Genomic DNA, 110,066 nt, shown 5'->3' on the forward strand with positions numbered 1-110,066 from the left:
GTGGCGCTGGACGCGTTCGATACGAGCCCGTGGGGTACTAAATACCCTCCGATTGCCGCGCTCTGGCGCCGAGCCTGGGATCAGGTGATTCCGTTCTACGCCTTCGCGCCGGATATCCGGAAAATTGTATATACGACCAACGCGATCGAGTCGCTGCACATGCAGCTTCGGAAGATCATCAAGGCGCGCGGCCACTTCCCGTCGGATGAGGCCGCGCTCAAACTGATCTGGCTGGCGCTGCGCAACGTCGTGGCCAAGTGGACCGGTTCCCGGCACGATTGGAAGAGTGCGATGACGCAGTTCGCACTGCTTTACCCGGAACGATTCAACATCGGAGTCTGAATCTCAACCCCGCCTCACACACGGAATTCCGGATACCTCCTACAAAGCGCATGAACATGAAAATACTTTGGTGCCGACGGCGAGACTCGAACTCGCACAGCTTTCGCCACTACCCCCTCAAGATAGCGTGTCTACCAATTTCACCACGTCGGCATTTCAATGCAATCAGAATGCACCAGGCCTCGTATCGCGGACAGCCCTGCCAGCCATGAGCCAAGCCGCACTTTGTAATGTGCACCAAGGGCATGTTTAGATACGAACCCGCGCGCCTCGCGGCGCTACCCCCTCAAGATAGTGCGTCTACCAATTCCGCCACCTGAGCAAGAGGGTCGCCATTGTAACTGCACATGGCAGTTTTGTGAACGCCTTCCGGCCCGAAATTCGACGCGACGCGAACGGGTCGCCGCCTTTTCCCGCTCAGGACGGCCGCGCGAACCCCGATTCGACCCACCGGTCGGCGCTCGCCTTGGTGAGCTTGAACCCCGCCGATACCTTCGCGTCGCCCAGCAATCCCCCGAACCGGTCGAACGCCTTGAGTTCCGCATAAGGCTCGAACTCGTCCGGCACGATATCGAGCGTGACCGACACTTCATTCTCGCCGGCCCACACCGTCACCTCCTTGTGCAGCATCGCGCGCCGCTGCTGCTCGTGCCGCATCAGCACCTCGCTCGCGGTCTTGACGAGCGTGCGGAACGCGTTCGCATCCATCGGCTTCGGGTTCTTCTTGTCGCGGCCCATCGTCCACGGCCCGACCAGCGCCGGTTCGGCTTCGCCGTCCTTGACCATCTCGACGGCCCAGCCGTCGTCGTCTTCATTCTTGATGATGCGCGCGGTCCAGCCGTTGTCGCGCCAGAGGGTGTCTTCGTGGAGGGTGGTGTCGTCGGCTTGGAGGTCGGAATCGGTCATGGATCAATCGGGAAAACAGGCGAGGGCGCACGCTGCACGCGCCGGCGTGCCGCCCGCAATGGCATTCGAAGCCCGCAATTTTACCCGCTGCCACGCTCGCCGCAGCGCGCCGGCCCCAACGTCGGCCATTCGGCCAGCCGGACGGCGGCCGGTGCTTCACCGCACCGGGCCAAATTAAAACTCGTACCAGCGTTCTGAGGCGCATTTAAGTTCGTGTCAGATATCCCGCGCCGCGCCGAATTCGTAGAATGACGATCAGGCTATAAATCGCCTGAACAGGAAAACCGAAGCCGACCTCCGGACGGCGGCGCGCGACAGCCCGCCGACACCGCGGCAACCAAGGGAAGCGCGTATGGGGAAATTCAGTATCCGCACCGTCTTTGCGTACGACTGGCCATTGACGCTGGCCGGCATGGAACACGTCGCCGGCAACGGCTGCGCGATCGAACTGGTTGGCGTCTACCGGCGCGTGGGCGACATGGTCGCGGCGCTCGGCAGCATCGACTGCGACGTCGTACTCGTCGATTACGCGATGCGAGGCGACGGGCAGATGGATGCGCTGCAGCTGCTCGACCGCTTGCGGGCATCCCGCGAAGGCGTCGGCGTCGTCGTGCTGGTCACGGACGAGAGCCCGGTGATCGTCCGGTCGATCCTCGCGCAGGGTGCGTCGGGCGTCGTCAGCAAGCTCGACGACGTCGGCCACATCGTCACCGCGATTCATTCGAGCTACGCGGGCGGCAGCTATCTGTCGCCGGCGGTGAGGCACACGCTCACGCCGGCCACCGAAAACCGCCAGAGCACGCCGAAGCTGTCGCCGCGCGAAATCGAAGTGATCCGGCTTTACCTGTCCGGCGTGTCGATCAAGGCGATCGCCGAGCGGCTGAACAAGGGCAAGCAGACGGTCAGCGCGCAGAAGATCAGCGCGATGAAGAAGCTCGGCGCAAAAAACGACGTCGAGCTGATCTCGCGTGCGGCGTGCCTCGGCCTGCGCGACGGCGCGAGCGTCGTCGCTTCGGTGCCGGCCTAGGCGCGCGGCGCGGCGGCGGTGCATCGCTGCGATGCGCCGCGGCCGCTCATCGACAAAGCGCGGCGTGAGACGTATCAGGCCGGCAGTGCAAACCGCGTGACCGCATCCCGCAGCGCTTCCGCCTGATCGCGCAGCGAATGCGCGGCGGCGGCCGCCTGCTCGACGAGCGCCGCGTTCTGCTGCGTGACCTGATCCATCTCGCCGACGGCGCGGTTGACCTGCTCGATCCCCGCGCTCTGCTCGCGCGACGCGTGGCTGATTTCGTCGAGGATCTCGTTCACGCGCCGCACCGACTGCACGATCTCGGCCATCGTCTCGCCCGCGTTCGTGACGAGCGTCGCGCCGTGCTCGACGGTTTCGTTCGACGACACGATCAGAGACTTGATCTCCTTGGCGGCGGTGGCCGAGCGTTGCGCGAGCGAGCGCACTTCGGCCGCGACCACCGCGAAGCCGCGGCCTTGTTCGCCCGCGCGCGCGGCTTCGACGGCCGCGTTCAGCGCGAGGATGTTGGTCTGGAACGCGATGCCGTCGATCACGCCGATGATGTCGCCGATCTTGTGCGAGCGGTCGGTGATCTCGTTCATCGTGCGCACCACGTCGTCGACCACTTCGCTGCCGCGCGTCGCGACCTGCGCGGCCTGCTCGGCGAGCGACGCGGCCTGCGCGGCGCTGTCCGCGTTCTGCTTCACGTTCGCGGTCATCTCGTCCATGCTCGACGCGGTCTGCACGAGCGCGGCCGCCTGCTCCTCGGTGCGCTGCGACAGGTCGGTGTTGCCGGCGGCAATCTCGCCCGCGCCGACGTTGATGTTCTCGGTACCCATGCGCACGCGCGACACCATGTCGATCAGCCCGCCCTGCATCGTGTGCAGCGCGTGCAGCAGGCTGCCGCGGTCGTTCTGCTTCACGTCGACCTGCGCGGTCAGGTCGCCTTGCGCGATGCGTTGCGCGGCGGCCAGCGCGTCCTCGAGCGCGCCGCCGAGATTCGCGCGCACGCTCTTCAGCACGAGCACCATCACGGCCGTCGCGATCGCGCCGAGCACGGCGGTCATCGCGAACCAGCGGCCGATGCTCGCGAGCACGGCCGTCTGCACGTCGTTCATGTACATGCCGGTCACCACGTACCAGTCCCACGGCGCGAAGCGCTGCACCGCGCTCGTCTTCGACTGCGGCTCGCTCGAGCCGGGCTTCGGCCACAGGTATTCGACGAAGCCGGCGCCGCTGCCCTGGTTGCCGGCCTTCACGATCTCGACGAACAGGTGCTTGCCGGCCGGATCGGTGAAGCCCGACACGTCCTTGCCGTTGAGCTCGGACTTGATCGGATGCATCACGATCACCGGCTTCGAGTCGTTGATCGAGATGTAGCCGTCCGCGCCGTGGCGCATCGCGGCGATCGCTTCCAGCGCCTTTTGCTTCGCATCGGCTTCGGGCATCGCGTTCTGCTGCGACAGCTTGTAGTAGTGGTCGCTGACGCTCACCGCTTGCGCAATGAGCGCCGCCAGCTGGTCGCGGCGGTCCTCGATCATCGATGCGCGCGTCTGCCACGCGCCGAGTCCTGCGATCACAAGCAGGCCGAGCCAAAGGATGACGATCATCGAAGCGAGTTTCTGATTCAGGGAGAGGTTGCGCATGGTCGGTTCGGTCGGTCGATCGGAGAAACGCGCCGCTTGCGGCGTGACGGGATGACTTTCTTGACGGCCGGCGTTGTGCACTGCCGTAGAGGGGAAATCCCTAACAGGGAAAAATGGTGTGAAGAATGCCGCGCCGCGCGTGCGGCGGTGCGTCGCGTTCCGTGCAAGGTTTGACCGCGAGCGGATCGCCGCGTGAAAACAACGGGGCGGGAGCATGGGCGGGCGTCGCCCGTCACGCCGATGTGCGGCAGAGCGTGCGGCGGAATGTCACGGCGTCAGGTGAAGGTGAAGGCGAAAGCGAAGGTGAAGGTGAAGGTGAAGGTGAAGGCGCGGGCGCGGGCGGAATGGGGCGGCGCGTGTCGGACCCGATGCGCACGCGCGCTTGCACCACGCCGGTGCGCGCGGTGAGCGGGTATGCGGAAACGGGCGTCGCGCGACCCCTAGACGGGATCCTTGCTTGGCGGCCCCTCGGGCTGCTGCGGGCTGTCGTGATGTCCGGGCGACGGTGGCACGAGCGGATCGCCTTCCGGGTCGCGGGTGGGATCTGCCGGGGGCTCGGGCAACGGAGTCGTGTGGTCGGTCATGGAGCGCTCGCGAAGATCGTGACGGGCGGCGCGGTGCGCCGGCGCCTCGTCTCCTTTATAGGCAATCGGGCGCGCGTTTGCACCCGGATTCGCTCAGCGCTCGTTGCGCCCGCGCGCGAGGTCGGCCGGCGTATCGACGTCGCGCAGGATCGCCGGATCGTCGACGTCGAGCAGCGTCATCGGCTCGCGGGCGAACAGCGCGCGCGCGCCGGTGTCGCCGTCGAGCGCCGCGAGCGCATCGTAATGGCGCTCGGCGAAGCCGACCGGATGGCCGCGCGTGCCGCGATGGACGGGCGCGACGATCGACGCGGCGCCGGTGTCGAGCGTGCGGGTGACGAGTTCGTAGGTGGACGGTGCGATCCATGGCATGTCGCCGAGCGCGACCAGCCAGCCGCAGGCGTCGGCGCTTGCGCGCACGCCGGCGGCGAGGCTCGCGCCCATGCCGCGTTCGGCGTCGGGCGCGAAGATCACCCGGCAGCCGGCTTCGTTCAGCAGCATCGCGAGTTTCTCGGCGCCGGGGCGCACGACGGCGACCACGTCGGCGGTGGCCAATGCGAGGCGGCGGGCGGCCGCGACCGCGACCGGCGTGCCGTCGGGAAGCAGCGCGAGCAGCTTGCTTTGCAGGCCGCTCGGATCGAAGCGCTGGCCGAGGCCGGCGGCGAGGAGCACGCCGGTGGCGAGCGACGCATGGGACATGGGAGCAGCCGGTGAGAGATGTATCGCGATTGTGCGGTGCGGCGTCGACGCGGCGCAAGCCCGGGATACCCTTTGCCTTTGCCGCGCGATGCGGCCCTGCCTTGCCCGCATGCAAGCGGTGATCTAGATTTTTTTTATCGAGGTGCGTCGGGCAGGAGGGCTGCCATGGAACTGAGCGTGGAACATGTCGACGTCTGGGCCGCAACCATCGACGACAAACCGGGCGGCCTTGCGCGCGTGCTGGGCGCGCTGCGGGATGCGGGCGCGGACCTGCAGTTCATCGTCGCGCGCCGCACGTCGGAGGCGCCGGGCAAGGGGGTCGTGTTCGTCGCGCCGCTGCAGGGCGACGCGGTGGTGCGCGCCGCGACGCAAGCGGGGTTCAGCGTCACGCCGAGCGTTCACTCCGTGCGCGTCATGGGGCTGGATCAATTGGGCGCGATTGCGCAATTGACGCAGATGCTCGCTGATGGGGGGATCAATCTGCGCGGCGTGTCGTCGGCCGTGCTGGGTTCGCAGTTCATCGCGTATCTCGGGGTCGACTCGCGGGACGATGCGGAGAAGGCGGTCGATATTCTGCAGCGGGCTTGAGGGGGCCTCCGAGCCGCCGGGAGGATGTTGTGTGGTTTGGGCCACGGCCCGGACAGTCTCGTCGTGCGAGACCGTGCGGAATCAGGGGAGCGGCGATCGGACGCTAACGCGATTCGGCTCGATGCAGATATTTGGGATATGGCAGAAGATGTCGCTGAGGGCATCGATCGCGGATAGCCATATCAAGCTTCTCTTTTCCTGCGATTGCAATGTTGCCTTTGGTGAAGTGGAGAGTCATGCCACTTCGACAGAAGGTATGTCCTCGGGTATTGGTTGGACAAACAGAAAGAGAGGGCCAGCATGTGCGATGAACAATTCCCGCCTGGGCAATCGCATGCTCATTGGCGGAGGCCGTGCAGCAGCGGATGATATCCGGCGGCCGGTGGCAACGACCACCGGCCTGGCCGGGGCAGCGCCAGGCAAGCTGGTCCGTGCATGGCGTTTCTGACGCAACATTCCCGAAGCGGTAATTGCGCGCGACGACGATAGTCGATCACGTTCGTGCGCGCTTCGAGGCCGATCCGAATCCTCTCCCCAGGCCGCAGAATTCACCGGATGACTGGAAGGGTAATAGACAGCCGCTTCAAACTACATTCTCGCGAACCCCTATGAATCTACGTAGCGTTGATTTGAACCTGCTGGTCGTGCTCGAGGCGCTGCTGTCCGAAAAGCACGTGACGCGGGCAGCGATGAAGGTCGGGTTGAGTCAGTCAGCCATGAGCAGCGCGCTTCGACGCTTGCGAATGCTGTTGCGCGACGACTTGCTGATACGCAATGCTTCGGGTATGGAGCCGACGCCACGCGCGCTGGAACTGGAGGAACCGCTGAGACAACTCCTTCGGCAGGCTGAGCGGCTCATCAAGTCCAATAATTCGTTCGATCCTGGAACGACTGAGCAGCACTACCGACTCAGGATGTCGGACGTTCTCGAGTATCTGCTGATGCCGTCCCTGCTGGCTCAACTCGAGAAGGAAGCGCCCAACGTGACGCTTGACGTGGTGCATCTGCCGCCGCGCCAGACCGTGACTGCACTCGATGCAGACGATATCGATATCGCCGTCAGCATGGATCTCGAACATACGAGCGCGGTAAGATCGGCGCCGCTGTTCGACGACCGCATGGTGTGCGTGCTGGCACGGAATCATCGGCATGCCGCCGACGAGATGACGATGGAGCTGTTTCTCGAACTGCCGCATCTCAAGGTTTCGATCAGCTCGACCGACGGACGCTACGTGGATGCCACGCTGGCCGGCATGCAACGCGTCCGGAACGTGGCGTTGAACGTGCCGCATTGGCTGGTGGTTCCCCACCTGCTGCGCCACTCGTCGATGATCGCGGTGATGTCCGCGCGCCTGGCCGACCGCTTTGCGGAAGACGGGCTCGTACTCAAGGAACTGCCGTTCGCGTCGACGGGTTTTCATTGGTCGATGTACTGGCATCGGCGCCACGATAGCGTGCCCGCGCAAGCGTGGATGAGAGAAAGGATTCGCGCGGCGGTCGAGCTGCTTGCCTGACGCCGCGCCAGATTTCCGCAACGCGTCGCATGCCGGCGTCGGAGGACCGGTCCGGCAGCGGCCGATCCTTGCGTTGACAAGCACGGAAATGGGTGGTCGTTGCGGCCTTACTCGTCGATAACCGCAGGGCCGGAGACGACGCGTTGTACCGGTGAGAATTCCGCGCCGAGCGCCTCGAACTGTGTGAGGAACTCGGGGAAAGAGCAGATCACGTCGTGGAATCCGTCGATGTGGCATGGGCGGCGGAACTTAAGCGACGCCACGAACAGTGACATGAAGTTGCGATGATCGCCGCAACTGGTGAAGAACACCCCGCCTTCATAGTCGTGCTTGCCGTGCGTGACGAATCCGTCGATATCGCCTTGCTGATTCCACAGCAGCTTGATGTCCGCGCCGAGCTTGGTGGCCTCGGTGACCATCGATTCGATGCGCGACGACTTGTGAAGCCGCGTCACCGAGCCGCCCACGACGCGGAATTCGCCTTCCACGAACAGGCTCAGCGCAACCAGGGTCGGGATGATGTTCGGGCCGTCGCTGACGTCGACCTCATGTTTGCCGGACAGCCTGGCGTGAACGCTGGAAACCAGCAGTTCCTTCGCCGTGTCGTCATGCATCACCTTCACTCCAAGCGCCTTTACCACATCGATGAAGATCTGCTCGCCCTGTAGCGTGTCACTGGTGATGCCGCGGATCACATACTCGCCCGGGAAAACCGTGCATGCGAACAGCAGGTATGACAGCGACGTGTAGTCGGCGTTGATGTGCGAATCGAATGCGGTGTACTCGCCGGGCCGAACGGAAAAATTGCTGAATCGCGCATCGACGTCGATATCGATCGATGCCTTGCGCAGGAAGTCGACCGTTTGCGCAATATAGGATTTCGACAGGACCGGTTCGCTCTGGTGAATCGTCATCGGCTGGTCCGACAGCGGCGCGAGAAAGAGCAGCGCGGTGACGAATTGCGAGCTGACGTCGCCCGGCAGCTCGGCATGCGTACGCGAGATCCGCTGTCCCCAGTTGATGACGGGCGCCTTGCCGGGGTCGCCGATATGGTGGATGTTTGCGCCGAGTGAGGCGAGCGCGTCGAACAGCGGCTTCATGACCCTGCGGCGCAGCGTGTGATCGCCGGTCAGGATGGTGGGCGCGCGACGTGCGCAAGCGATGGCCGACAGCGTGCGGAACACCAGCCCCGAGCCTTTCGCGTCGATCACAAGGGTATCGTTCGTGAAGTTGCGGCCCACGCCGATAACCTCGAGAAAGCCGTCATGCTCGCTGATTTGCGCACCCAGTTGCCGGCAGGCTTGCTTCATCGTGTCGGTTTCGAGGCAACGCAGATCATTGTGGATTCGGGAGCGGCCGGTAGCGAGGGTCGCGGTGACAATGGCGCGCTGGGTTTCCGGCTTGGATGCCGGTACAGACATCACGGGTTTCAGGTGCGGTGCGGGGTTCACTCTCAGGTACATGATGACCTCGGTTGTCTTGACGAGATATCGATACATTCACATCTGGATGATGTGAGCATCGGCTTTGCTCAAGCAGTCGCTGGAACGGGAATATCCCGGGATGTACTTCGGGCGAAGCGTTCATGACGGAACGGCCTCGACCGGCGGAGAAACGGGCAACGGGCAGCGACAGGAGCGGTCACGGCCCGTCGATGCGTCACGCAACCGCATACCCCGCGGATTTCATGTCCGACATCGGCTTTTTCAGGTGCGAGCCTTCCTGCACCTCGTAGAGGGAACCGAAATCGCGCTCCGCGATCGGCAGGTAGTGCAGGCCTGCCTCCACGCGCGCCACGCGGGCCGGTTGGCCGCGCAACAGTCGAACGCCCGGTTCGTTGTGGGCGGCGTGCGGGCCGAAATAGATCGGAAACGCGTCGGCCGCGCGGTAAGCCGGCAAGAACGTGCGGCGCGGGAGATCGGATGTATTGCGTTCGGACGCATGCAGTGTCAGGCAGTGCAGGAACAGCACGCCGCCGGCCTTGACTTCGACTTCCACGGCTTCCGATTCGACGACGTCCGACACGGTGCCGCGGAAAAAGCCGTCGATGTCGTGCGATCGAAGGCCGCGACGGTGCGAGCCAGGGATGACGCGAAGACAGCCATTTTCCCGGGTGGCGTCGTCGAGGAAAATCAACGCAGTCACCAGATCCGAGTTCGTGTGCGGATAGTAGGAAAAATCCTGGTGCCACTTCACGACGCTGCCGACCTTCGGGCCTTTCATGTTGATCTTGCTGTAATGGAACAGCACGTCGTCGCCGATCAACTTCTGTACACAGTCGAGCAGGGCGGGGTCGGCGGCCAGGCGCTCGAATACGTCGTGCTTCTGCGTCGGTGACCAGATTCGCCGTACAGTTGCACCGTCCTGGGGTTCCATCTCGAATGCCTTGCCGAGATTGCTCGGGTCGAGCAGCTCGTCGATCGCGCGGATCGCCTCGCCGATTTTCTCCGCATCGAAAATGTTGTCGACCACCACGAATCCATGGCGAGCATAGAGCTGGGCTTGCTGAGCAGAAATCATCACATCTCCTTCAAAGAAAAAATGGAAAACGACTGCCGGAATGCTTGCTGATGGCGCTGGCGCCCAGGCGGAAAATTCAGGTTGTGCTCAGGAGCGATTGCGCGGGGGGCAAGCCTGAAGATCGGTTATGGAATTGAAATTTTGTACTGCGTATAAATATAAAGAGCCGGGAAAAAGTATTTCTCCATGTGACGGCCTGTCGTCTAAAAACCGGGATCGCCTTCGAGAGTTGCGCGATGCGACTTAGTCCAGCGCGATGTCGCCAAGCAGCGCCGTCCTGAAGCGGTCTTTGAGGTAGGACCCGTCTCGAGGCGGCATGACGAGGGCCGGCTTGTTTGCAGCAATCTTGATCTGCGAGAACAGCGGACCGGTGCGCGCATGCACCTTGTATCGAAGGTCGGTGACATCCTGCGGTGAACGAATGACTGATGCGCGCTCGATGCCGCAAGCCCGCGCGACCCCGGCAAGGTCGATTCCGCTGGCAGTGTGCGTGCGCTGCCTGCCGGTTTCGCCATAGCATTCGTTGTCGAGCACCGCAATCGACAGGTTCCTCGGTTGCTGCACGCCGATGGTGGCGAGTGCGCCGAGCTGCATCAGCATTTCGCCGTCCCCGGTGACGACCAGCACGGGACGGTCGGGCTGCGCGAGCGCAAGGCCGAGACCCACGGTGGATGCCGCTCCCATGGCGCCCCATACGGGAAAGTTGAGCGGGTGATCGCCGGCTGCGGTGATGTCCCACACGGCCGAGCCCAGGCCGCTGATGACGAGGAGATTCTCGCGAGACTCGAGCAGTGTCGATACGACCCATCGACGCTCCAGTAACCCGTTCAACATGATGTTTTCAGGCATCGGTTTTCCTTGAGGTGCTTTGTCCGGTTCCGGCGGAGCGAACAGTCAGGTGGCAGGCTGACGAACTTTTGGTATCGAGCCGGCCGGGTCATGTCGATGACGGGCGAACCGGCCGATGGCGACCAATTGGCCGGAATCGATCGCTTGCTGCTGCCACTCCGGTGACCGGGCGGTGTTGACAGGACTTGCTTCAGAATTTTCCGAATGACTTGGCGCCAATCACGCGCTGCGAAATAAGCACGGCGGTTGCCTTGTAGCCATAGAAGGCCATCTTGAGCGCCGCTTCGACGCTCGGGGCGACGTCTTCTGCCGTTGCAGCATGGATGACGGCGAAATCGAACAGTTCGAAGCACTTGCGCGCGGCCTGTCCCATCGGAATTTGCCACGGGACGAACTCGCCCCATTCTCCCCGCATGGTTACGAGAATGACGGCGGGCATCGTGCAACTGCGGATCAGCGAAAGCAGGTTGACGCAATTCCCGACCCCGGAGGACTGCATCAGCAAGACCGCGCGTTGTCCGCCAAGCCAGGCACCGGCAATGACGCCGACACCTTCTTCCTCGGTCGTCAGGGAAATGGTCCGGATCGAGTCGTCCGAGTCGAGCTTCTCGATCAGTCGGGCATGTCCGCCGTCCGGCACATAGGCGGCTTGCGCGACGCCGAACTTTTTCAATAATGCATGGAGCTGGTCGGGCCATTCGGCGGCGACGCCTGGCGCGCCAAAATCGTATGAATCCAGGTTTGTGGTGGGGGGTGATGTCTGCATTTCTGCGTACCTCAGAAAGCGAGCGAGTTGATTCGCGCTCTCATGGTTGGGGTAATACCAAACGTCTTATTGCGTACAATTCTAAATGCCGCTTAAAACAAATCAACGATGCATCACATCGAGCGTCACTTCGCGGGGAGTGCCGGCCGAATCCTGTATGACGAAAATTACGTCGTGAAAGGCAATGCGATCCGCCTGCTTGTAACGAGATAAACAAGAAGGCATTTCCCGGCGGTGACGTAATTCGCGACGAGACGAGTCGATCGGCAGCGTGATCGATCAATGACGTCGCTTGGCGTATCCAGGGGTCCAATCATAAACGCTTAAATAACAGAATTGAAATTGATAGTTGCGATATCGGTATTTATTCGGTAGATGCAAATCTCGTCGGAACTGTCTTGGGAAGATGCATCACGGTCGTTCCGGAATCCACGCAATCGTGGAGTCGCCGGTGCGATGCGGCCATCTACCTGGCGCGGGCAGCGCGAGCGGAGCTCACGCCAGGCGGCGAACCTGTATTCAAGCGTGTTGCAGGCCGAGGGATAGGTGCGCAGAAGGGAATGGGGCGGTCCTGGGCCCGGGGGAGTTCACCGTCCGGTATCGAGATGGCCGTTATGCCGGCCCGACTCGAAGGGTTTGTCGAGGTTCCACGAATCAGGTTGCCAAAGACCCAAAAAAGCCGCAATCTTGAATCCCGCTTTCGATGCTTTTCGTTTGCCGAGAATTCCGGGCACCGTGCTTGTGATGAGTGCGTGCGGTTATATTGTCAATGAATGACCGCATGCGCGATCTCTATTCCACTTGGATCATGAATTAATTGCGCACCCGGTTGGTGCAATTTTGGGAACCGGCGGGGATGGCGTCCGCCAAGTGGTTCAATCAATCCGGTTTCAATGGAGTAGTGGAACTGGACTACCCGCCATCATGATGTATCGCTATTTCACGCATCACTTCCTTTGACAAGTAGGCGGCCAACCGAAGGAAGCCCGTTCACAGACTCGCAGGTCGGCGAGACTCTCTGTTAATCCACGCATGAAACGTTATCTGAACTACATCGACGGTGTATTCGTCAGTCCCGATTCGAACGCATGGCTTCCCAGCGTCAATCCGTATACGGGGGAGAACTGGTGCGAGATTCCGCGAAGCAACGAGCATGACGCGAAGGGCGCGATCGATGCGGCCAGTCGCGCATTCCGGAGCAGTGCGTGGTCGTCGCTCAACGCGAGTCAACGGGGTGCATTGCTGCGCCGGCTCGCCGATCTCATCAAGGAAAATGCCGAAGCGCTGGCTCGCATCGAGGTAGCGGACAACGGCAAGCTGATCACCGAAATGCGCGGTCAGCTTCGGTACATCCCCGAGTGGTACCACTACTACGGCGGGCTGGCCGACAAGATCGAGGGCAGCGTGCTCCCGATCGACAAGCCGGACTATCTGGCGTTTACGCGGTACGAGCCGCTCGGCGTGGTTCTGGCCATTACCGCGTGGAATTCTCCGCTTCTCCTGCTGGCCTGGAAACTGGCGCCGGGCTTGGCGGCCGGCAATACGTTCGTGATCAAGCCGTCCGAGCACGCGACTGCGTCGACGCTGGAGTTTGCGGCCCTGTTCGAGCAGGCCGGATTTCCACCCGGCGTAATCAACGTCGTTTCCGGCTATGGATCCGAGATCGGCGACGCGCTGACAAGTGATCGTCGGGTCGCCAAGATCGCGTTCACCGGATCCGATTCAACGGGGCGCAGAGTCAACGAGCAGGCTGCGAAGGATTTCAAGTACGTGACGATGGAACTGGGAGGAAAATCGCCGAACATCGTCTTTGCCGATGCCAATGCGGAGCAGGCGATTGCCGGGGCAATCTCGGGAATCTTTGCAGCGGGCGGACAAACCTGCATGGCTGGATCGCGTCTGCTGCTTCAGGAGCCGATCTACGATGAATTTACCCGGCGACTGGTGGAGGCAAGCAGGTCCGCCGTGCTTGGCAATCCCATGGACGATGCGACACAGATCGGCCCCATTGCCAATCGGCCGCAGTATGATCGCGTGCTTTCCTGCATCGAGATGGGGCGTGCCGACGGCGCCAGGCTCGTGCTGGGCGGTCGCCCCTTCACGGAGGGCGATGCGAAGCATGGCTTGTTCATCGAGCCCACGATCTTTTGCGATGTTTCCAACGACATGCGGATTGCGCGACAGGAAGTCTTCGGCCCCGTGCTTGCCGTGATTCCGTTCAAGACCGAGGAAGACGCGGTTGCCATCGCGAACGACAGTCCGTATGGCCTGGCCGCCGGCGTCTGGACGACGGACATGGGAACGGCGCTGCGCATGTCGAGGCAACTCGAGGCCGGTACGGTGTGGGTCAATTCTTATCGCGCGGTTAGCTATCTTGCCCCGTTTGGCGGTTACAAGCAGAGCGGTATCGGTCGCGAGAGCGGGTACGAGATGATCAAGGAATACCTGCAGACCAAGACCACGTGGATCTATTCGGGCGCGGCCAGCCCCGACAATCCGTTCGTGATGCGATAAATCCGCGATGCGTGCGCGGCCAGGGCCTGCGGGCGATGTCATGTGCGTCGCACCTGGCAAGCCCTGGGAAAGATGCGATTCGCGCCGGCCGCTTCAGCGCGCTCGACCGGATCGCGTCGCCACGTCGGTTGCCGCGGCGCTCGCGATCTGCACGTTCGGGCCACGTGCGGCGCGGCCTATGTGCAGGCAGAACCGCGACAAGCCTTCCACGCCGCCACGTAGTACGTCGTTGGGCCGGACGGACAGGGCGGGTTGAGTGGGGCCGGTAAAGACGAGATCTCCCTGTCTCATCGGGAACTGACGGGCGATTCGACAGACGATTTCCGATATCGGCCACGTCATTTCCTCCAGCGTCGCTTCGAAAGACGGTCGATTGTTCAGATCCAGCCACAGCAAATTGTTCTCGCATTCGAAGTCGGACGCAGGAACGAGCGTGCCGCAGATCGTTCGGCGAATCATCGGTGCGCATCCGTACGCGCCGGGCATGCCTTCCGAGATGGGGGTGACGAAATTCACGGCAACACCGTATGCCGAAATATGCGGATGCGTCCGCGAAACGGGACGGCGGCGCGTGGATTTGCCGACAACGACACATATCTCGATCTGACATGCAATGGCGACATCGGACGGACACGAAATGCCTTGTTCTAGCGAGACGATCGTCCTCATGTCGCGGACGCGAAAAACGGCAGCGTCCGCCCGTTCTTGCTGCGGAATGCCGAAGTTTCGATCGATCCCGAACGCGCGATGGATTCCGATGCAGCCTTCCCGGCCTCTCATGGCCAATTCCAGGCAGGCCGATGAAGATGAATGTTCTGTTCCGCGGACCATGACAGGTCGCGCCTCCAACAGGCTGAAATTCTCGGTGTCCGCGGTTGAATCAGGCGGTCCTTCAGCGGTCTTTCAGGCGCTCTCCAGTTCACCCGGACGGTGTTCCGCGCACACGGGCGCGGCTTCGAGCGACGCGATATCGTGCAGCTCGCGCAAGCTGCGTGCGCCGCGAACGCGTGCGGCCTGTTTCTCCCAACTGTCGCGATCGGTCAGGTAGCGTGGTTTGGCCGCGCGGATGGCGCATACGTCGGCCGCTCCTTCGCGCAGCGCGTACTTCACGATGCCGGTGACGGCGCTGGCCTGATGGGCGATGAATTGATCGATCGTGCGTCGCAGGTCGGAAAACCACCGTCCCTCGATCGCCTCGCGAACCCAGATCTGCTCCAGCGACAGCTTTTCTCGCAGCAGTTCGGGATCGAGCGTCGCCATTTCGAGATGGCGGTATGCATTCATCAGTACGTACGCGGCCGGCGCCTCGCGAACTTCCAGCACCTTCTCGCCATCATCCAGATGCTCCAGGCCGCAATAGCGTCCGATGCCGTAGGAGCCGATACGATCGTTCAGCCGAGCGATCAGTTCTATCAACGGAAGTTCGGTGTCGTCGATCGCCACCGGCGTGCCTTTGTCGAAGCGGATGGAAATCGTGCACCGCGGAATGACGCGCGTTCGTCGCGCGGTCCAGGTAAAGAGTTCTTCGGGGACGTGGAAGGCCTCGGGATTGTCGAGCGATCCGGACTCGAATTCGCGGCACCAGAGATTGGCGTCACCGCTCGTTCCGCGAGCCTGGAACGCGGTGAGCCCGGAGCGGCGCAGCGCGTCGATTTTCTCTTGCCGTGTCAGGGCCGAGTATTCGTACGGACTTCCGTGAAACCCGCCGAATCCCAACTGATGCAGCGCGCCGTTCAGCCGACGCAGGCTGTTCTGTGACTGGTTGGCCGTGTGTACGATTGCATCGCATTCGAGCAGGGTGGCCTGATCGACCGCGATGCGACAAATGACCGGCCGCGACAACGACGAACTGATGGGGTACATCGCCATGTACTGCGCATTGCAGCGTAATGCTGGCAGCACCGCATCACGGGCAAAGGCGTGGCGCCCGTCGATGACCAGCGACCTGGCGCCGAAATGCGACGCGATCATCGCGAGATCATCCCGATTGACGCCGTCGCCGAGGTCGACGGTCAGCGCGGTTACCTCGCAACCCCGATGTCTTGCCAGTTCCATCAGCACATAACTGCTGTCGACGCCGCCGCTGAATAAGGTCAGAACATGCTTGCAACTGCGGGAAACGTATTCCAGATCGGCAAAGCTGCGAATGCGGTGCTGCGTCTTCATGGTGTTCCTTGGCAGTGAATGGTTCGTCGTACGGAGGGGGCCGCGGCCCTTGCGATGCGTGGCGCCGTTTCGGCCGTGACGTCGACCTGGCCGAGCGTCTCGCGTTACGCGTGTGGTCGGTACGGCAGCAATCGAAGGCAACTGACCACGGTGCCCGTCAGTGCGAAAGCGCTGCCTGCCCACAACGCGGCGATCGGACCGTCTGCCCCCGCGACGTGAAAGCACAGGGCAACCAGCGCGGCACCCAGCGTCTGCCCCAGCAGGCGCGCCGTTGCGACAATGCCGCTGGCCCCGCCGCTGCGCTCGGGCGGTGCGCTTCCCATCAGCGCCTTGAGATTGGGCGCCTGGAAGAAGCCGAATCCGGCGCCGCACAACACCATGCGCCAGGCAATTTCGATCGTCGACGGCGACGTCGGCAGCGTGGCCAGCGATGCCATGCCGATGGATAACGTGAAGAGGCCGATCGTGCCGAGAATGCCTGCCGGATAGCGATCGGCAAGACGCCCGGCGAGCGGCGCCATGATTGCCACGACGGCTGGCCACGGCGTCATCAGGAAGCCTGTCGCGACCTGGCTGTTCCCGAGACCGGCCTGCAGGAAAAACGGCAACGACACGAAGGCAAGGCCCTGCGTCGAGAATGAGCAGACCGACGTGATCGCGGACAAGGAGAAGACGGGGCGACGGAACAGATCGACTGCCAGCATCGGCGCCGGGTGCCGTGCCTGGCGTTTCAGCAGCGCATAGCCGCAGATGGCCGCGATGATCCATTCGGCCATGATGGACGTCGTCATGCCATCATGCGAGATCGTTCCAAGTCCGAGTATGAGGAGTGCAAAAAAAGCGGCGCAAAGCAATGCGGCGACCATGTCGAAGCCATGCCGCGCGCGATGAGTGACCGGTAAGGTGCCGGCCGCCATCGCGATCGAAAGCAAGCCGACCGGCACGTTGACCAGGAACAGCCAGTGCCACGACGCAATGGACAGGATGGCCGATGCCACGGTCGGGCCGACCGTGAACGAAACGGCAACGACAAGCGCGTTCAATCCCACGCCGCGTCCAAGCAGTTTGGCCGGATAGGAAAACCGAATGAGCGCGGTGTTGACGCTCATGATGGCGGCCGCTCCGACACCTTGCAGCGCGCGTGCCGTTGCGAGCGACGGGAGCGACCATGCGAGGCCGCAGGCAAGCGAACTCAACGTGAACAGGGCAAGTCCGGCGATATAGATGAGCCGATGCCCGGCTATCTCGCCCAGGGATGCGAACGGAAGCAGTGTCGCGATCATTGCCAGTTGATAGGCGTTGACCACCCAGATCACGGAAGATGGATCGGCGCCGATGCTGGTCGCGATGGTCGGCAGGGCCGTATTGGTGATGGCCGTATCGAGGTTGGCCATGGCGACCGCAAGTGAAATGGCAATCAGCGCCGCCATCCTTTGTCTCGTCGGCAAGCCATCCTGGTGCGGGGCGCTGAGGGGCTGCAGGTCGGTAGCGGACATTGCGTGATGGCGCGAGGTTGACGAGCGAATACTTTCGCACCCGGTTAAGAATTAATCCAATGGATGTTTGGAATACCGATATCGATTCAATGGATGATGAGGGTGCGTGCGGCCGATCGTTCGGCCGGGCGGGATGCGCCCGCCATCACGCATCCGCCCACTTCCTCAACAGGTTGTGATAAACCCCCGTCAACGCAATCACCATCGCATCCTTCGCCCCTTTCTCCGCCGACAGCGCCTGAATCTGCGTATCGAGCTGGAACAGCAGCGTACGATCGCCATCATCACGCACCATGCTCTGGATCCAGAAGAACGACGCAACGCGCGCGCCGCGCGTGACGGGCGTCACGTGATGCAGGCTCGATGCCGGATACAGCACGAGATCGCCGGCCGGCAGCTTCGCGCGATGCACGCCGTACGTATCCTCGATGCACAGCTCGCCGCCGTCGTACGCATCGGGCTCCTCGAGAAACAGCGTCGCCGACAGATCGCTGCGCACGCGGAAATCCGTGCCGCGCAGCAGGCGGATCGCGTTGTCGACGTGCGTGCCGAACGCGTCGCCGCCTTCGTAGCGATTGAACAGCGGCGGGAACACCTTGAGCGGCAGCGCCGCCGAAAAGAACAGCGCATTGCGCGCCAGCGCATCCTGGATCGCGTCGCCCACCGCGCGCGCGGCGGGCGAGCCCTCCGGCAACTGGCGGTTGCGCTTCGCGAGCGCGGACTGCGCGCCCGACGTCGCATTGCCGTCGGTCCATTCGGCCTGGTCGAGCAGCTCGCGGCATTGCGCGACCTGCGCCCGGGTCAGCACCCCGGGAATGTGCAGCATCATGACGTGAATTCCGGATTCTGAACGGGCAGCCGCGCCGCCGCCGCGCGAAACGCATCGATCGGCGACGCGGCGAGATACGCGCGCATTTTTGCGACGAATGCCGGCGTCGCGGTGGCCGGCACGCGCGCGAGCCACGCGAGCGCTTCGTCGATGCGGCCGCGCTCGGCGAGCAGCCGCGCATGGTTGAACTGGCCGCGGAAATCGCCGGCCATGGCGGCGCGGCGGTAGTGATCGAACGCGAGCTCGGCGTCGGCGGGCACGACCCAGCCGTCCTCGTAGAACCCGCCGATCAGGTTGATCGACTTCGCGTGACCGAGCGCGGCCGCGCGCCGGAACCAGTCGAGCGCCGCTTCGCGGTCCTCGTCGACGCCGTTGCCGAGCGCGAGCGCGGTCGCGTAGTTGTACATGCCCCAGTCGAGCCCCGCCTGCGCGGCGAGCCGGTACCAGTAGACGGCCACCGGCGCGCACGCGGCGGTGCCCCAGCCGAACTCGTAGCAACGGCCGAGCATGTTCATCGCCATCGGATGATCGGCCTGCGCGGCATGCCGGAACCACGTGAACGCGGCCGCAGGGTCGCGCGCAACGCCGTGGCCGTCGAGCAGGTACTGCCCGTACACGGCCTGCGCGTCGACGATGCCGTTTTCGGCCGCCGCCGCGACCCACGCGGCGGCGCGCTCGGGCGGCCCGGCCAGGATCTCGGCGAACTCGCGCGGCGACACCGACGCGAGCGCCTTCAGCGACACGGCCTCCATCGATCAGTAGCGCGCGTTCAGCGTGACGAACGCCGAGCGGCCCGGCGCGATCGACGCGTAGTGCGCCGGATACGCCTGATCGAAGTACGTGCGGTTGAACAGGTTGTTCACGTTCAGCTGCAGGTCGAGCTTCTTGTTGATCCGGTATTGCGCCATCGCGTCGAAGCGCCAGTACGACGGCACCGCGCGCTGGTTCGCCGGGTCGCCGAACACTTCCGACATGTAGAACGCGCCGCCGCCGACGGTGAACTTCGGCGTCACGTCATAGTTCGACCACATCGTGAGGCTGTGCTTCGGCGTGTTCGGGAAGCGGTTGCCGTTGTTCGCGGTGTCCTTGCCGTTGTCGCGCAGCTCGCTCTTCATGTACGTGTAGCCGCCGAACACCTGCCACTGCTTCGTGATCTGCCCCGCGACGCCGAGTTCGAGGCCCTGCACGCGCTTGTTGCCGACCATCGCGTACTGGTTGTTCGGCAGCGTCACGCGTGCGTTCGTCGTGTCGATCTGGAACAGCGCGGCGGTGAGCGCGAGCTTGTCGTTCAGCACGTTCCACTTGGTGCCGAGCTCGATGCTGCGGTTCTTCTCGGGGGCGAGCTGGTCGGCGTTCGAGCCGACGCCGCCGCGGCCGGGCGTCAGCGACTGCGTTTCGCTGCCTTCGCCGAGCAGCATGCCGGCCGGCGTCGACGACGTCGCGTACGACGCGTAGATGCTGCCGTTCTGCGCCGGCTTGAACACGAGGCCGGCCTGCCAGTTCACGAGCGTGTCGTCGCGGGTGGTGGTCTTGCCGCCCTTGGCGCGGGTGTCGGTGAAGCGCGTCGAGTAGTCGTCGACGCGCAGCCCCGCGTTCACCTGCCAGCGCGGCGTGAGCTCGATCGTGTCGAAGCCGTAGATCGACTTCGTGACGGTGCGCGCGTGCGCGTAATCGTTGTCGCGGGTGATCGAGCCGGCCCACGGGTCGTTCGGGTTCGGCGACCACAGGCTCGTGCAGTTGTAGCCCGACGCCGCGCCGATGCCGTTCTGGCAGATCTTGCCGGTGCCGGTCGCGACGGTGTACGTGTCGCGCTTGCCCCATTCGCGCGTGAGCTCGATGCCGGTCGTGAAGCTGTGCTTGAACGGGCCGGTGCGGAATTCGCCGAACAGCTCGGTCAGGTTCGCGATGCTGTTGATCGAGCTGTTGCGGTTGTTGTTGCGGCGCCAGACCTTGCCGTTGATCACGTTGCCCGAGCTGTCGTCCGGCTGCGTCCAGATGTAGTCCTGCGTCGATTCCGTGTAGCGCGTGGTGTTGCGGATCGTCAGCGACGGCGTGATGTCGTGCTCGATCTTCAGCGTGCTGATGTCCGACGTCGTCTTGCGGAAATCGCGGTCGCGCAGGCCGTAGAAGTTGTGGCGGTCGACGTTCGCCGGGCCGTCGGTGACGCCCTTCGGGATGTTGAAGCCGTAGACGTACGGGATGCCGCTGTCGGGCAGGTCGTCGGTGGACAGGTGGTAGTAGCTCGCGGTCACGCGGGTCGGCGTGCCGAGCCCGAATGCGATCGACGGCGCGACGCCCCAGCGTTCGTTGTTGACGGCGTCGCGGCCCGCGACGTCGTTGTTGTGGCTCATCAGGTTCAGCCGGAACGCGGCATGGTCGGCGAACTGCCAGTTGCCGTCGGCGGTGAAGCGGCGGTAGCGGTCGGTGCCGGCGCCCGCGCTGGCTTCGGCCGTCGTGCCGAGGTGCGGCGCCTTCGTGATCAGGTTGATGCTGCCGCCCGCGCCGCCGCGCCCGCCGTATGCGCCGTCCGAGCCCTTGGTGATCTCGACGCGTTCGGTGTTGAAGATCTCGCGGGTGGTTGCGCCGGTGTCGCGCATCCCGTCGACGAACATGCTGCCCTGCGAGTCGTAGCCGCGGATGAACGGCCGGTCGCCGAGCGGGTTGCCGCCTTCGCCCGCGCCGAACGTGATGCCGGGCACGGTGCGCAGCGCTTCGGTCAGCGTGGCCGCGCCGCTGTTGCGGATCAGTTCCTGCGGGATCACCGTGACGGATTTCGGCGTGTCGACGAGCGGCGCGGTGAATTTCGTGGAAGCGGAGAAGTCGGCCTTGTAGCTGTGCTCGGTCTTGCCCTTGATCTCGATCGGCGCGAGATGGCCGTCGGTGCCGGGCGGTGCGGGCGGCGGCGCGCCGTCGGCGAACGCCGGGCCGGCCGCGAGCACGCCGCACAGGGTCGTGAATTTTCCGAGCTTCAATTCGTCAGGGCGGAACTTCATCGGTGCTTCGACCTCATCTGGTGTGGCCCCGGAGGCGATCGCTCAAAAAGCATGAATGCCGCCGGGAATTATTACGATTTGTTTTCGGCTGGCATTCTATGTAATTTCAGACGGAATGAGAAGCGTTCTTGTTTGTGTTGTTGGAAGAGTGTTGAAAAATGTTGCGGGGTGGTTGAACGGGGGGCGAGTGAACTCGGGGGGGCTGCAATGGTGGTGGGGGAGACGTTACGGTCGTACGCCCGGGGCGATGGTGGTCCACTGCACTTTGATATCAGGGGCAATGGTGACGTACTCGATTGTGAAATCGGGTGCGATAGTGACAAACTCCCACCGGCCGCAGCTGTTCGGCGCAATCCTGACACGTTCGACCTGCAGATCGGGGGCGATCGTCACGACTTGAACCCTGAGCTTGGGGGCGATGGTTACGACCTGCACCCTGCCTTTCAGGGGAATGCCCTTGTACGTGCAGCTCGAATCGACCTTGCCCGCGCTGGCCAGGCACGGGGCCAGCAGCAGCGCGAGCGTCATCGCGGTTTTGAGTTTCATGTGGACGGAATCGAAAAAGGCGGGGCGGCGTGCGCCGCAAGCGATACGTAAGTCGCGCCCGCATTTTGCCTGACGATTGAATGGGCTGCCGGGAGGGTTGATCCTTCGCGGCGGCGGTGGTGGCGGCGGCGTCCGTCCGGTGCGCCGCCGTGCCGCCCGTTTCGTTCAGTCGATCCCGTGAAACACCGCATCTTCCGGCCCGAGGTACGCGGGCGGACGCCACGTCGCGTCGCGCATCGAATGCTGCACGAGGTTCTCCACGCCGAGCAGCACCGCGAAGATCGCCATCCGCACCGGAATCCCGTTGTCCGTCTGCCGGAAGATCGCGAGGCGCGGGTCGCGGTTCAGGTCGACCGACAGGTCGTTCGCGCCGGGCCGGCTGTCGCGCGGCAGCGGGTGCATGATCAGCGTGTCGGGCCCGCAGACGGTGTCGACGAGCGCCTGGTTGATCTGGAAATCCGGCGTGTAGCCTTCGAACGACTCGTCGGCGAAGCGCTCCTTCTGGATGCGCGTCGCATAGACGACGTCCGCGCCCGCCAGCCCAGCCGCGAGATCGTGCGTCTGCTCGATCACGTGGCCGTTCTTCGAGATCTGGTCGACGATGTACGCGGGCATCTCGAGCGTCGGCGGCGACACGAGCGTGAACTTGAGGCCGCGGTACAGCGCGAGCAGCTTGACGAGCGAATGCACGGTGCGGCCGTACTTGAGGTCGCCGACGAGCGCGATGTGCGCGCCGTCGACGATCTTGCCGAGCCGCGAGAATTCCCGCTGGATCGTGTACAGGTCGAGCAGCGCCTGGCTCGGGTGCTCGCCGGGGCCGTCGCCGCCGTTGATCACCGGCAGGTTGGTCGCGCGCGCGAATTCGGCCACCGAGCCTTGCTCCGGATGGCGGATCACCAGCGCGTCGACGTAGCCGGACATCACGCGGCTCGTGTCGTAGATCGATTCGCCCTTCGCCATCGACGAGAACGTGAAGCCGGTCGTGTCGCACACCGAGCCGCCGAGCCGGCAGAACGCCGCGCCGAACGACACGCGGGTGCGCGTGCTGGCCTCGAAGAACAGGTTGCCGAGCACCGCGCCTTCGAGCACGCGCGAGATCTTGCGGCGGCGCGCGATCGGCTGCATCACGTCAGCCACGCGAAACAGCGCCTCCACCGAATCCCGCGAGAACTGGTCGACCGACAGCAGCTGCGGCTTGCCTTCGAACAGGAACTGCTTCGCCAGCCCTTGATTGTCTACGCTTTGCGTATAGTCGCTGCCTTCTGGCGGGGAGCGGTCGACGATCTCCGACACGAAGCGCTCGACGATCTCCGGCATCCCGCGCGACTCCTGGGAATCGTCCGGCAGCAGCCACGTGTCGAGGGCGCGGCGGCTGACGCCGATGCGGCTGGCGAACGCTTCGCGGGTCATGTTGAGGCGGCGCATCGCGTCGCGGAGGAAGGCTTGCTGGGGAACGGTCATCGGCGGCACCTCGCTGGAAAATATACGCGGTGCGTATATTAGTTCGAGGCCGGCCGAAGTCAAGGGAAACTTGCGTTGGCAGTGCGAACGGGCCGGGCTGGCGCAAGCCGGGCAGCTTCGTATAATCAGGTCAGGCCCCGCGGCCTGCGCTCGCAGGCCGCCGTGCCGCAGACGATTGACGACCGGCCCGCCGCCCGGGCTCATTGACTCGAAGGAGAGGGAGAATGATGCGTACGATTGCTGCAATGCTGCTGATCGCGACCGCCGCGCTGGCCGGCTGCAATACGGTTGCCGGCGTGGGACAGGACATCTCGAAGGGCGGGCAGGCGATCAGCGATACCGCGGAAAAGGCGAAGTAGGCCGCCCGCCGCACCCGGACATGACGAGCGCCGTGCCGCTCCCGCGATCGCGGGGCGGCACGGCGCTTTTTGCCTGGCGCGTCAGCCGCGCTCCGCGAACACATAGCGGCCTTGCGCCTTGCGCGGCCAGAACCACACGTAATCGGGAAACAGCCGGTTGCGCACGAAATAGACGTACACGACGAGCGCGATCGAGATCGCCAGGCCCTTCAGCGCATCGCCGGGATCCGTCGCGAGACGCTCGATCAGCTTCGGCATCTGCGCGATCGACAGTGCGATGTACGCGTGATAGATGGTGACCCGGTACGTCGCGAACCCCCAGATGAACAGCAGCGACAGCGGCACGGTCACGGCGAGGAACAGCCCGATGACGACCACGCTGGCCGTGCTCGGCGGGCCGTTCGATGCGGCATCGGCGGCGAGGGTGTAGGCCACCCACAGGCAGTACAGCAACTGAAGGATGCCAAGCGCGATCAGGAGGCGGACGTGCAGTTTGTTCTGCCGGCAGCGCTCGGGGTCGGGGCGGGACGCGATCAGGTTGGCCAGCACGCGATCCTTGACGCCCTGGCCGGATAGCGCGGCCAGCACGTCGCTCTTTTTCGAGCCTGCCGACAGCATGGCCGCGATGCTTGTTTTGGCTTCGGTCTTGTTCATGAGCGGTTGTCGGAATGGCGAGGCGCCCGGAGACGCGAATATTGCACCTCGCGGGAGCGCGCGCAATGGTTTCGCGCCGCGCGGACACATTCCTTCAGTGCATGCGGAATCGCGTCGTGATTGGCGCGGCGCGGGCTTGAATGCCGAGCCTTCATGCGACGCGCGTGCACGGGCGGCGTGCGCGGCGTTCACGCCGATTGCGCGTCCGGCGCATGCGCGGCTGCGGCCCGCCGCCGCATCGCGCCCACCAGCATGCCCGCGACGACCAGCGCGATGCCCGCGAGCCGCGTCGCGTTCAGCGCCTCGCCGAACAGCGTCACCGCGAACAGCACCGCCGACACCGGCGCGATCGCGGTGAACAGCGCCGCTTCCGTGCCGCTCGTGCGCGCGGACCCGGCGTACCAGCACAGATAGCCGAGGACGGTCGGCACCAGCGCGTAGTAGACGATCGCCGCGACGGCGCCGGTGGTCCAGCCGGCCGCGGCCGCGCGCCATTCGAATGCGGCCGGCACGAGCGCGAGCACGAAGCCGAGGCCGGACATCGCGGTCGACAGCGCAAGCGGCGCGAGCGGCGTCGCGAGCCGCCGGTTCAGCAGGATGAAGACCGCTTCGCACGCGACGGCGGCCAGCACCAGTGCGTCGCCGGCGAGCGTTTGCATCGACGGCGCCGCGTGGCCCGGCGTGAACGTGACGAGCAGCACGCCGGACGTCGCGAGCGCGGCGGCGGCGCAGTCGCGCGGCGTCTGCCGTTCGCGCAGCAGGACGGCCGCGATCAGGGTGGACATCGCCGGCAGCGTGCCGAGCATCACGCCCGCGTCGAGCGGCGACGACAGCCGCGTGCCGCTGATCAGCAGCACCGTGTAGCCGACGCCGCCCGCCGCCGCCTGCACGACGAGCAGCGCGGCGTCGCGCCGCGACACGCGCGGCCAGCGCAACCGCTGCGCGCGCATCAGTGCGAACAGCAGCGGCGTCGCGATCAGGAAGCGCAGCGCGGTCGCGGTGAATGGCGGCAAGCCGCCGGCGGCGAGGCGGCTCGCGATGACGGTGCTGCCGACGCCCGTCATCGCGGCGGCGAGATAGAGGTAGCCAATCAGTCGTGTTTTCATGCGCCGCATCGTCGCGCGGCTTGGCAGCGGGCGTCTTGAACGAAATTGCAGCGCGTTTTTTTGTACGGGCGAAACGGGAGGCGGTGCGATGGCGCTGCGAAGCGACACGCGTCGTTCCGCCTATCGCCTACAGCCTATCGCCTATCGCCTGTCGCCTATCGCCTATCGCCTATCGCCTATCGCATCGCGTGCGCGAACTGCCCCGGTGTGATGCCGAACTGGCGCGCGAACGCCCGCGTCAGGTGGCTCTGATCGGCGAACCCGGCTTCGGCGGCGGCGTCCGCGATCGGCCGGCCACGCGCGAGCAGCGCCCGGGCCACGCGCGTGCGCGACTGGATCAGGTAGGCATGCGGCGTGATGCCGAGTTCGCGTGCGAAGCCGCGCAGCAGCTGGAAGCGGCTGACGCCGCTCAGGCTCGCCAGCTCCGCGAGCGACACCGGCGCGGCGGGCGCCGCGTCGAGCCGCTCGCGCGCCGCCCGGATCGCGGGCGCGACGCCGGCCGGCGGCAGCGGGCGGCTCGCATGCCGCGCGAGCAGCCCCGCGACGAGCGTCACGAGCGCCTCGTCGCGCGCGAGCGATGCGTCGTCGCCGCCGACGACGATGCGTGCGTACAGCCGGCTCACGGCGGTGCTCAGCCGTGCGTCGCGCACGGCCGGATGCGCGAGTACGACGCCGCCGAGCCCTTCCTCCTCGGCGACGCGCATGACGAGCGCCGGCGCGAGATACAGCATCCGCCACTGCCTGCGCAGGCCGCTGCCGAGCGGCGCGCCGTCGTGCATTTCGCCGGGGTTGACCATGATCGCGTCGCCGGCCAGCGCATCGACCTGCCCACGGCCGCTCCACGACCGGTGCGCGCCGCCGACGATCACGCCGACGCCGAACTCGTCATGCGCGTGACGCGGGAATGCGCGGTCGGAATCGATGCCGAGCGCTTCGACGCCTTCACGGGTGCGGGAGTAATGGGTGACTCGATGCATGGACGCTCCTCGCGCGCCGGCCCTGGCGCGGATCAGGTGCACTGTAGCGCGTTCCGGCGGCGCGCGCCCTTCAGCCGTTTGGCCGATACCGCGCGCCGCGCGTTGCCCGCACCATGTGCACAAGCAGCGTAGATGGCCCGCCGGGCCTGAAGCTGCACGGGAGACGGCAGGTGGAACGACAGGATCCGGTATTCATCCAGGTGGGCGCGCTCGCGGACGGCTTCGCGCCCGATGCGAACATCCTCGCAACCGTCGACGCGCTCGACGGGCACACGCTCACGCTCGACGACGCATCGGGCGCATCGCGCGTCTGCACGTTCGGGCAGCACACGCTGCAATGGCGCGACGCGGCGAGCGGCGCGAGCGGCCGCGAGCCGTGCCGCGTGACGCGGCTGCGCGACGGGCTGTTCTTCGTCGACTACGTCGATTCAGCGGCGCGCGCGACGTCGGTGAGCCTCGTGATCGATCTCGACGGCGGCGTGTGGACATCGGTCACGGGCACGCTGCCGACCGAAGCCGATACGCGTATCGATGCCTTCACGCGGGTCGCGCGCGGGCTGCCGCTCACCGGCGTCGACGTCGCGTTCCGTCACGGCACGCTCGGCGCGCACGCGCACCCCGCGCCGCTGCACGCGCCGACCCGCGAGCTGATCGGCAAGCGGACGATGTATCGCTACAGCCCGACCGAATGCTACGAGCACATCTACCTGAACGAGAACTTCTATGCGTGGCAGTGCCTGGAAGGCGTGGAGCGCGGGCTGGCCGACGTGGATCGCTGTCACACCTTCCGGATCGCGGAGGCGCTGTACCTGTTCGTGTGGCGCGAGAAGGTGGTGCCGACCCTCGGCGTGGTGCTGATCGACCTCGCGCAGTGCAAGACGGACGGCAAGATCTTCGGCTACCAGGGCGGCGACTTCGGCTCGCTGTCGAACTTCCCGATCGGCGCGCATGCGCGCGTGCTGAACGACACCGTGCATCCGCTCGACGACGGAGCGGCGCGATGAGCGGCGTGCCCGGCAGCGGCCGGCTGAGCGCGGATTTCGCCGGGCGCGTCGTGCTCGTGACGGGCGCCGCGCAGGGCATCGGCGCGGCAATCGCGCGGCGCTTCGCGCAGGCCGGCGCGTTCGTGGCGCTGGCCGACCTGCAGGACGAGGCAGCACAGGCGCAGGCGGCGGCGATCGTCGACGCGGGCGGGCAGGCGCGCGCCTATCACGTCGATGCCGCACACCGCGACGCGCTGCAGGCGCTCGTCGCGGCGGTCGAACAGGACGGCGGGCGGCTCGACGTCGTCGTCCACAACGCCGCGTATTTTCCGCTGACGCCGTTCGCGCGGATCGACGAGGCGTTGCTCGAGCGGACGCTGTCTGTGAACCTGTCCGCGCTGTTCTGGCTCGCGCAGGCGGCGCTGCCGGCGTTCGTGCGTGCGGGGGCGGGGCGGCTGCTCGTCACGTCGTCGGTCACGGGGCCGCGGGTCGCGTATCCGGGGCTCGCGCACTACGCGGCATCGAAAGCTGGGGTGAACGGCTTCATCCGGGCGGCGGCGCTGGAGCTGGCGCGCAGCAACGTGACGGTCAATGGCGTCGAGCCCGGGATGATCCGCACGCCGGCGGCGGCGAATCTTGGCGATGCCGCGCTCGCCGCGCAGATCGCGCGGGACATTCCGCTCGCGCGGATGGGCGAGCCGGAGGACATCGCGAGCGCAATGCTGTTCCTCGCGTCGGCGGATGCGGCGTACATCACCGGGCAGACGATCGTCGTCGACGGCGGCGCGACCTTGCCGGAGAGCGGTGCGGTGCTGGGGGGCGCGTGAAGGCAGCGGCGCGGCTACAGCCAGCCGTTGCGGATGAACTCGACGATCGAATAGCGGCGGTTGTCGAGATCGTGGCGCCGGACAGCCTCGACGATGCGCGACACGCCGTCCGCGTAGGGCGACGCGCCGTATACGCGGGATTCGAGCTGCAGGCTGCACGCGCCGTCCTCGATGAGGATACGGTGATACGCGTGGCGGCCGAGCTGGTCGTCGGGGATCCCGCATTCGCCGCGCTGCACGTCGGGGTCGCGCACGGAGCGGATGGCGTCCGGCTGCACGCCGAGCGACCGGGCAATGCCGACCGCGGTGCCGGGCACGGACGTCTTGCCCGCCTGATGCGACTCCGTCACGCTGATTCGGCAGTCGCGAAACAGCGGGCCGCTGGTTTCCAGCATGCTCATGAACTTGAGCATCAGGATGTTCGTGTTCGGGCAGAGCACGACCGGAAAGTCGTGCGACCCGGTTTCGAGGTCGGAGCCGGTGGACAGTTCGACGAGCGGCGACGCGGTGGCCTGGCAGAACGCGATGGCGGCCGGAAGCTCCCGGCCGGAACCGGCGTGCACGACGATCGACCGGACATCGCTGCGCGCGCTGTCCGACCACGGCATCACGCGCCACGTTGCAGGGTCGAGCTGGTGCGAGCCGAGCAACTCAGTGGCCAGCTTGCCGGTTCCAACGATGAGTACTTGCATGGGATTGACGGGTTGAAGTTCGGGATTCGATACGGGGGCGGTGCGCGATGCGCGAGCAGCCGCACCGGCCTCGCGCATTATGCCCGCCCGCTTGCGCGCCGGTTGTGCAGCCCGCAGCGCCGCGTGCGAAGCGCACGGCCTCGCCCCGGCGCGCACGGACGCCCGAGCGGCGCTACGCTGTCGAAGCGCCGGCCACGCCGCAGGTGCGGCGGCCGGCATCACCCGACCCTCGATCAAGGAGAACACATCAATGAATGACGACATCAACGGAAAGGCCGTCGCGATCACCGGCGGATTCGGCCAGCTCGGCCTCGCGACGGCCGCATGGCTCGCCGGACGGGGCGCGCGCATCGCGCTGATCGGGCGGGGCGACCCGCCGCCCGTCGTGCCGGCCGGCGCGCTGTGCATCGGCGGCATCGACCTGGTGAACGCGCAGGCCGCCACCCAGGCGCTCGACGCCGCGCAGCGCGATTTCGGCCGGCTCGACGCGCTGCTCAACATCGCGGGCGCGTTCACGTGGGAAACCGTCGCGGACGGCGACGCGGCCACCTGGGACCGGATGTACGCGCTGAACGTGAAGACCGCACTGAACGCGTCGAAGGCGGCGCTGCCGCATCTGCTGCGCGGCCCGGCCGGCCGCATCGTCAACATCGGCGCGGGTGCGGCGCTCAAGGCCGGGGCCGGCATGGGCGCATATGCGGCCGCGAAGGCGGGCGTCGCGCGGCTCACCGAGGCGCTGGCGGCGGAATTGCTGGATACGGCCGTGACGGTCAACGCGATCGCGCCGAGCATCATCGATACGCCGCAGAACCGCGCGGACATGCCCGATGCGGATTTTTCGCGCTGGGTTCAGCCGCGCGAGATCGCGGCGACGATCGGGTTCCTGCTGTCGACGGATGCGCAGGCGATCCGCGGCGCGACGATTCCGGTGAGCGGGCGGGTCGCGTAGGCGGGGGGGGCGGGCCCGTCGACGCGCCGCCCGCGCGTAAAATACCGGACCGCATTGCGCGAGCAACCCCTGACACAATGAATCAGCCGAATATCCTGGTGGTCGAAGACGAACTGGCGATCGCCGACACGATCGTCTACGCGCTGGGCACGGACGGCATGCAGACCGTGCACTGCACGCTCGGGCAGGCCGCGCTCGAGCAATTGCGCGAAGGGCGCTTCGATCTCGTCGTGCTCGACGTCGGTCTGCCCGACATCAACGGCTTCGAGGTGTGCCGGACGCTGCGCACGTTCACGGAGGTGCCGGTGATCTTCCTCACCGCACGGCACGACGAGATCGACCGGATCGTCGGGCTGGAAATCGGCGCGGACGACTACGTGGTCAAGCCGTTTTCGCCGCGCGAGCTGGCCGCGCGGGTGCGGGTGATCCTGCGCCGGCTGAACCGGCCGGCGCTTGCTCCGCGCGAACCGGCAGGCGCACCGTCGAACATCGCAGCGGGCTTCGAACTGGACACCGCCGGCGCGCGCGTTGCATGGCTCGGCCACGCACTGAACCTGACGCGCTACGAATTCGGCCTGCTGGCGCTGCTCGTGCAGCATCCGGGGCGGATCTACTCGCGCGAGCAGCTGATGGATCTCGTCTGGCGTGACACGATCGACACGACCGACCGCACGGTCGACACCCACATCAAGACGCTGCGCGCGAAGCTGCGCGCGATCGACCCCGCGCGCGACCCGATCCGCACCCATCGCGGGATGGGTTATTCGCTGCAACCGTGACGACGGCCTGTTCCTCATGCATATCGGACTGCGCATCTTCTTCGGCTTTTTCCTGATCGTCGGCCTCGCGGCGCTGATCACGCTGCGGGTGTTCGTGCAGGAAGTCAAACCCGGCGTGCGCGAAGCGATGGAGGACACGCTGGTCGACACCGCGCAGGTGCTCGCCGCGCTCGCCGCCGACGACATGGCCAGCGGACACATCGGCGACGGCGCGTTCGCCCGGCAGCTCGCAAAGCTGCACGCGAGCCCGGTGGGCGCGGAAGTGTGGGGCATGCGCAAGGACACGATCAGCTACCGCATCTACGTCACCGATGCACGCGGGATCGTGCGCTACGACTCCGCCGGCGGCGCGGTCGGCCAGGACTATTCGCGCTGGAACGACGTGTACCGCACGCTGCGCGGCCAGTACGGCGCGCGCAGCACCCGCTCCGACCCGGACGACGACAGCAGCACGGTGATGCATGTCGCCGCACCGATCCGCAAGGGCGGCGAGATCATCGGCGTGCTGACCATCGCGAAGCCGAACCAGGCCGTCGCGCCGTTCATCGCGCGCAGCCAGCGCAAGATCCTGCTGTACGGCGCGCTGCTGATGGGCGGCGCGATCCTGATCGGCGTCGCGTGCACGGGCTGGCTGGTGGTCGGCCTGCGCCGGCTGCAGCGCTATGCGCGCACGATCGCGGCGGGCGAACGCGCGGTGATGCCGCTGCAGGGCGCCAACGAGCTCGCGGAGCTGGGCCGCGCGGTGGAAACCATGCACCAGCGCCTCGAGGACAGGCAGTACGTCGAGAACTACATCCACACGCTCACCCACGAGATGAAGAGCCCGCTCGCGGCGATCAGCGGCGCGGCCGAGCTGTTGCAGGAGGAGATGCCGGTGGCGAACCGCCGGCGCTTCGCGGACAACATCCGCCGCCAGGCGGGCCGCCTCGAGCAGATGATCCGCAAGCTGCTGGCGCTCGCGGAGGTGGAGCAGAAGCAGCGCCTGTCGGTGCGCGAACCGGTCGCACTGGGGCCCTTGCTCGCGCAACTGCTCGACGATGCGGAGCCGCGTGCGCGCAAGCGCGGCGTGACGCTGCGGCTGGACACGCCGGCCGATGCGCAAGCCGGCCACGTGGAAGGCGATCCGTTCCTGCTGCGCCAGGCGCTCGGCAACCTGCTGGACAACGCGCTGGATTTCGCGCCGCCCGGCAGCGCGGTCACGGTCGCCGCGCAGCGGCAGGCGGCGGGCAGGGCGCCTGTCGCGGTCATCCGCGTCACCGACGACGGGCCCGGCATCCCCGGCTACGCCATGGCGCGCGTGTTCGATCGCTTCTATTCGCTGCCGCGGCCCGACGGCCAGGATCGCAGCACGGGCCTCGGCCTGTGCTTCGTCCGCGAAGTCGCGATGCTGCACCACGGCAGCATCGCGCTGGACAATCGCCCCGAAGGCGGCGCCTGCGCGACGCTGACGCTGCCTTCGGCGGGTTGAGCGGGCGCTTCACGTTCGCCACACATTCGCTTCACGTCCGCTTCCGCGGCGCTTCACGCGGCGGGCTCATGCTGACCGGATTCCTCCACTCCGGTCTCCGATCGCATGAATCGCATCCTGATGTTCAAGTCCCTGATCACTGCGGCCCTCGTGCTGCTGATCCTGATCCCGCTGCACCTGGTCGAGAGCATCGTGCGGGAACGCACGCTGTATCGCGATGACGCATTGAAAAGCATCTGGTCCAGCTACGCGGGGCCGCAGACCGTGACGGGGCCGATCCTCGTCGTGCCGTACACGGAAGTCACCCGCGTGCGCGAAGACACCGCAGCGGGCCAGCCCGAGAAAACCCGCCTCCAGAGCGAAGCGAAACGCCTGCTCGTGTTTCCGAAGACGCTGGGCGTGAAGGGCAGCCTCGCGACCGACGTCCGCTATCGCGGCATCCACAAGGCGCTCGTGTACGACCTGCAAAGCCGCTGGGAAGGCACGCTCGCGCTGCCGGACCTGAAGCAGCTGCCGCAATCGGCCGGGCACGTGAGCTTCGCGATCGGCACGGCGTATGTCGCGTTCGGCATCAGCGACGTGCGCGGGCTGATGACGCAGCCGGTGCTGGCGTTCGGCGGCAAGCGGCTGGCGGTCGAGCAGGGCGCGCGGCTGCCAAGCCTGCGCCAGGGCGTGCACGCCGACGTCGATCTTGCCGCGTTCGCGGCCGCCGCCGGCGGCAACCCGGTGCCGTTCAGCATCGACCTGCCGCTGCTGGGCGCGCAGTCGGTCGCGTTCGCGCCGGTGGCCGACCAGAACGATTTCTCGCTGAAATCGGCGTGGCCGCACCCGAGTTTCGACGGCGCGTTCCTGCCGCGCACCCGCACGGTCGACGCCGGCGGCTTCGCCAGCGCGTGGAGCCTGACATCGTTCAACACCAAGGTGCGCGAGCAGATCGCGTCGGGCAGCGGCGACGACGCGTTCGAATCGGCGTCGGTGTCGCTGATCGAGCCGGTCAACGTCTATCTCGAAGCCGAGCGCGCGACGAAATACGGCGCGCTGTTCGTGATGCTGACCTTCGCGAGCTTCTTCATGTTCGAGCTCGTGAAGCGGCTGCGCATCCACCCGATCCAGTATCTGCTGGTGGGGCTGTCGCTCGCGCTGTTCTTCCTGCTGCTGCTGAGCCTGTCCGAGCACATCGCGTTCGGGTATGCGTATCTCGCGGCCAGTGGCGCGTGCATCGGGCTGCTCGGCTTCTACGTGTCGTTCGTGCTGCACAGCGCGCGGCGCGGGGCGACCTTCGCGGGCCTGCTGGCGATGCTGTACGCGGCGCTCTACGGCCTGCTGCTGTCCGAGGACAACGCGCTGATGCTCGGCTCGCTGCTGCTGTTCGCGATACTCGCCACCATCATGCTGCTGACCCGGCACGTCGACTGGTATTCGGTGGGCGCGGCGTGGCAGCCGCTGCTCGACAAGCCAGCCGCCGACGGCGCGAAGCCGGATGCCCCGGCGTCGTGAGCCTGCGCGTGCGCGTCATCGCCCCGAAGACGCTCGAGGTGACCCCGGTGTAACGCGGCGGCAGGCGGGATCGGCCTATACTGGGCGCTTCACCCCGACCGAATCCCGCCGTGTCCCGCAAGCCCGCTTCCGATCCGTCGCCCGACGATCCCCGTCCGACCCCGCCGCAGCAACCGGAACTCGAGGATTGCTGCAACAGTGGATGCTCGCCTTGTGTGTTCGACCTGTACGACGAGGCGCTGGCCCGCTATCGCGAAGCGCTCGTCGCATGGGAAGCGCGCCAGGCGGAACGCATGGAACCCGCGAAACGCACTGCGCGCCACTGAACGGCGGCGCGCGCGTCACGCCCCCGGATGCAGGCGCCGGTGCAACGGCCCGAGCGCCATCGACAGCAGCACGCACATCGCCAGTATCGCCACCATCGCGAACATCGACGCGCGGAACGCGTGCACGTAGTCGAGCGCGCCGGGATGCGCGCCGAGCCGCGCGAAGAACACGCCGCCGAGCGTTGCCGCGCCCACCGCCGCGCCGATCTGCAGCGTCGCGGTGACCATGCCGGACGCGACGCCGGCGCGCTCCGGCGCCACTTCGGCAAGCACGATCCGCACGATGGACGGCAGCACGAGCCCCTGTCCCACGCCCATCGCCGCGAGGCCGAGATAGAACCCGGGCCCGGGCGCGCGGGTGCCGGCGAGCGCGACCGCGGCGGCGAGGCCGGTAGTCAGCAGCGCGAAGCCGAGCGTCAGCACGCGATAGCCGCCGAGCTGGCCGACGAGGCGCGGCATCAGCAGCGGGCTTGACAGGAAGCCGAGTCCGAACGGCAGGATCGCGAGCCCGCACGCGAGCGGCGACCATTGCAGGCAGCCTTGCAGATAGATCCCGTAGCTCAGGAAGAACGCGCTCAGCATGTAGAACAGGAACGCCAGCGCGAGCCCGAGCGCGACGATCGGATTGCGGAACAGGCGCACGTCCAGCAGCGGATCGTGCCCGGCGGCGAGCCGGCGGCCCTCGACCGTCAGCAGCACGCCGAGCATCGGCAGCGCGCCGATCAGGCAGGCCGTCATCCACAGCGGCCAGCCTTCCTCGTGCCCGCGCGTAAGCGGATAGACCAGCATCAGCAGGAACAGCGACAGCAGGATCGTGCCGGGCAGGTCGATGCGCTGGCCGCGCGGCGGCCGGCTTTCCGGGATGAAGCGCCAGCTGCCGAGCAGCGCCAGCACGCCGATCGGCAGGTTGACGAGGAAGATCGCGCGCCAGCCGAGCCCGAACGGATGCAGGCTGATCAGCGCACCGCCGCCGAGCTGGCCGATCACGGCCGCGAGGCCGAACACGAAACCGTAGAGCCCCATCACCCGCACTTGCTCGTGCGGCGTGAACACGCTGCGGATCGTGGCGAGCACCTGCGGCGCGAGGGTCGCGGCGAACAGGCCCTGCAGCACGCGCCCGCCGACGAGCACCGAGCCGCTGCCGGCGAGGCCGCACAGCGTCGATGCGGCCACGAAGCCCGCCATCCCGATCATGAAGATGCGCTTGCGGCCGTACAGGTCGCCGAGGCGCCCGCCGGTGATCTGGGTCACGGCGCTCGCGCACGCATACGCCGAGATCACGAGCTGGAGCTCGGTGGGATGCGCGCCGATGCCGTCGCGGATCGCCGGCAGCGCGAGGTTCACGATGAAATAGTCGAGCGGCGGCAGGATCGCGCCGACCAGCAGGACCACGAGCGCCCAGCCGTGATGGCTGCGCGCGGTGGCGTCGGTCGCGTCCGCCGCCGTGGCGGGTGAGGTGAGCATGGGGTTCGTCATGAGCGTGTGTCCGATCGAGGCATGCCGTTGCGGCCGCGCCGGACAACGGGTCCGCACGCGCCCGGGCAGGCGAGCCGCCATTCTGGCGTCGCGCCTATGATTCGGAAAAGCGGGAAAGAGTGGTAGCATCCATCGGGTTATTCGATGGATAGGCGGGGACATGCGCGGATTCGACCTGGACCAGTTGCGGACCTTTGCGGCGGTGGCCGACGCGGGCAGCCTGACGGCGGCCGCGCCGCGGCTGCACCTCTCGCAGTCGACGGTCAGCGAGCAGGTGCGCAAGCTCGAGGCGCGCGCGGGCGTGCCGCTATTCGTGCGCAGCAAGCGCGGCGTCGAGGCCACGCCGGCCGGCAATCGGCTGCTGCATCATGCGCGGCGCATCGTGGCGCTGAACGAGGCTGCGTTCGACGAGCTGCGCGGGCAGGCGATCAAGGGCGAATTGCGCGTCGCGATCACCGACTATTACCGCACGCACGAGGTCGCGGGCCTGCTGGCGCGGCTGCGCGAGTGCTATCCGCAGCTCAGCCTGCACGTCAGCGCGATGAAGAGCGCCGAGATCGAGCACGCGCATGCGAAGGGGCAGATCGATATCGGCGTGGTCATGAACCTGTCGTCCGGGCCGTTCAGGCCGATGTCGGGCGACACGCGCTGGGTGCTGCGGCGCGAGCCGCTGTCGTGGGTCACGTCGCCCGCGCTGGCCGAGCACCTGCCCGAGCCGCTGCCGCTCGTGCTGCTTCCGGACGACTGCATGATGCATCAGGTCGCGATTCGGTCCCTCGAGGAGCAGCGCGTGCCGTTCGTGCTGGTGCACAGCGCGTCGGGCGTCGCCGGGCTGCAGTCGATGCTGGCGGCGGGGTTGGGCGTCGGCTGCCTGTGCGCGTCGGCGATCGGCGACGGCCTCATGCGGCTCGGCGCGAAATACCGGCTGCCGGCGCTGCCCGACGCGGTGTTCTCGCTCACGCCGCCGCTGCCCGGCGAACGCGAAGCCGTGACGCAGGCGCGCGAGGTGCTGGCGAGGCAGTTGCTGGTGTGACGCGGCGCCCGCTCGGCGCTCCCGGATCGGCGCTCCCGGCTCGGCGCCCCCGGCTCGGCGCTCCCAGCTAGGCGCCCCCAGCTCGGCGCCCCCGTCAATCCTCCATTCCTTCCACATAGGCACTCAGCCCGCGCACCAGCGCATCGAACGCTGCCCGGCAGCGCGGGCTGTTGCGCAGATCCTCGTGCATGACGACCCACGTTTCCAGCGGCAGCGCGATCGCGTCCGGCAGCACGCGCACCAGCCGCGCATCGCGTTTCGCGAGCGCGGCCTGGCAGATGCCGATCCCGTAGCCGGCGCGGATCATCGCGAGCTGCGCGAGGTTGCTGTCCGTGCGCAGCGCGAACGCGTCCCGGTTCCACGCCGGCAGCGCGCGGGATGCCGCGCGCAGGAACGGCGTCACCGCGTCGAAACCGATCAGCGCATGCCGCGCGAGCTCGGCGAGCGTCGCCGGCGCGCCGTGCCCGGCGATGTAGTCGTCGCGCGCATACATTCCAAGTTCGATGTTGCCGATGCGCCGCGCGACGAGCGCATCCTGCGCGGGCGGCGCCATGCGCACCGCGATGTCCGCTTCGCGCTTCAGCACGTCCTGGATGCGATCGGTGGGCACCAGCTCGACGACGAGTTCGGGATGGTCGCGCCGCAGCCGCGTGAGGATCGGCGGCAGCACTTCGACGCCGATCACGTCGCTCGCCGAGATCCGCACCACGCCGCTCGCGCCGCTCCCGTGGCTGGCGGCCGCGCGCTCGAATGCGGCGGCCGCGCTGCGCAGCGCCTCGGCATGGCCGCGCAGCGCCAGCGCGGCCTCGGTCGGCAGCAGCCCGGACGGCGAGCGGGTGAACAAGGCCTGGCCGAACGCGGCTTCGAGCGCGGCGACGTGACGGCCGACCGTCGGCTGCGTGGCGCCGAGCGCGCGCGCCGCGCCCGACAGCGAGCCCTCGTCCAGCACGGCGAGGAAGGTTCGATAGTGTTCCCAGTTGAGATCGGAGGCCATACGAAAATGTATAGCGGGTCGATCACGTTAGGCAATTCCTTGCTATCCCGATGCGGCCCAGAATGCACCGCAGACGAACGCGACTTGGGAGAGCGGCAATGGCAACACGGGTGGACGGGGCGGAACGGTGGGCGCTGGTGCTCGGCGCGACGGGCGGCATCGGCGGCGAGGTCGCGCGGCAATTGCGCGACGCGGGCTGGCAGGTGCGCGCGCTGCGACGCGGCGCAGCGACGGGCGAGGCAACACGGCGCGACGGCCTGACCTGGGTACAGGGCGACGCGCTCGACCGCGAGGCCGTCACGCGGGCCGCGCACGGGTGCAGCGTGATCGTGCATGCGGTCAATCCGCCCGGCTATCGCAACTGGTCGACGCTGGTGCTGCCGATGATCGACAACACGATCGCGGCGGCCGCGTCGGCGGGCGCGACCGTCGTGCTGCCGGGCACGGTCTACAACTACGGCGCCGACGCGTTTCCGGTGCTGCATGAGGATTCGCCGCAGCATCCGTCCACGCGCAAGGGGGCGATTCGCGTCGAACTGGAGCGCCGGCTGCAGGCGGCGGCCGCGCAGGGCGTGCGGACGATCATCGTGCGCGCCGGCGATTTCTTCGGGCCGCGGGCCGGCAACAACTGGTTCTCGCAGGCGCTGGTCAAGCCGGGCCGGCCGGTGCGGGCCGTGAGCCTGCCGGGGCAGCGCGGCGTCGGCCATCAATGGGCATATCTGCCCGACGTCGCGCGCACGATGGTGGAATTGATCGCGCGTCGCGACAAGCTGGCGCCGTTCGCGCGCTTTCACCACGCGGGCCATTGGGACGAGGACGGTACGCAGATGGCGCAGGCGATCTGCCGCGTCACGCAGCGGCATGGTGCGCACCCGGTGATGCGGCGCTTGCCGTGGTGGCTGCTGCGCGCGGCATCGCCGTTCGTGCCGACGCTGCGCGAACTGCTCGAGATGCGCTACCTGTGGCGCGAACCGATCCGCATGGACAACGCGCGGCTGGTCGAGGTGCTGGGCAGCGAACCGCATACGCCGCTCGATGCAGCGGTCGAGGCGACGCTGGCGGGGTTGGGGTGCGTGCGGTGAGCGACACCCCGCAAGCCGCACGCATCCCGCCGGCCGCTACGCGACCACCGGCAGCACCTCGACCGCATACCGATGCCGCAGGCTGCGCCCGAGCACCGGATCGTGCAGTTCCATCTCGAACGCATCGCCGTGCGCCATCGCCGCGATCGCGCCGTGCACGGCGACCGTCCCGCCATACATCGCGCAGCGCGCCGGCATCGCGCGCGCATCGTCGAAGCGGCGCCACAGCGTGTCGGGCGCGAGCAGACCGCCGAGCGCGCCATGCTGGTAAGCGACACGCTCCCCGCTCGTCGCGATTCGCCACGACCGCATTTCGAGCGCATCCCAGTGATCCGCGACATCGGCATGCCGCCATGCATCGCGGCCGAGCGGCTTCGCGCACACCTGCTTCGACACGGCCACGCCGTACGCCTCGACCTCACGATCCGTGTGATCCGAGCCGAGCGTCACGAGCGTGCCGAGCGGGCTGTCGAGCAGCACGCATTCGATTTCGCCGCCCGAGCGCGCGCCGAGCACGCTGATCGACGCCGCCTGTGTGAGCAGCGCGGGCGCGACCCGATAGAAGCACGGCGTGGCCGATGGCGGCGCGACGCCGAGCGCGGCGAGTTCGTCGATGTGCGCGCGGATCGCGTCGGCGTCGCGGCCGGCCCAGCCGGCGATGACGACCCGCTCGATCGCGACGGCGACGACTTCCGGCGGGCCATGGCGGGGAATGACGTTGAACGACAGGGGAGGCATGCAGATCTTTCTCCGTGTGGGGTTCGGGGCAGTGGAACGGCGAGCGCGCGGCAGCGCTCATTGCGCGAGCGGCCGGTGCGCGGTTTCGCGAGCGGCCAGCAGCGCGAGCGCGGTCACGACGAGCGCCGCGGTTACGTACAGCGAGACCGCTGTCGTCGTGCCGGTCTGCCGGAACAGCGCGGTGATCACGAGCGGTGCGAAGCCGCCGCCGACGATGCCGGCCAGCGTGTACGCGAGCGACGAACCGGCATAGCGCACGCGCGTCGGAAACTGCTCGGTGATGAACGCGGCCTGCGGGCCATACATCGCCGCGTGGATCACGAGGCCGAACGCCGCCGCCGCGACGATCACGCCCGGTCGCGCGGTGTCGAGCATCACGAAGAACACGAACGCCCACACGATGCCCGCGAGCGCGCCGGCCAGATAGACGGGGCGGCGCCCGAAGCGGTCGGACAGCGCGCCGAAGAAGGGCACCGCGAGCGCGTTGCAGGCGGTGCCGGCCATCACCGCCGTCAGCGCGACGGGCCGCGACAGGTTCAGCACGGTGGTCACGTAGGTCAGCGTGAACACGACGATCAGCGCATAGAGCACGTCCGAGCCGATCCGCACCCCGCCCGCGATCAGCAGCCGGCGCCAGTAGTGCTTCAGCACTTCCGCGACCGGGATTTCCGCCGTCGCGTTCGATTCGGCGAGCTGCTCGAATTGCGGCGTTTCGTCGACGCCGTGCCGCAGCCACAGGCCGAAGCCCACGAGCAGCAGGCTGGCCGCGAACGGCAGCCGCCAGCCCCACGCGAGAAAACCGTCCGGCGACGTGGCGAGCGTCACGAGCGCGATACAGCCCGTGCCGAGCAGCGTGCCGAACGACGGGCCGACCTGCGTCCACGACGCGGACAGGCCGCGCCGGTTCTGGTCGCCGTGCTCGACGGACAGCAGCACCGCGCCGGCCCATTCGCCGCCGAGCGCGACGCCCTGCACGAAGCGCAGCGCGACCAGCAGGATCGGGCTCAGGATGCCGGCGCTCGCATAGGTCGGCAGCGCGCCCATCAGCGCGGTGGTCAGCCCCATCAGCACCAGCGTGAGCATCAGCACCGCGCGGCGGCCGATGCGGTCGCCGAGGTTGCCGAACACGAAACCGCCGAGGGGGCGCGACACGTAGCCGACCGCGTAGGTCGAGAACGCGAGGATCGTGCCGGCCAGCGGATCGACCGACGGGAAGAACAGGCGGTTGAAGACGAGCGCGGCCAACGTGTTGTAGATCGTGAAGTCGTACCACTCGAGCGACGTACCGATCATGCTCGCGGTCGCGAGACGGCTGTTGCGGACGCGGTGCGGCGCACCGGCGGCGGGCGGGGCAAGGGTGTTCATGGTTGTCTGTGCAGGTCGTGAGGTGACGGGAGAGGCGGGGCGAACCCGATGCGCGCGGCAGGATGCTCGGGCGCTCACGCGCCGATCGCCGGCGCGGCGGACCGGTCGGCTGCAGCCGCCCCCCTGGCGGCCAGCGGCGGCGCGGGGCGCGCGGCGATTCGCCAGAGCAGATCGAAGGTGCGGACGTCGTCGTGTCCGGCAAGCTCGACCGCCACCCGGCGCGCGGCGTCGGCGTCGCTGCCTTCGATCAGCACGAGCGCGTCGGCGAGCGGCCGGGCGGCGGGGTCGCCGATCGGGGCGGAGAGTTCGGGCTCAGTACGGAACAGCCGCGCGGCGTGGATGCCGGGTTCGCGCACGGCGGCATCGACACGCTCGCGCAGCAGCGGCACGTCGAGCCGCGCGGGCGGCAGCACGAACATCGCGAGATGCACGCCTTCGCCGTCGCCGGCCTCGATCGTCAGTTCTCCAACGCGCCGCTGCGTGGCGCTCATGCGGCCAAAGTTCGCGAGCGACCACGGCGTCTGCTGCGTGAACGCGTGGCGGTACGCGTCGCTGCGGAACACGTCGAGCGTATCGGTGACGTACAGCGCCAGATACTTGCGCGGCCCAGGATCGGTTGCCCGGAAACGCCGTGCGTACCGGAAGCCGGGAATCGCGACGCGTTCCTGCATGTGCTCGCGGTCGTACCACGCGTTGAAATCGGCTTCGTGCAGCGGGTCGATGTCCGTCCAGACGCAAAGCTGGCCGTGCGGAAGAAAGGTGCGGCTCATCGCGGAGATTCCTCGTGACAGGGTGCGAGACAGGAACCTCAGTGTCCCGAACACGCCCCGCACGCGTCCAACAAGAAATCAAATTCGCGGTGAACAGGTTTTCTTATGACTTGCGCGGCGCGCGTGCGGTGCGGGCGCCGCGTTTCGACGTGCGCTCGGCGGATGCCGGGAGCGGCGCGGCCTGCGTGTGTGCTTGCGTGCCGGCCGCACCGTCGGTTGCCACGGACGGCATTGCGCGCGCGACTTCGCTCGCGAGTTCCGCGATGCGCGCCGCGACCGGCAGGCCCTGCGTCCGGTACGACGCGACGAGCGGCAGCGCGGGGAAGTCGGGCTCGACGTCCAGCAGTTCGAGTGCGCCTTCCTGCAGCTCGCGCCGGATGATCGCGGGCGGCAGCGCGGCGACGCCGAAGCCGTCGGCGACGAGGCGAATCATCGCCGCGACCGACGTGATGCAGTTGATGCTGGCCGGGCGCTCGACGGCGGCGAACATCCGCTCGACCGTCGCGTGCGGCCCCGAGTGGCGCGAGAAGCTGACGATCGGGAAGCCGGCCAGTTGCGCGACGCCGAGCCGCTCGCCGGCGAGACCGAGCCGCGGGCTCGCGACCCAGCGCACCGCGAACTCGGCGAGCGGCAGGTTGGTGAAGTCGGGCCCCGGCACGGAGTCGGTCTGGAGGATCAGGTCGACGCCGTCCGTGCTCAGCAGGCGCATCAGGTGCCGCGTGGTGTCGCTGGTGATCTCGACGTCGAGCCGCGGATAGCGCTCGCGAAGCTGCGCCATCAGCGCAGGAAACCAGCTGTGCACGATCGATTCGATCACGCCGATGCGGATCAGGCCGGCGTCGCTCGCCGCATCGATGTCGCGGCGCATTTCGCTGTCGAGCCGCACGATCCGCTCCGCGTAGGCGAGCATGCGCCGGCCCGCCGGCGTCAGCGTGGCCGAGCGTGCGTTGCGGTCGAACAGGCGGACGTCGAATGCGTCCTCGAGCGATGCGATGCGGCTCGACACGGCGGCCTGCGTCGTGTGGAGTTTCTCGGCCGTGAGCCGGAAGTTTTCCAGCTTCGCGAGCCAGACGAAGGTTTCCAGAAACCGGATGTTCATCGAATCTCGACAATAAAGGCGCGCATCGCGCGGACGGTTCGCAGGCCGGATCGATGGTAACGGATTCCGCGCGCAGGACAAGCTGCGCCGGCGTGCATCACGCGTCTTAAAGGTCGGCAAGCGCCAGCGTCGGCACGTCGACGCACATCGCGCCGCCATCGGCGACGAGCGTCGCGCCGGTCACGAACGACGCATCCGGCGACGCGAGGAACGCGCACACCGCCGCGATCTCGTCCGGACCGGCCGCGCGGCGCAGCGGCACGTCGGCGCTCACGCGTGCATAGGCCGCGTCGAGCGATTCGTCGTGCCGCGCCATCAGCGGCGCCATCTCCGCATCGGCCATCGGCGTGCGGACCCAGCCGGGGCACACCGCGTTCGCGCGCACGCCGTGCGGCCCGTAATCGCGTGCGAGCGAGCGCGCAAGCCCGAGCAGCGCATGCTTGCCGACCGTGTAGCCGCACACGCCGGGCCCGGCCGCGAGCGCGGCGATCGACGCGACCAGCACGATGCTGCCGCGCTGCGCGATCAGGTCCGGCAGGCAGGCGCGGGCGCTCACGAACGCGGTGTCGAGGTTCGCGTGCATTGCGTCGCGCCAATGCGCGTCGTCGGTCTCGTCCGCGCGGCCGACGCCGTGCCCGCCCGCGCACGCGACGAGCGCGTCGATGCGGCCGAAGCGCTCGGCGATACGCGGCAGCAAGCGGCTCCAGTCGGTCGCGCCGGCTGCGTCGCCGGCCAGCGCGAGGCCGCCCGTTTCGGCCGCCAGCGCGTCGAGCGGCGCCCGGCGCCGGCCGATCAGCACGACGCGGTCGCCCTGCCGCGCGAAGCGGCGCGCGCACGCGGCGCCGATGCCGGTGCCCGCGCCGGTGATCGCGATCGTGCGGGGGTGCGGGTGCGTCATCATGTTCTCCGGAAGGTGTCGATTCCGGTCACTGTAGGCGGCGTGGCGGCGCGCGGCTATCAGCCGGATGGCTGAACCCCGGCCGTGGCGCGCGTCGCCCGGTTATCGTCTGTCGAAATGCCGCACGCGGCTGGCACACTGTGCAATTCGAGACACGCCGCGTTCGCGCGGCGCGCCGCATTTTGCAAAAACTGACGATCGCGCGCGCCCGATCGCTCTATGCTCGATATTTTTGCGATATGCCGTCAAAGCTCGGCACAATAGCGCCGGCGGCCGGCGCGATCCGGCCGGCACAACGACAAGCAAGGGAGAGTCCGCCATGAGACTGGACGACGAAGCAGAAAGCCAGAATGTCGAGGATCGCCGCAGTGGCGGCGGCTTCGGCGGCGGGCGGGCGACGATCGGCATCGGCACGATCGTCATCGCGCTGGCCGCATCGTATTTTTTCGGGATCGACCCGCGTGTCGTCCTCGAAGGCGCGTCGGCGCTGCAGGGCGCGCGGCAGCAGCAGGCCCAGCCGTCGGCCGCGCAGCAGCACGCCGCGCCTGCGAACGACGCCGGCGCGGTGTTCACCCGCAAGGTGCTCGGCAACATCGAGCGGACCTGGGGGAACATCTTCGCGGCGCAACTGCACGAGCAGTACCAGCCGCCGACGCTCGTGATGTTCCGGAACGCCACGCCGACGGCCTGCGGCACCGGCCAGACCGCGATGGGGCCGTTCTACTGTCCGGCCGACCGCAAGGTCTATATCGATCTCGGGTTCTACAGCGACCTGCGCAACCGCTTCGGCGCGGGTGGCGATTTCGCGCAGGCGTACGTGATCGCGCATGAGGTCGGCCATCACGTGCAGAACCTGCTCGGCATTTCCGGCAAGGTCGACGCCGCGCGCCGGCGTTCGAGCGAGGCGCGCGCGAACCAGTTGTCGGTGCGCATGGAACTGCAGGCCGACTGCTTCGCGGGCGTGTGGGCGAACAACGCGCAGCGCGCGAACCAGCGGCTCATCGAGCCGGGCGACTTCGAGCAGGGCCTGAAGACGGCTGCGGCGATCGGCGACGATCGTCTGCAGCAGCAAGGGCAGGGCTATGTGGTGCCGGAGAGCTTCACGCACGGCACGAGCGAACAGCGGGTGTATTGGTTGCGGCGCGGGCTCGAGTCGGGGCAGTTGAGCGTGTGCGATACGTTCGCGGCGCGGTGAGGCGGGCTGCCGCCATGCACATCGTCAAGTCAACCGCCCCGACGAAACCGGGGCGGTTCGCCCGACGATGCTTCACTCGGTTGGCGTAACCCGGCTCAAGACCGGCGACCTACGCCGCCGCCTTCGCGGCTAACAGAAATGTTCTCCCGGTGGAGATGACGGAGAGTGACGGCCCTGCGGCGAGTGAGGCCACGAAATTGATGAAAGCGGTGACTGCCGCGACGGTCGTCGCAATCCGCGCGCTCGTCTTGATAGCATCCGCGAGCGTCCGTGCGCACTGGTTGATGACGTCGACTGCCTCTCCGGAATCGGCCAGCGCGGCCGTCATGTTGTCGACGGTGATCGTCTGAAGCGCCGCAAGCAACGTGTTGGACTGCCCGATCAAGTTGAGTGCCAGCGCCAGCTCGTCCCGAGTCTGCTCGGGATCCGCCGTCAATTTATGGACCTGCGTGCCGATTGCCTGCACGTACGAGATGCCGACGTCCTTGATCTGCTGAAGTTCGTCTTGCGTCGGTGAGACGGAGATAGCGGGTGCCATACATGACTCCAGTTTTCAGAATGCCTTCCTGAGCGCTTCCGCGGTGTCGTAAGCGGACTTCGAAAAATCCTTGATTTCAACCGCCACATCCTTCGCGGATGGCGACTGTACGCTGGACTGCGCGGCCTTGAATGCCGGCATGAGCTTGTCCAGAAGGGTGACGTACTGATTCAGCGCGTGCTGCTGAGCCTCGCTTTTTGCCGACATCGCGGCCATCTCCGTCGAGATGCTTTCCTGAGCGACCGGCTCGAAGTAGTAGCCCGCTGACTGGAGGACCAAGAACAGATCCTTTGCCTGGAGTGCAAGCTGCTGATTGGACTGGAGCTGTGTGCCGTAATTGCTCGCCAGCGTTTTAAGGGCGCCGACAACCTTGGCGACGCTTTCCGAGCTCTCGTCATTCAGCACGGAAGCAAGCTTATTTTGACGGTAGGATCGAATGGCTGCCGAATAGATGAGCTTTTGCAGGCTGTCGACCGCCTGCACCTGGCTTGTCGAGATCAGCGAGGATCCATCCGGGTTCTTGAATCCGGCCAGACTCTGCGGAAGGCTGTCAAAGGCAGGGTTGTAGGTGACGAATTGATCCTGCGAAAGGCTTTTCAAGCCCGATGCATAATTCGACAAAGCCTGGTTGAGGAGTTGCAGGGCGGGGGTCAGTTTGTTAAGCCGTACGCAATTGTCCTTGACTTTCTCTCGAACGGGTTTCAGTCCGTCGACCAAGCCTCGGGCTGCCTGTTCGACCATCGGATCAATTTTCTTCCCGGTGGTTTTGGCATGTGCCAGCGCAGAAGCGCCGACATTGTATTCCGCTCGGAAAAGCGATTCGAAATCCGTGCATGTGTCGGGCAGGTTCGAGAATACGGTATTCGTCTCGGACGCCACGTTGGAGGCGGAATTCGCGAATGCCGAGACGTTGGACAGGTTTGTGGCGCACCCCGCCAGCAAGCAGGAGATGCCGGCGCACATCCAGAATTGAAGTCGCATGTTTTTCCCCGGATCGCGAAAGATTCGCTGATTTCTTATTGCGCGGCAGCAATTGAAGCCTGCTCGCTTGCGCGTGGTCACGTGGGCGTCTGAATTGCGTGGTGATGGATCGCGACAGACGGTACGAAGAAATCTAATACACGAATAAACCTTAAGCAACTGGAATTCGAGCGTTAATTCAAGGTGATTTTTTATTAATGCTAGCGTTTACTTCATTTGGCGATTTGTATGTAAATGCATGCGATGTGACGGCGGGATGGAGGCCGCTGACTTGTCCTTCGCAGCCAATCACCGCAATGCGTATTCAGTCTCGGTCAAGTCGCTGTTCTCGATGGCGGGCAACCTGCCGTCCCGGCGACTTGCCGATTTGTGCTCACGCGCCATGCGTCGGCGCCGGTAGTCTGCCTCGACATCCGACGCGTCCGCCAGCCAGCCGATGTCCATCACGCCGATTTCATCACCGCCTTCCGATGCCGCCACCGCCGACTGGCATCGCGCGCTGCGGGCCTGCGTGAGCGCCTTCGGCGCATTCGCGCGCCCATCGGCGACCGTGTTCTATCGGCTCGACGCGAGCGGCGAGCCGGCGGATTTCGAACTGTTCGGGATGCCGGAATCGATGCACCGCACCTATGTCGCCCGTTACCGGATGCTCGATCCGCTGCATCCGTCGCGTTGCGCGTCGGGCGCCGGCGAGGTCGTCACGCTCGCGTCGCAACTGCCCGACGCGTGCCGCGACGCCTCTGCGTACTGGACCTGCTTCCTGCGCCGCCACGATGTCGCCGACGTGATCGAGATATGGCTGCGCGACGCGGGCCGGACGGTCGGCGCATTCTCGCTGCTGCGTTTCGGCGCGGCGGGCCGCTTCTCGCCGAGTGAAATCGACGCGCTCGCGCGTGTGCAACCGGTGGCCGAGGCTGCGCTGGGCCCGCTGCTGCGCGCGCGGCGCGGCATCCACCGGATCGGCTGCGAGGAGCGCCTGACCTACCGCGAGGAGCAGATCGCGCGCCTCGTGCGCGACGGTCGCTCGAACAAGGAGATCGCGCGCGATCTCGCGCTCGGCCAGCCGACCATCAAGACGCACCTGATGCGCATGTACCGCAAGCTCGGCGTGTCGAACCGCACCGAGCTGGTCGGCGCGCTGTTCCTGTAGTCGCCGCAGCCCCCACACGCTGCCAATTTGCGCTCACGGCGCGCCGAACCCGCTCGATACAGTGGTGCGACGCCCGCGTGCCACGCACGCGGCCTCGACCCGACACCTTCGAGACGCTCATGACCTCAACGACCTTCGTCGCCGTCAGCGACACCGTGCGCCGCTTCGTCGCGCGCGACTTCGGCCTTTTCATCGATGGCGACATGCAGCCCGCGCACGCCAGCGCACGGCTCGACATCTACAACCCGGCGACCGGCGAGCGGCTCGCGTCGGTCGCGGACGCCGACGAACACGACGTCGGCCGCGCGGTCGCGAGCGCGAAGCGCGCATTCGACGCGCGCGTATGGAGCGGCCTGCGCCCGGCGGACCGCGAACGCATCCTGCTGAAGCTCGCCGACCTGATCGAACGCGACGCCGAAACCCTCGCGCAGCTCGAGACGCTGAACCAGGGCAAGTCGATCCACGTCGCGCGCGCGGTCGAGGTCGGCGCGAGCGTCGAATACGTGCGCTACATGGCCGGCTGGGCGACCAAGATCACGGGCCAGACGCTCGACGTCTCGATCCCGTTCCCGCCCGGCACGCGCTACACGGCCTATACGCGCAAGGAACCGGTGGGCGTGGTCGCGGCGATCGTGCCGTGGAATTTTCCGCTGATGATCACCGTGTGGAAGCTCGTGCCCGCGCTCGCGGCCGGCTGCACGATCGTGCTGAAGCCGTCGCCGGAAACGCCGCTCACTGCGTTGCGCCTCGCCGAGCTTGCACGCGAAGCGGGCGTGCCGCCGGGCGTGTTCAACGTCGTCACCGGCGGCCGCGCGTGCGGCGCGGCGCTCGCGAGCGATCCGTCGGTCGCGAAGATCTCGTTCACGGGCTCGACCGCGACCGGCAAGCTGGTCGGCGCGGCGGCCGTGCAGAACATGACGCGCTTCTCGCTCGAACTCGGCGGCAAGAACCCGATCGTGATGCTCGACGACGTCGACGTGCAGCAGGCGCTCGACGGCGTCGCGGCCGGCGCGTTCTTCAACCAGGGGCAGGTGTGCGCGGCCGCGTCGCGCATCTACGTGCACCGCAGCAAGTTCGCGCAGCTTGCGGACGGCCTCGCGGGCGTCGCGCAGTCGATGAAGCTCGGGCCGGGGCTCGACACGAGCGCGCAGATCAACCCGCTCGTGTCCGCGCAGCACCGCGACAAGGTCGTGCAGCACATCGAAGGGGCGCGCCGCGACGGCCTCACGTTCCTCGCGGGCGGCACGCCGGCCGACGAGCTGCCCGGCTACTTCGTGAAGCCCGCGGTGATCGCCGACCCGCGCCCCGACAGCGCGATCGTGCGCGACGAGGTATTCGGGCCGGTGATCGTCGTGATGCCGTTCGACGATGCGGCCGACGCCGTGCGGCTCGCGAACGCGTCGCCGTACGGGCTCGCCGCGAGCATCTGGAGCAACGATTTGACGCGCGTGATGAACCTCGTGCCGCAGATCGAGGCCGGCACCGTGTGGGTGAACTGCCATATCCCGCTCGATCCGTCGATGCCGTTCGGCGGCTACAAGCAGTCGGGCATCGGCCGCGAGTTCGGCCAGCACGCGATCGACGGCTTCACCGAAACCAAATCCGTCTGCATCGCGCATTGACGCGCGGCGCGGCCTGACCACCCATCCAAAACCGGAGACTGCAATGAGCTACAACGAAGCGAAGTTCTGGCACCCGATGCTGCACCCGAACGACATGAAGCGGCGCCAGCCGATCCGCATCGTGCGCGGCGACGGCTGCTACGTGTTCGACGAACACGGCAGGCAGCTCGTCGACGGCGTCGCGGGGCTGTGGAACGTGAACGTCGGCCACAACCGCCAGGAAGTGAAGGATGCGATCGTGCGCCAGCTCGACGAACTCGAATATTTCCAGCTGTTCGACGGGATCAGCCACCCGCGCGCGGAAGAGCTGTCGAAGCTGCTGATCGACATGCTAGAACCGGAAGGGATGCGCCGCGTGCTGTACAGCTCGGGCGGCTCGGATTCGATCGAGACCGCGCTGAAGATCGCGCGCCAGTACTGGAAGGTGCGCGGCCAGGCCGACCGCACCAAGTTCATTTCGCTGAAGCAGGGCTACCACGGCACGCATTTCGGCGGCGCGTCGGTCAACGGCAACACGGTGTTCCGCCGCAACTACGAGCCGAACCTGCCGGGCTGCTTCCACGTCGAGACGCCGTGGCTGTATCGCAACCCGTTCACGCAGGATCCCGAGGAACTGGGCCGGATCTGCGCGGAGCTGCTGGAGCGCGAGATCCTGTTCCAGAGCCCCGACACGGTGGCCGCGTTCATCGCGGAGCCGATCCAGGGCGCGGGCGGGGTGATCGTGCCGCCGGCCAACTACTGGCCGCTCGTGCGCGAGGTGTGCGACCGCTACGGCGTGCTGCTGATCGCCGACGAGGTCGTCACGGGCTTCGGCCGCAGCGGCAGCCTGTTCGGCAGCCGCGGCTGGGGCGTGCGCCCGGACATCATGTGTCTCGCGAAGGGCATCTCGTCGGGCTACGTGCCGCTTGGCGCGACCGCCGTGAACGCGCGGATCGAGGACGCGTTCGCCGGCAACGCCGATTTCGGCGGCGCGATCATGCACGGCTACACGTATGCGGGCCACCCGGTCGCGTGTGCGGCCGCAATCGCGAGCCTCGACATCGTGCTGAAGGAGGATCTGCCGGCGAACGCGGCGAAGCAGGGCGCCTATCTGCTCGAAGCGCTGCAGCCGTTCGCCGGGCGCTTCGCGGCGGTGGGCGAGGTGCGCGGCAAGGGGCTGATGCTCGCGCTCGACCTCGTCGCGGACAAGGCGACCCGCGAGCCGATCGATCCGCTGTCCGGCTATGCGAACGCGGTGGCCGAGGTCGCGCGCGAGCACGGCGTGCTGGTGCGCCCGGTCGGCACCAAGATCATCCTGTCGCCGCCGCTCGTGATCCAGCGCGAGCAGCTCGACCGGATCGTTGACGCGCTCGCGGCCGGCTTTGCCGCGGTGCCGTTCGCGTAACGCGGGCCCGCCGCGCGGGCGGCACGGACGCCGCCCGCCGGTTTGCCGATTTGAGCTATCTCTCGCTTTTTTGGATTACGTATTTTGTCGACATCGGACGGTAGATAGGAGACGACGATGTCGGAATGGTCAGGGTATACGAGCACGGCGGGCGACACGTCCGCCGCCGCGACGGGTGCGCAGCACGGCACCGTGCTGAAGGCGGGGGCGGTCGGCTTCCCGACCGCGCTGGCGAGCGCCGTCGGGCTCATCATGGCGAGCCCGGTGATTCTCACCGCGACGTCGGGCTTCGGGATGGGCGGCTGGGCGTTCGCGGTCGCGATGATCATCGCGTTCGTGATGATGCAGGCGCAGGCGACGACCTTCGCCGAGGCGGCCGCGATGCTGCCCACCGCGGGCTCGGTTTACGATTACCTGTCGTGCGGGCTCGGCCGCTTCTGGGCGATCACCGGCACGATTTCCGCGTATTTCCTCGTGCATGTGTTCGCGGGCACGGCGGAGACGATCCTGAGCGGCATCATGGCGCTCGTCAACTTCGAATCGCTGAACGCCGCGCTCGAGCAGCACAACAGTTCGTGGCTCGTCGGCGTCGTCCTCGTGATCACGTTCGCGATCACCAACATCATCGGCATCAAGGTGTTCAGCAAACTCGAGATCGTGCTGACGGCCGGCATGTGGCTGTCGCTGATGATCTTCGGGATCCTCGGCATCGCCGCCGCGCCGGCCGTGCAGCTCGACGGCTGGTTCGGCCGCTCGGAAGTCGGCACGACGGTGCCGGCCGTGCTGTCGCTCGTCGGGATGGCGATGTTCATGTTCGTCGGCTGCGAGTTCGTCACGCCGCTCGCGCCGGAGATGAGAGCGCCCGGCCGCACGATTCCGCGCGCGATGGCGCTCGGCCTCGTCGGCGTCGCGGTCTGCATGTTCCTGTACGGCGCGGCGATCCGCCGCCAGGTGCCGAACGTCGCGGTCAGCGCCGACGGCCTCACGCACCTGCTCGACACGCCCGGCGCGATTCCCGCGTTCGCGCTGCAGGTGCTCGGGCCGTTCGGCCGCGTGTGGTTCGGCATCGCATTCCTGTTTGCCGGCGCCGCGACGATCAACACGCTGATGGCCGGCCTGCCGCGCATCCTGTACGGGATGGCGATCGACGGCGCGCTGCCGCGCTGCTTCGCGTACCTGCATCCGCGTTTCAAGACGCCGGTGGTCGGCATCGTCGCCGCGGCGGTCGTGCCGATCTTCCATGCGTGGCTGATCAAGGGCAACCTCGACAGCATCCTGCACCTCGTGCTCGCGGCGACCTGCGCGTGGGGCACCGCGTACCTGCTCGTCACGGCGTCGGTCGTGATGCTGCGGATCCGCCGGCCGGACCTGCCGCGCCCGTACCGCTCGCCGTGGTTCCCGCTGCCGCAGATCGTGTCGAGCGTCGGCATCGTGCTCGCGATCTGGTACATCACGCCGCCGGGCATGAACCCGCGCGACATCTACGTGCCGTTCGGTGCGATGCTCGGGCTGACCGCGCTGTATGCGCTGTTCTGGACCGTCGTCGTGCAGCGCCGGCATCCGTTCAGGCCGGTGCCGGTCGAGGACGTGCTGCGCAACGAGCACGTCGCCGGATGAAGGCCATGCTCGCCCGCTGGCGCGCCGCACCCGGTGCGCCGCCGCCCGGCTACCGGCCCGGCGCGACCGCCGTGCGCGTGCTGGCCGACCTGAGCGCTACGCGCGACAGAGCGGGCGGGGCAAACGGGTCGAACGGGTCGAACGGGTCGAACGGGGCGAGCGGGGCGAGCGGGGCGAGCGGCGCAAACGGCGCAAACGGCGCAAACGGCGCAAACGGCGCGGCGAGGCTGCCGAACGGCGTGCGGGTGAGCGCCACCGAGCAGGTCGCGCGGCAGTTCCTGATGCACACGGTCAGCGTGCGGATCGCGGTGACGGCGCGCGGCCCGGCCGCGCACGGCAGTGCGCGTGTGTTACAGACGGGCTGGCTGCGGCGCACCGGCGTGCGCGCGGCGCCGCGGCCCGGGTGCGATCCCGATTTCGCGCGGATCGTCGACGCGCTGCTGGCCGACACGGCGCTCGCCGACGCGCTGCGGCCTGTCCATTTGGCGGATTGCGCGATCGACGCGCATGACGGATGCTGGACCCTGACCATCGTGCCGTACGGCGGCAGCGAGGTCGTGAACCGGATGCCGTCGTTTCGCCGCTACGTGCGGCTGACGGGCGAGCAGGCTACTGCGCTGTCGGCGGTCTGCGCGGCATTCGATCGTGTATTGCGCGGCTTTTTGCGAAGGTAAGCTGTGGCGTCGCGTGCCGACGCACGATGCCGGCGGCCGCGCGCAAGGGAATCAGGGTTCCACCGGAGGCGCCGATGTTGTTCCAGTCACGTTCGCACGAAGACGTGCACGACCATGGGCTCGCGATCGCGGGCTGGCATCAGGTCTATCGTCAGATGACGCCGGGCCGGTTCAAGGGCACCGTCACGCAGGTGCTGTACGACGATTTCCACTTCTTCCGCGAAACCACCAACCGGCGCGTTGCGCAGACGGGCGTCGCGCCCGCTGGCCGCACGTCGCTCGCGGTGCCGCTGTCGATGCCGCTCGCGGGCACGTTCCAGGGGCAGCCGATCGACGGCTATGCACTGCTCGCGCTGCGCGCCGGCGAGGATTTCGAGTTCCATACGCCCGAAGGGATGGGCCTCGTCGGGATCAGCACCGCGTCGGATCTCGTCGACGAGCTGTGCGAGGTCGAGTTCGGCTCGGGCGCGGCCGGCGGGCGCAAGCTGCATCACGTGACGCGGCTGTCGGACGCGCAGGGCGTCGCGCTCGGCGCGCGGCTGTCGTCGCTGATCGACGAAGCGCAACGCAACCCCGGCTGCCTAGAATACGCGGCGACGCGCCGGATGTTCCGCGACGCGATGCTCGGCATGTTCCTCGACGCGCTCGACCAGGCAGTCGGCGCGGAGCGCCGCGACATCACGCATGCGACCTACAGCGACATCGTGCGCCGTTGCGAGCGGCACCTGCGCGAGCGGCCGGAGGAGCCCGTCACCGTGCTCGAGCTGTGCCGCGCGTTGCGCTGCAGCCGGCGCACGCTGCAGACGAGCTTCCAGCGCGTCGCCGACGTGACGCCGGTCGGCTACCTGCGCACGATCCGCCTGAACGCGGTGCGGCGCATGCTGCGCACGACGACCGCGCAGCAGCTCGGCGTCGGCGAGGCGGCCGCGAGCTGGGGCTTCACGCACCTCGGCTATTTCGCGCGCGAGTATCGCGACCTGTTCGGCGAACTGCCGTCGCAGACGCTGCGCCCCGAATGAGCGCCACGCCGCATCCGTTTGCCGATTTGCGATAGAGGTCCGGAATTTTCGCCGGATAGAGTCCCGTCACCCACATCATCAACCATATCGCTTCGCACAGCGAAGCGATAACCATCAGGGGACGGGAATGACGATCGGACGACGACTGGCCGCGGCGGCGGCTGCAGCTTCCTGCGTTCACGCGCACGCGCAGACTTCAGGCAGCGTGACGCTGTACGGCACCGTGGATACCGGCATCATCTACTCGACGAACCAGCAGTTCACGCGTGCGGACGGCAGCGTCGGCGGCGGGCATGCGTGGCAGATGGGCGGCGGCAACCTCGTGCCGTCGCGTTTCGGCCTGCAGGGCGCGGAGCCGCTCGGCGGCGGCCTGAATGCGGTGTTCGCGCTCGAGCAGCAGTTCCTGTCCGCGAACGGGCAGGCGCTGCAGGGCGGTGCGGCATTCAGCCGGCAGGCGTGGGTCGGGCTGCGGCAGGACGGCGTCGGCACGCTCGGCCTCGGGCGGCAATACGATTCCTATACCGACATGCTCGGCGCGTACGTGTCGAGCAACAACTGGTCGACGCCGTACGGTTCGCATCTCGGCGACGTCGACAACCTGAACGCCGCGTTCAACTTCAACAACGCGGTGAAGTTCACGAGCACGGATTTCAACGGCCTCGCGTTCGGCGGCACGTTCAGCTTCGGCGGGCAGGCCGGCAATTTCTCCGCGAAGCGCGGCTATGCGCTGGCCGTGTCGTACAACCGCGCGCCGGTGTCGCTCGCGCTCGGCTACCTGAACCTGCGCCAGCCGCTCGACGCGGCGCTCGGCGGCCAGAGCGGCTATATCGGCGATTTCTCCTGCAGCAACCCGGGCGCGATGTACTGCCTGCTGCAGGACGCCGCGTCGATGCGCACGTTCGGCGCGGGCGGCTCGGTCGCGCTGGGCGCAGCGACGGTCGCGCTGACCTATACGCACACGCGCCTCGACGACAGCAACTATTTCTCGACGAGCGCGCAGCCGCGCACGCAGGCATTCACGTTCGACGCCGGCGAACTGAACGTCACGTACATGTTCACGCCCGCGCTGCAGGGCGGCGTTGCGTACATCTTCAACGCCGCGCATACCGACGGGCGCGGCACGACGCGCTTCCACCAGGTGAACGTCGGCACCAACTACAGCCTGTCGAAGCGCACCGCGCTGTATGCGGTCGCGATCGGCCAGCTCGCGAGCGGCACGGGGCTCGGCACCGATGCGGGCGGCAACCCGGCCAACTACGCGCAGATCCCGGTGCTCGGCAACAGCAATTCGAACCGGCAGCTCGCGGTGATGGCGGGGATACGCGTGAACTTCTGACCCGGCGACGGCCGGTTGCCGGGGCAGGCGCGGCGGGGCGGCCGCCCGAACCCGCACAAGCCGCCTGCCACAATTCCTTAACGATCGGCGTGAACAATGGCGTTCGTCTCGAGCGGCCCGAGCCGCCCCTTTCGTTGCACACGTGTGCAACGGATTGCCGTTCCACCATCGCGCCCATCGTGAGGAAGACCATGACATTTTTCAGCCGCCTGTGCGCGCTGTCCGCCGCCGTTGCGCTCTCCGTCGTCGCGTCGCATGCCGTTGCCGCGGATCTCGTCATCGCGGGCCGCGACGACATCTACGGCAAGGGGCTGGCCGACGCCGTCGCCGGCTTCCAGAAGCTGCATCCCGGCACCGACGTCGAACTGCTGAAGCTGCCGAACGCGAACCTCTACCAGAAGCTCAAGCTGTCGATGCGTGAAGGCACCGGCGCGTACGACCTCGTGATGATGGACGACACGTGGTCGCCGGAATTCATCGGCAACGGCTGGCTGAAGCCGCTGCCGGCGACGCTCGCGGACGCCGACCTGGTCGCGTCGACCGTCGCGCTCGGCCGCAACGCGGCGGGCGGGCTGTATGCGCTGCCGGTGGTCGGCAACGTCGAGATGTTCGCGTACCGCAAGGATCTGCTCGCGAAATTCAAGCTGCAGCCGCCGCGCAACTGGGACGACGTGCTGAAGATCGCGCAGACGCTCGGCGGCGCGGACAAGAGCCTGAGCGGCGTCGTGTTCCGCGGCACCAAGGGCAACCCGGTCGTGACGGGGTTCCTGCCGATCCTGTGGGCGTACGGCGGCGACGTGCTCGATCGCGCCGGCAACGTGACGATCGATTCGCGCGAGGCGCAGGCGGCGCTGAAGACCTTCCTCGCGCTGAAGGCGTACGCGCCGAAGGACGTCGACGTGTACGGCGCGGCGGAAGTGCGCGATGCGCTGCAGCGCGGCACCGCCGCGCAGGCGATCGAGGTCTGGCCCGCGTGGGTGCCGGCGCTCGACGATCCGAAGCAGTCGCGCGTGGCCGGCCAGATCGCGCTGCAGGCGCCGCCGGGGCAGACCGCGGGCCCCGCGCCGATGCTCGGCATCTGGCAGATGGCGATTCCGAAGGGCGCGCCGCATGCGAAGCTCGCGCAGGATTTCCTCGCCTACCTGACGTCGCGCGACACGCAGGCGCGCCTCGCCGCGCTCGGCATTCCGCCGACCCGCAAGAGCGTGTTCGAGGATCCGGCGCTGGTGCGGCAGTATCGCTGGTACCCGGATCAGCTGAAGGCGCTCGAAGCGGGCCGCGCGCGGCCGCGCGTGAAGGACTGGCAGCAGATCGAGAGCATCCTCGGCGACCAGCTGCAGCTCGCGCTGACGGGGCAGGCCGCGCCCGACGCGGCGCTGCGCCAGGCGCGGCAGAAGATCGCGCAGGCGATGGCCGCGGCGGGCAAGTGACGCATCGCGCCGACGCATTCGACGCAAGCCGCCCATGAAGACGCCAGGCCGAATGCTGCCGTTCGTCGCGCTGCTCGGGCCCGCGCTGCTGGTGCTGGTTGCGCTCGCGCTGTATCCGGTGGCGCAGGTGCTGGTCGATTCGTTCTGCCAGGTCGACTACACGGCGGGCCGCCGCGCGTTCGCGGGCCTCGCGAACTATCGCGCGGTGCTCGCCGACGATGCATTCGCCGCCGGTTTCGGCAACACGCTGCGCTTCACGCTCGCCGCGTCGCTCGTCGAGGTGGCGCTCGGTTTCGGTCTCGCGCTGCTGTTCGTGCGCGCGTTCCCGGGCCGCAAGCTCGCGCTGCCGCTCGCGATCCTGCCGATGATGCTGTCGACGCTCGTCTGCTCGGCCATCTGGCGCAACTGGCTCAACTTCGACGGCTTTCTGAACGCGCTGCTCGCGACCGTCGGGCTGGACGGCGTGCGCTGGCTGTCGGATCCGCATCTGGCGCTGTGGTCGCTGATGCTCGTCGACGTGTGGCAGTGGACGCCGATGGCGTTCCTGATCGTGCTCGCGGGCCTGCAGTCGATCCCGCAGGAGCTGTACGAAGCCGCGCGCACCGACGGCGCGAGCGAATGGCAGTGCCTGCGCGACATCACGCTGCCGCTCGCCGCGCCGCAGATCGGGCTCGCCTTGCTGCTGCGCTCGATCGATACGTTCAAGCTGTTCGACAAGGTCTACGCGCTGACGGGCGGCGGCCCCGGCAACGCGACGCAGACGCTGTCGACCTACATCTACGACACGGGGTTCCGCTTCTTCAACGTCGGGCCGGCAAGCGCCGCGTCGGTGCTGATGCTCGCGGCGTCCGCGCTGCTCGTCTCGGGATACGTATGGCAAACGGTTCGCAAGCGGCGCGCATGACGCCGCACGGCGCGCGCGCCATGGCGCGGCCCGCGCGCGGCCGCGCGGCATTCGCACGGGGCATGCCGTGGGCGCTGCGCGCGCTCGCGCTGGCGGCGCTGCTGCTGCCGTGCCTGTGGATGGCGGGCGCGGCCTTCATGCCGACGCTCGAACGGCTCGATCATCCGCTGCGGCTGTGGCCGGCCGAGCCGACCCTCGCGCATTTCGCGTCGGTCTGGTCGAACGGCATCGGCGGCCCGCTCGTCAATTCGCTGCTGGTCGGCTTCGGCACGACGCTGCTGGCGCTGGCGCTCGCGTTTCCGGCCGCCTATGCGCTCGTGCGGCTGCGTTTTCCCGCGCGCCTGGACCTGCTGTTCCTCGTGCTCGTGCTGGCGCTGAAGCTGATGCCGCCGATCACGATCGCGGTGCCGCTGTTCGCGCTCGCGAAGCGGCTGCACCTGCGCGATTCGTCGCCCGGCCTGATGATCGCGTACCAGCTCTACGCGCTGCCGATGGCGATCTGGATGCTGCTCGCGTTCGTGCGAGATGTGCCTGTCGAATACGAGGAAGCCGCGTGCATCGACGGTGCGGGGCTCGCGCGGCGGCTCGTGCAGATCGTGCTGCCGCTGTGCGCGCCCGGCCTGATCGCCACCGCGATCTTCGTGTTCATCGCCGCATGGAACGAGTTCCTGCTCGCGCTGCTGTTCGTGTCGACGCCGAGCCGTTTCACGCTGCCGCTCGCGATCGCGGGCTACGTGACCGAGAACGGCATCGACTGGGGCGACCTGATGAGCGCGGGGCTGATCGCGTCGCTGCCGACGCTCGCGGTGGCCGGATACGTGCAGCGCTATCTGCTGCGCGGCTTCGCGGGCGGGTTGAAGTGAACCTTGACGTGAACCGGCCGGGTGGTGCGGGCGCGCCGCGTCGCGGCCGGCGTCAGCCGCAGCTGTGACGGATCACGCGCGTCACCGGCACGACCTGCGTGCGCGACGGGCCGGCAAAAGCCTGCATCCGCTCGGCCAGCATGCCGACGGCCGCGTTCGCGAGCCCCTGCGTGTCCTGCCGGAAAGTCGTCAGCGCGTAGCCGTCGTACGCGGCGGCGGGAATGTCGTCGAAGCCGATCACGCGCAGGTCGTCCGGCACGTGCAGGCCGAAGCGGTGCCGCGCGGTGTCGATCACGCCCAGCGCGAGCAGGTCGGACGAGCAGAACACGCCGTCCGGACGCGCGTTGCCGGCCAGCAGCTGCCGCGCGGCGTCGACGCCGCATGCGTAGGTGTCGGATGGCGTCGCGTGAATCCGCATCGCCGCGGCGCGCTCGGGCGCGTGTTGACGGAGCGCGTCGGCGAATGCGGCGGCGCGCGCGTTCGCGCTGTAGCTCGTTGCGCGCGGCCCGACGAACGCGGGACGTTGCGCGCCGGCCTCGGCAAGCATCCGCGCGGCATTGGCGGCGCCGTCCGCGTTGTCGCTGACGACGACGTCCGCGCCGGGCAGGTTCGCCGCGCGATTGATCATCACGACCGGAATCCGGTGCGCGAGGTACTGGCGCGCGACCGACAGCGGCGGCGACGCGGACGTCATCACCAGGCCGGCGATCCGGTAGCTGAGCAGCCGCTCGAGCGACTGACGGATCTGGCGCGGGTCTTCGGCGTTCGTCACGAGCGGCGTAAGCGCGCGATGCCCGAGCGCCGCCAGCAGGTCGGACAGCAGCCGCGCACGAAACGGATTCTCGAAGCCCGCGGTGACGACGCCGATCATGCTGCTGCGCTGCGTGATCATGTCGCGCGCGATCAGGTTCACCTGGTAGCCGAGTGCGCGCGCCGCATGCATCACGCGTTCGCGCGTCTCGGGCGCGATGCTCGCCGTCGGCGAGAACGCGCGCGACACCGCCGAGCGCGACACGCCGGCCCGCGCCGCCACGTCGGACGCGGTCACCCATTGTTTTTTCTGTTTGTCTGTCATCGACTCATGATCCATCCGCACTCCGCTCCGCGCCTGCCGCTCGCCGACTGGATGTCGGCGCTCGACGACGCGCGAGCGCTGCATACCCTGACCGTACCGGGCAGTCATGACACCTGTGCGTATACCGTTGACGATGCGCTGGTCCGCACCCAGGACGCACCGCTCGACGCGCAGCTGATGCACGGCGTGCGGATGCTCGATATCCGCTGCCGGCACGTGCACGACCGGTTCGAGATTCATCACGGCGGGATCGCGCTCGGGATGACCTTCGACGACGTGCTCGCGACCTGCGCGCGTTTTCTTGCCGCGCATCCGCGCGAATGCATCGTGATGTCGGTGAAGGACGAATGGCCGGCGCACGCGTGCGGGCGCAGCTTCGATGCGACGTTCGATGCGCATCGCGCGCGGCATCCGGGGTTGCGCTGGCATGCGGGCGGCGCGCTTCCGGCACTCGGCGACGTGCGCGGGGCGGTCGTGCTGCTGCGGCGCTTCCGGAGCAGCCGTCCGCTCGGCATCGACCTGACGGCGTGGCCGGACAACCAGACGTTCACGATCGATCAGCCGGGGGCGGCGTTCGTGATCCAGGACGCGTATCGCGTGCCGGTGGCGGCGTCGATCGACTACAAGTGGCGCAAGGTCGACGCGTTGCTCACGCACATGCCGGGTGCGGAAAGCGGCCGCTGGGCGGTCAACTTCACCAGCGGGACGGGCATGGGCGCGAATCCGTCGGTCGTCGCGCGCGGCAACGGCACGATGGCGGGGATTCACGCGCGGCTCGCGAAACGGTTGCGCACGCACCCCGGGCCGTGCGGGATCGTGCTGCTCGACTTCTGTCGCGACGACGACTGGCGGCTGGTGCGGGCGCTGGTGGCGCAGAACGGGCAGCCGATTTTGTTACCGTGCATTACCGGTTCGCCGGAGAGCAGCGCCACCGGGCCGTCGCGCGCGTGACGCCTGTCGCGATCAGCAGAAATCCTGAATGTTTATTCGGGCGGCCGGCGTATGCTTGATCGACGAACCGCATGCACGAAGGCGATGCAGGGCGGCAGGCCACGGACGGGTTGCGCTCGACGCGATGAAAATCATACGAATCGTGCTGTGTCTCGCCATCACCTGCGTGATCGTCATGGCGGGCGTTGCCAAGCTGCAGGATCGCCTCCTTTACTTTCCGGAGAAGGCGGCGATTGCGGACGTCGTGTCCGGCACACTGCGCGCGTGGCCGTCGCGGGATGCCTATCGCGGGCTGGTTGCGGAGCCGGCCGGGCCCGTTCGCGGCACGGTCGTCGTGTTTCATGGCAATGCCGGCCACGCCGGACACCGTTCGTACTACGCGACGCAACTCACCCGCATGGGGCTGCGCGTGATTCTCGCCGAGTACCCCGGTTACGGGCCGCGCAACGGCACGCCGAACGAGCGCAGCCTGGCCGCCGACGCGCAGCAGACGATCGAACTCGCGCGCCGCCGTTACGGCGCGCCGCTGCTGGTCGTCGGTGAATCGCTCGGCACGGGCGTGGCGGCCGAGGCCAGCTCGCGCGAGCGTGACAAGATCTCCGGCCTGATGCTGATCACTCCGTGGGATACGCTCGAACATGTCGCGGCTTATCACTACCCGTGGTTGCCGGTGAATTGGCTGCTGCGCGACCGCTACGACAGCGCTGCGCACCTGACGGCGTTCGGCCGTCCGGTACTGGTGGTGGTCGCGGAGCGCGACGGCACGGTGCCCGCGCGCTTCGGCGAGGCGCTGTTCGACACGCTGGCCGACCCGAGACGGCTGGCGGTCGTGAAATCGGCCGACCATGGCGACTGGGCGGCGTTCGTCGACGATCGCTGGTGGCGATCTGCAATCGGTTTCCTGCTCGCACCGTCCCGGTGAATGGCGGATGCGTCGTGCATTCGCGCGATGCTTGCCTGCGCCGTCCGCGTTCGAGACAGCAGGTCGCGCCGCCTACCGCGTCGCGATCGCCACCGCCGCGCCGGCCATCGCGGTTGCGCTCGTGCGGTTCGCGATCCGCATTGCCTTGCGGCTCGTCAGGAAGCGCCGCGCGCGGGTGGCGACGAACGCCCAGCAGAAGTCGCTCGCCACCAGCACGACGAGCATCGTGACGGTCAGCTCGAGCCACGCGAGCACGCCGATGTGGCGCAGGTCGACGAGCGTCGGCAGCAGCGCCAGGTAGAACATCATGATCTTCGGGTTGCCGAGCGTCACAAGGAGGCCCGCCACGAACATCCGCCACGGCGAGCGTGCGCTCGGCAGCGTCGCGCCGGCGGGGTCGGCCGGTGCGCGCCACATCTTCCAGGCAAGGAACAGAAGATAGCCCGCGCCCGCGAACTTCAGCACGATGAACAGGCTGCCGAACGCATGCGCGATCACTGCGAGCCCCGCGACCGCGCAGCCGAGCCACATCGCTTCCCCGATCCACATCGCGAGCAGGAACGGCAGCACGTCGCGCACGCCGTTGGTGAGCACGCGCGCGACGAGCGCGGCGACGCTCGGGCCGGGCGTGCCGGCGGAGACGAGCAGGGCGAGGGCGAATACGGCAAGCGCGGACAGCGTCATGGTGGCCTCGTATGCGGGGCGTTCGATACGTATGAAGATTCGATTATAGTGATGCCCGTTCCAGCCTGCCTACTGCCGACGCCATGACCGAACCTGTCCGAATCCGCCTCGCTACCCGTGACGACGCCGCCTCGATGGCCGCCGTGGAAGTCGCCGCCGCGCAGCGCTTTCGCGAGATCGGCATGGCGCACATCGCCGACGCGGGGGCGACCGATGCGGCCGCCGTGCTCGTGCGCATCGACGCGGGCCGCGCGTACGTCGCGGTCGATGCACGCGACGCATGCGTCGGCTTCGCGTTCTACCGGCTGCTCGACGCGCACCGGCTGTATCTCGAGGAACTGGACGTCGCGCCGTCGCACGCAGGGCAGCGGATCGGCGTGCGCCTGATCGAGCAGGTGGCCGCGCGCGCAGCCACGGATGGGCTCGCGCAGATCGTGCTGTCGACGTTCGTCACGCCGCCGTGGAATGCGCCGTATTACCGGCGCCACGGCTTCGACGACATCGACGATGCCGCGCTCGACGAGACGCTGCGCGCGATCCGCGCGCATCACGTGTCGCTCGGCCTCGACGAAACCCGGCGCGTGTTCATGCGCCGCGACCTGCGCGCATGAACCCGTGGCCGGCGGTGCTTACGCCGCGTCGCTGAGCGCCGGGTAGTCGGTGTAGCCCGTTTCGCCTTCCGCGTAGAACGTGGCCGGCACCGGCTGGTTGAGCGGCGCGTTCAGTTCGAAGCGGCGCGGCAGGTCGGGGTTCGCGATGAACAGCTTGCCCCATGCGATCGCATCGGCGTCGCCGCTTTCGAGCACCTGCTGCGCGGCGTCGGGCGTGAACTGCTCGTTCGCGATCAGCGGGCCGCCGAACGCCTCCTTCAGGCGCGGGCTCAACTCGTCGCCCTTGAACGACTCCCGCGTGAAGATGAACGCGATCTTGCGGCGGCCGAGTTCGCGCGCGACATAGCCGAACGTCGCGGCCGGGTCGGAGTCGCCCATCGTGTGCGCGTCGCCGCGCGGCGCGAGGTGCACGCCGACGCGCCCGGCGCCCCACACGTCGATCGCGGCGTCGACCACTTCCAGCAGCAGGCGCGCACGATTCTCGATCGGGCCGCCATACGCATCGGTGCGGCGGTTGGTGCTGTCCTGCAGGAACTGGTCGAGCAGGTAGCCGTTCGCGCCGTGGATCTCGACGCCGTCGAAGCCCGCGGCCTTCGCGTTTTCCGCGCCCTTGCGGTACGCGGCGACGATGCCCGGGATTTCATCGAGCGCGAGCGCGCGCGGCGTGACGAACGGACGCTCCGGACGCACGAGGCTCACGTGGCCGCCCGCCGCGATCGCGCTCGGCGCGACCGGCAATTCGCCGTCGAGGAAGACCGGATCGGAGATCCGGCCCACGTGCCAGAGCTGCAGGACGATGCGGCCGCCCGCGTCGTGCACGGCGCGCGTCACGCGCTTCCAGCCTTCCACCTGTTCGTCGGACCAGATGCCCGGCGTGCCTGCATAGCCGACGCCCTGCGGCGTGACCGCAGTCGCTTCGCTGATGATCAGGCCGGCCGACGCGCGCTCGGCGTAGTAGCGGACCATCAGGTCGTTGGGCACGCGCGAATCGCCCGCGCGGGCGCGGGTGAGCGGCGCCATCACGATACGGTTGGGCAGGGTCAGGTCGCCGAGGGTGACGGGATCGAACAGCGTGGGCATGACAGTTACCTCTTCACGAAAAGCGGGACGGAAGTCCGCATGGATGGTCCGGCCGGGTGGGTTAGAGTTCGCGGCGCAGGGCGTCGAGAAATGCGTCGATGACGGCCTCGTTGCGCTTGAAGAACGCCCACTGGCCGATCCGGGTCGAGGTCACGAGCCCTGCGCGCTGCAGCGTCGCGAGGTGCGCGGACACCGTCGATTGCGACAGCCCGCAGCGCGCGTCGATCTGCCCCGCGCAGACGCCGTGGTCGTACGGCAGCGTCTGGTTCGGGAAGTGCGCGCCGGGCGTTCTCAGCCAGACGAGGATTTCCCGGCGGACAGGGTTCGCGAGCGCTTTCAGGATCGCGTCGATGTCGAGGTCGGTCGGCATGGGTGGGTATTGTTCAGGCAAATTGGCATCGTCGATGGGCGAATCTTATATCGGAATTTGACGATATTCGCAAAGACACTGGTGGCTATGGGGGTGATAGCCGTGGACATGCAAATGACCCGCTCGGGATGTCCGGGCCCGGGCTCACGCCCGACGGTAGCGGATCGACCAGACCGTCAACAGCATCGCGCCGAACAGCAGCAGGCAGCCGAACGAGAAGTCGTTCAACGCGAGCATGTGCGCCTCGACATCGATCGCATGCGCGACCGACGCGAGCGCGCCGGACGGCGACAGCCCCGCGTGATCGAGCCGCGCGAACCAGTCGCCGGACGCGAAATCGTACGGCGTAATGTGGTCGACGAGATAGGTGTTGTGCACGCGGGAGCGGTGCTCGAAGTAGGTCGGCGCGGCCGAGGTCGCGACGCCGGTGCCGATCCGTCGCAGCGCGTTCTGCAGCCCGGATGCCGCGGGCAGCCGCTCGCGCGGCAGCCCGGCGAGCGAAAGCGACACGAGAGGCGTGATGAAGAACGCGGTGGCGGCGCCCATCAGCAGCGAGTTGGCGGCGATGTCGCCGATCGTCACGTCGCTGTTGAAGTGCATGCGCCAGAACGAGGCGGCGCCCCAGCCGACGAGCGCGACGGTCGCGAGCAGGCGCGGGTCGGTGCGGCCCTGGAAGCGGCCGAGCAGCGGCGCGATCACGATCCCCGCGACGCCGAGCGGCGCGGTGGCGATGCCGGCCCAGGTGGCCGTGTATCCCTGCTGGGTCTGCAGCCATAGCGGCACGAGCACCAGCGCGCCGAAGTAGAGCCCGAAGCCGACCGTGATCGCGAGCGTGCTGGTCGTGAAGTCGCGGTTCGCGAACAGCCGCAGGTCGACGATCGGATGGCTGTCGGTCAGCTCCCAGAGGATCAGCGCGATGAACGACGCGATACCCACGGCCGCCAGCACGCGAATTTCGTCGGACGCGAACCAGTCGAGGTTCTGGCCGCGATCGAGCAGCAATTGCAGCGAACCGAACGCGACGGTGAGCAGCAGCAGCCCGACGACGTCGACCGGCAGGCGCCGCGTCGCGTTGTCGCGCCCCGCCAGCAGCCGCGCGAGCACCACCAGCACGAGCACGCCCGGCGGCACGTTCACGTAGAAGATGTACGGCCAGCTCAGGTTGTCGGTGATCCAGCCGCCGGCGATCGGTCCGAGCACCGGCGCGACGAACGTCGTCGTCTGCCACACGGCCAGCGCGACGTGGCGGCGCGTCGGCGGGAACACGGCGAGCAGCAGCGCCTGGGACAGCGCGGTGATCGGGCCCGACGCAGCACCCTGAAGCGCGCGAAACAGCAGCAGCGCCTCGAAATTCGGCGCGATCCCGCACAGGATCGACGTGAGCACGAAGAGCAGCACCGCGACGCGGAACAGCCGGACCTGGCCGAAGCGCTGCGTGAGCCAGCCGGTGAGCGGCAGCGTGATCGCGAGCGGCGTCGCGAACGAGGTCAGCATCCAGGTGCCCATGTCCGGCGCGACGCCGAGATCGCCCGCGATGGTCGGGACGGCGACGTTCGCGATCGTCAGATCGAGCGTCTGCATGAAATTCGCAACGCTGACCGCGATCGCGACGAGCGTCAGCGGCATGCCGGCGAGCGGCTCCAGCGGCAGTTTCGGTGCTGCGTTCCGGGCGAAGAAGCGCATCGTCAGGCTCCCGGCGCGAGCGGGCGCGCACCGCTGTTCGCGCGAATCGTCGCGGCGACGAGCGCATCGCCCGCTTCTTCGTCGTCGCGGTAGATCGACGTGGCGTCGATCGGCCGGCGCACCTCGGGCGGATGGGCGGACGGCGACGCCGATGCCGTTGCGGCGCCGGCGCCGTGATCGACCGGCACCGACGCCGTCATCGACAGGCCGATGCGCAACGGGTGCGCACGCAGCTCGGCGGGATCGAGCGCGATCCGGACCGGCACGCGCTGGACGACCTTGATCCAGTTGCCGGTCGCGTTTTGCGCGGGCACGGCCGCGAATGCGGCGCCCGTGCCGGCTTCGAGCCCGACGACGTGCCCGTGGAACACCACGTCGCTGCCGTACAGGTCCGAGAACAGCTCGACCGGCTGCCCGGCGCGCATGCCGCGCAGTTGGGATTCCTTGAAGTTGGCTTCGACCCACACGCGATCCAGCGGCACGAGCGCCAGCGACGGCGTGCCGGGCGCGACGTGCTGGCCGACTTGCACGACCCGGCGCGTGACGAGCCCGCCGAGCGGCGCACGTATCTCGGTGCGGCGCAGTGCGAGCGCCGCGCTGCGGACCCGGGACGCCGCCGCGCGCACGAGCGGATTCGTGCCGATCGACGTGCCGTCGGTGTGCGCGAGCGTCGCGTCGTACGCGGCTTGCTGCGCGTTCAGCGCGGCCGCCGCGCCGTCCAACGCATCCCGCGCGTGGCGAAGATCCTCGCGCGACACGCCGCCGTCCTGCGCGAGGCTCAGCCGGCGCTGCAGGTCGTCGTTCGCCTTGGACCACTCGGAACGCCGCAGCCGGATCTGCGCTTGCTCGCGCGCCGCGTCCGCGTGCGCGGTGCGGTATTCACGTACCGCATGGGCGAGCTGGGCGACCGCTTCGTCCAGCGCGAGCCGGGCATCGGTCTTGTCGACGCTGAACAGCAGGTCGCCGGGGCGGACCCAGTCGGCGTTCTGCACGCGCACCGCGTCGACGGTGCCGCCGATCTGCGGCGAGATCTGCACGACGTCGCCGGAGACGTACGCATCGTCGGTCGTCTCGGTGCCGCGCGTGGCGGCCCAGCCGGCGATGGCGATGCCGGCGGCGCCGGCGAGCGCGATGAAGAACCAGCGGAAGTAGCGCCGGCGCGCGCGTTGCAGCGATGGCTCGGCGACGGGGGATTCGGGACGGTTCATTGCGTGACTCCAGTGGAAGAGGAGCCGCCGAGCGCGGCGATCAGGCGCGCATGCTCGATCGCGAACGACGCGTCGGCTCGGGCGACCGACGCGCGATCCTCGAGCAGCCGGCCTTGCGCAAGCAGGACGTCGAGATAGCCGGACATGCCTTTCCGGTAGCGCTGCGTCTCGATGGCATAGGTCTGTCGCGCGCGTGCCAGCGCTTCGCGGCGAAGCGCGCGCTGCCGGCCGAGCGTGTCGATCTGGACGAGGGTGTCGCTGACCTGGGCGAGCGCGTTGACGACCGTGTCGTCGTACACGGCGACGGCGGTGTTGTAGGCGGCGCTTTGCGCGCGCAGGCCGGCGCGCAGGCGGCCGCCTTCGAAAATCGGCAGCGTGATCGCGGGGCCCGCGCCGAGCGTGCCGCTGTTGCCGTGGAACAGCGCGCGGAAGCCCAAGCTCTGCACGCCGGCGAAGGCCAGCAGGTTGACGTCCGGATAGAAGGCGGCGCGCGCCGCGTCGATGTTCGCCGCTTCGGCTTCGACCCGGTAACGCGCGGCCAGCACGTCCGGCCGGCGGCCGATCAGCGCCGCGGGCAGGACGGCCGGCATCGGCAGCTCGGCGGCGGGCGGCGCGGCGGGCGTCAGCGCCTCGGCGTAACCGGGCCCCCGGCCGACCAGCGCGGCGAGCCGGTGGCGCAGCCGGGCCGCCGCGGCCGCGTGCGCGTCGATGTCGGCCTGCGCGTGCGGGATGGGTTCGCTTGCCCTGAGCACGGCGACCTGCATGTCGAGGCCGGCATCGGCGCGTTGCGATGTGAGGCGGAGCAGTTCGCTGTGCTGCTGCAGCGTATCGCGCGCGATCGCGAGCAGTTGCCGTTCGAGCGCGAGCTGCAGATAGGTCTCGACGATCGCCGCCTGCAGCGACACCGTGGCCGCTTGCTCGAGCGCGCGCTGCTGGTCCGCGCGCAGGGCGGCGGCGCGCGCCAACGCGTGCTGCCGGCCGGCGATGTCGAGATCGAACGACGCGCCGAGGAGCGCCTGCGCATCGGCCTGCCAGTGTCCGGCCGCGGGCGGCGGCGTCCGGTAGCTGCCCGGCAGGCGCGTCGGCACCGCGCTGGCCGCCGCGCCGAGCTGTGGCAGCAGCGCGGCGCTTTCGACGTCGGCGTCGGCCAGCGCCTGCGCGACGCGTTCCCGCTGCGCCCGCAGCGTCGGTGCGCCGGCCAGCGCGTCGTCGACGAGGCGATCCAGTTGCGCATCGCCGAATGCGGTCCACCAGCGTGCGGCGATCGTCGGCGAGCCGGCGCCGGCCGACCGGATCGCGGCGCCCGCATCGAGCTGCTCGACGGGAGTGATCCTGGCCGGCGGGCGTTGCGGGCCGAACGGGGCGCAGCCGGCGATCGCGAGCGCGGCGATCGCGGGAAGCAGGCGGCGGGCGCCGCGTGCTCGGTCGAGGAGGAAGGGCATGGTCGGTTTCCTGCGGCGTGATGGCGAAGGATGTATATCTAAAAATATATCTTTAGATATTGTTTGGCAATCGGCAACTCGCAGAAATGACAGTCAGTCGATGACTTGGCGGCATTGCTCGGCTTGTACCCGCGGCGGGGCGTTGGCCGGGCGTTCTCGACACGCGCCGATGCCGGCCTGGTCCTGCCGGCACGGGATATGACGGATGGGTGGCGTGGCCGGCCACAACCGAGCGTGAGTCGTCGTGGCTGTCGGGATAACGCGCCGATGGAGCGGGTGTTCCGCCGCCTGAAGACGGAATGGCTGCCGTCAGCGGGTTACATGACGGCGCAGGAGGTTCGCGGCGGCAGTCGCGGAAGAAAGACGTGACGCAGTGTCCGGGATGGATCGACCACTGCACGGACCCGCTACTGCATGAGTGCAGTACCTGAAAGCGCGGCCAGGTCGCGCTGTTCGCGCGTCGCCGCCACGAGTCCTCGGGTATACGCATGCCGAGGCGAATGCAAGGTCTGAAGCGTCTCGCCGGTTTCCACGATGCGCCCGTTCTGCATGACCGCGATTCGATGCGCGGTCGCGCGCAGCACGTCGATGTCGTGGCTGATGAGCACGTAGCTGAGCTTGTGCCGGCGCTGCAGATCCACAAGGAGCGCGAGGATGTTGCGCTGGACCGAGACGTCGAGTGCGCTGGTCGGTTCGTCGAGCACGAGGATGCGCGGATCGACGGCGAGCGCGCGCGCAATGGCAATGCGCTGTCGTTGTCCACCGGAGAACGCATGCGGGTAGCGCGACGCGGCCTCGGCCGGCAGGCCGGTTTCGGCGAGCAGTGCGGCGACGCGCGCGCGCCGCGCATCGGGCGTCAGGTGCGGGTGATGCAGCGTCATCCCCTCGCCGATGATCTCGCCCACCGTCATGCGCGGCGGCAGCGAGCCGAACGGATCCTGAAACACCATCTGCACGTGGGCCGCGCGTGCCATGCGCGACTGCGTGTCCGCGTGGCCGAGCCGGGCAAAGCCGAGGGTGCCGCCAAGCGGCCGTACCAGGCCGAGGATGGCCGATGCGAGCGTGGACTTCCCGCAGCCCGACTCGCCGAGCACGCCGAGCGTTTCCCCCTCGCGCAGATGAAGATCGATGCCGTCGAGTACGGTCGACGTGTCGCTGCGCAACACGCCGCGCCAGCCGCGCGCCCGCATGCGATAGCCCGCGCGCAGCCCGTTGATTTCCAGCACGCGAGGTGCGTCGGCAGCGAGCGGTGCGAGCGTGCGTGTCGGCGCACTGCCGAACAGCATCCGCGTGTACGGATGTCGCTGCGTTGCGAAGAGCGCGCCGGTTTCGCCGCTTTCGACGATTTCGCCGTGACGCATCACGGCCACGCGGTGCGCGAAGCGCCGCACGAGATGCAGGTCGTGCGTGATCAACAGCACCGCGAGTCCGGATTCGCCCTCCTGCAGCTCGATCAGCAGATCGACGATTTGCTGGCGGATCGTGGCATCGAGTGCGGTGGTGGGCTCGTCGGCGATCAGCAGGCGCGGCCGGCACGCGAGCGCCATCGCGATCATCGCGCGCTGGCGCTGCCCGCCGGACAGCTGATGCGGATAGCAATCGATCTTGCGCTCGGGCTGCGCAATGCCGGTGCGGCGCAGCAGCGCGATGGCGCGTGCACGCGCCGCCGCGCCGCGCAGGCCCGCGTGCAGGCGGAGGCTTTCGCCGATCTGCCGGCCGATGCTCCACACCGGATTCAGCGCAGTCATCGGTTCCTGGAACACCATGGCGATGTCGCGCCCGCGAACGGTGCGCCATTTCGCATCGGTATTGCCGAGCAGGTCCTTGCCGTCCAGGCGCACGCGGCCACTGACCGTGGCGCCGTCGGCGAGGCCCAGCATCGCGAGCGCGGTAAGGCTCTTGCCGGAACCCGATTCGCCGACCAGCGCGACCCGTTCGCCGGGCGCGATCGAGAGATCGACGCCGTTGACGACCGTATGCGCGCCGAAGCGGATGTGCAGGTTTTCCACCGCGAGGACGGGAGTGTTCATGTTCGTGATGATCCGAAGGCGCCCGGCTTGCGGACGGAAAGCGATTCGCGCAGCGCGTCGCCGATGAAGGTGAGCAGCAGCAGCGTGAGCACGAGCGCGGCAACGGCGGTGGCCGAGATCCACCACGCGTCGAGATGGCTCTTGCCTTCGGCGAGCAGCTCGCCGAGGCTCGGCGCGGGCGGCGGTACGCCAAGGCCCAGGAAGTCGAGGCTCGTGAGCGCGACGATGGCGGCGCTCATGCGAAACGGCAGGTACGTGATGACGGGCGTGAGGCTGTTGGGCAGGATGTGCCGCCACATGATCTGCCGGTCGGAGAGGCCGAGGGTGCGCGCGGCGCGCACGTAATCGAGCGAGCGCTTCTGCAGGAACTCGCCGCGCACGTAATCGGAAAGCGTGATCCAGCCGAATGCGGCGAGCAGCGCGAAGAGGAGCGGCAGGCTCGGCTCGAAGATCGACGAGAGGATGATGAGCAGATAGAGGTCGGGCAGCGCGTTCCATATTTCGATGAGCCGCTGCCCGACGAGATCGACGCGTCCCGCGTGATAGCCCTGCAGCGCGCCCGCGAGCACGCCGATCAGCGCGCCCGACAGCGTGAGCGCGAATGCGAACAGGATCGAGCTGCGAAAGCCGTAGAGCACGCGCGCGAATACGTCGCGGCCGAACGCATCGGTGCCGAGCCAGTTTTCCGTGGAGGGCGGCGCGGGAAACGGCGTCGCCGCGTGATAGTTCACGGTGTCGTAGCGATAGTGATCGGGCGCGTAGAGCGCGAAATTGCCATCACGCGCGAGCTGCTCGCGGATGAACGGATCGAGATAATCGGCTTCCGTCGGCAACGTGCCGCCGAACCGCGTATCGGGGTACGTGCGCACCGTGGGGAACAGCCATTGGCCGTCGTATCGCGCGATCAGCGGGCGGTCGTTGGCGATGCAGCCCGCAAACAGGCTCGCGACGAAGAGCGCCGCGAACGCGACGAGGCTGGCGAAGCCGAGCCGGTGCCCGCGAAAGCGCCGCCAGAAGCTGGCCGTGCGCCCGATCGGCGGGATATCGGTCGCCGGAAGGGGCGGCGCGGGCGGGCGAAGTGGGGTGATGGCTGCCATGATGGACGAGAGCGTCAAAGGGCGTTGCCGCCGAAATGGATGCGCGGATCGATCAACGCGTAGGCGACGTCGCCGATGAGCTTCGCGACGAGGCTCACCACGGTGAACACGAACAACGCGCCGAGTACGACCGGATAGTCGCGGCCGATGATGGCGTCGTATGAGAGGCGGCCGACGCCGTCGAGCGAGAACAGCGTTTCGATGAGCAGGCTGCCGCTCACGAACGCTGCGACGAATGCGGCCGGAAAGCCGGTGGCGAGCGGGATCAGCGCGTTGCGCAGCACATGTCCCCACACCACGCGCTGGCGCGACGCGCCTTTCGCGCGGGCGGTCAGCACGTACTGACGCGCGAGCTCGTCGAGGAACGCGTTGCGCGTGAGTAGCGAGACGACGGCGAGATTGCCCGTGACCGCCGCCGTGACGGGCAGGACGAGGTGCCACAGCCGGTCGACGATGCGGGCACCCAAAGCGAGCTGGTCGTAGCCGTCCGACGCGAGGCCGCCAAGGGGAAACACGTGCAGGAACAGGTTGCCGCTAAAGAGCATCAACAGCAGCACGCCGAGCACGAAGCCCGGAATCGCATAACCCGCGAGCAGCGCGATGCTCGTCGCGAAATCGAACGGCGTGCCGCGTCGCAGCGCCTTCGCGATGCCGAGCGGCACCGAGATCAGGTAAGTGAGCGCGAGCGACCAGCCGCCGAGCGTGACCGTGACGGGCAGCTTGCCGACGATCAGGTCCCACACCGACCGATGCTGGAAGAACGATTGGCCGAGATCGAGCCGCGCGTAGCGTCCTAGCATCCGCACATAACGCGTGAGCGGCGGCACGTCGAAGCCGAACTCATGGCGGATCGCGGCGACCTGCACGGGATCGACTCCCTCGTTGCCGTGATAGCCGTCGCCGCCACGCGTGCTTTCGCCGTGCAGCGAAGTGCCCTGAAGGCGCGCCATGACCTGTTCGACGGGGCCGCCGGGCACGAATTGCATGATGATGAAGGTGAGGGTCAGCACGCCGAGCAGCGTCGGCACCATGAGCAGCAGTCTGCGACCGATGTACGCGATCATGGCAGCCTCACTTGCTTCGCAGCGGCGTGCCCGCTTGCGGGTGCCACCAGCCGATGACCCAGTCGGCCCAGCCGTACTGCCGCGGCACGCTCGACGGCGGCGCGATGCGCGCGTTCCACGCGACGCGCGCATGCGTGATATGCCACTCCGGCACCATGATGTGTTCACTGAGCAGTACGCGGTCGAGCGCACGCGTCGCCGCGACCAGTTCGCTTTCGGATTGCGCGCGCTGGACGGCATCGATGAGCACGTCGACGGCGGGCGACGCCACGCCCGCATAGTTTTCCGAGCCGGGCGTGCGCGCTGCCGCGCTGCCGAAGCGGCGCGCGAGTTCCGCGCCCGGGATGCTGGCCGGGCGATAGCCTACGGTGGTCATGTCGAAGTCGAAATGCTTGAGCCGTTCGTTGATGACGGCCTGGTCCATGATGCGCAGACGCGCGTCGATGCCGAGCAGCCGCAGGTTGCGCACCACGATCATCAGGATGCGCTCCATCCCGCTGCCGTCGTCGAGCAACTCGACGGTGAGCGGCGCGCCGGACGCGTCGCGCAGCACGCCGTCGCGATACCGCCAGCCCGCGCTCGCGAGCAGGGCTTCGGCCCTGGCGAGATTGCGACGCAGGCCGTGGGGGGCCGACGTGTCGGGTTGCGGCGGCAGCGGCCCGAACACGGCGGGCGGCACCGTGTTGCGCAGCGGCTCCAGCAGTGCCAGCTCGGCCGCGCCGGGCGCGCCCGTGGCCGCGAACTCGCTGTCGTCGAAGTAGCTGCGGCTGCGCGTGTATTGCCCGTAGAACATGTTGCGGTTGATCCACTCGTAGTCGAGCGCGAGCCCGATCGCCTCGCGCACGCGCACGTCCCGGAACTTCGCGCGGCGAAGATTGAAGATGAGGCCTTGTGCGCCGCTGATGCCGCGTTCGGGAAACTCGCGCTTGTAGAGCGTGCGGTTCGTGAAACCGGGGCCGTCGTAGTTGTGCGCCCATTGCTCGGCGCTGCCTTCGAAGAGCGCGTCGATTTCGCCCGCGCGGAACGCCTGCAGCGGCGCGTAGGGATCGCTGTAGAGCCGGAAGCGTATCGTCGAGAAATTGAACATGCCGCGGCGCGCCGGCAAATTCGCGGCCCAATAGCGCGGATTGCGCCGATAAACGATTTCGCGGTTGCTCGCTCGCGACGCGATCACGTAGGGGCCGCTCGCGAGTGGCTCGACGGTCGCGAGCTGATCGAAGCGCAGCGTGCCGCGGCCACGCGTGCGCCCCCAGTTGCGCGAAAACACGTAGAGGTCGCCCGCCGTGAGCGCGGCGCGACGGTCGGCGCGGCGGAATTCGAAGCGAACGGTGTGCGCATCGACCACGACGGCGTCGCGGATCAGTGCGTAGCGGCTGCTGTAGACGGGCGACGTGGCCGGGTTCGTCAGGCATTCGAACGCGTAGCGCACGTCGTCGGCGGTGACGGGGTCGCCGTTCGAGAAGCGCGCGGCCGGGTCGAGATGAAACGTGGCCGAGAGACCGTCCGGGGCGAGCGCGACGCGGTCGGCGAGCAGCGGGTACTGGATGCCGACTTCGTCGAGGCTGCGCTGCATCAGCGTCTCGAAGGCGAGATTGAGCAGGTCGGGCGCGGCATTGCCGCGCAGCAGGAACGGGTTCAGCGAGTCGTAGGTCGAGACTTCGCCGTAGTTCGACAGCGTGAGCGTGCCTTCGCGCTGCGGCGCGGCGTCGGCATAGGCAAAGCGCGTCAGTGCGGCAGCGGGCCGTGCGTCGCCGAACTCGGAGAGCGTGGTTTGCCAGCGGGGGGCTGGAGAAGTGGCCGCGGCAGGCGTGATCGCGGCTCGCGCCGAGGCGACGACGCACAGCGCAATGCACGCCGCGATACGCGATGCCGCGCGGCGCCCGGTACGACGCGAACGGTGCGGAAATGAACGTCCGGCGCGTGTCATCAATGCCCCGGCAGCGTGACCAGCGACAGCTTCGCGATGCCCGCATGCTGGATCGCCCCCATCACTTTCGCGACGGGGCCGTAGGGCACGGTTTCGTCGGCCTGCAGCGAGACCGCGAGATCGGCATCCTGCCGCTTGCGCGATTCGAGCTGGCTCTCCACCTGCGCAAGCGGCACCTGCTGCTTGTCGAACCATACGGCGCCGGCCGCGTCGACGCTCACCGCGAGCGGTTTCTTCGGATCGACGGAGGCCGTGGCTTCGGTCTTCGGCAGATTGACGTGAATCGCCTTGTTGAGCAGCGGCGCGGTGACGATGAACGCGACGAGCAGCACGAGCATCACGTCGACGAGCGGCGTAATGTTGATTTCGCTGAGGACGTCGTCGTCCTGGCTGGAGGAAGAAAAGGCCATTATGCTGCGACCTCCTGCGCACGAACGAACGGCGCCGCGCTGCGTTCCGCGCGCGACGGGGTCGTGCCTGCATCGTCCCCGCCGTCGCGTGCGAGACGGAAATGGTCGCGCTGCGCGAGTGCATAGAGATCGCCTGCGTGGTCGTCGAGGCGCGCCACGACCACCTTCACGCGGCGCACGAAGACGTTGTAGGCAAGCACGGCGGGCACGGCGACCGCGATGCCGATGCCGGTGGCGACGAGCGCCTCGCCGATCGGGCCGGCCACGACGTCGATGCTTGCCGACGCCGCGTGCGAGATCGCGCCGAGCGCGTGGATGATGCCGAACACGGTGCCGAACAGGCCGACGAACGGCGCGACGCTGCCGACCGATGCGAGCCATGCGAGCGAATGCTCGAGACGTCGGCGTTCCTGGCCGATCTGCCGTGCGAGCTGGCGCTCGAGCGTGTCCTGGCGGCTCCACAGATCTTCAGGTGTTTCGCCCGCGAATGCATGCGCGTCGGCGAGCGCATCGAGGGCGGCTTGCGTCACCCGGGCCTTGGGGCCTGCCTGCAGCGCACGCGCGGCGATTTCGCGCAGGGTGCTGGCGTCGGCGAGTGCTGCGCTGGCGCGGCCGTCGGCGCGCGCCGCACGCACATGCTGGAGGGTCTTGACGACGATGATCGTCCACGTGGCGATGGAAAAGAGACCGAGCGCCCACAGCGCGCCCTGCACGATGATCGTAAGCGGTAGCGAATTCATGTTCGAACTCCTGATGGATCAGTCAAGTTGAAAATTCAGAGGAACGTCGACCCAGCCGTCGACGGGTGTCGTTCCGCGCTTGGCGGGCACGAAGCTCCAGCGGCGCACGGCGGCGATGGCGGCGTCGTCGAGCACGCGATGTCCGCTGGAACTGCGCAGCTGGATCGAATCGGGCGTGCCGCTCGCGAGGACGTGCACGTGAAGGACGACCCTGCCTTGCCAGCCGTAGTCCTGCGCGATGGCCGGATAGGCAGGCGCGGGATTGCGGAGGTAGTCGGCATCGCCGTCCGGCAGCGTGGTTTTCTCGGTGGCCGGCGATGCGGCCGTGCGCGGCGCTGCCGCCGGCGTCGCCACGGGCGTGTCCGCCGGGGCGGGCGTGGGCGCCGCGGCCGGGGGCGGCAGCACGTTGGCGGGCGGCGTGGGCGTCGCCGTCGGCACGGGGCGCGGGCGGGGCGGATGGGCGTTGCGTACCTGCGGCAGCGGTTTCGGCGGCGTGACGGGTGCGGCCTTGGCTGCCTGTGGCAGCGGCTTGGGCGGCGCCGTCATCTCGAGCGTGATGGGTGGCGTAACGGGCGGCTTGTTCGCCGGTGCCGGCGCGTGCAGCCACATCCAGACGAATGCGGCATGCAGCGCCGCCACGCCGAGCGCGCATGCGAGGACATTGCGCGACGGAACGGATGCGGCGTCGCGCGAGCCATGCGCGCCGGGCGTTCGTGCGCGTCGATCTTGCGAACGGCGTTCGTCGTGAGTGTGCGTTTCGCGGCGCGGCATCACGAGCGCAAGATACGTCGCCCGGCGATGCTCGCCCGGCATCGCGCCATCCCAGGAAAAGTGCGCGGCGCTCACAGGTCGAACCTCGCGTTGAGCGCCACCGTGCGCGGTTGACCGACGAAGATGTAGTCGGACTGCAGGAAGCCCCAGTAGCGGCGGTTGAAGATGTTGTCGACTTCGGCGCGCAGCGTGACGCCGTGCCCGCCGATCGTGGTGCGGTAGCTCAGGCCGGCGTTGAAGAGCGTGTAGCTCGGCAGCACGTACTGATTGAGCGCGTCGGCCTTCATGTTGCCGAAATAGTGTGCCTCGGCGCTCGCGGTCAGGCCGGGCAGGCCCGGAATGCGATCGCTGACCTGCAGCACGCCCTGCCAGCGCGGGATGCCTTCGATGCGCTTGCCGACGAGATCGGCCTCGGTCTCGGTATAGGTGCCTGACAGCCACGACGCGCTCGCCGAGATGCGGAAACCCGCGGGCAGGTCGACGCGGCCATTCAGTTCGAGGCCCTCGATGCGCTCGGAGCCGTTCGACACATAGATGTTCTGCGCATTGCCGTACTCGGCGCCGCGCTGGATCCGGAAGAGCGCCGCCGAAGCGCCCACCTTGCGGCCGTCATATTTCACGCCCACCTCGTACTGCTTGCTCTTGAGCGGCGACAGCACTTCGTTTGCGTTGGCATAGGTCGGGCCCGCCGTTCCGCCGTCCTCGATCGCCTCGACATAGCTCGCGTAGAACAGCAGGTCGTTGCGCGGACGGAACATCAGCGCGAACGTGGGCGTGGTGGGCGTGAGCGTATAAACCTTGGCCGCGGCGCCGGGCTTGGTCAGCGAGGTCTGGTGATAGCTCGTGTAGCGGACGCCGGCGAGGATCGACCAGTACTTCAGGAAGCTCAGCGTGTCGCTTGCGAATACCGATTTTTGCTGCGAGCTGAAGTTGTCGAACTGGAGGCCGTAGTCAAACGTGCCATTCCACGTGTGCGCGGCGATCGGTTGATAGAGATTGTTGGCGCCGATGTCGGTGTAGAGCGACGCTGGCACGGTTTTCTTGCTGAGCCATTGGCTGGACGCGCCTACCACGACCTGATGATCGACCGGGCCGGTCGAGAACTTGCCTTCTAGCGTGGCCTGTACCTGATCGTAGATCGACGAACCGCGTGCGCGATTCAGGAACGTATTGAAGTCACCTTGTTCGTTGAGCAACCCGAGCCATTGCCCGGAGTAGCTGCGTTCGTCCTTGCTGTGGCTATAGTCGACGCTCGCTTTCCAGGCCGGATTGATCTGCCAGTGCAGGCCGGTCGACGCGAAATAGACGTTCGAGTTGAACCACGTGTCGTTGTATGCGGACAGATTCGTGCGGCCGCTCGGCGCACGAGGCAACGCCTTGCTCGCATACGAATCGAGCGTGAGATCCTGGATGCCGCCTTCGACCTTGCGCGATTGGTAGATGCCGTCGAACGTCCAGGTGAGGCCGCTTGCAAGACGCGCATCGAGCGACAGCGATTCGGAATTGCGAAGCACGTGCGATCCATTGTAGGTATCGCCTTGCTCGTGCGTGATGTTGAATCGATAGCCGAACATCTGCCCGGGGCCGAAGCGGCCGCCGGTGTCGATGTGCTCGCTGAACACGCTGTCCGAACTGTAGCCGACGTCCGCGCTGAACGTGAATGCGTCGGTGGGCTTCTTCGTCACGAAGTTGATGATGCCGCCCGGGGCGCCGAAGCCGTACATGAAGCCGGATGATCCCTTGAGCAGCTGGATCGACTCGAACGATTCGACCGGCAGTTCCACCGTCGTCATATAGAACGGCAACCCGTTGATCTTGTAGCCGTTGTAGTCATCGAGGGCAATGCCGCGTACGTTGATCGAGTACGCGTTGAACGAATAGGTGTCGCCGAGCGACATGACCGCCGCGTCTTCCGCGAACACCTTGCCAAGTGCTTTCACCTGGCGATCCTCCAGTTCCTGTTGCTTGACGACACGCGTGGAAAACGGGGTTTCGAGGTCCGAACGCGTGCCAAGTGCGCCGCTCGAGACTTGCGGGGCCTGCTGCCGCACGCCGTTCACGGTCACGGTGGCGAGACTGCGAACCCGGTCGCTATCCTGGCGGGCGCCCTTGCCGGCCGGTATTTGCGTATCGGATGTCGGGGCGTCGGGCGAGGCGGGGGCGGTCTCGGCATGCGCAAGCGAGAGCGATCCTGTTCCGAACATCAGTGCGGACAATATGTGCAGCCTGAATTTGCAATCTCTTGTCATTAGGAATCCGATATGACGGAATCTCATGCCGGGCATGGATTCATGAATGGATCAACCGATGCTGAATCTCACTCGTGAGCAGCGGGGAGGCGCTCTACGAAAGCACTCAGAATCTCGACGAAATGATCGAATGCCTGATCCGGGATGGATTGATCGCGTACGAACAGTTCCTGAAAGCACAATCCACGGATGAAGCATGCAATCACGTAACGCGTGAGCATGGGTGTGGCGGTGTTGTCGATCGACGTATTCGGCAGGTACGCGCTCACGTCTGCTCCGATCGAATGCGTGAGCAACGCAGCGTTGAAGCGTGCGCGCAGGTCGTCGTCATTGCGCAGGGCCCAGTAGAACTCCTGCGTCATCGGAAGCGTTTCCTGCATCTGCGTGCGCCAGGCAACGACTTCCTCGCGCACGGTGGCGGTGCTGTGGATCCGCTGCTGAAGCGAAGCCAGTTTGCCTTCCAGCCACTCGATGTACGACGCAACCAGGAGGTCGTTCTTGTGCGGGAAATGATGCAGAAGCGCACCGCGGGAGAAACCGGCCTGGCTGCAGATTTCGGTGATCGATGTCTTTGCGAGCCCGACTTCTTTCATGCATCGCAGCGTGGCATTGATCAGCGCGTGGCGGGTCGTGGCGCGGCGTTCGCTTTGCGGGCGTCGGTGGCGGCCCGTGGCAGAGGATGTGGCAGAGGTCATAGGGCTATGTGTGCCTGGGGCGAAGATTGCCCAACGGAGCACATCGATGCGAACGAAAAATAAACAGTACGCTCGGTATCTTAGTGAGCGCCCTGGGGCCAGTCCAAGGAAATATCGTCACATACTTAGATCCGAATTTCGCGCACGCGTACTGTTTTTGGTGTGGTCAGGAAACCCACTCGACTGATATTGAGTTGACCGATTGCGTTGGCATTGTTTACGACCATGAAACTAGAGTCGTGAGCGTGCCATTCGAGATTCCTGCTGATGGGGGGGGAGATTGGGAGCATCGCTGAAGCCATGCCAGTCTTGGCGGTCGAAGAGGTGCCGGCAGGGTTCGCTTTCAATTCGTTGAATCTGGCGAAAATTTCGGTTCTTGTTCTCTACCGAATAACTGTCAGTTGCGACAGGTGTTGCGATATGACGCAACACTCCTTTCGAAGATCGATATCCCGCGCGATACCATTCGGCGCTGAAGTCGGACCCGATAAAAAACGCGCAATACCGAGAAGCAGCGCCATTCACCGAGGGCATTCATGTCGATCGTGTTCGACGCGGGCACCCACGGCGCGCAAGCCTTGTACAGGAAAATCGATCGCCGGGTACTCGCCTTCCTCGCCATCTGTTATGCAGTCGCATATATCGATCGTGTGAACATCGGCTTCGCGAAATTGCAGATGCAACAGAATCTCGCGTTGAGCGACGCCGCCTACGGCTTCGGTGCGGCCATCTTTTTCCTGGGCTACACACTGTTCGAAATTCCGAGCAATCAGCTCCTTACCCGGATCGGCGCGCGCAAGACGCTGAGCCGGATCATGCTGCTCTGGGGCGTCGCGTCGATGTCGATGTTCCTGGTCACCGACGCAACGTCGTTCTACGTGGCCCGATTCCTTCTCGGCGTATGCGAGGCCGGCTTCGCTCCCGGCATGCTTTTCTATCGCACTCGCTGGTATCCGCGCGAGCGCCTCGGTCGGGCGATGGCCTTGCTGCTGTGCGCGGCGCCACTCGGCGGCATCGTCGCGGCACCGGCGTCCGGGTGGCTGCTCGAACACATGAAAGACGTCGCGGGGCTCGCCGGCTGGCAATGGATGTTCGTGATCGAAGGTGTGCCGGCGCTCATTCTGGGCGCGCTCGCACTGATGTGGCTGAATGGCGCCCCGGAGGACACGCGATGGCTGACGGCCGACGAGAAGCGGGCGATCATCGAGCAGCGCGATACCGAACGATCGACTCGGGAACGGTGGCCGGCCCTGAAGACGGTGCTGCGCGACGTCGGAATCTACCGTCTGTCGGTGGTCTACTTCTGTCTGATATGCGGCGTCTACGCCGTGGGTTTCTGGCTTCCGTCGATCCTGAAGACGAGCGGCGTGAACAGCATCATCGAGATCGGCTGGTACTCGGCCATTCCGTACGCGGCGGCCGTCGCGGGGATGTACTGGCTGTCGTGGCGAAAACTCGATGCTGCCGTTCGGATCGCGCCCCGGGTGCGCCAGCAGGGGATGATGGTGCTTCAGGCGGACCAAGGTGCCGCAGGCATATTCAACGGAAGAAGACCTCCATTGACTTGCGCCGCCGCCCTCGATCAATCGTGATCCAGCACCGCGACATAGTCATACCGGTCACCCCGGTACAACGAGCACGTCAACTCGAGCGGGCAGCCCTCGCTCGAGAACGAGCGGCGCTCGATCGACAGCACGGGGTCGCCCGCGTTGATGCCGAGCAGTTCTGCATCACGCGCCGACGCAAGTTCGGCGCGCAGCCGCTGGATCGCGCGCACGGGCCGCACGTCGGCGTCCTGCAGCGCGCGATAGAGCGATTCGCCGAAATCGACCGTGTCGCGCAGCAGGTCGGCCGGCAGCGTCGCGCGCTCGATCGCCATCGGCACCGCATCGGCCGTGCGCACGCGTTCGAGGCGGATCACGCGTGCATCGGGCCCGAGCCCGAGCGCGAGCAGCTCGTCGGGCGACGGCCGGTCGAGCTCGCGCCGCAGCCACTGCGAACCGGGCTTGAGCCCGCGCCGCTGCATGTCGTCCGAGAAGCTGGTGATCAGCGACAGCTGCTGCTCGACCCGCGCGGCGACGAAGGTGCCGGCGCCGCGCCGGGATTCGATCAGCCCTTGCCGCGTGAGCTTGTCGATCGCGCGGCGCACGGTGTCCCGCGACACCTGGAAGCGCTCGGCCAGTTCGCGTTCCGGCGGGAGGCCCTCGCCGGTCTTCAGCTTGCCGTCCACGATGGCCGTGCGCAGCAGGCGCGCGAGCCGCATCGAGATCGACGAATCGCCGCTCTCGCCGCCATCGACGGGCGCGCGCAGCGCCGCCACCTGGGCAGCGTCGAACAGGTCGGCGCGTTCGGTCGGGCGGGCGCGGGGCCGGCCGCGTGGAGTCGGGTTCGAAGGTTTCATGTGAGGGGCGACATTCGAGGGGGCAATGCGCGCGACGCGCGCATCATTTTTGTCCGTCGGACGGCAGCAGCGCGAGCGCCTTGCGGATCGAGCCGCCTGCCGCGCCGGCGAGCCGCTCGGCGCTCGCGCGATCGACGCCCGCGACGAGCATCAGGATCGCGATGCGCGGCCGGTTGCCGGCCTGATCGAGCGCGCGCTCGGCCGCATCGTGCGACACGTGCGCGGCTTGCGACACGATGCCGATCGCGCGCTGCCGCAGCTTGTGGTTGTGCGCCTGGACGTCGATCATCAGGTTGCCGTAGGTCTTGCCGAGCGCCACCATCGAAATCGTCGACAGCATGTTGCAGATCATCTTCTGCGCGGTGCCGGCCTTCAGGCGCGTGGAGCCCGTCAGCACTTCCGGGCCGCAGTCCACCTCGATCGCGACGTCGGACAGTTGGCCCGCTTCGCTGCCGAGGTTGCACGCCACGCACACGGTCCGGCAGCCGGTCGCCCGCGCGTAGCGCAATGCGCCGATCACGTAAGGCGTGCGTCCGCTCGCGGTCAACCCGACGACCACGTCGTTCGCCGCGAGTTCGACGGCTTCGAGATCGCGGCGCCCGAGCGCGTCCGAATCCTCGGCGGACTCGGTGATGCCCGCGAAGCCGCCCGCGACGATGCCGACGATGTCGCCGGGCCGCGTGCCGAACGTGGGCTGGCACTCGAGCGCATCGAGGTAGCCGATGCGCCCGCTGTTGCCGGCGCCGATATAGATCAGCCTGCCGCCCGCGCGCAGCGCGTCGGCGATCGCGGCCACGCCGGCGGCGATCGCGGGCAATGCCTGGGCGACGCACGCCGCGACGCGCGCGTCTTCCCGATTCATCAGTGCCAGCGCTTCGCCGATGCCGAGCGCGTCGAGGTTCGCGCTTTGCCCGTTGGGCTGCTCGGTGACGAGATGGTCCAGCGGCATGGTGGTGTGCTCTCCCGGAAACGATCCGTCAAATGATAATTGGTATGGTCGGATTTGAAAACAGGTATGGCAAGCGGTTTCGCCATGCCTTGCGCGTGAAGCCGCATCGCGATATGCAGAGAATTGCTTGATATGGCGGAGATTTGAATAAATCTGCCGATCGCTTCATATGCATATGAAAAGACGGATTTTGCGGGGCGGTCGATATTTGGTACGGTCCAATTATTGCGAAGGCATACCTTTCGCGTAGAACCTGCCCCGAGTGCGGCGGCGGGCGGGGCATGGACATGACGGATCGACTGGCGGGAGCAACAGCATGAGTTCGGAACAGGGGGCGCAGCTCGACGCGCTGGCGCACGCCATCCTCGGCGCGGTGGGCGGGGCGGCGAACGTGGAGCGCCATTTTCATTGCATGACGCGCCTGCGTATCGTGCTGGTCGATGCGGACCGCGCCGACCTGTCGGCGTTGAAGGCGTTGCCGGCGGTGCTCGGCGTCGTGGCCGGCAACCCGCTGCAGATCGTGATCGGTCCGGGCGCGGTTGCGCAGGCGTCGGCCGCGTTCGCCGACGCGCTGGCCGCTTCGCCGGCGGTACCCGCGGCACCTGCAGCACCCGCGGCCCAGCCGGAAACGGCAGCCCCGTCACGTGAAGCCGCGACGCGCGCGGCGCGGAAAAACACCGCGCCGAGCCGCTTCCTGCGGCGTATCGCCAGCATCTTCACGCCGCTGATTCCAGCGCTGATCGGCGCGGGCCTGCTGAACGCACTTGCCGGCCTGCTGCGGGTGTGGGCCGCGCAGGCACATGCCGGCAGCACGGGCGCGCTGCCGTTCGCGGCGACGGTTGCGTCGATCGTCGGCTCGGCGTTCTTCGCATTCCTGGTGATCCAGGTCGGCATGAACGCGGCCGCCGAGTTTCGCGGCACGGCATGCCTCGGCGGCGCGACGGCCGGCATCATGATCCTGCCGGCCGTCGCGAAGCTGCCCGCGTTCGCGTTGCCGATCCTCGGCGAGATCGTGCTGAAGCCCGGCCAGGGCGGCCTGATGGGCGCGCTGCTGGCCGGCGCGCTGACCGCCTGCATCGAGCGGGGCGTGCGCGCGCGCATCGCGTCCGCGGCCGAGACGCTGCTCGCGCCGACACTCGCGCTCGGGCTCGCGGGCATCGCGACGCTGTTCGTCATCATGCCCGTCGCGGAAGTGCTGACGCAGGCGGTCGGCAACCTGACCACGCACCTGCTGCGCGCGGGCGGCATGCCGGCCGCGTTCGTGCTGGCCGCGTCGTTCATCGGCCTGCTGATGTTCGGCCTGCATCAGGCGCTGATCCCGATTCACGCGCAGCTGATCGCGCAATTCGGCTATACCGCGCTGTTTCCGATTCTCGCGATGTCCGGTTGCGGGCAGGCCGGCGCGGCATTCGCGCTGTATTTCCGCACCCGGGACCCGCGCCTGAAGCAGACTATCCGCAACACGCTGCCCACCTGCATGCTCGGCGTGAGCGAACCGCTGCTGTACGGCGTCACGCTGCCGCTCGGCCGGCCGCTGGTCACGGCGTCGCTGGGCGGCGGGGCCGGCGCGCTGGTGCTCGGGTATTGCGCCGCGCATGGCCTCGACGTCGGCGCGACGACCATCGGCCCGGCCAACCTGATGCTGATCCCGCTCGTGACGGGGCCGATGGGGCTGGTCGCCAGCATCGCCGTGTACTGCGCGGCGGTCGCGGTCGCCTATGCGACCGGCTTCACGCTGACGTGGTTCTTCGGCCTGAGCGGCGAGCAACGCCGCCGCCTGGACAGCGAAGCAAGCCCGGCCGTCGTCGCGCGCGCGGTGTAACGGCGCGCCGGGGCGGTGGCGATCGGACGGCATCGGCCGGGATGGCACGCATCCCGGTAAATCTGGATAACTGATTATCAAATCATGAAAAGCAGGATTTTCGTCTGCGCCGCGCTGGCGTGGGCGTCGCTCGCGCACGCGCAGTCCAGCGTGCTCGTGTGGGGCCGCGTGGGCGGGGGTGTGCAGGTCACGTCGAACGTGCAGAAAGCCGCCGGCGGCACGGGGGCGCGATGGTCGCAGGGCAGCGACTGGGGCGTCAACATTCTCGCGATCAAGGGCACCGAGGATCTCGGAAACGGCAATGCCGCGATGTTCCTGCTGGAATCCGCGTTCACGCCGACGGGCTCGCTCGTCGGCGGGCTGATGTTCCAGCGCGCCGCGTGGGTGGCGCTGAAGAATTCACGGCTCGGCACGATCCGGTTCGGCCAGGGGCCGATGGTGAACAACTACGTGTGGGAGTTCGATCCGCTGCTCGAGGAGAACTTCGGCGCGCAATCGTTCGTCGCCTATCGCAATGGCTCGCGGCTGTCGAACGGCCTCCGCTACCTGTCGCCCGATTTCCATGGGTTCTCGTTCGAGGCGCAGCTGAACCTCGGCAACAGCACGGTCAACTTCAACTCGGGCGATCCGGGCAATGCCGGCAAGGCGGGGCGCGCGGACGGCTTCGCGCTCGCCTACACGAACGGCGATTTCCAGGTGCGCCTGCTGTGGGACGAGATCCGCAATGCGCAGGGCCGGCAGGACAACCTGTTCCGCTATTCGCGCGAGGCGTTCGCCGGCATCCGCGACCGCTTCGGCCCGCTGCGCGTGCAGGCGGCCTATACGCATTACTCGGCTCCGGATACGCCCGCCGGGTTGTCGGACAGCGCGGACCTCTGGTGGGCGGGCGCCACCTACGACGTCAATCCGGCGCTGCATGTGCACGGCGCGGTCTACACGATGCGCGTGGGGCCGGGGCGCTGGACCGAGGATCACGACGGCGCCGCGCGCACGACGATGATCGGCGTCGGCTGCATGGTCGACCTGTCGAAGCGCACCTTCCTTTACAGCATGGCGGCGCACGTGTTCAACAGCGCGCACGCGAATTTCGGCGTCAATCCGCAAAACCCGGGGCTCGGGCCGGGCAAGGCCGGCTGGGGCACCAATCCGCCAGCGGGGCAAGGGCAGAGCGGCCTGTATGCCGGGATCGAGACGCTGTTCTGACGAACGGCGTCGATCGGTCGGCGCGGCGACAGCCGGGCCGGATTTCCCGCAACCCTCGAACGAGGACACCACCATGAAGCAACCCGGATTCATTCGCATGGCCGCCGCCAGGCTCGGCCTCCCCGCCGCGCTGCTCGCGCTCGGCCTGTTCGCCGGCGTGCCCGGCGCGGCGCACGCGGCGCCGTTCACCGTGCTCGACAACACCGCGTATGCCGACGTGTCGATCGGGCATGGCGCGGTGAAGATCAACTTCATCCCCGCGCGCTACTGCAAGCCGCTGACGGTCGATGCGAACGGCCGCGCGGTGCTGCCGTCGCGCAGCGCGTGGGTCAACCTGATCAACACGTACGACCCCACGCCGGCCGATGCGCCCGGCTATCTCGTGCTCGATTGCGAGGAACTGTACCTGAGCGGCAGCAGCGCGACGATCGCGAACCACCTGGCCATCCTCAAGCAATTGCAGGCGTGGGCGCGGGAAGTGCGGCCCAATCGCACGCTCGGCTGGTACGGCCTCGTCAACACGGCCCACATCAGCAGCGCCGATGCGAATGCCGCGTATCGCGGCGTCGCGGAACTGATGGACCTCGACGGCGGGCATACCGCGCATTTCCCGAGCGCGTACATCCGCGCGGACGGCGCCGACTCGTGGACGCGCGTGGACTGGGCGACGCAGCTCAATCGCAACATCGCATCGGCGGCGCAGGCCGATGCGCTGAGCCGCACCGGCCCGCATCCGGTGTTCCCGTACCTGTGGCCGCAGTACTACGACCGCAACACGCAGCTCGTGCCGGGCGGCCAGTGGCAATACATCCTGAACGACATTCTCGCCACGACGGCGAACGGCGCGGTGATCTGGGGCGGGCAGAATCCCGCGGTGGCCTACAACCCGGGCAACGGCGGGGCCGGCGAGTGGGTCGGCGTCACGCAGACGTTCCTCGACAGCCTGGGAAATCGCAACTGACGCCGCGGCAGTTCGCGTGCGTGAAGACGAAGGCCGGTTTTCATCGGGAAACCGGCCTTCGTGAGGCGGGGCCGCGCCTGCTTCGTTCCGGCACGATGTTCCGCTACTTGCCGGCTTGTGTGGACATACCGGCGGCAGGCGCGCCGGACGCAGCGGCCTGCGCCGCCTGCTGCGCGTCGACGCGCGCTTGCGCCGCCTGGATATCGGCGGGATACGAGCCCTCGTCGCCGGCGGACGGATTGTAGCCGGCGGCTTCGAGCCGATAGAGTTCATCCAGCACTTGCGCCCGCGTGAGCGGCGCGGGCGACTGGGCCCATGCCGCATGGCTGGCGAACAGCGCGGCAATCATCAGGAATCCGATCGAATATTTCATGGTGATGCTCCCGACACGATAGGGATGGCGACGCGTTCGCATCAGCTGCCGAAGTACGGCGAGCAGAAGCTCACGGGGCCGACGCAGTTGGCGGCGCCGGGCATCGACGGCGCAATCGCGCGCTTGCCGGCCTCGGACGAATCGGCGGGCTGGCTGCCCGTTCCGCTGCGCGCCTGCGGATCCTGCATCCGTTCTGCCTGCGCCCGGAACAACGAGCTGACTTCGGGGTAGGACGTATCGGTCACGAAACTCAGGCCGTGGTTCTGCGCATCGATCAGTTCCTGGCGCACTTCGGCGCGCGTCTTGCCCTGCGCCGATGCGGACGTGGAAAAACCGGCGACGGAAAGCATGACGACGGCCACGCCGGCCAGCAAGTGCTTGTTCATGTCCAGCTCCTTCGGAAGTTGAAAAGGTGAGTGCTGCATCCGTTCCAACATCGGGCGGCGCGGATTTATTCCGCGATTTCATCCGGCGTCGTCGAAATCCGCCGCGCGGCGATTTGTGCGGAACACGGGAATAGAACGCACGCATTCGCAGTTATTACGGATGCGGGTGCGGTTCCGATCAAGCGACGATCCGGGTGTGGAATGGACGAGCAAACTTCCGTCAGGCGCTTCGAGGCATTGATGCTGCCTCACATGCATGCCGCGTACAACGTCGCCCGCTGGCTGGCCCGCAACGACCAGGACGCGCAGGACATCGTCCAGGACGCGTACGTGCGCGCGTTCCGCTTCATCGGCCGGTTCGACGGCGACGATGCGCGCGCGTGGCTGCTGCGCATCGTGCGCAACGTGTTCTGCACGTGGTATCGGCAGAACCGCCGGCGGGCCGCCGGATCGCTGTCGCTCGACGACGAGGATGCCGTGCCGGAGCCGAGCGACGAAGGGCAGTCGAGCCCCGAGGCGCTGATGATGCGCGACCAGGATCGCCGGCAGGTCGTCGCGGCGCTCGACAGCCTGAGCGTCGAGCATCGGGAGGTGATCGTGCTGCGCGAGATCGAGGGGCTGTCGTACAAGGAAATTGCGAGCATCGTCGGCGTGCCGATCGGCACGGTGATGTCGCGTCTCGGGCGCGGCCGCCGGCAGCTCGCCGCGATTCTCACGGACCTGGGCCAGGAGGCATGATGGATCATCAACAAGCACATGACGTACTGCCCGCATACGTCGACAACGAACTGAGCCTGACCGAGTGCGCGGCCTTCGAGCGTCACCTGGCCCGGTGCGATGCGTGCCGTGCCGCGCTCGACGCGCAGCGGCGCGTGCGCGTGTGGCTCACGTCGCCCGAGCTTCGCTATCCCGCGCCCGATGCGCTGCGCGCGCGGATCCAGGCCGACTTGCGCGCGCACCGGCCGGTGCGCGAGCGCATCGCGGGCTGGTTCGCGCCGCGGCGCGCGAGCGGCCTGTCGATCTGGGCGCCGGCCGGCGCGATGGCGCTCGGTGCGCTGGCGCTCGCCTGCAGCGGCGTGCTCTACCTGTCCGCGCCGTCGGCCGACGCGCAGCTCAGGTCGGCGCTCGTCGACAACCACGTACGTTCGCTGCAGCTGGATCGCCTGACCGATGTGGTGTCGACCGATCGGCACACCGTCAAGCCGTGGTTCGACGGCAAGCTCGACTTCGCGCCGCCGGTGCGGGATTTCGCGCAGGCCGGCTATCCGCTCGTCGGCGGCCGGCTCGACTATGTCGGCGGTCGCGCGGTGGCGGTGCTCGTGTATCGCTACAAGCGTCACCCGATCGACGTCTATGTGTGGCCGGGCGACAGCGCGGGCGCGACGCCGCGCATCGACGAGCAGCACGGGTATCACGTCGCGCGCTGGTCGGCCGGGCACATGAACTACTGGGCGATCACCGACGCAGGCGCCCGCGAACTCGACGGGCTCGTCGAGCGCATGCGCGCGGGTTCGTAGTGGCGGAGCCGGCGCGCGTCATGTAGCCGCGATGAAGGAAGCAGGCGTTAGAGGGGGGCACGGCGTCATGCCGGACGACCGCGAATGCGTCGTCCGGCACGGGCCGCGGTGATCCGGATCACTGCACCGTGATCGTTTCCTTCATGAACGGATGGATCCCGCAGAACACCTTGTAGACCCCCGGCTTGTCGAACGTGTAGGAGTACGTCTCGTCCTGGTCGAGCGCGTTCGAATGGAAGATGCCGGCGTCGTTGACGATGGTGTGCGGCTCGGCGTCGAGGTTCTTCCAGGTGAGCGTCGTGCCGGCCTTGATCGTCGTCGACATCGGCGAGAACATGAAGTTCTTGATGGTGACGACCGGGCCGCCGGCGCTTTGCGCGAACGCGGGAACGGCCGATGCCGACGCGGCGAGGCAAAGCGCGGCGGCGACAAGGATGCGGGGCAACATGCGGTTTTTCACGATGGTCTCCTGGTCGCTCAGCCGATGGTCGTATCGTGCAGCGCCGACGCGGCGGGGTGGTCCGCATACTCGACGGTCGTCACGCCCAGCATCTTCGCCAGCTGGTCGCGCGGCACCGTGAGCGGCACCGGGCCCGGGCCGTTGCCCGCGGTGGGCTGCGGGAATGCGGTGGAGCGGGCGGTATGGAAGGTGATGTTGCCTTCCACCTTCGAGACGATCTGATGGATATGCCCGTTCAGCACCGTGACCGAACCGAAGCGCCGCAGGTAGCCGATCGCCTGCGCCGCATCGCCCGTTCCCCAGCCCCACGGTTCGTAGATGGTCCACATCGGCATGTGCGAGAACACGACGACGGGCGTGCTCGCGCTCCTGCCCTTGAGATCCTGTTCAAGCCATGCAAGCTGATCGGCGCCGAAGCTGCCGAGGCCGTTGGGCTTGAAGTGCATCACGTTGACGAGCCCGACGAAGTGCACGCCGTCGTGGTCGAAGCTGTAATAGCCGCGGTTGTCCGATGCCTTGCCGAAGCGGCTGAAATACTCGGCGCCGGAGCCGTCGGTGACGTCGTGCTCGCCCGGAACCGTATGCAGCTCGGTGATCGACAGGCCCGACAGCAGCTGCGACGCGAGGTCGAATTCCGCCGCCTTCGACAGATGCGTGATGTCGCCGGTATGAATCGCGAGCGCGGGCTTCGCCGGCATGCCGTTGACGAGGTCGATCGTCTGCTTCAGCGTGCTCGTCACGTCGGGGTTGGCTTCCTTGTTGAAGCCGATGTGGGTGTCGCTGATCTGCACGAACAGCGGCTTGCCCATGTCCGCGGGCGGCATCTTGCTGCCCTGCGCCAGGGCGAGGTCGAACGGCGTCAGCACGCCGCCCGACAGCGTGAAGAGCGTGCCGAGGCCGCCGAAGGCCATGCATTTCAACGCCTGCCGGCGGGACGGACTGGATGGGTTTTGTGACGACATGGGAGCCTCGCGAGCGAATGACGACGGCGGACGGCCGGAAACGTCCGCGAAGAAACCGGCACTTTCAGCCGGGTATACCTGCGAGGCGGCGGATTTATTCCCGCCGTGCGAGCGGCGGCGTGCGGACGGACATGCGCGACTGTCGGCGAATCGTAAGCGCGCGGGCGGCGCGATCAGGCCGCTTCGAGCTGATCCAGGCAATCCGCGAGGATCATCGCGGCGGCGTTCCCCGGCGTCGATCCGAGCAGTTGCGGGGCGTACACGCTGTCGCCGATCTGGATCGGCCGTCCCGACAGCGCGCACACGCCGCGGCGCCGCGTGTTGAACAGCCGCCATTTCTGGTCGGCGTAGCGGCCGGTGCACGCGTCGCACCACGAGATCACCACGCATTCGCGCGTCGGCCGCTCGAGCACGCCGATCGTCGGCCGGCTCGCGGCATTCCATGCCGGCAGCTTGTCGCGGGTCGTGCTGCGTCGCCGCGACATCGCCCAGTCGGCGGGCGGCCCGCCAAGGCCGCCGATATCCGTGACGGTTCGCAGCCACGGCGTTGCACTGTCATCCAACATGTCTGTCCTCCCGAGTCGATGCGCGATCCGGAGCGCGGCCGGTGTTACGACAGGCGAATCCGCGGTTGCACGCAGCCGTTGATCCGCTCGGCGATCCACAGCAGGGTCGCCTTGGAAAAGCCGTGCAGCGCGTGCTGGTGACGGCGGTACAGCATCAGGTGGCTGAATTGCGCGAAGCGTCCGCGGATGAAGCCGCCGCGGAAGAAGCCGAACTGCCCGAGCGTGCCGAATGCGTCGTAGTCGCTGAGCGACACCAGCGCGCCGAAATCGTGAAACGCGAAATCGGGCAGCGGCTTGCCGTCGAGCCAGGACGGCAGGCATGCGGCCAGATGGTCTGCCTGCTGCGTGGCCACCTGCGCGGTGGGCGGCAGCGGCCGTTCCTGGCCGTCCGGCTGCAGGCTCGCGCAGTCGCCGATCGCGAACACGCGCTCGTCGTCGAGCGCCTGCAGCGTCGGCCGCACGACGACCTGGTTCGCGCGGTTGGTGTCGAGCCCGCCGAGCGCGCTCATGAAGTCGGGTGCCTTCACGCCGGCGGCCCAGACCATCAGGTCGGCCGGCGCGAACGCGCCGTCGCCGAAATGGAAGCCGTGCGCGTCGGCCGAGTTCACACGCGTCGACGTCAGCACCCGTAAGCCGATCTGCTCGAGCCGCCGCTGCGCCGACGCGGAAATCTTCGGCGGGAACGCGGCGAGGATGCGCGGCGCGCTCTCGAGCAGCGTGAGCTGCAGGCGCTCGCGCACCGACGCGTCGCCGTATGCGCCCGCGATCTCCAGCAGCCGGCTCAATTCCGCCGCCAGCTCGACGCCCGTCGCGCCCGCGCCGACGATCGCGACACGCAGCGCCTCGTCGTTCGCGACGCTGCGGAACACGCGCATGCGCAACGCCTCGTTGAACGTCTCGGCCTGGCGCTGGCTGTCGATGAAGTAGCAATGCTCGCGCACGCCGGGCACCCCGAAATCATTGGCCTGGCTGCCGAGCGCGAGCACCAGCACGTCGTACTCGATCGTGCGCGCATCGAGCACCAGCTGGCCGTCCTGCGAGCGGATCTCGCCGAGCGCCACGCGCCGGCGCGCGCGATCGAGCCCCTGCATGTCGCCGGGCTGGAACGTGAAGCCGTGTTCGCGGGCATGCGCGAGGAAGATCACCTGCTGTTGCTGCACGTCGCGGGTGCCGGCGGCGATCGTGTGCAGCAGCGGCTTCCACACATGCGTGGGGCTGCGGTCGATCAGCGTGACATGGGCGCGGCCGGTGCGGCCGAGCTGGTCGCCCAGGCGGGTCGCGAGCAACAGGCCGGCGATGCCGCCGCCCACGATGACGATGCGTACTGGATCGGACATGCTTAAATCATCGAGTGATGAATAAGGTATGATCCTAGCGCCTCGGTGCTTGACGTGTCAATCAAAGAGAGGCCGTCCGGTTCCGCGAGTCGGGGCGGGCGGGAGGCAGAGGCAGGGCAATCGGATTCAGGAAGGAGGGCGGGAACGTGGAAGCAGTCTCAGAGCGATCGGCGAGCCGGCGGCGCACGCGCGGGCGACCGTTGCCGGGCGAGTCCGTCGGTCCGGACGTGATCTTGCGTGCGGCGCGCCGCACGTTCGCGAAGCGCGGCTATGACGCGACGAGCGTGCGCGAGATCGCGCGCGAACTGGGGGTCGATGCGGCGCTGATCGCGCACCATTTCGGCAGCAAGGTGACGCTCTGGAACGCGGTCGTCGACCAGATTGCGGAGCTGATGGCGCCGCTGTTCGCGGCTGTCGACGCATTGCGTGCGTCGCCGCTGACTTACCGCGCGCGCGTCGAACGCGCGGTGGCGCTCGGGGTGGATTCCGTGTTCGCCGAACCGGACATCGGCATGTTCTTCTCGACCGCGGCGACGGAGGAGGGCGAGCGGTTCGACCGGCTGATGGTGCTGCTGGTGCGGCCGTACTATGCGGCCATGGCGCGCCTGCTGAACGACGCCGCCGAAGCCGGCGAGATCCAGGCGACCGATCCCGGCCTGTTGTTCTTCATGCTCGAGAATGCGATCAGCACGACGGTGTCCTACAGCCACCTGATGCACGAATTCACGACGCTGCCGATGCGCCCGGACGCGTTCAAGCAAGCCGTGCTCGAGACGGCATTCAACATGCTGGGGCCCCGCACGCCGGCGTCGCGCTGACGGCCGGTCGCACCGCCGTCACACGGGCGGCGGATCGCCGAGCCAGCGCCGCGCGCCCGGCCCGCGCCGGCCTGCGCGGTCTTCCGGGTTGGTCAGCTTGCAGCGCTTCAGCGACAGGCATCCGCAGCCGATGCACTCGTCGAGATTGATATACAGCCGCTGCAATTCCACGATCTGGTCGGCCACACGTTTTTTCCATCCACGCGACAAGCGCTGCCAGTCCTTGTTGGTCGGCAGCGTGTCGGCCGGCAGGCTGACGAGCTGCTCGGCGATCTCGTCGAGCGAATAGCCGATCTTCTGCGCGAACACGATGAACGCGATCAGGCGCAGCACCGAACGCGAATAGTGGCGATGGCTCGAGCCATTGCGATGCGAGCGGATCAGGCCGCGCGACTCGTAGAAGCGCAGCGTCGATGCCGGCACGCCGCTGCGCGCGGCGACTTCGCGGATCGACATCAACGGCCATTCCGACTCTTCGACAGTACCCATGACGTTCTCCTGGAAAACTTGACTTAAAGTCAACTTCAACTTTTAAGCTACGCGGCAGTTTAACGTACCGCGAGGCTCCATGATCCATTTCCCTGTTCGCAAGGCGGCGCCATGGGGCGTCGCCGGCGCGCTGCTGCTTGCGTTGTCCGCCTGCCATGACGGCAGAGGCGATCCGCCGGCCCAGGCCCTTCCCGAAGTCGGCGTCGCGACGATCGCGCCGCGCACGGTCCGCCTCGCGGACGAATTCAACGGCCGCGTCGAAGCGGTCGATGCGGTCGAATTGCGGCCGCGCGTGAGCGGCTATCTGCAGCGCGTCGCGTACAAGGAGGGTGATCTCGTGCCGCAAGGCGCGGTGCTGTTCGTGATCGATCCGCGCCCGTACCGGATCGCGCTCGATCGCGCGACGGCGCAGCGGCAGCGGGCCCGTGCGGCGGCCGGCCTCGCGCAGGTGCAGCTCAAGCGCGTGCAGACGCTGATCGATGCGCACGCAACGTCGCAGGAAGAACTCGACAACGCGCGCGCCGCCGATGCGCAGGCGCGTGCGGACCTGCAGGCGGCGGAAGCCGCGGTCGCGGATGCGCAGCTGAACCTGGGCTTTACCGAGGTGCGCGCGCCGATCGCGGGCCGCGTCGGCCGCGCGATGGCGACGGTCGGCAACCTCGCACGCGCCGACGACACGCTGCTCACGACGGTCGTGTCGCAGGATCCCGTTTACGTGTACTTCGATTGCGACGAACAGAGCTACCTGCGCTACAACGCGCAGCGCGCCGATCCGAAGCATCGCGCGATCGGCGCCGATCCGGTGCGCGTCGGCCTCGCGAACGAAGCCGGCTTCCCGCATGCGGGAACGGTCGATTTCCTCGACAACCGGCTCGATCCGGCCACCGGCACGATCCGCGCGCGCGTGCGGCTGCCGAATGCCGACCATGCGTTCACGCCGGGCCTCTATGCGCGCGTGCAGCTCGTCAGCGGCCGCGACCAGGACGCGCTGCTGGTCGACACCAAGGCCGTGCTGACCGACCAGGACCGCAAGTACGTATACGTGATCGGCCCGGGCGACAAGGCGCTGCGCCGCGACGTGACGATCGGCCGAGAACTGGGCGGCGAGCGGATCGTCGAGAAGGGGCTGAACGCGGGCGATCGCGTGGTCGTCGACGGCCTGCAGCGGATCTACTATCCGGGCGCGCCGGTCAAGCCGAAGGCGCTGGCCGCGCCGCCCGTCGCCGCGCTGCGCGCCGATGCCGCGGCGCCCGCGGCGCAGTGACGGGAGGCCAAGCGATGGATTTCTCCCGTTTCTTCATCGACCGGCCGATCTTCGCGGTCGTGCTGTCGATCGTCATCTTCGCGCTCGGGCTGATCGCGATCCCGATGCTGCCCGCGGGCGAGTACCCGGAAGTCGTGCCGCCGAGCGTCGTGGTGCGCGCGACGTATCCGGGCGCGAACCCGAAGGCGATCGCCGAATCGGTCGCCGAGCCGCTCGAGGAAGCGATCAACGGCGTCGAAGGGATCATGTACATGAAGTCGGTCGCGGGTTCGGACGGCAGCCTGCAGGTGGTCGTCACGTTCCTGCCGGGCGTCGATCCGGACACCGCCGCGGTGCGCGTGCAGAACCGCGTGAGCCAGGCGCTGTCGCGCCTGCCCGACGAAGTGCGGCAGTACGGCGTGACGACGCAGAAGCAGTCGCCGACGCCGCTGATGTACGTGAGTCTCTACTCGCCGGACAACAGCCGCGATTCGCTGTACCTGCGTAACTACCTGACGCTGAACGTGAAGGACGAGCTGTCGCGGATCACCGGCATCGGCGACGTCGGCGTGTACGGCTCCGGCGACTATGCGATGCGGGTCTGGCTCGACCCGAACCGGCTCGCGTCGCGCGGGCTGACCGCGAGCGACGTGATCGCCGCGGTGCGCGAGCAGAACGTGCAGGTATCGGCCGGGCAGCTCGGCGCGGAGCCGTCGCCGAAGGCGAGCGACTTCCTCGTGTCGATCAACGTGCGCGGCCGGCTGCGCACGACCCAGGAATTCGGCGACATCGTGCTGCGCAACGGCGGCGACGGGCAGGTCGTCAAGCTGTCCGACGTCGCGCGGCTCGAACTCGGTGCGGGCGATTACACGCTGCGCTCGTTCTACAACGACAAGCATTCGGCCGTGGTCGGCATCTTCCTGTCGCCGGGCGCCAACGCGCTCGACGTCGCGAAGGCCGTGTACGCGAAGCTCGACGAGCTGCAGACGCGCTTTCCGCCAGGCATCGCGTACCGGCCCGTGTGGGATCCGACGGTGTTCGTGCGCGAATCGATCCGCGCGGTGCAGCACACGCTGATCGAGGCGGTGGTGCTGGTCGTGTTCGTCGTGATCCTGTTCCTGCAGACCTGGCGCGCATCGGTCATCCCGCTCATTGCGGTGCCGGTGTCGGTGGTCGGCACGTTCGCGTGGCTGCTGATGCTCGGCTACTCGATCAACACGCTGACGCTGTTCGGGCTCGTGCTGGCGATCGGGATCGTCGTCGACGATGCGATCGTCGTCGTCGAGAACGTCGAGCGCAACATCGCGCAGGGGCTGAGCCCGCGCGACGCCGCGCACCAGGCGATGAAGGAGGTGTCCGGCCCGATCATCGCGATCGCGCTGGTGCTGTGCGCGGTGTTCGTGCCGATGGCGTTCCTGTCCGGCGTCACGGGGCAGTTCTACAAGCAGTTCGCGGTGACGATCGCGATCTCGACGGTGATCTCCGCGGTCAACTCGCTGACGCTGTCGCCCGCGCTCGCCGCGAAGCTGCTGCGGCCGCACGGCGCGCCGAAGGATGCGCTCACGCGCGCGATCGACCGCGCGTTCGGCTGGCTGTTCCGCCCGTTCAACCGCTTCTTCGAGCGCAGCTCGGACGGTTATCACGGCGTGGTCGCGCGCACGCTGAAGCGGCGCGGCGCGGTGTTCGCGGTCTACGCGGCGCTGCTCGCGGCCACCGCGCTGCTGTTCAACGCGGTGCCGGGCGGCTTCATCCCCGTGCAGGACAAGCTGTACCTGTTCGCGGGCGCGAAGCTGCCGGAAGGCGCGTCGCTGTCGCGCACGAGCGCGGTGGCCGAGCAGATGACGAAGATCGCGCGCAGCACCGAAGGCGTCGAGATGGTGCAGGGTTTCGCGGGCCTGAACGCGCTGCAGGGCGTGAACACGCCGAACATCACGAACTCGTACGTCATCCTGAAGCCGTTCGACCAGCGCAAGCGCAGTGCCGCGCAGATCAATGCCGAGCTGAACGCGCGTTTCGCGGGCATCAGCGGCGCCATCACGTATGCGCTGTTGCCGCCGCCGATCCAGGGGCTCGGCAACGGTTCGGGCTACGCGCTGTACCTGGAGGATCGCGCGGGGCTCGGCTACGGCGCGCTGCAGAATGCGCTGACGGCGTTCCAGGCCGCGGTCGCGAAGACGCCGGGGATGCATTACCCCGTCAGCTCGTACCAGGCGAACATCCCGCAGCTCGACGTGAAGGTCGATCGCCTGAAGGCGAAGGCGCAGGGCGTCGCGCTGACCGACCTGTTCAACACGCTGCAGGTGTATCTCGGCTCGATGTACGTGAACGACTTCAACCTGTTCGGGCGCGTGTACCGCGTGATGGCGCAGGCCGATGCCGGCCATCGGCAGACCGCGGAGGATATCGCGAACCTGCGCACGCGCAACGCGAAGGGCGAGATGGTGCCGATCGGTTCGATGGTGACGGTCGAGCCGACGTTCGGGCCCGACCCGGTCGTGCGCTACAACGGCTACCCGGCCGCGAACCTGATCGGCGACGCCGATCCGAAGGTGATGTCGTCGTCGCAGGCGATCGCGAAGCTCCAGCAGATCGCGAAGGAGGTGCTGCCGCCCGGCATCACGCTCGAATGGACCGATCTCAGCTACCAGCAGGTCACGCAGAGCAACGCGGCGATCGTCGTGTTCCCGCTCGCGGTGATGCTGGTGTTCCTCGTGCTCGCATCGCTGTACGAGAGCTGGACGCTGCCGCTCGCGGTGATCCTGATCGTGCCCGTCTGCATGTGCGCGGCGCTGTTCGGCGTGTGGCTGTCCGGCGGCGACAACAACGTGTTCGTGCAGGTCGGGCTGGTCGTGCTGATGGGGCTGGCGTGCAAGAACGCGATCCTGATCGTCGAGTTCGCGCGCGAGCTCGAGATCCAGGGCAAGGGCACGATCGAAGCCGCGCTCGACGCGTGCAAGCTGCGGCTGCGCCCGATCGTGATGACGTCGGTCGCGTTCATCGCGGGCTCGGTGCCGCTCCTGATCGGCAGCGGCGCGGGCAGCGAGGTGCGCGCGGCCACCGGCGTCACCGTGTTCGCCGGGATGCTCGGCGTCACGCTGTTCGGGCTGTTCCTCACGCCCGTGTTCTATGTCGCGATCCGCAAGCTCGCGGGTGGCACCCCGGCCGTCTGGAACGAGCAGCACGGCACCCTCGGAGGAGAAAACCGATGAGCGCCGCTTTCCGTCTTTCCGCGCTCGCGATGTCGATCGCGCTTGCCGCGTGCGCGGTCGGTCCCGATTTCAAGCGGCCTGACACGGCCACGGCCGCGCGATTCGCCCGCGACGCGCATCCGGCGGCGCCGCAGGACGCGGTGCCGGCCGATGCATCGGCCGATGCCGATGCCGCGTTCTGGCGCGGCTTCGGCGATCCGGCGCTGACCCGGCTGATCGACGCGGCGCTCGCCGCGAACCAGGACCTGCAGGTCGCCGTGTCGCGCTACGACGCATCGAACGCGCTGCTGTCGCAGGCGAGCTTCGACCGTTATCCGACGATTACCGCGAACGGCCAGATCGGCCATCGGCTGGCGAGCCGGGACCAGGCGTTCGGCGCACCGCGCAGCCAGCGCGACACGCCGACGTCGAGCGTCGGCATCAACGCCGCATGGGAACTCGACCTGTTCGGCCGCGTGCGGCGCTCGATCGAGTCGCAGCGCGCGGAAACCGCCGCGAGCGCGGCGGACGTGCGCGCGGTGCGCATCGCGATCGCGGGCGAGGTCGCGAGCACGTACGTCGACCTGCGCGGCTCGCAGGAGCGGTTGCGGATCGCGCGCGAGAATGCCGCGAACCAGAAGCAGACGCTCGCGCTGATCAATGCACGCGTCGGGGCCGGGCGCGGCTCCGAACTCGACGCGGCGCGCGCACGCGCGCAATACGAATCGACGACGTCGCGGATTGCCGTGTACGAAGCCGCGATCGGCGTCGACGAACACCGGCTCGCGGTGCTGACCGGGCAGACGCCGGACGCGCTGATCGGCCGGTTCGACGCGCCCGCGCCGCTGCCGGCGCTCGCCGCCGACATCGATCCCGGCACGCCCGGCGACCTGCTGCGACGGCGTCCGGACGTCGCCGCCGCCGAGGCGCGGCTGCATGCGGCAACCGCGCGCGTCGGCGTCGCGACGGCCGACCTGTTCCCGCGCTTCACGCTGTCGGGGTTGCTTGGCAGCGCGACCAGCAGCTACGGGTTCTTCCGTGCGGGCAGCGATACGAACCTGATCGCGCTCGGCATCGACTGGTCGTTCCTCGACGTCGGGCGCGTGCGCGCGCGGATCGCCGCGAGCGACGCGGAGGCGGCCGGCCAGCTCGCGCAGTATCGGCAGACCGTGCTCGGCGCGCTGGAGGACACCGAGAACGCGCTGCTGCGCGCCGCACGCACGCGCGACGAGACGGTGCATCTCGTGCGCGCCGCGGACGACAGCGCGCGCGCCGCGCAGCTCGCGCAGACGCGCTTCTCGGCCGGCGCGATCGACTACTACGAAGTGCTCGACGCGCAGCGCACGCTGCTGCAGGCGCAGGACGCGGCGGCCGATGGCCGGATGCGCAGTGCGGCCGCGACGGTCGCGCTGTACAAGGCGCTCGCCGGCGGCTGGCCGTCGGGAACGGGGCAGGGCGCGCCAGGCCCGCTCGCGCAGTCGCAGCGATAGCGGGGCGCGCGCATCGAGCGATACGCCGGCCGATGGCCGGCGTATCCGTCACACCGTCGCCGGATCGACCTTGTCGATGTCGATCCCGTCGCGCCGGATCGCATCGCCGATGGTTGCGCGCGGCACTGCCCCGTCGTCGGCCAGCGCCTTCAGCGCGGCGAGCGCGATGAAGTGGCGATCGACCTCGAAGAACGTGCGCAGCGCCTCGCGCGTATCCGAGCGGCCGAAGCCGTCGGTGCCGAGCGCGACGAAGCGGCGGCCGTCGACGAACGCACGGATCGGGTCGCCGACGATCTTCATGTAGTCGGTCGCGACGACCACCGGCTCCGCGCGTCCATCGAGACACTGCTGCACGTACGGCACGCGCGGCTCCTGCTCGGGATGCAGCAGGTTCCAGCGCTCCGCGGCAATCGAGCATTCGCGGGTTTCCTGCGGATCGATGTCGGGCAGCGTGAGAGGTGCGGTGTCTCCAGAAGCATCAGGTTGCGCGGGGCGATGGTCGTGGCGCTGCGTCGCGCGACGGAACGCTCGCCAATAGGCGGGCGGATGATTGCAATTGCAATCGTATTGGGGGAATTGTATCGAGGTAAAATTTAATTGCAACTGCAATTAAACGACAGAGGAACGACCTGACATGACCGCACCCGCCCCCGATCTGTGGTTCTCGTTCGTCCGCGCGCACCGCACGATGATTCGCGAGATCGAGCGCCGCCTCGCGGATGCCGGCCTGCCCGCGTATGCGTGGTACGACGCGTTGTGGGGGCTCGAAAGCGGGCCCGACGGCACGCGGCGCATGCACGAACTGGCCGACGTGCTCGCGATCGAGCGCTACAACCTCACACGGCTCGTCGATCGCCTGGAGCAGGAAGGGCTCGTCGAGCGCGCGCGCTCGGCGGACGACGGCCGTGCCGCGTACGCGAGCATTACCGACAAGGGGCGTGCGCTGCGCAAGAAGATGTGGAAGGTGTACCAGTCGACGGTCACCGAGCTGTTTCTCGCCCAGTTCGGCGGCAAGGAGCAGGCGGCCGTGGCCGCCGCGCTCGATCGCGCGACTGCCGCCGCGCGCGAGGCCGCGGCCGATGCGAAGAAGTAGCCGGTTCAGGCGGTCGGCCGCATGACCGTCGCGCGCGAGCTGCGTATGGCTCGGACAGCTCCAGATCGTCGAATCGATGCGCCAGTCGTCGTGCAGCAGCGCGGCCGCCTGCTGCACTTGCGCGAGCGTGCTGCCCGCGCCGCACAGCCGGATATGCGCGGCGGCGGCGCCGGCGTCCGCGCGGGCGGACCGAATGGCGCAGTCTGCATGTCCCTCCTTCGAGTGCTGGAATCTTGCCGGAGCCGTCGGCCCCGCATAGGATTGCAATTGCAACGATTGTAGTTGCAACAATATGCGGACGACAACGATCAAGGACCGACATGACATCGACGCACTCCCTCACGTTCTACACGGCCGACACGCCGAACGGGCACAAGGTCGCCATCTACCTGGAAGAGGCCGGGCTCGCGCACGAGCGCGTGCACGTGAACCTGTCCGCCGGCGAGCAGCGCAGCCCGGCATTCCTGGCCATCAACCCGAACGGCAAGATCCCGGCCATCGTCGATCACGATGCCGGCCTCGCCGTGTTCGAATCCGGCGCGATCCTCGGCTATCTCGCCGAGAAGACGGGGTGCCTGCATCCTGAAACGCTGGCCGAGCGAACGGCGGTCCAGCAATGGCTGCATTTCCAGATCGGCGGCATCGGCCCGATGCTCGGCCAGCTCTGGTGGTTCCTGCGTGCATCGAAGACGGTCAATGCCGAGGCGATCGAACGCTACCGGAACGAGGCGCGGCGCTTGTACGGTGTCGTGAACGGCCGCCTGGCGGAATCGGCGTATCTCGCATCGTCGCGGTATTCGATTGCCGACATCGCCGCGTTTCCGTGGCTGCGCACGTCGCATGAACTCGATCTCGACGTCAGCGAATACCCGCACGTCGAGCGCTGGCTCGCGGACATCGCGGCGCGGCCGGCCGTACAACGGGGCCTGATCGCATGCCGCGCGCCGGCGGCCGAGCCGGCGCACTGACGGCGCGTCACCTGCCGGAAAACATTGTTCCTCGTCGTCGTAAACGTCTCGAATGCGTGATATTTGCGGCCCTCGATCTGTTTTAGAGTGGCCGCAAATATTGATGACGATGCGTCGCGCGGCCGCAGCCCCGGGCCGTGCAGACGCACCTGAGGAGCTGGAGACAAATGAGTGAAGGCAGGATTACGCAGGTCGAGTCGTTCGGTTTCGAGCGCATTCCCGATGCATCGCGCTACGCGCGGCCGATCGATCTGTTCCGGTTGCTGTTCGGCGGGTGCAACACGTTTTCCACATCGGTGCTCGGCAGCTTTCCCGTGCTGGTCGGGCTGTCGTTCAAGGCGGGCGTCTGCGCGATCCTGCTCGGCGTGCTCGCCGGCACCTGCATCCTTGCGCCGATGAGCCTGTTCGGGCCGCGCAACGGCACGAGCGACCCGGTATCGTCGGGCGCGCACTTCGGCATCCACGGCCGCATCGTCGGCTCGTTCCTCGCGCTGCTCACGTCGATCGCGTTCTTCTCGCTGGCGGTGTGGAGCTCGGGCGACGCGCTCGTCGGCGGCGCGCACAGCATGGTCGGCGTGCCCGTCAACGGCTTCACGCTCGGCGCGGCCTACATGGTGTTCGCGGTGCTCGTGCTGATCGTCTGCATCTACGGCTTCCGCTTCATGCTGTGGGTGAACAAGATCGCCGTGTGGGCCGCGAGCGTGCTGTTCGTCGCCGGGCTGTTCGCGTTCGCGGGCACGTTCGACATGAACTACGCGGGCACGCTGCAGCAAGGCAGCGCGGGCTTCTGGGCCGCGTTCATCGGCGCGGTGCTCGTCGCGCTGAGCAACCCCGTATCGTTCGCGTCGACGCTCGGCGACTGGGCGCGCTACATCCCGCGGCGCACGCCGAAGCATCGCGTGATGGGCGCCGTGTTCGCCGCGCAGGTCGCGACCTTCGTGCCGTTCTTCTTCGGCCTCGCGACCGCGACCCTCATCGCATCGCAGGCGCCCGCGTTCGTCGCATCGAACGATTACGTCGGCGGCCTGCTGGCGATTTCGCCGCGCTGGTTCCTGCTGCCGATGTGCCTGATCGCGATCATCGGCGGGATGTCGACCGGCACGACCGCGCTGTACGGCACGGGCCTCGACGTGTCGAGCATGTTCCCGCGCTTCCTGAACCGTGTGCGCGCAACGCTGCTGATCGGCACGATCGCGATCGCGTTCATCTTCATCGGCCGCTTCGCGTTCAACCTCGTCGAGAGCGTCGCGACGTTCTCGACGCTGATCTGCACGTTCAGCTGCCCGTGGATGGCGATCATGGTGATCGGCTACTTGACGCGCCGCGGGTTCTATCTCGCCGACGACCTGCAGGTGTTCAACCGCGGCCTGCGCGGCGGCCATTACTGGTTCGCGCACGGCTGGAACCTGCGCGCGATGGGCGCGTGGCTGCCGGCCGCGTTCCTCGGGCTGGCGTTCGTCAACCTGCCGGGGCAGTTCGTCGGGCCGCTCGGCCGGCTCTCGGGCGGGCTCGACCTCAGCGTGCCGGTGTCGTTGCTGGTGGGCGGCATCCTGTACCTGACGCTGCTGTCGCTGTTCCCGGAACCGGACGGCGTGTATGGCCCGGCCGGGCGGCGTTTCGTGCGCGGCGGCAAGCGCGCGGCGCACTCCGCGGGCGGCGCGCCGGCGATCCAGCCGAAAGGGTATTGAGCGCGGCGCGGGGTTGCCCGCCGCGCATCGCGCGTTGTCCGATTCGTTTGGCCCGATTCTTTCCGATGTTGTCCTGCGGGCCGCTGTCACATATGGCCGCGCCGCCCGACACTGGCGCTTCGCGGTATTTGCCGCGAACGGCACGGCCCGGCGCACGCCGGGCGATCACGTTCCGTTCAACCTCCATCTCGAGCGCGCGACGCATGCACCATCCCACCATCCGTACCATCGCTGGCGCGAGCGCGCCGACGTCGATCCGGGCCGCCGGCACGGCACTGCTGGTCATCGACTTCCAGAACGAGTATTTCGGCGGCCGGCTGCCGATTCCGGATGGCCCGCGCGCGCTGGCCAACGCGCGACGCGTGATCGCGCTTGCGGATCGCGCGGGCATCCCGGTCTTCCACATCCAGCACGTGGCGCCCGCCGACAGCCCGATCTTCGCCGACGCGAGCGAAGGCTTCCGGTTTCACGCGGACCTGCAGCCGGCGCCGCATCACGCGGTCGTGCGGAAAACGTCCGTCAGCGTGTTCCCGACGACCGATCTCGACGCGCGCCTCAAGGCGGCCGGCATCGACACGCTGCTCGTGACCGGCCTGATGACCCATGCGTGCGTGGCCGGCGCGGCGCGCGACGCGGTGCCGCTCGGCTACGCGGTCATCGTCGTAGACGACGCGTGCGCGACGCGCGATCTCGATGCCGCGGACGGCAGCGTCGTGCCGCATGGCGTGCTGCATCGCGCGTCGCTGGCCGCGCTCGAGGACACGTTCGCCGATGTGCTGACGACCGGGCAGGTGCTGGCGCTGGAAGTCGTTTGAAGGCGCTTGTTGACTTTGTCGGGCGCGGCCGTTTGCTTCCTGGCAAAGCGCGCCCGCCACGCAGCCTCAGAACATCGTGTTTGCGTTCGCGGATTTTTCCGGCACCGGCTGGATCACGTCCCAGTGCTCGACGATCTTGCCGCTCTTCACGCGGAAGATGTCGACTATCGCTTCCCCCCGGTCGCTCGGGCGGACGGACGAGTGGACGTGCAGGTAAACGAGATCGCCGTCGGTGGCGCTGCGCACGATCCGCGCGTGTGCTTGCGGATTCGCCTTGAATGCGCCGGTGAAGTACGAGACGAATGGTTGCTTGCCGTCCGGCACGTGCGGATTGTGCTGCTTGTAGTCGTCGGCCAAGACGGTCGCGGCCTCGGCGACTTCGTGCTTGTTGAAGACGCGGTCGTAGAACGTCAGCACGAGCTGGCGGTTTGCTTCCTCGGCGGCGAGGTCGCGCGTCGCCGGCTGGCTGGCGTGCGCCGCCGCGGCGCCGGCCAGCAGGCCGACGGCGACGAGGAGGGAGCGAAGGGACGAGCGGGAGGAGGCCATGGGCGTGTTCCTTGTCTGCGGGCGCTGCCGTCGACATCGATGCGTCACGGCGGACGCGCCGAATCGACGCGCAGGTTTCCTGATGAAGCAGTCGAGGCCGCCGGCTTCGAACATGCTTCGTTGAACTGTCGAAATGAGCCCGATTCCGGGCCGCTGGAATGGTACAGTTGCCGCCCGATCGTCACAAGAAGTCACGGCGGTGTGAACAGGTCACACCGCGATGACCTGCTCATTCCCGTGAAAGACCACCCGGCCATGCCGATCTCCACCGCAGGCGATCCGATCGCGTTCGACCAGCCTTGCCCGATTCGCGACGTGCTCGACCGGATCGGCGACCAATGGAGCCTGCTCGTGCTCGAGGCGCTTGCCGATGGCACGCTGCGCTTCAACGAGCTCAGCCGCGCGATCGACGATATTTCGAAGCAGATGCTGTCGCGCACGCTCAAGCGGCTGGAGCAGGACGGATTCATCAGCCGCACGCTGTACGCCGAAGTGCCGCCGCGCGTGGAATACGCGCTGACCGGGCTCGGCCGGTCGTTTCTCGTGCCGATGCGCGAGCTGGTCCGCTGGGCGGACGAGAACCATCGCGCGATTTGCGACGCGAGGCGTCAGGCGCGGGAGCGCGACGGCAACGTGAGTTAGTGTCGAAGTGCGGGGGCATCGCCCGATCGAAGGCGTTGCCCCGCGTCGTGCCGGTCGTGACGTGACTACCGCTGCGCACGGCGGCTAGCGCCAATACCCGTCGACGTACACCCACACCGGCCCCTGACGTCGCCAATAGCCGGGAATCCAGCGATGGCCGGGGCGGCGCGCGAGCCAGCGGCCGGGGATCCATACATATTGTCCACGCTGCCAGCGCCAGTAGCCGTCCGTCCATATATAGCCGTGCCGCCGTGGCGGCGGCGGGCGGCGGTCATGGCGGATCGGCGGCGGCGCGGCGCCCGGGCGGTCGTCATACGGCGGGCCGCCGGGCACGCGATGCGGGCCGGACGGCCGGTAGACGGGCGGAGCGGGCTGGGCCGAGGCGGCGCGGAGCCAGGCGCCCGTACCCATGAAGGCGGCGGTCAATCCGATGGTGCGCAATAGCGAGCGTCGATTCATGGCGTGTCCTGTTCTGCTGTCCGGGATGACGTACGTTATCCTGCCCGCCCTTGGGCGGGGTTACGTCGTCCGTTAAGGCTGTTACGGCATGTCACGGCCCGCCGCTTGTAGTGATGACGTGGAAAGAGGGTTGACGGCCATTCTTCGGATGTTTGGCGCCAGCACCGTCCGTTTTCGCTGCGAGCAACCCAATATTTGAGACAAAATTCGGTAACAATTACCGAATTCAGGTGGTTTGCGCGATTCCGCCTGTTGTTTCTATGCAACCGTCAAGACGGTGACACGAAAGAATGATGGGATGAAGGTCACCAAAAAGAGGTCGTCAAGAAGCCAAAAAGAAGCTTCAAAACAAATACTTATGACTCATCCCCGATTTCATTATTTCTAGTTCTGGAAAAGCTTATTTCTTTATTTGCGAATGGCGGGCCTAGGGTACACCCCTAAACTCACGGTTCCCAAACGGGCAACTATCCGGGTGCAGCCAGCAGGACCGATGGCGCTTCCGGACGGTTGCAGACCGTTTATGAACAAGGTCGCGAGACCTGCCTCTTTTTAGAAGGGAGCTCCACGAATGAACAAGACTCTGATCGTTGCAGCAGCTGCAGCATCGTTCGCAACCGTCGCTCACGCGCAAAGCAGCGTCACGCTGTACGGCGTGCTGGACGCAGGCATCACCTACACGAGCAACGTCCAGCCGGCACTGGGCCAAGCTGGCAAGTCGCGTTGGGCGATGGGTTCGGGTATTGACCAGAGCCGTTTCGGCCTGCGTGGCTCGGAAGACCTGGGTGGCGGCCTGAAGGCAATCTTCACGTTGGAAAGCGGCTTCAACATCGGTAACGGCAAGTTCTCGAACAACAACGGCATGTTCAACCGCCAAGCGTTTGTCGGTCTGTCGAGCCAATACGGCACCGTTACGCTGGGTAAGCAGTATGACGCAGTTCAAGACTACCTGGCTCCGCTGACCGCAACGGGCTCGTGGGGCGGCACGTACTTCGCGCACCCGCTGAACCTTGACCGTCTGAGCACGACCGGCGATGTCGCAGCGAACAACACGATCAAGTTCACGAGCGCGAACTACGCTGGCCTGCAATTCGGCGGCACGTACTCGTTCTCGAACAACACGAACTTCGGCAACAACCGTGCATACAGCGCGGGTGCTGCATACCAGTTCCAAGGTCTGAAGCTGGCTGCTGCATACTCGCAAGCGAACCTGGGTGACGGTACGAACGCAAACGGCGCGACGTCGTCGGCAATCGGTGGCATCGCTAGCCAAGGCCGCGTCCGCACGTACGGTGCTGCTGCTGGTTACGCATTCGGTCCGGCACAAGTCGGCGCTGCATGGACGCAAGCGCGTCTCGACAACAATGCAGTCGGTCTGAGCACGCTGCGCACTGACAACTATGAAGTCAACGCAAAGTACAACCTGACGCCGGCTCTCGGCCTGGGCGCTGCTTACACGTACACGAACGCGAAGATCAACAACAGCAGCACGCACTGGAACCAGTTCGGCCTGCAAGCTGACTACTCGCTGTCGAAGCGCACGGACGTCTACGCACAAGCTGTGTATCAGCGTGCAGCGAAGAACGGTATTGGCGCATCGATCTACAACGGCGAAGGCATCAGCAGCAACAACCTGCCGAGCTCGTCGATCAACCAAACCGCAGCAACGGTTGGTCTGCGTCACCGCTTCTAAGCGTGACGGCTGGGAAACCAGCTTTGCAGCTCTGAAAAAGGCGCCTTCGGGCGCCTTTTTTTTCGTCTGGACGATCCAGCCGCTGCGATCGAGCGCCGATCCTGGATGTTTCCGGTGGCGGCAGCACAAAAAAAGCGAGGCCCGAAATTCGGGGCCTCGCTTTTTTCATGCTCGGCGGCGCGCTTGGTGCAACCGCCGTCCAGCACCACGTCAGCGCGTGTATTCGCCGTTGGCTTCCGGCTGGAACACGATCTCCGCGACCTTCATCAGCTTTTCCACGCCGCTCGGCTGCATCACCTTCACGAGCTGGCCGCGCTGCGTGCCCAGCAGCGCCATGCCGACCGGGGAAAACACGTTCAGGCGCCCTTGTTCGAGATTGGCGGCATCCGGATAAACGATCGTCCAGGTCGTCCGCTCCTGGTTCGTTTCGTCGAGCAGCGTGATCTGCGAGTTCATCGTGACGACGTTGGCCTTGATGGCGTCCGGCTGGACGATATCCGCACGCTCCAGCAACGCGTCCAGCATGGCCTGGAAGCGCGGGTTGTGTTCGGCATGCTTCTCGAGGCGTGCAACGTCGAGTTCGGTCAGCTGATAAAGGCGTTGTTTCATGGCAGTTCTCCAATTGATCGGCAGGGCAGGCGAGGCTTACCTACGTGGATCGCCCGGAGCCTGTCTGACTTGGCTCCGGGAGGAGACTGGGTGGTCAGATCAAGCGCCGGGCAGGGGCGAGCGGAGCCTGGGCCGCGCGTCGAGCGAGAGGGTGAGCCGGGTTGCCGGCGAGCGCGCGCACGCCGTCCGGGCAGGACGTCGAAATAGCGGAAAACGTGAGCGCGCGCATGATGGGGGGGAATCGTCAGTCAAATAAACCTTACGATTCTACAACATCCTGGCGTGTGATGTGCATCGGCATGTCAGAAATTCGTCAGCAATTGTTGTCGAAATGACGCAAGTGAACGCGTTCTGATCTCACGGGGACCTACGATTTTTGTCAAAAACGCAACGCAGTATGTTCAAACCAAGGGTTTCCCCTTGGTCTGGCGGAGACTAGACTGCTTTCAATCGCTTCAGACAAACCTGCCGGAAGCGACGTGAAAACAGAACACATTTCGGAGGTAAGTCATCATGAAGTCGATCATCTACGCAGCGATTGCCGCTTCCGTTCTCGCCACCCCGCTTGCATCGTTCGCGCAATCGGAGCAAGGGCTGACCCGCGACCAGGTCAAGGCCGAGCTCGTCCAGCTCGAGCAGAACGGCTACAAGCCGCACGCCAGCGATTCGCAGTACCCGGCCGACATCCAGGCTGCCGAGCAGCGCATCCAGCCGAGCCAGCCGATGCTGGCGCACGCGGACACGAGCGGCTACGGTGCCGTGGCCGCCGGCGCGGCGCAATCGGGCGGCCGCCGCATGACGGAAGCGCCGAATCCCGTGAATTCGGTCTACTTCGGCAACTAAGCATCCCGGGTCTGCCCGCACGCATCCGACATCGACGAGCCGCGCGCCACAGGCGCGCCGCTCGCAAGCAGGCGCAGAACCTCCGTCGCCGCATTCCGGCGGCTTTCAGCCCAGACGCTCGCGCGTTTGGGCCTTTTTTGCTGGGAGCGCCGTCAGACGGACGTGACGGCCGGGGTTCCGTGGATGTAGTGCTCGAGCTGGCTGATCGTGAACTGCTGGTCGGCAATCACGCTCTTGACGAGGTCGCCGATCGAGATGAGGCCGACCAGCTTGCCGTCGTCGAGGACGGGCAGGTGGCGCATCCGGTGCTCGGTCATCAGCGCCATGCATTCGTCGCTGGACTGCGACGGTTCGACGTAGCGCACCTTGGAGGTCATGATCTCCTCGACGCGCGTCGCCTTCGACGAGCGGTCCTGCAGCACGATCTTGCGCGCGTAATCGCGCTCGGTAACGATGCCGGCGATGTCGTCACCGTCCACGACCAGCAGCGCGCCGATGCCCTTTTCGGCCATCAGCTTGATGGCGTCGTAGACGAGATCGGTCTTCGTGACGGTGTAGATAGTGCGGCCCGAATCCGGCTTGGCCTTGAGAATTTGCGCGACGGTCGTGCTCATACGCTTTCTCCGAGTGCTGGACAATGCAGGGAAGGCTGGGCGTGATGCGGGTCACCCGACGGGTTCAGTATAGCCGGGTGCGTGGCAGCAGGCGCGTGACAGATTGCAGATTAGCGGTAAACTTCCGTCACGTGCCATCCAGAAAATTCCTACATACCTGATCGTTTGACTGACTTCATGATGTCTTCGCGTTCCCAATCGCCCAAGCCGGGCAATGGCCAGGCCGACGAGTGCGTGACGCTCGTGGCTACCGCGTCGCTGCCCACGCGTTACGGCACGTTCACGTCGTATGCCTTCCGTGTGACGGGTAGCGATGCCGAACACCTCGCACTTGTGATGGGCGATGTCGCCGGCGAGCAGTCCGTGCTGACGCGGCTGCATTCCGAATGCCTGACCGGCGACGTGTTCGGTTCGTATCGCTGCGATTGCGGCGAGCAGCTCGACCTCGCGTTGCGCTATATCGCCGCGGAAGACCGCGGCGTGCTGCTTTACCTGCGTGGCCATGAAGGGCGCGGGATCGGCCTGAGCAACAAGATTCGCGCGTATGCGCTGCAGGAGCAGGGGCGGGACACGGTCGAGGCGAACCTCGATCTCGGCCTGCCCGACGACGCCCGCGAATACGATTCCGCCGCCGCAATCCTGCGCATCCTCGGCGTGACGTCGGTGCGCCTGATGAGCAACAATCCGAAGAAATTCGACACCCTCGTGAAGC

The 110,066-nt window shown here is 67.4% G+C and carries 106 protein-coding genes, 1 tRNA gene and 2 pseudogenes (1 of these 109 running past the window's edge); 49 read left to right on the plus strand and 60 right to left on the minus strand.

The genetic code is table 11. The annotated features are described in order from the left end of the window. The coding region (locus HWY45_RS19425) for a transposase (RefSeq protein ID WP_150999185.1) at positions 1 to 342 on the plus strand (342 nt) is incomplete at its 5' end. 68 nt (positions 343 to 410) lie between these two features. Here HWY45_RS19425 and HWY45_RS19430 read toward each other — a convergent pair. Then, positions 411 to 495: transfer RNA gene (locus HWY45_RS19430), tRNA-Leu, on the minus strand. A gap of 264 nt (positions 496 to 759) precedes the next feature. Continuing rightward, positions 760 to 1,248 (minus strand): hypothetical protein, encoded by a 489-nt coding sequence (locus HWY45_RS19435; protein ID WP_059884033.1) that lies wholly within the window; start codon positions 1,246 to 1,248, stop codon positions 760 to 762. A gap of 352 nt (positions 1,249 to 1,600) precedes the next feature. Here HWY45_RS19435 and HWY45_RS19440 point away from each other — a divergent pair, with 352 nt between their 5' ends. Beyond that, complete coding sequence (locus tag HWY45_RS19440; RefSeq protein WP_059884034.1) at positions 1,601 to 2,275, plus strand: LuxR C-terminal-related transcriptional regulator; 675 nt, start codon at positions 1,601 to 1,603, stop codon at positions 2,273 to 2,275. 74 nt (positions 2,276 to 2,349) lie between these two features. Here HWY45_RS19440 and HWY45_RS19445 read toward each other — a convergent pair whose 3' ends face one another. Then, on the minus strand, positions 2,350 to 3,903 hold the full coding sequence (locus HWY45_RS19445; RefSeq protein WP_059563022.1) for a methyl-accepting chemotaxis protein: 1,554 nt from the start codon (positions 3,901 to 3,903) through the stop codon (positions 2,350 to 2,352). A gap of 677 nt (positions 3,904 to 4,580) precedes the next feature. Continuing rightward, positions 4,581 to 5,183, minus strand: a complete 603-nt coding sequence (locus HWY45_RS19450) for a nucleotidyltransferase family protein (protein ID WP_059884035.1) — start codon at positions 5,181 to 5,183, stop codon at positions 4,581 to 4,583. A 165-nt stretch (positions 5,184 to 5,348) separates the two neighbouring features. Between HWY45_RS19450 and HWY45_RS19455 the strand changes: the two genes are divergently transcribed. The 3 genes from HWY45_RS19455 (at position 5,349) to HWY45_RS19465 (ending at position 7,285) form a co-directional block, all read left to right on the plus strand. Next, positions 5,349 to 5,771: an ACT domain-containing protein gene (locus tag HWY45_RS19455; protein WP_059884036.1), complete on the plus strand. Its 423-nt coding sequence runs from the start codon at positions 5,349 to 5,351 to the stop codon at positions 5,769 to 5,771. A gap of 121 nt (positions 5,772 to 5,892) precedes the next feature. Continuing rightward, positions 5,893 to 6,219, plus strand: coding sequence for a hypothetical protein (locus tag HWY45_RS19460; RefSeq protein ID WP_124481012.1), 327 nt, complete (start codon positions 5,893 to 5,895; stop codon positions 6,217 to 6,219). 160 nt (positions 6,220 to 6,379) lie between these two features. Next, positions 6,380 to 7,285, plus strand: coding sequence for a LysR family transcriptional regulator (locus HWY45_RS19465; RefSeq protein ID WP_059884037.1), 906 nt, complete (start codon positions 6,380 to 6,382; stop codon positions 7,283 to 7,285). Positions 7,286 to 7,392: 107 nt separating this feature from the next. On the opposite strand, the gene HWY45_RS19470 is transcribed toward HWY45_RS19465, so the two are convergent. The 4 genes from HWY45_RS19470 to HWY45_RS19485 form a co-directional block, all read right to left on the minus strand. Continuing rightward, positions 7,393 to 8,748 (minus strand): 3-phosphoshikimate 1-carboxyvinyltransferase, encoded by a 1,356-nt coding sequence (locus HWY45_RS19470; protein WP_059884171.1) that lies wholly within the window; start codon positions 8,746 to 8,748, stop codon positions 7,393 to 7,395. Positions 8,749 to 8,944: 196 nt separating this feature from the next. Then, positions 8,945 to 9,805 carry a phytanoyl-CoA dioxygenase family protein gene (locus HWY45_RS19475; protein ID WP_059884038.1) on the minus strand — a complete coding sequence of 287 codons (861 nt, stop codon included), beginning with the start codon at positions 9,803 to 9,805 and terminating at the stop codon, positions 8,945 to 8,947. A gap of 243 nt (positions 9,806 to 10,048) precedes the next feature. Next, the gene (locus tag HWY45_RS19480; protein WP_081059801.1) at positions 10,049 to 10,654 is read right to left on the minus strand and encodes a thiamine pyrophosphate-dependent enzyme; all 606 of its coding nucleotides are present in this window, start codon (positions 10,652 to 10,654) and stop codon (positions 10,049 to 10,051) included. A gap of 190 nt (positions 10,655 to 10,844) precedes the next feature. Next, on the minus strand, positions 10,845 to 11,420 hold the full coding sequence (locus HWY45_RS19485; RefSeq protein WP_081059802.1) for a thiamine pyrophosphate-binding protein: 576 nt from the start codon (positions 11,418 to 11,420) through the stop codon (positions 10,845 to 10,847). Between the two features lie 1,032 nt (positions 11,421 to 12,452). On the opposite strand from HWY45_RS19485, the gene HWY45_RS19490 reads away from it, so the two are divergent. Beyond that, positions 12,453 to 13,934 (plus strand): aldehyde dehydrogenase, encoded by a 1,482-nt coding sequence (locus HWY45_RS19490; RefSeq protein WP_059884039.1) that lies wholly within the window; start codon positions 12,453 to 12,455, stop codon positions 13,932 to 13,934. Between the two features lie 93 nt (positions 13,935 to 14,027). On the opposite strand, the gene HWY45_RS19495 is transcribed toward HWY45_RS19490, so the two are convergent. From HWY45_RS19495 to HWY45_RS19530, 8 genes are all read right to left on the minus strand, one after another. After that, positions 14,028 to 14,714, minus strand: coding sequence for a fumarylacetoacetate hydrolase family protein (locus HWY45_RS19495; RefSeq protein ID WP_060046170.1), 687 nt, complete (start codon positions 14,712 to 14,714; stop codon positions 14,028 to 14,030). 123 nt (positions 14,715 to 14,837) lie between these two features. Then, on the minus strand, positions 14,838 to 16,100 hold the full coding sequence (locus HWY45_RS19500; RefSeq protein ID WP_059884040.1) for an argininosuccinate synthase-related protein: 1,263 nt from the start codon (positions 16,098 to 16,100) through the stop codon (positions 14,838 to 14,840). A 104-nt stretch (positions 16,101 to 16,204) separates the two neighbouring features. After that, positions 16,205 to 17,596, minus strand: a complete 1,392-nt coding sequence (locus tag HWY45_RS19505) for an MFS transporter (protein WP_059884041.1) — start codon at positions 17,594 to 17,596, stop codon at positions 16,205 to 16,207. A gap of 145 nt (positions 17,597 to 17,741) precedes the next feature. Continuing rightward, complete coding sequence (locus HWY45_RS19510) at positions 17,742 to 18,425, minus strand: Fe2+-dependent dioxygenase (RefSeq protein ID WP_059563017.1); 684 nt, start codon at positions 18,423 to 18,425, stop codon at positions 17,742 to 17,744. After that, the gene (locus HWY45_RS19515) at positions 18,422 to 19,177 is read right to left on the minus strand and encodes a tetratricopeptide repeat protein (RefSeq protein ID WP_059563016.1); all 756 of its coding nucleotides are present in this window, start codon (positions 19,175 to 19,177) and stop codon (positions 18,422 to 18,424) included. The genes HWY45_RS19510 and HWY45_RS19515 overlap by 4 nt, the downstream gene beginning before the upstream one ends. A 3-nt stretch (positions 19,178 to 19,180) precedes the next feature. After that, positions 19,181 to 21,418: a TonB-dependent receptor gene (locus tag HWY45_RS19520; RefSeq protein ID WP_059884042.1), complete on the minus strand. Its 2,238-nt coding sequence runs from the start codon at positions 21,416 to 21,418 to the stop codon at positions 19,181 to 19,183. Between the two features lie 225 nt (positions 21,419 to 21,643). Next, the gene (locus HWY45_RS19525) at positions 21,644 to 21,964 is read right to left on the minus strand and encodes a 7(1) septoil knot domain-containing protein (RefSeq protein ID WP_059884043.1); all 321 of its coding nucleotides are present in this window, start codon (positions 21,962 to 21,964) and stop codon (positions 21,644 to 21,646) included. 165 nt (positions 21,965 to 22,129) lie between these two features. After that, complete coding sequence (locus HWY45_RS19530; protein ID WP_059563013.1) at positions 22,130 to 23,425, minus strand: aspartate carbamoyltransferase; 1,296 nt, start codon at positions 23,423 to 23,425, stop codon at positions 22,130 to 22,132. A gap of 224 nt (positions 23,426 to 23,649) precedes the next feature. On the opposite strand from HWY45_RS19530, the gene HWY45_RS19535 reads away from it, so the two are divergent. Continuing rightward, positions 23,650 to 23,784, plus strand: coding sequence for an entericidin A/B family lipoprotein (locus tag HWY45_RS19535; protein ID WP_059563012.1), 135 nt, complete (start codon positions 23,650 to 23,652; stop codon positions 23,782 to 23,784). Positions 23,785 to 23,865: 81 nt separating this feature from the next. On the opposite strand, the gene HWY45_RS19540 is transcribed toward HWY45_RS19535, so the two are convergent. From HWY45_RS19540 to HWY45_RS19550, 3 genes are all read right to left on the minus strand, one after another. Next, positions 23,866 to 24,438: a hypothetical protein gene (locus HWY45_RS19540; RefSeq protein ID WP_059884044.1), complete on the minus strand. Its 573-nt coding sequence runs from the start codon at positions 24,436 to 24,438 to the stop codon at positions 23,866 to 23,868. A gap of 188 nt (positions 24,439 to 24,626) precedes the next feature. After that, positions 24,627 to 25,544, minus strand: a complete 918-nt coding sequence (locus HWY45_RS19545; RefSeq protein ID WP_059884174.1) for a DMT family transporter — start codon at positions 25,542 to 25,544, stop codon at positions 24,627 to 24,629. A 176-nt stretch (positions 25,545 to 25,720) separates the two neighbouring features. Next, the gene (locus tag HWY45_RS19550) at positions 25,721 to 26,521 is read right to left on the minus strand and encodes an AraC family transcriptional regulator (protein WP_059884045.1); all 801 of its coding nucleotides are present in this window, start codon (positions 26,519 to 26,521) and stop codon (positions 25,721 to 25,723) included. A gap of 170 nt (positions 26,522 to 26,691) precedes the next feature. On the opposite strand from HWY45_RS19550, the gene HWY45_RS19555 reads away from it, so the two are divergent. Further along, positions 26,692 to 27,525 (plus strand): molybdenum cofactor biosynthesis F family protein, encoded by an 834-nt coding sequence (locus HWY45_RS19555; RefSeq protein WP_059563009.1) that lies wholly within the window; start codon positions 26,692 to 26,694, stop codon positions 27,523 to 27,525. Then, the gene (locus HWY45_RS19560) at positions 27,522 to 28,331 is read left to right on the plus strand and encodes an SDR family oxidoreductase (protein ID WP_059884046.1); all 810 of its coding nucleotides are present in this window, start codon (positions 27,522 to 27,524) and stop codon (positions 28,329 to 28,331) included. The genes HWY45_RS19555 and HWY45_RS19560 overlap by 4 nt, the downstream gene beginning before the upstream one ends. A gap of 14 nt (positions 28,332 to 28,345) precedes the next feature. On the opposite strand, the gene HWY45_RS19565 is transcribed toward HWY45_RS19560, so the two are convergent. Next, positions 28,346 to 29,023 (minus strand): dihydrodipicolinate reductase C-terminal domain-containing protein, encoded by a 678-nt coding sequence (locus HWY45_RS19565; protein WP_059804592.1) that lies wholly within the window; start codon positions 29,021 to 29,023, stop codon positions 28,346 to 28,348. Positions 29,024 to 29,273: 250 nt separating this feature from the next. On the opposite strand from HWY45_RS19565, the gene HWY45_RS19570 reads away from it, so the two are divergent. The 5 genes from HWY45_RS19570 to HWY45_RS19590 all read left to right on the plus strand — a co-directional run bounded on the left by HWY45_RS19570 (position 29,274) and on the right by HWY45_RS19590 (position 34,042). Then, the gene (locus HWY45_RS19570; RefSeq protein ID WP_059884047.1) at positions 29,274 to 29,972 is read left to right on the plus strand and encodes an SDR family NAD(P)-dependent oxidoreductase; all 699 of its coding nucleotides are present in this window, start codon (positions 29,274 to 29,276) and stop codon (positions 29,970 to 29,972) included. Between the two features lie 77 nt (positions 29,973 to 30,049). Next, positions 30,050 to 30,751 carry a two-component system response regulator CreB gene (gene creB, locus HWY45_RS19575; RefSeq protein ID WP_059884048.1) on the plus strand — a complete coding sequence of 234 codons (702 nt, stop codon included), beginning with the start codon at positions 30,050 to 30,052 and terminating at the stop codon, positions 30,749 to 30,751. Positions 30,752 to 30,767: 16 nt separating this feature from the next. Further along, complete coding sequence (creC, locus tag HWY45_RS19580; protein ID WP_059884049.1) at positions 30,768 to 32,219, plus strand: two-component system sensor histidine kinase CreC; 1,452 nt, start codon at positions 30,768 to 30,770, stop codon at positions 32,217 to 32,219. Positions 32,220 to 32,324: 105 nt separating this feature from the next. Further along, positions 32,325 to 33,716 carry a cell envelope integrity protein CreD gene (creD, locus tag HWY45_RS19585; protein WP_059884050.1) on the plus strand — a complete coding sequence of 464 codons (1,392 nt, stop codon included), beginning with the start codon at positions 32,325 to 32,327 and terminating at the stop codon, positions 33,714 to 33,716. Between the two features lie 110 nt (positions 33,717 to 33,826). Further along, complete coding sequence (locus HWY45_RS19590; RefSeq protein ID WP_059884051.1) at positions 33,827 to 34,042, plus strand: oxidoreductase-like domain-containing protein; 216 nt, start codon at positions 33,827 to 33,829, stop codon at positions 34,040 to 34,042. Between the two features lie 15 nt (positions 34,043 to 34,057). Here the strand turns inward: HWY45_RS19590 and HWY45_RS19595 are convergent, their stop codons facing one another. Further along, positions 34,058 to 35,518, minus strand: coding sequence for an MFS transporter (locus HWY45_RS19595; RefSeq protein WP_059804615.1), 1,461 nt, complete (start codon positions 35,516 to 35,518; stop codon positions 34,058 to 34,060). Positions 35,519 to 35,678: 160 nt separating this feature from the next. Between HWY45_RS19595 and HWY45_RS19600 the strand changes: the two genes are divergently transcribed. Continuing rightward, the gene (locus tag HWY45_RS19600) at positions 35,679 to 36,551 is read left to right on the plus strand and encodes a LysR family transcriptional regulator (RefSeq protein ID WP_059563001.1); all 873 of its coding nucleotides are present in this window, start codon (positions 35,679 to 35,681) and stop codon (positions 36,549 to 36,551) included. 94 nt (positions 36,552 to 36,645) lie between these two features. On the opposite strand, the gene HWY45_RS19605 is transcribed toward HWY45_RS19600, so the two are convergent. Further along, the gene (locus tag HWY45_RS19605; protein ID WP_059804618.1) at positions 36,646 to 37,545 is read right to left on the minus strand and encodes a LysR family transcriptional regulator; all 900 of its coding nucleotides are present in this window, start codon (positions 37,543 to 37,545) and stop codon (positions 36,646 to 36,648) included. A gap of 98 nt (positions 37,546 to 37,643) precedes the next feature. Here HWY45_RS19605 and HWY45_RS19610 point away from each other — a divergent pair, with 98 nt between their 5' ends. Then, positions 37,644 to 38,627 carry an NAD-dependent epimerase/dehydratase family protein gene (locus tag HWY45_RS19610; RefSeq protein ID WP_059884052.1) on the plus strand — a complete coding sequence of 328 codons (984 nt, stop codon included), beginning with the start codon at positions 37,644 to 37,646 and terminating at the stop codon, positions 38,625 to 38,627. 36 nt (positions 38,628 to 38,663) lie between these two features. Here HWY45_RS19610 and HWY45_RS19615 read toward each other — a convergent pair whose 3' ends face one another. From HWY45_RS19615 to HWY45_RS19635, 5 genes are all read right to left on the minus strand, one after another. After that, on the minus strand, positions 38,664 to 39,365 hold the full coding sequence (locus tag HWY45_RS19615; protein ID WP_059884053.1) for a DUF2848 domain-containing protein: 702 nt from the start codon (positions 39,363 to 39,365) through the stop codon (positions 38,664 to 38,666). A 57-nt stretch (positions 39,366 to 39,422) separates the two neighbouring features. Then, positions 39,423 to 40,730 carry an MFS transporter gene (locus HWY45_RS19620; protein ID WP_059804626.1) on the minus strand — a complete coding sequence of 436 codons (1,308 nt, stop codon included), beginning with the start codon at positions 40,728 to 40,730 and terminating at the stop codon, positions 39,423 to 39,425. Positions 40,731 to 40,804: 74 nt separating this feature from the next. Further along, entirely contained in the window at positions 40,805 to 41,500 is a 696-nt protein-coding gene (locus HWY45_RS19625; RefSeq protein WP_059884054.1) for a DUF4286 family protein, read from the minus strand. Between the two features lie 103 nt (positions 41,501 to 41,603). After that, positions 41,604 to 42,599: a LysR family transcriptional regulator gene (locus HWY45_RS19630; RefSeq protein ID WP_059884055.1), complete on the minus strand. Its 996-nt coding sequence runs from the start codon at positions 42,597 to 42,599 to the stop codon at positions 41,604 to 41,606. Positions 42,600 to 42,705: 106 nt separating this feature from the next. Further along, positions 42,706 to 43,497 carry an SDR family NAD(P)-dependent oxidoreductase gene (locus HWY45_RS19635; RefSeq protein WP_059884175.1) on the minus strand — a complete coding sequence of 264 codons (792 nt, stop codon included), beginning with the start codon at positions 43,495 to 43,497 and terminating at the stop codon, positions 42,706 to 42,708. Positions 43,498 to 43,816: 319 nt separating this feature from the next. On the opposite strand from HWY45_RS19635, the gene ypfJ reads away from it, so the two are divergent. Further along, positions 43,817 to 44,692 (plus strand): KPN_02809 family neutral zinc metallopeptidase, encoded by an 876-nt coding sequence (gene ypfJ / locus HWY45_RS19640; protein ID WP_059884056.1) that lies wholly within the window; start codon positions 43,817 to 43,819, stop codon positions 44,690 to 44,692. A gap of 109 nt (positions 44,693 to 44,801) precedes the next feature. On the opposite strand, the gene HWY45_RS19645 is transcribed toward ypfJ, so the two are convergent. The 3 genes from HWY45_RS19645 to HWY45_RS19655 form a co-directional block, all read right to left on the minus strand. Then, positions 44,802 to 45,230 (minus strand): hypothetical protein, encoded by a 429-nt coding sequence (locus tag HWY45_RS19645; protein WP_059804642.1) that lies wholly within the window; start codon positions 45,228 to 45,230, stop codon positions 44,802 to 44,804. A 15-nt stretch (positions 45,231 to 45,245) separates the two neighbouring features. Continuing rightward, the gene (locus tag HWY45_RS19650) at positions 45,246 to 46,211 is read right to left on the minus strand and encodes a hypothetical protein (protein WP_124491037.1); all 966 of its coding nucleotides are present in this window, start codon (positions 46,209 to 46,211) and stop codon (positions 45,246 to 45,248) included. Positions 46,212 to 46,499: 288 nt separating this feature from the next. Continuing rightward, a complete protein-coding gene (locus HWY45_RS19655; protein ID WP_155631909.1) occupies positions 46,500 to 46,655 on the minus strand; it encodes a hypothetical protein in 156 nt (51 codons plus the stop codon). On the opposite strand from HWY45_RS19655, the gene HWY45_RS19660 reads away from it, so the two are divergent. From HWY45_RS19660 to HWY45_RS19705, 10 genes are all read left to right on the plus strand, one after another. Next, complete coding sequence (locus HWY45_RS19660; RefSeq protein WP_059884057.1) at positions 46,648 to 47,361, plus strand: helix-turn-helix transcriptional regulator; 714 nt, start codon at positions 46,648 to 46,650, stop codon at positions 47,359 to 47,361. The genes HWY45_RS19655 and HWY45_RS19660 overlap by 8 nt on opposite strands. A 119-nt stretch (positions 47,362 to 47,480) precedes the next feature. After that, the gene (locus HWY45_RS19665; RefSeq protein WP_059884058.1) at positions 47,481 to 48,983 is read left to right on the plus strand and encodes an aldehyde dehydrogenase family protein; all 1,503 of its coding nucleotides are present in this window, start codon (positions 47,481 to 47,483) and stop codon (positions 48,981 to 48,983) included. Between the two features lie 43 nt (positions 48,984 to 49,026). Further along, on the plus strand, positions 49,027 to 50,367 hold the full coding sequence (locus tag HWY45_RS19670) for an aspartate aminotransferase family protein (protein ID WP_059804653.1): 1,341 nt from the start codon (positions 49,027 to 49,029) through the stop codon (positions 50,365 to 50,367). A gap of 117 nt (positions 50,368 to 50,484) precedes the next feature. Then, on the plus strand, positions 50,485 to 51,984 hold the full coding sequence (locus tag HWY45_RS19675; protein ID WP_059884059.1) for an APC family permease: 1,500 nt from the start codon (positions 50,485 to 50,487) through the stop codon (positions 51,982 to 51,984). After that, positions 51,981 to 52,658 carry a DUF3156 family protein gene (locus HWY45_RS19680; protein WP_059884060.1) on the plus strand — a complete coding sequence of 226 codons (678 nt, stop codon included), beginning with the start codon at positions 51,981 to 51,983 and terminating at the stop codon, positions 52,656 to 52,658. Before HWY45_RS19675 ends, HWY45_RS19680 begins: the two co-directional genes overlap by 4 nt. A gap of 74 nt (positions 52,659 to 52,732) precedes the next feature. Then, a complete protein-coding gene (locus HWY45_RS19685; protein WP_059884061.1) occupies positions 52,733 to 53,677 on the plus strand; it encodes a helix-turn-helix domain-containing protein in 945 nt (314 codons plus the stop codon). 127 nt (positions 53,678 to 53,804) lie between these two features. Further along, positions 53,805 to 55,013 carry a porin gene (locus HWY45_RS19690; RefSeq protein ID WP_059884062.1) on the plus strand — a complete coding sequence of 403 codons (1,209 nt, stop codon included), beginning with the start codon at positions 53,805 to 53,807 and terminating at the stop codon, positions 55,011 to 55,013. A gap of 191 nt (positions 55,014 to 55,204) precedes the next feature. Beyond that, a complete protein-coding gene (locus tag HWY45_RS19695; protein WP_059884063.1) occupies positions 55,205 to 56,443 on the plus strand; it encodes an ABC transporter substrate-binding protein in 1,239 nt (412 codons plus the stop codon). A gap of 34 nt (positions 56,444 to 56,477) precedes the next feature. Beyond that, complete coding sequence (locus tag HWY45_RS19700) at positions 56,478 to 57,347, plus strand: carbohydrate ABC transporter permease (RefSeq protein WP_059884064.1); 870 nt, start codon at positions 56,478 to 56,480, stop codon at positions 57,345 to 57,347. Positions 57,348 to 57,367: 20 nt separating this feature from the next. Then, complete coding sequence (locus tag HWY45_RS19705) at positions 57,368 to 58,210, plus strand: carbohydrate ABC transporter permease (protein WP_150999180.1); 843 nt, start codon at positions 57,368 to 57,370, stop codon at positions 58,208 to 58,210. Between the two features lie 52 nt (positions 58,211 to 58,262). Here HWY45_RS19705 and HWY45_RS19710 read toward each other — a convergent pair whose 3' ends face one another. Next, a complete protein-coding gene (locus HWY45_RS19710; protein WP_059884066.1) occupies positions 58,263 to 59,285 on the minus strand; it encodes a LacI family DNA-binding transcriptional regulator in 1,023 nt (340 codons plus the stop codon). Positions 59,286 to 59,291: 6 nt separating this feature from the next. Here HWY45_RS19710 and HWY45_RS19715 point away from each other — a divergent pair, with 6 nt between their 5' ends. Together HWY45_RS19715 and HWY45_RS19720 are read left to right on the plus strand one after the other, a co-directional pair. Next, the gene (locus tag HWY45_RS19715) at positions 59,292 to 60,236 is read left to right on the plus strand and encodes a phosphatidylinositol-specific phospholipase C (protein ID WP_059884067.1); all 945 of its coding nucleotides are present in this window, start codon (positions 59,292 to 59,294) and stop codon (positions 60,234 to 60,236) included. Positions 60,237 to 60,360: 124 nt separating this feature from the next. Beyond that, positions 60,361 to 61,158, plus strand: coding sequence for an alpha/beta hydrolase (locus HWY45_RS19720; protein ID WP_059884068.1), 798 nt, complete (start codon positions 60,361 to 60,363; stop codon positions 61,156 to 61,158). A gap of 72 nt (positions 61,159 to 61,230) precedes the next feature. Here HWY45_RS19720 and HWY45_RS19725 read toward each other — a convergent pair whose 3' ends face one another. Next, positions 61,231 to 61,842 (minus strand): LysE family translocator, encoded by a 612-nt coding sequence (locus HWY45_RS19725; protein WP_059562983.1) that lies wholly within the window; start codon positions 61,840 to 61,842, stop codon positions 61,231 to 61,233. An 83-nt stretch (positions 61,843 to 61,925) separates the two neighbouring features. On the opposite strand from HWY45_RS19725, the gene HWY45_RS19730 reads away from it, so the two are divergent. Next, on the plus strand, positions 61,926 to 62,453 hold the full coding sequence (locus HWY45_RS19730; RefSeq protein WP_059884069.1) for a GNAT family N-acetyltransferase: 528 nt from the start codon (positions 61,926 to 61,928) through the stop codon (positions 62,451 to 62,453). 18 nt (positions 62,454 to 62,471) lie between these two features. Here HWY45_RS19730 and HWY45_RS19735 read toward each other — a convergent pair whose 3' ends face one another. From HWY45_RS19735 to HWY45_RS19755, 5 genes are all read right to left on the minus strand, one after another. Further along, positions 62,472 to 63,533 (minus strand): alkene reductase, encoded by a 1,062-nt coding sequence (locus HWY45_RS19735; protein WP_059562981.1) that lies wholly within the window; start codon positions 63,531 to 63,533, stop codon positions 62,472 to 62,474. Between the two features lie 61 nt (positions 63,534 to 63,594). Beyond that, positions 63,595 to 63,903: an ArsR/SmtB family transcription factor gene (locus tag HWY45_RS19740; RefSeq protein WP_059562980.1), complete on the minus strand. Its 309-nt coding sequence runs from the start codon at positions 63,901 to 63,903 to the stop codon at positions 63,595 to 63,597. Between the two features lie 144 nt (positions 63,904 to 64,047). Next, complete coding sequence (locus HWY45_RS19745; protein WP_059804687.1) at positions 64,048 to 65,586, minus strand: DHA2 family efflux MFS transporter permease subunit; 1,539 nt, start codon at positions 65,584 to 65,586, stop codon at positions 64,048 to 64,050. 2 nt (positions 65,587 to 65,588) lie between these two features. Further along, entirely contained in the window at positions 65,589 to 66,794 is a 1,206-nt protein-coding gene (locus tag HWY45_RS19750; protein ID WP_059884070.1) for an HlyD/EmrA/EmrK family protein, read from the minus strand. After that, positions 66,791 to 68,236, minus strand: a complete 1,446-nt coding sequence (locus HWY45_RS19755; protein WP_059884071.1) for an efflux transporter outer membrane subunit — start codon at positions 68,234 to 68,236, stop codon at positions 66,791 to 66,793. Before HWY45_RS19755 ends, HWY45_RS19750 begins: the two co-directional genes overlap by 4 nt. Positions 68,237 to 68,341: 105 nt before the next feature. Here HWY45_RS19755 and HWY45_RS37450 point away from each other — a divergent pair. Further along, positions 68,342 to 68,578 (plus strand): annotated as a pseudogene (locus tag HWY45_RS37450) (IS3 family transposase); the annotation flags it as partial. 65 nt (positions 68,579 to 68,643) lie between these two features. Here the strand turns inward: HWY45_RS37450 and HWY45_RS19760 are convergent. From HWY45_RS19760 to HWY45_RS19800, 9 genes are all read right to left on the minus strand, one after another. Then, positions 68,644 to 70,266 (minus strand): ABC transporter ATP-binding protein, encoded by a 1,623-nt coding sequence (locus HWY45_RS19760; RefSeq protein WP_059884072.1) that lies wholly within the window; start codon positions 70,264 to 70,266, stop codon positions 68,644 to 68,646. Then, positions 70,263 to 71,363 (minus strand): ABC transporter permease, encoded by a 1,101-nt coding sequence (locus tag HWY45_RS19765; RefSeq protein WP_059884073.1) that lies wholly within the window; start codon positions 71,361 to 71,363, stop codon positions 70,263 to 70,265. Before HWY45_RS19765 ends, HWY45_RS19760 begins: the two co-directional genes overlap by 4 nt. Before the next feature lie 14 nt (positions 71,364 to 71,377). Beyond that, positions 71,378 to 72,427, minus strand: coding sequence for an ABC transporter permease subunit (locus HWY45_RS19770; RefSeq protein WP_059884074.1), 1,050 nt, complete (start codon positions 72,425 to 72,427; stop codon positions 71,378 to 71,380). 7 nt (positions 72,428 to 72,434) lie between these two features. Further along, positions 72,435 to 74,354, minus strand: a complete 1,920-nt coding sequence (locus tag HWY45_RS19775; protein ID WP_081069859.1) for an extracellular solute-binding protein — start codon at positions 74,352 to 74,354, stop codon at positions 72,435 to 72,437. Then, complete coding sequence (locus HWY45_RS19780; RefSeq protein WP_059884075.1) at positions 74,354 to 74,764, minus strand: ExbD/TolR family protein; 411 nt, start codon at positions 74,762 to 74,764, stop codon at positions 74,354 to 74,356. Before HWY45_RS19780 ends, HWY45_RS19775 begins: the two co-directional genes overlap by 1 nt. After that, positions 74,764 to 75,504, minus strand: coding sequence for a MotA/TolQ/ExbB proton channel family protein (locus HWY45_RS19785; protein WP_059804713.1), 741 nt, complete (start codon positions 75,502 to 75,504; stop codon positions 74,764 to 74,766). Before HWY45_RS19785 ends, HWY45_RS19780 begins: the two co-directional genes overlap by 1 nt. 18 nt (positions 75,505 to 75,522) lie before the next feature. Next, positions 75,523 to 76,350, minus strand: a complete 828-nt coding sequence (locus HWY45_RS36895) for an energy transducer TonB (RefSeq protein WP_059884076.1) — start codon at positions 76,348 to 76,350, stop codon at positions 75,523 to 75,525. Next, the gene (locus tag HWY45_RS19795) at positions 76,347 to 78,341 is read right to left on the minus strand and encodes a TonB-dependent siderophore receptor (protein ID WP_230946845.1); all 1,995 of its coding nucleotides are present in this window, start codon (positions 78,339 to 78,341) and stop codon (positions 76,347 to 76,349) included. Before HWY45_RS19795 ends, HWY45_RS36895 begins: the two co-directional genes overlap by 4 nt. 251 nt (positions 78,342 to 78,592) lie before the next feature. Next, a complete protein-coding gene (locus tag HWY45_RS19800) occupies positions 78,593 to 79,219 on the minus strand; it encodes a TetR/AcrR family transcriptional regulator (protein WP_059804723.1) in 627 nt (208 codons plus the stop codon). Positions 79,220 to 79,755: 536 nt separating this feature from the next. Here HWY45_RS19800 and HWY45_RS19805 point away from each other — a divergent pair. Next, a complete protein-coding gene (locus HWY45_RS19805) occupies positions 79,756 to 80,811 on the plus strand; it encodes an MFS transporter (protein WP_081069860.1) in 1,056 nt (351 codons plus the stop codon). On the opposite strand, the gene HWY45_RS19810 is transcribed toward HWY45_RS19805, so the two are convergent. Together HWY45_RS19810 and murQ are read right to left on the minus strand one after the other, a co-directional pair. Further along, the gene (locus HWY45_RS19810) at positions 80,802 to 81,620 is read right to left on the minus strand and encodes a GntR family transcriptional regulator (protein ID WP_081069861.1); all 819 of its coding nucleotides are present in this window, start codon (positions 81,618 to 81,620) and stop codon (positions 80,802 to 80,804) included. The two genes, HWY45_RS19805 and HWY45_RS19810, sit on opposite strands and share 10 nt — an antisense overlap. Before the next feature lie 43 nt (positions 81,621 to 81,663). Next, a complete protein-coding gene (gene murQ / locus HWY45_RS19815) occupies positions 81,664 to 82,569 on the minus strand; it encodes an N-acetylmuramic acid 6-phosphate etherase (RefSeq protein ID WP_059562973.1) in 906 nt (301 codons plus the stop codon). A 316-nt stretch (positions 82,570 to 82,885) separates the two neighbouring features. On the opposite strand from murQ, the gene HWY45_RS19820 reads away from it, so the two are divergent. The 3 genes from HWY45_RS19820 to HWY45_RS19830 all read left to right on the plus strand — a co-directional run bounded on the left by HWY45_RS19820 (position 82,886) and on the right by HWY45_RS19830 (position 86,555). Next, complete coding sequence (locus tag HWY45_RS19820; protein ID WP_059884078.1) at positions 82,886 to 84,391, plus strand: PTS transporter subunit EIIC; 1,506 nt, start codon at positions 82,886 to 82,888, stop codon at positions 84,389 to 84,391. Positions 84,392 to 84,475: 84 nt separating this feature from the next. Continuing rightward, positions 84,476 to 85,594, plus strand: a complete 1,119-nt coding sequence (locus HWY45_RS19825) for a porin (protein WP_059884079.1) — start codon at positions 84,476 to 84,478, stop codon at positions 85,592 to 85,594. 73 nt (positions 85,595 to 85,667) lie between these two features. Beyond that, a complete protein-coding gene (locus HWY45_RS19830; RefSeq protein ID WP_170304026.1) occupies positions 85,668 to 86,555 on the plus strand; it encodes a hypothetical protein in 888 nt (295 codons plus the stop codon). 103 nt (positions 86,556 to 86,658) lie between these two features. On the opposite strand, the gene HWY45_RS19835 is transcribed toward HWY45_RS19830, so the two are convergent. Beyond that, positions 86,659 to 86,928 (minus strand): DUF4148 domain-containing protein, encoded by a 270-nt coding sequence (locus HWY45_RS19835; protein WP_059884081.1) that lies wholly within the window; start codon positions 86,926 to 86,928, stop codon positions 86,659 to 86,661. A 41-nt stretch (positions 86,929 to 86,969) separates the two neighbouring features. Beyond that, entirely contained in the window at positions 86,970 to 87,314 is a 345-nt protein-coding gene (locus tag HWY45_RS19840) for a DUF4148 domain-containing protein (protein ID WP_059884082.1), read from the minus strand. 201 nt (positions 87,315 to 87,515) lie between these two features. On the opposite strand from HWY45_RS19840, the gene HWY45_RS19845 reads away from it, so the two are divergent. Then, positions 87,516 to 88,052: a sigma-70 family RNA polymerase sigma factor gene (locus HWY45_RS19845; RefSeq protein ID WP_059884083.1), complete on the plus strand. Its 537-nt coding sequence runs from the start codon at positions 87,516 to 87,518 to the stop codon at positions 88,050 to 88,052. Beyond that, complete coding sequence (locus tag HWY45_RS19850) at positions 88,052 to 88,831, plus strand: anti-sigma factor family protein (RefSeq protein WP_059884084.1); 780 nt, start codon at positions 88,052 to 88,054, stop codon at positions 88,829 to 88,831. Before HWY45_RS19845 ends, HWY45_RS19850 begins: the two co-directional genes overlap by 1 nt. Positions 88,832 to 88,949: 118 nt before the next feature. Here the strand turns inward: HWY45_RS19850 and HWY45_RS19855 are convergent, their stop codons facing one another. The 4 genes from HWY45_RS19855 to HWY45_RS19870 all read right to left on the minus strand — a co-directional run bounded on the left by HWY45_RS19855 (position 88,950) and on the right by HWY45_RS19870 (position 92,156). Further along, complete coding sequence (locus tag HWY45_RS19855) at positions 88,950 to 89,279, minus strand: cupredoxin domain-containing protein (protein ID WP_059562968.1); 330 nt, start codon at positions 89,277 to 89,279, stop codon at positions 88,950 to 88,952. Positions 89,280 to 89,308: 29 nt separating this feature from the next. Beyond that, positions 89,309 to 90,253 (minus strand): metallophosphoesterase family protein, encoded by a 945-nt coding sequence (locus tag HWY45_RS19860; protein WP_059884085.1) that lies wholly within the window; start codon positions 90,251 to 90,253, stop codon positions 89,309 to 89,311. 173 nt (positions 90,254 to 90,426) lie between these two features. Continuing rightward, the gene (locus tag HWY45_RS19865) at positions 90,427 to 90,816 is read right to left on the minus strand and encodes a DUF3331 domain-containing protein (RefSeq protein WP_059805047.1); all 390 of its coding nucleotides are present in this window, start codon (positions 90,814 to 90,816) and stop codon (positions 90,427 to 90,429) included. A 47-nt stretch (positions 90,817 to 90,863) separates the two neighbouring features. After that, positions 90,864 to 92,156: an NAD(P)/FAD-dependent oxidoreductase gene (locus HWY45_RS19870; protein WP_059884086.1), complete on the minus strand. Its 1,293-nt coding sequence runs from the start codon at positions 92,154 to 92,156 to the stop codon at positions 90,864 to 90,866. Positions 92,157 to 92,302: 146 nt separating this feature from the next. On the opposite strand from HWY45_RS19870, the gene HWY45_RS19875 reads away from it, so the two are divergent. Continuing rightward, on the plus strand, positions 92,303 to 92,974 hold the full coding sequence (locus HWY45_RS19875; RefSeq protein WP_059804735.1) for a TetR/AcrR family transcriptional regulator: 672 nt from the start codon (positions 92,303 to 92,305) through the stop codon (positions 92,972 to 92,974). A gap of 18 nt (positions 92,975 to 92,992) precedes the next feature. On the opposite strand, the gene soxR is transcribed toward HWY45_RS19875, so the two are convergent. Further along, on the minus strand, positions 92,993 to 93,463 hold the full coding sequence (soxR, locus tag HWY45_RS19880; RefSeq protein ID WP_059562964.1) for a redox-sensitive transcriptional activator SoxR: 471 nt from the start codon (positions 93,461 to 93,463) through the stop codon (positions 92,993 to 92,995). 79 nt (positions 93,464 to 93,542) lie between these two features. On the opposite strand from soxR, the gene HWY45_RS19885 reads away from it, so the two are divergent. From HWY45_RS19885 to HWY45_RS19895, 3 genes are read left to right on the plus strand one after another with little or no spacing between them, the layout of a single operon-like run. After that, positions 93,543 to 94,727 (plus strand): efflux RND transporter periplasmic adaptor subunit, encoded by a 1,185-nt coding sequence (locus HWY45_RS19885; protein ID WP_059884087.1) that lies wholly within the window; start codon positions 93,543 to 93,545, stop codon positions 94,725 to 94,727. Between the two features lie 14 nt (positions 94,728 to 94,741). Next, the gene (locus tag HWY45_RS19890) at positions 94,742 to 97,915 is read left to right on the plus strand and encodes an efflux RND transporter permease subunit (RefSeq protein WP_059562962.1); all 3,174 of its coding nucleotides are present in this window, start codon (positions 94,742 to 94,744) and stop codon (positions 97,913 to 97,915) included. Next, complete coding sequence (locus tag HWY45_RS19895; RefSeq protein WP_059884088.1) at positions 97,912 to 99,384, plus strand: efflux transporter outer membrane subunit; 1,473 nt, start codon at positions 97,912 to 97,914, stop codon at positions 99,382 to 99,384. Before HWY45_RS19890 ends, HWY45_RS19895 begins: the two co-directional genes overlap by 4 nt. 48 nt (positions 99,385 to 99,432) lie before the next feature. Here the strand turns inward: HWY45_RS19895 and HWY45_RS19900 are convergent. Continuing rightward, positions 99,433 to 99,798, minus strand: a pseudogene (locus tag HWY45_RS19900) (transketolase-like TK C-terminal-containing protein); the annotation flags it as partial. Positions 99,799 to 100,018: 220 nt separating this feature from the next. On the opposite strand from HWY45_RS19900, the gene HWY45_RS19905 reads away from it, so the two are divergent. The 4 genes from HWY45_RS19905 to HWY45_RS19920 all read left to right on the plus strand — a co-directional run bounded on the left by HWY45_RS19905 (position 100,019) and on the right by HWY45_RS19920 (position 103,948). Beyond that, the gene (locus HWY45_RS19905; RefSeq protein WP_059884090.1) at positions 100,019 to 100,477 is read left to right on the plus strand and encodes a MarR family winged helix-turn-helix transcriptional regulator; all 459 of its coding nucleotides are present in this window, start codon (positions 100,019 to 100,021) and stop codon (positions 100,475 to 100,477) included. Positions 100,478 to 100,797: 320 nt separating this feature from the next. Then, entirely contained in the window at positions 100,798 to 101,445 is a 648-nt protein-coding gene (locus tag HWY45_RS19910; protein WP_059884091.1) for a glutathione S-transferase family protein, read from the plus strand. 167 nt (positions 101,446 to 101,612) lie between these two features. Beyond that, positions 101,613 to 103,133: a purine-cytosine permease family protein gene (locus HWY45_RS19915; RefSeq protein WP_059884092.1), complete on the plus strand. Its 1,521-nt coding sequence runs from the start codon at positions 101,613 to 101,615 to the stop codon at positions 103,131 to 103,133. A gap of 203 nt (positions 103,134 to 103,336) precedes the next feature. Next, positions 103,337 to 103,948 carry a cysteine hydrolase family protein gene (locus HWY45_RS19920; RefSeq protein WP_059884093.1) on the plus strand — a complete coding sequence of 204 codons (612 nt, stop codon included), beginning with the start codon at positions 103,337 to 103,339 and terminating at the stop codon, positions 103,946 to 103,948. Positions 103,949 to 104,014: 66 nt separating this feature from the next. On the opposite strand, the gene HWY45_RS19925 is transcribed toward HWY45_RS19920, so the two are convergent. Then, positions 104,015 to 104,494, minus strand: a complete 480-nt coding sequence (locus HWY45_RS19925) for a nuclear transport factor 2 family protein (protein ID WP_059884094.1) — start codon at positions 104,492 to 104,494, stop codon at positions 104,015 to 104,017. A gap of 255 nt (positions 104,495 to 104,749) precedes the next feature. Between HWY45_RS19925 and HWY45_RS19930 the strand changes: the two genes are divergently transcribed. Beyond that, a complete protein-coding gene (locus tag HWY45_RS19930; RefSeq protein WP_059884095.1) occupies positions 104,750 to 105,136 on the plus strand; it encodes a winged helix-turn-helix transcriptional regulator in 387 nt (128 codons plus the stop codon). 84 nt (positions 105,137 to 105,220) lie between these two features. On the opposite strand, the gene HWY45_RS19935 is transcribed toward HWY45_RS19930, so the two are convergent. After that, positions 105,221 to 105,595: a YXWGXW repeat-containing protein gene (locus HWY45_RS19935; protein ID WP_059884096.1), complete on the minus strand. Its 375-nt coding sequence runs from the start codon at positions 105,593 to 105,595 to the stop codon at positions 105,221 to 105,223. Between the two features lie 571 nt (positions 105,596 to 106,166). Between HWY45_RS19935 and HWY45_RS19940 the strand changes: the two genes are divergently transcribed. Next, on the plus strand, positions 106,167 to 107,288 hold the full coding sequence (locus tag HWY45_RS19940) for a porin (RefSeq protein WP_059562953.1): 1,122 nt from the start codon (positions 106,167 to 106,169) through the stop codon (positions 107,286 to 107,288). Between the two features lie 210 nt (positions 107,289 to 107,498). Here HWY45_RS19940 and HWY45_RS19945 read toward each other — a convergent pair whose 3' ends face one another. Then, positions 107,499 to 107,897 carry a GreA/GreB family elongation factor gene (locus HWY45_RS19945; RefSeq protein WP_059562952.1) on the minus strand — a complete coding sequence of 133 codons (399 nt, stop codon included), beginning with the start codon at positions 107,895 to 107,897 and terminating at the stop codon, positions 107,499 to 107,501. A 513-nt stretch (positions 107,898 to 108,410) separates the two neighbouring features. Between HWY45_RS19945 and HWY45_RS19950 the strand changes: the two genes are divergently transcribed. Then, positions 108,411 to 108,740, plus strand: a complete 330-nt coding sequence (locus HWY45_RS19950; RefSeq protein ID WP_059562951.1) for a DUF4148 domain-containing protein — start codon at positions 108,411 to 108,413, stop codon at positions 108,738 to 108,740. 152 nt (positions 108,741 to 108,892) lie between these two features. On the opposite strand, the gene HWY45_RS19955 is transcribed toward HWY45_RS19950, so the two are convergent. Continuing rightward, positions 108,893 to 109,354: a CBS domain-containing protein gene (locus HWY45_RS19955; protein ID WP_059562950.1), complete on the minus strand. Its 462-nt coding sequence runs from the start codon at positions 109,352 to 109,354 to the stop codon at positions 108,893 to 108,895. Between the two features lie 177 nt (positions 109,355 to 109,531). Here HWY45_RS19955 and ribA point away from each other — a divergent pair, with 177 nt between their 5' ends. Then, positions 109,532 to 110,066: the 5' portion of a GTP cyclohydrolase II gene (ribA, locus tag HWY45_RS19960; protein WP_059562949.1), read on the plus strand. 116 nt of this gene lie beyond the right edge of the window; the window shows 535 of its 651 coding nt (coding positions 1-535); it begins with the start codon at positions 109,532 to 109,534; the stop codon falls past the right edge of the window.

It is taken from the genome of Burkholderia stagnalis, from assembly GCF_902830275.1.
GTDB lineage: Bacteria > Pseudomonadota > Gammaproteobacteria > Burkholderiales > Burkholderiaceae > Burkholderia > Burkholderia stagnalis.

What these genes read in the sequence shown, in the direction of transcription:
- HWY45_RS19545 (WP_059884174.1), bottom strand. Translation starts at nt 25,544, where the DNA reads ATGAAAACACGACTGATTGGCTACCTCTATCTCGCCGCCGCGATGACG.
- HWY45_RS19515 (WP_059563016.1), bottom strand. Translation starts at nt 19,177, where the DNA reads ATGGAGGCCGTGTCGCTGAAGGCGCTCGCGTCGGTGTCGCCGCGCGAG.
- HWY45_RS19730 (WP_059884069.1), top strand. Translation starts at nt 61,926, where the DNA reads ATGACCGAACCTGTCCGAATCCGCCTCGCTACCCGTGACGACGCCGCC.
- HWY45_RS19930 (WP_059884095.1), top strand. Translation starts at nt 104,750, where the DNA reads ATGCCGATCTCCACCGCAGGCGATCCGATCGCGTTCGACCAGCCTTGC.
- HWY45_RS19835 (WP_059884081.1), bottom strand. Translation starts at nt 86,928, where the DNA reads ATGAAATATTCGATCGGATTCCTGATGATTGCCGCGCTGTTCGCCAGC.
- HWY45_RS19530 (WP_059563013.1), bottom strand. Translation starts at nt 23,425, where the DNA reads ATGACCGTTCCCCAGCAAGCCTTCCTCCGCGACGCGATGCGCCGCCTC.
- HWY45_RS19805 (WP_081069860.1), top strand. Translation starts at nt 79,756, where the DNA reads ATGTCGATCGTGTTCGACGCGGGCACCCACGGCGCGCAAGCCTTGTAC.
- HWY45_RS19500 (WP_059884040.1), bottom strand. Translation starts at nt 16,100, where the DNA reads ATGAAGACGCAGCACCGCATTCGCAGCTTTGCCGATCTGGAATACGTT.
- HWY45_RS19600 (WP_059563001.1), top strand. Translation starts at nt 35,679, where the DNA reads ATGCGCGGATTCGACCTGGACCAGTTGCGGACCTTTGCGGCGGTGGCC.
- HWY45_RS19645 (WP_059804642.1), bottom strand. Translation starts at nt 45,230, where the DNA reads ATGGCACCCGCTATCTCCGTCTCACCGACGCAAGACGAACTTCAGCAG.
- HWY45_RS19705 (WP_150999180.1), top strand. Translation starts at nt 57,368, where the DNA reads ATGGCGCGGCCCGCGCGCGGCCGCGCGGCATTCGCACGGGGCATGCCG.
- HWY45_RS19455 (WP_059884036.1), top strand. Translation starts at nt 5,349, where the DNA reads ATGGAACTGAGCGTGGAACATGTCGACGTCTGGGCCGCAACCATCGAC.
- HWY45_RS19680 (WP_059884060.1), top strand. Translation starts at nt 51,981, where the DNA reads ATGAAGGCCATGCTCGCCCGCTGGCGCGCCGCACCCGGTGCGCCGCCG.
- HWY45_RS19535 (WP_059563012.1), top strand. Translation starts at nt 23,650, where the DNA reads ATGATGCGTACGATTGCTGCAATGCTGCTGATCGCGACCGCCGCGCTG.
- HWY45_RS19935 (WP_059884096.1), bottom strand. Translation starts at nt 105,595, where the DNA reads ATGAATCGACGCTCGCTATTGCGCACCATCGGATTGACCGCCGCCTTC.
- HWY45_RS19560 (WP_059884046.1), top strand. Translation starts at nt 27,522, where the DNA reads ATGAGCGGCGTGCCCGGCAGCGGCCGGCTGAGCGCGGATTTCGCCGGG.
- HWY45_RS19950 (WP_059562951.1), top strand. Translation starts at nt 108,411, where the DNA reads ATGAAGTCGATCATCTACGCAGCGATTGCCGCTTCCGTTCTCGCCACC.
- HWY45_RS19895 (WP_059884088.1), top strand. Translation starts at nt 97,912, where the DNA reads ATGAGCGCCGCTTTCCGTCTTTCCGCGCTCGCGATGTCGATCGCGCTT.
- HWY45_RS19630 (WP_059884055.1), bottom strand. Translation starts at nt 42,599, where the DNA reads ATGAACATCCGGTTTCTGGAAACCTTCGTCTGGCTCGCGAAGCTGGAA.
- HWY45_RS19830 (WP_170304026.1), top strand. Translation starts at nt 85,668, where the DNA reads ATGAAGCAACCCGGATTCATTCGCATGGCCGCCGCCAGGCTCGGCCTC.
- soxR (WP_059562964.1), bottom strand. Translation starts at nt 93,463, where the DNA reads ATGGGTACTGTCGAAGAGTCGGAATGGCCGTTGATGTCGATCCGCGAA.
- HWY45_RS19450 (WP_059884035.1), bottom strand. Translation starts at nt 5,183, where the DNA reads ATGTCCCATGCGTCGCTCGCCACCGGCGTGCTCCTCGCCGCCGGCCTC.
- HWY45_RS19740 (WP_059562980.1), bottom strand. Translation starts at nt 63,903, where the DNA reads ATGCCGACCGACCTCGACATCGACGCGATCCTGAAAGCGCTCGCGAAC.
- HWY45_RS19800 (WP_059804723.1), bottom strand. Translation starts at nt 79,219, where the DNA reads ATGACCTCTGCCACATCCTCTGCCACGGGCCGCCACCGACGCCCGCAA.
- HWY45_RS19595 (WP_059804615.1), bottom strand. Translation starts at nt 35,518, where the DNA reads ATGACGAACCCCATGCTCACCTCACCCGCCACGGCGGCGGACGCGACC.
- HWY45_RS19465 (WP_059884037.1), top strand. Translation starts at nt 6,380, where the DNA reads ATGAATCTACGTAGCGTTGATTTGAACCTGCTGGTCGTGCTCGAGGCG.
- HWY45_RS19685 (WP_059884061.1), top strand. Translation starts at nt 52,733, where the DNA reads ATGTTGTTCCAGTCACGTTCGCACGAAGACGTGCACGACCATGGGCTC.
- HWY45_RS19855 (WP_059562968.1), bottom strand. Translation starts at nt 89,279, where the DNA reads ATGTTGCCCCGCATCCTTGTCGCCGCCGCGCTTTGCCTCGCCGCGTCG.
- HWY45_RS19520 (WP_059884042.1), bottom strand. Translation starts at nt 21,418, where the DNA reads ATGAAGTTCCGCCCTGACGAATTGAAGCTCGGAAAATTCACGACCCTG.
- HWY45_RS19770 (WP_059884074.1), bottom strand. Translation starts at nt 72,427, where the DNA reads ATGATCGCGTACATCGGTCGCAGACTGCTGCTCATGGTGCCGACGCTG.
- creD (WP_059884050.1), top strand. Translation starts at nt 32,325, where the DNA reads ATGAATCGCATCCTGATGTTCAAGTCCCTGATCACTGCGGCCCTCGTG.
- HWY45_RS19650 (WP_124491037.1), bottom strand. Translation starts at nt 46,211, where the DNA reads ATGCGACTTCAATTCTGGATGTGCGCCGGCATCTCCTGCTTGCTGGCG.
- HWY45_RS19440 (WP_059884034.1), top strand. Translation starts at nt 1,601, where the DNA reads ATGGGGAAATTCAGTATCCGCACCGTCTTTGCGTACGACTGGCCATTG.
- murQ (WP_059562973.1), bottom strand. Translation starts at nt 82,569, where the DNA reads ATGCCGCTGGACCATCTCGTCACCGAGCAGCCCAACGGGCAAAGCGCG.
- HWY45_RS19695 (WP_059884063.1), top strand. Translation starts at nt 55,205, where the DNA reads ATGACATTTTTCAGCCGCCTGTGCGCGCTGTCCGCCGCCGTTGCGCTC.
- HWY45_RS19845 (WP_059884083.1), top strand. Translation starts at nt 87,516, where the DNA reads ATGGACGAGCAAACTTCCGTCAGGCGCTTCGAGGCATTGATGCTGCCT.
- HWY45_RS19780 (WP_059884075.1), bottom strand. Translation starts at nt 74,764, where the DNA reads ATGGCCTTTTCTTCCTCCAGCCAGGACGACGACGTCCTCAGCGAAATC.
- HWY45_RS19810 (WP_081069861.1), bottom strand. Translation starts at nt 81,620, where the DNA reads ATGAAACCTTCGAACCCGACTCCACGCGGCCGGCCCCGCGCCCGCCCG.
- HWY45_RS19525 (WP_059884043.1), bottom strand. Translation starts at nt 21,964, where the DNA reads ATGAAACTCAAAACCGCGATGACGCTCGCGCTGCTGCTGGCCCCGTGC.
- HWY45_RS19755 (WP_059884071.1), bottom strand. Translation starts at nt 68,236, where the DNA reads ATGCCCTTCCTCCTCGACCGAGCACGCGGCGCCCGCCGCCTGCTTCCC.
- HWY45_RS19485 (WP_081059802.1), bottom strand. Translation starts at nt 11,420, where the DNA reads ATGCAGACATCACCCCCCACCACAAACCTGGATTCATACGATTTTGGC.
- HWY45_RS19940 (WP_059562953.1), top strand. Translation starts at nt 106,167, where the DNA reads ATGAACAAGACTCTGATCGTTGCAGCAGCTGCAGCATCGTTCGCAACC.
- HWY45_RS19750 (WP_059884070.1), bottom strand. Translation starts at nt 66,794, where the DNA reads ATGAACCGTCCCGAATCCCCCGTCGCCGAGCCATCGCTGCAACGCGCG.
- creB (WP_059884048.1), top strand. Translation starts at nt 30,050, where the DNA reads ATGAATCAGCCGAATATCCTGGTGGTCGAAGACGAACTGGCGATCGCC.
- HWY45_RS19610 (WP_059884052.1), top strand. Translation starts at nt 37,644, where the DNA reads ATGGCAACACGGGTGGACGGGGCGGAACGGTGGGCGCTGGTGCTCGGC.
- HWY45_RS19700 (WP_059884064.1), top strand. Translation starts at nt 56,478, where the DNA reads ATGAAGACGCCAGGCCGAATGCTGCCGTTCGTCGCGCTGCTCGGGCCC.
- HWY45_RS19505 (WP_059884041.1), bottom strand. Translation starts at nt 17,596, where the DNA reads ATGTCCGCTACCGACCTGCAGCCCCTCAGCGCCCCGCACCAGGATGGC.
- HWY45_RS19670 (WP_059804653.1), top strand. Translation starts at nt 49,027, where the DNA reads ATGAGCTACAACGAAGCGAAGTTCTGGCACCCGATGCTGCACCCGAAC.
- HWY45_RS19495 (WP_060046170.1), bottom strand. Translation starts at nt 14,714, where the DNA reads ATGAGAGGCCGGGAAGGCTGCATCGGAATCCATCGCGCGTTCGGGATC.
- HWY45_RS19635 (WP_059884175.1), bottom strand. Translation starts at nt 43,497, where the DNA reads ATGACGCACCCGCACCCCCGCACGATCGCGATCACCGGCGCGGGCACC.
- HWY45_RS19720 (WP_059884068.1), top strand. Translation starts at nt 60,361, where the DNA reads ATGAAAATCATACGAATCGTGCTGTGTCTCGCCATCACCTGCGTGATC.
- HWY45_RS19480 (WP_081059801.1), bottom strand. Translation starts at nt 10,654, where the DNA reads ATGCCTGAAAACATCATGTTGAACGGGTTACTGGAGCGTCGATGGGTC.
- HWY45_RS19735 (WP_059562981.1), bottom strand. Translation starts at nt 63,533, where the DNA reads ATGCCCACGCTGTTCGATCCCGTCACCCTCGGCGACCTGACCCTGCCC.
- HWY45_RS19910 (WP_059884091.1), top strand. Translation starts at nt 100,798, where the DNA reads ATGACATCGACGCACTCCCTCACGTTCTACACGGCCGACACGCCGAAC.
- HWY45_RS19570 (WP_059884047.1), top strand. Translation starts at nt 29,274, where the DNA reads ATGAATGACGACATCAACGGAAAGGCCGTCGCGATCACCGGCGGATTC.
- HWY45_RS19660 (WP_059884057.1), top strand. Translation starts at nt 46,648, where the DNA reads ATGTCCATCACGCCGATTTCATCACCGCCTTCCGATGCCGCCACCGCC.
- HWY45_RS19765 (WP_059884073.1), bottom strand. Translation starts at nt 71,363, where the DNA reads ATGGCAGCCATCACCCCACTTCGCCCGCCCGCGCCGCCCCTTCCGGCG.
- HWY45_RS19690 (WP_059884062.1), top strand. Translation starts at nt 53,805, where the DNA reads ATGACGATCGGACGACGACTGGCCGCGGCGGCGGCTGCAGCTTCCTGC.
- HWY45_RS19510 (WP_059563017.1), bottom strand. Translation starts at nt 18,425, where the DNA reads ATGATGCTGCACATTCCCGGGGTGCTGACCCGGGCGCAGGTCGCGCAA.
- HWY45_RS19775 (WP_081069859.1), bottom strand. Translation starts at nt 74,354, where the DNA reads ATGACACGCGCCGGACGTTCATTTCCGCACCGTTCGCGTCGTACCGGG.
- HWY45_RS19540 (WP_059884044.1), bottom strand. Translation starts at nt 24,438, where the DNA reads ATGAACAAGACCGAAGCCAAAACAAGCATCGCGGCCATGCTGTCGGCA.
- HWY45_RS19655 (WP_155631909.1), bottom strand. Translation starts at nt 46,655, where the DNA reads ATGGACATCGGCTGGCTGGCGGACGCGTCGGATGTCGAGGCAGACTAC.
- HWY45_RS19475 (WP_059884038.1), bottom strand. Translation starts at nt 9,805, where the DNA reads ATGATTTCTGCTCAGCAAGCCCAGCTCTATGCTCGCCATGGATTCGTG.
- HWY45_RS19710 (WP_059884066.1), bottom strand. Translation starts at nt 59,285, where the DNA reads ATGACAGACAAACAGAAAAAACAATGGGTGACCGCGTCCGACGTGGCG.
- HWY45_RS19745 (WP_059804687.1), bottom strand. Translation starts at nt 65,586, where the DNA reads ATGCGCTTCTTCGCCCGGAACGCAGCACCGAAACTGCCGCTGGAGCCG.
- HWY45_RS19925 (WP_059884094.1), bottom strand. Translation starts at nt 104,494, where the DNA reads ATGGCCTCCTCCCGCTCGTCCCTTCGCTCCCTCCTCGTCGCCGTCGGC.
- HWY45_RS19785 (WP_059804713.1), bottom strand. Translation starts at nt 75,504, where the DNA reads ATGAATTCGCTACCGCTTACGATCATCGTGCAGGGCGCGCTGTGGGCG.
- HWY45_RS19885 (WP_059884087.1), top strand. Translation starts at nt 93,543, where the DNA reads ATGATCCATTTCCCTGTTCGCAAGGCGGCGCCATGGGGCGTCGCCGGC.
- HWY45_RS19955 (WP_059562950.1), bottom strand. Translation starts at nt 109,354, where the DNA reads ATGAGCACGACCGTCGCGCAAATTCTCAAGGCCAAGCCGGATTCGGGC.
- HWY45_RS19920 (WP_059884093.1), top strand. Translation starts at nt 103,337, where the DNA reads ATGCACCATCCCACCATCCGTACCATCGCTGGCGCGAGCGCGCCGACG.
- HWY45_RS19825 (WP_059884079.1), top strand. Translation starts at nt 84,476, where the DNA reads ATGAAAAGCAGGATTTTCGTCTGCGCCGCGCTGGCGTGGGCGTCGCTC.
- HWY45_RS19550 (WP_059884045.1), bottom strand. Translation starts at nt 26,521, where the DNA reads ATGCATCGAGTCACCCATTACTCCCGCACCCGTGAAGGCGTCGAAGCG.
- HWY45_RS19490 (WP_059884039.1), top strand. Translation starts at nt 12,453, where the DNA reads ATGAAACGTTATCTGAACTACATCGACGGTGTATTCGTCAGTCCCGAT.
- HWY45_RS19565 (WP_059804592.1), bottom strand. Translation starts at nt 29,023, where the DNA reads ATGCAAGTACTCATCGTTGGAACCGGCAAGCTGGCCACTGAGTTGCTC.
- HWY45_RS19460 (WP_124481012.1), top strand. Translation starts at nt 5,893, where the DNA reads ATGCAGATATTTGGGATATGGCAGAAGATGTCGCTGAGGGCATCGATC.
- creC (WP_059884049.1), top strand. Translation starts at nt 30,768, where the DNA reads ATGCATATCGGACTGCGCATCTTCTTCGGCTTTTTCCTGATCGTCGGC.
- HWY45_RS19625 (WP_059884054.1), bottom strand. Translation starts at nt 41,500, where the DNA reads ATGAGCCGCACCTTTCTTCCGCACGGCCAGCTTTGCGTCTGGACGGAC.
- HWY45_RS19620 (WP_059804626.1), bottom strand. Translation starts at nt 40,730, where the DNA reads ATGAACACCCTTGCCCCGCCCGCCGCCGGTGCGCCGCACCGCGTCCGC.
- HWY45_RS19945 (WP_059562952.1), bottom strand. Translation starts at nt 107,897, where the DNA reads ATGAAACAACGCCTTTATCAGCTGACCGAACTCGACGTTGCACGCCTC.
- HWY45_RS19840 (WP_059884082.1), bottom strand. Translation starts at nt 87,314, where the DNA reads ATGAACAAGCACTTGCTGGCCGGCGTGGCCGTCGTCATGCTTTCCGTC.
- HWY45_RS19725 (WP_059562983.1), bottom strand. Translation starts at nt 61,842, where the DNA reads ATGACGCTGTCCGCGCTTGCCGTATTCGCCCTCGCCCTGCTCGTCTCC.
- HWY45_RS19715 (WP_059884067.1), top strand. Translation starts at nt 59,292, where the DNA reads ATGATCCATCCGCACTCCGCTCCGCGCCTGCCGCTCGCCGACTGGATG.
- ypfJ (WP_059884056.1), top strand. Translation starts at nt 43,817, where the DNA reads ATGAGACTGGACGACGAAGCAGAAAGCCAGAATGTCGAGGATCGCCGC.
- HWY45_RS19605 (WP_059804618.1), bottom strand. Translation starts at nt 37,545, where the DNA reads ATGGCCTCCGATCTCAACTGGGAACACTATCGAACCTTCCTCGCCGTG.
- HWY45_RS19915 (WP_059884092.1), top strand. Translation starts at nt 101,613, where the DNA reads ATGAGTGAAGGCAGGATTACGCAGGTCGAGTCGTTCGGTTTCGAGCGC.
- HWY45_RS19860 (WP_059884085.1), bottom strand. Translation starts at nt 90,253, where the DNA reads ATGTCGTCACAAAACCCATCCAGTCCGTCCCGCCGGCAGGCGTTGAAA.
- HWY45_RS19665 (WP_059884058.1), top strand. Translation starts at nt 47,481, where the DNA reads ATGACCTCAACGACCTTCGTCGCCGTCAGCGACACCGTGCGCCGCTTC.
- HWY45_RS19445 (WP_059563022.1), bottom strand. Translation starts at nt 3,903, where the DNA reads ATGCGCAACCTCTCCCTGAATCAGAAACTCGCTTCGATGATCGTCATC.
- HWY45_RS19615 (WP_059884053.1), bottom strand. Translation starts at nt 39,365, where the DNA reads ATGCCTCCCCTGTCGTTCAACGTCATTCCCCGCCATGGCCCGCCGGAA.
- HWY45_RS19675 (WP_059884059.1), top strand. Translation starts at nt 50,485, where the DNA reads ATGTCGGAATGGTCAGGGTATACGAGCACGGCGGGCGACACGTCCGCC.
- HWY45_RS19870 (WP_059884086.1), bottom strand. Translation starts at nt 92,156, where the DNA reads ATGTCCGATCCAGTACGCATCGTCATCGTGGGCGGCGGCATCGCCGGC.
- HWY45_RS19820 (WP_059884078.1), top strand. Translation starts at nt 82,886, where the DNA reads ATGAGTTCGGAACAGGGGGCGCAGCTCGACGCGCTGGCGCACGCCATC.
- HWY45_RS19760 (WP_059884072.1), bottom strand. Translation starts at nt 70,266, where the DNA reads ATGAACACTCCCGTCCTCGCGGTGGAAAACCTGCACATCCGCTTCGGC.
- HWY45_RS19905 (WP_059884090.1), top strand. Translation starts at nt 100,019, where the DNA reads ATGACCGCACCCGCCCCCGATCTGTGGTTCTCGTTCGTCCGCGCGCAC.
- HWY45_RS19890 (WP_059562962.1), top strand. Translation starts at nt 94,742, where the DNA reads ATGGATTTCTCCCGTTTCTTCATCGACCGGCCGATCTTCGCGGTCGTG.
- HWY45_RS19470 (WP_059884171.1), bottom strand. Translation starts at nt 8,748, where the DNA reads ATGTACCTGAGAGTGAACCCCGCACCGCACCTGAAACCCGTGATGTCT.
- HWY45_RS19435 (WP_059884033.1), bottom strand. Translation starts at nt 1,248, where the DNA reads ATGACCGATTCCGACCTCCAAGCCGACGACACCACCCTCCACGAAGAC.
- HWY45_RS19850 (WP_059884084.1), top strand. Translation starts at nt 88,052, where the DNA reads ATGGATCATCAACAAGCACATGACGTACTGCCCGCATACGTCGACAAC.